The sequence below is a fragment of the Duganella qianjiadongensis genome, from assembly GCF_009857915.1.
GTDB classification, from domain to species: domain Bacteria; phylum Pseudomonadota; class Gammaproteobacteria; order Burkholderiales; family Burkholderiaceae_D; genus Rugamonas; species Rugamonas qianjiadongensis.
Genome location: NZ_WWCM01000006.1, coordinates 115344 through 230686, shown reverse-complemented (window position 1 = coordinate 230686; position 115343 = coordinate 115344). Strand labels below are relative to the sequence as shown.

The 115343-nt window shown below is 60.1% G+C and carries 96 protein-coding genes, 1 tRNA gene and 3 pseudogenes (2 of these 100 cut by a window edge); 50 read left to right on the top strand and 50 right to left on the bottom strand.

Going from position 1 to position 115343, the window contains the following annotated elements:
• On the top strand, nt 1–225 hold the 3' end of the coding sequence (locus GTP27_RS11055) for an SDR family NAD(P)-dependent oxidoreductase (RefSeq protein WP_161039232.1). The gene continues 567 nt to the left of window position 1, outside the view; only the last 225 of its 792 coding nucleotides appear in the window; the start codon falls outside the window, past its left edge; the stop codon is at nt 223–225.
• A gap of 83 nt (nt 226–308) precedes the next feature.
• Here GTP27_RS11055 and lysS read toward each other — a convergent pair whose 3' ends face one another.
• The 3 genes from lysS to prfB all read right to left on the bottom strand — a co-directional run bounded on the left by lysS (nt 309) and on the right by prfB (nt 3653).
• On the bottom strand, nt 309–1835 hold the full coding sequence (gene lysS / locus GTP27_RS11050) for a lysine--tRNA ligase (protein ID WP_161039231.1): 1527 nt from the start codon (nt 1833–1835) through the stop codon (nt 309–311).
• A gap of 27 nt (nt 1836–1862) precedes the next feature.
• Nucleotides 1863–2549 (bottom strand): HAD family hydrolase, encoded by a 687-nt coding sequence (locus GTP27_RS11045; RefSeq protein WP_161039230.1) that lies wholly within the window; start codon nt 2547–2549, stop codon nt 1863–1865.
• A protein-coding gene (gene prfB / locus GTP27_RS11040) for a peptide chain release factor 2 (protein ID WP_161039229.1) occupies nt 2549–3653 on the bottom strand; the annotation gives its coding sequence in 2 pieces (ribosomal slippage) (nt 2549–3571 and nt 3573–3653; 1104 coding nt in all). Before prfB ends, GTP27_RS11045 begins: the two co-directional genes overlap by 1 nt.
• A 275-nt stretch (nt 3654–3928) precedes the next feature.
• On the opposite strand from prfB, the gene GTP27_RS11035 reads away from it, so the two are divergent.
• The 9 genes from GTP27_RS11035 (at nt 3929) to GTP27_RS10995 (ending at nt 15509) form a co-directional block, all read left to right on the top strand.
• Nucleotides 3929–5992, top strand: a complete 2064-nt coding sequence (locus tag GTP27_RS11035; protein WP_161039228.1) for a bifunctional 2',3'-cyclic-nucleotide 2'-phosphodiesterase/3'-nucleotidase — start codon at nt 3929–3931, stop codon at nt 5990–5992.
• Nucleotides 5989–6534 carry a tetratricopeptide repeat protein gene (locus GTP27_RS11030; RefSeq protein ID WP_229633678.1) on the top strand — a complete coding sequence of 182 codons (546 nt, stop codon included), beginning with the start codon at nt 5989–5991 and terminating at the stop codon, nt 6532–6534. The genes GTP27_RS11035 and GTP27_RS11030 overlap by 4 nt, the downstream gene beginning before the upstream one ends.
• Nucleotides 6535–6763: 229 nt before the next feature.
• On the top strand, nt 6764–7924 hold the full coding sequence (locus tag GTP27_RS11025; RefSeq protein ID WP_161039227.1) for an ABC transporter substrate-binding protein: 1161 nt from the start codon (nt 6764–6766) through the stop codon (nt 7922–7924).
• 79 nt (nt 7925–8003) lie between these two features.
• On the top strand, nt 8004–8894 hold the full coding sequence (locus GTP27_RS11020; protein ID WP_161036940.1) for a branched-chain amino acid ABC transporter permease: 891 nt from the start codon (nt 8004–8006) through the stop codon (nt 8892–8894).
• Between the two features lie 7 nt (nt 8895–8901).
• Entirely contained in the window at nt 8902–10854 is a 1953-nt protein-coding gene (locus tag GTP27_RS11015) for a branched-chain amino acid ABC transporter ATP-binding protein/permease (protein ID WP_161039226.1), read from the top strand.
• 21 nt (nt 10855–10875) lie between these two features.
• Nucleotides 10876–11598, top strand: coding sequence for an ABC transporter ATP-binding protein (locus tag GTP27_RS11010; RefSeq protein WP_161039225.1), 723 nt, complete (start codon nt 10876–10878; stop codon nt 11596–11598).
• A gap of 4 nt (nt 11599–11602) precedes the next feature.
• Entirely contained in the window at nt 11603–12058 is a 456-nt protein-coding gene (locus GTP27_RS11005) for a YbaK/EbsC family protein (RefSeq protein ID WP_161039224.1), read from the top strand.
• A complete protein-coding gene (locus GTP27_RS11000) occupies nt 12052–14145 on the top strand; it encodes an alpha/beta hydrolase domain-containing protein (RefSeq protein WP_161039223.1) in 2094 nt (697 codons plus the stop codon). The genes GTP27_RS11005 and GTP27_RS11000 overlap by 7 nt, the downstream gene beginning before the upstream one ends.
• Nucleotides 14142–15509: an 8-oxoguanine deaminase gene (locus GTP27_RS10995; RefSeq protein ID WP_161039222.1), complete on the top strand. Its 1368-nt coding sequence runs from the start codon at nt 14142–14144 to the stop codon at nt 15507–15509. The genes GTP27_RS11000 and GTP27_RS10995 overlap by 4 nt, the downstream gene beginning before the upstream one ends.
• Here GTP27_RS10995 and GTP27_RS10990 read toward each other — a convergent pair.
• The 5 genes from GTP27_RS10990 to GTP27_RS10970 all read right to left on the bottom strand — a co-directional run bounded on the left by GTP27_RS10990 (nt 15506) and on the right by GTP27_RS10970 (nt 19752).
• Entirely contained in the window at nt 15506–15835 is a 330-nt protein-coding gene (locus GTP27_RS10990) for a DUF2288 domain-containing protein (RefSeq protein WP_161039221.1), read from the bottom strand. The genes GTP27_RS10995 and GTP27_RS10990 overlap by 4 nt on opposite strands.
• Before the next feature lie 15 nt (nt 15836–15850).
• Nucleotides 15851–16525, bottom strand: a complete 675-nt coding sequence (locus tag GTP27_RS10985) for an RES family NAD+ phosphorylase (protein ID WP_202416709.1) — start codon at nt 16523–16525, stop codon at nt 15851–15853.
• Nucleotides 16526–16540: 15 nt separating this feature from the next.
• Entirely contained in the window at nt 16541–16978 is a 438-nt protein-coding gene (locus GTP27_RS10980) for an antitoxin Xre-like helix-turn-helix domain-containing protein (RefSeq protein ID WP_161039219.1), read from the bottom strand.
• Between the two features lie 61 nt (nt 16979–17039).
• The gene (recJ, locus tag GTP27_RS10975) at nt 17040–18734 is read right to left on the bottom strand and encodes a single-stranded-DNA-specific exonuclease RecJ (protein WP_161039218.1); all 1695 of its coding nucleotides are present in this window, start codon (nt 18732–18734) and stop codon (nt 17040–17042) included.
• Between the two features lies 1 nt (nt 18735).
• Nucleotides 18736–19752: a hypothetical protein gene (locus GTP27_RS10970; protein ID WP_229633676.1), complete on the bottom strand. Its 1017-nt coding sequence runs from the start codon at nt 19750–19752 to the stop codon at nt 18736–18738.
• 317 nt (nt 19753–20069) lie between these two features.
• Here GTP27_RS10970 and GTP27_RS10965 point away from each other — a divergent pair, with 317 nt between their 5' ends.
• The 9 genes from GTP27_RS10965 (at nt 20070) to GTP27_RS10925 (ending at nt 37329) form a co-directional block, all read left to right on the top strand.
• Nucleotides 20070–29036: an SdrD B-like domain-containing protein gene (locus GTP27_RS10965; RefSeq protein ID WP_161039216.1), complete on the top strand. Its 8967-nt coding sequence runs from the start codon at nt 20070–20072 to the stop codon at nt 29034–29036.
• A gap of 42 nt (nt 29037–29078) precedes the next feature.
• Entirely contained in the window at nt 29079–29774 is a 696-nt protein-coding gene (locus GTP27_RS10960) for a PEP-CTERM sorting domain-containing protein (protein ID WP_161039294.1), read from the top strand.
• A gap of 145 nt (nt 29775–29919) precedes the next feature.
• A complete protein-coding gene (locus GTP27_RS10955) occupies nt 29920–31185 on the top strand; it encodes a lipoprotein-releasing ABC transporter permease subunit (RefSeq protein ID WP_161039215.1) in 1266 nt (421 codons plus the stop codon).
• On the top strand, nt 31178–31873 hold the full coding sequence (gene lolD / locus GTP27_RS10950; protein ID WP_161039214.1) for a lipoprotein-releasing ABC transporter ATP-binding protein LolD: 696 nt from the start codon (nt 31178–31180) through the stop codon (nt 31871–31873). Before GTP27_RS10955 ends, lolD begins: the two co-directional genes overlap by 8 nt.
• A gap of 3 nt (nt 31874–31876) precedes the next feature.
• Nucleotides 31877–32668 carry a TatD family hydrolase gene (locus GTP27_RS10945; RefSeq protein ID WP_161039213.1) on the top strand — a complete coding sequence of 264 codons (792 nt, stop codon included), beginning with the start codon at nt 31877–31879 and terminating at the stop codon, nt 32666–32668.
• Nucleotides 32669–32878: 210 nt separating this feature from the next.
• Complete coding sequence (locus GTP27_RS10940) at nt 32879–35347, top strand: DNA internalization-related competence protein ComEC/Rec2 (protein WP_308495240.1); 2469 nt, start codon at nt 32879–32881, stop codon at nt 35345–35347.
• A 76-nt stretch (nt 35348–35423) separates the two neighbouring features.
• A complete protein-coding gene (locus tag GTP27_RS10935; protein ID WP_161039212.1) occupies nt 35424–36257 on the top strand; it encodes an alpha/beta hydrolase in 834 nt (277 codons plus the stop codon).
• A 55-nt stretch (nt 36258–36312) separates the two neighbouring features.
• On the top strand, nt 36313–36879 hold the full coding sequence (dcd, locus tag GTP27_RS10930) for a dCTP deaminase (RefSeq protein WP_155434009.1): 567 nt from the start codon (nt 36313–36315) through the stop codon (nt 36877–36879).
• Nucleotides 36880–36972: 93 nt separating this feature from the next.
• Entirely contained in the window at nt 36973–37329 is a 357-nt protein-coding gene (locus GTP27_RS10925; RefSeq protein WP_161039211.1) for a FlxA-like family protein, read from the top strand.
• 38 nt (nt 37330–37367) lie between these two features.
• Here the strand turns inward: GTP27_RS10925 and GTP27_RS10920 are convergent, their stop codons facing one another.
• Together GTP27_RS10920 and GTP27_RS10915 are read right to left on the bottom strand one after the other, a co-directional pair.
• Nucleotides 37368–38852: a sensor histidine kinase gene (locus tag GTP27_RS10920; protein WP_161039210.1), complete on the bottom strand. Its 1485-nt coding sequence runs from the start codon at nt 38850–38852 to the stop codon at nt 37368–37370.
• Nucleotides 38853–38856: 4 nt separating this feature from the next.
• Entirely contained in the window at nt 38857–39549 is a 693-nt protein-coding gene (locus GTP27_RS10915) for a response regulator transcription factor (protein ID WP_161039209.1), read from the bottom strand.
• 195 nt (nt 39550–39744) lie between these two features.
• Between GTP27_RS10915 and GTP27_RS10910 the strand changes: the two genes are divergently transcribed.
• The 3 genes from GTP27_RS10910 to GTP27_RS10900 are packed head-to-tail and all read left to right on the top strand — an operon-like array spanning nt 39745 to nt 42067.
• The gene (locus GTP27_RS10910) at nt 39745–40353 is read left to right on the top strand and encodes a Spy/CpxP family protein refolding chaperone (RefSeq protein WP_161039208.1); all 609 of its coding nucleotides are present in this window, start codon (nt 39745–39747) and stop codon (nt 40351–40353) included.
• Nucleotides 40354–40378: 25 nt separating this feature from the next.
• Nucleotides 40379–41143, top strand: coding sequence for a hypothetical protein (locus tag GTP27_RS10905; RefSeq protein WP_161039207.1), 765 nt, complete (start codon nt 40379–40381; stop codon nt 41141–41143).
• A gap of 12 nt (nt 41144–41155) precedes the next feature.
• On the top strand, nt 41156–42067 hold the full coding sequence (locus GTP27_RS10900; RefSeq protein WP_161039206.1) for an intradiol ring-cleavage dioxygenase: 912 nt from the start codon (nt 41156–41158) through the stop codon (nt 42065–42067).
• 69 nt (nt 42068–42136) lie between these two features.
• Here the strand turns inward: GTP27_RS10900 and GTP27_RS10895 are convergent, their stop codons facing one another.
• From GTP27_RS10895 to wrbA, 16 genes are all read right to left on the bottom strand, one after another.
• Nucleotides 42137–42952 carry a hypothetical protein gene (locus GTP27_RS10895; RefSeq protein ID WP_161039205.1) on the bottom strand — a complete coding sequence of 272 codons (816 nt, stop codon included), beginning with the start codon at nt 42950–42952 and terminating at the stop codon, nt 42137–42139.
• Between the two features lie 195 nt (nt 42953–43147).
• Nucleotides 43148–43804 (bottom strand): FxDxF family PEP-CTERM protein, encoded by a 657-nt coding sequence (locus GTP27_RS10890; RefSeq protein ID WP_161039204.1) that lies wholly within the window; start codon nt 43802–43804, stop codon nt 43148–43150.
• A gap of 223 nt (nt 43805–44027) precedes the next feature.
• Nucleotides 44028–46280, bottom strand: a complete 2253-nt coding sequence (locus GTP27_RS10885; RefSeq protein WP_161039203.1) for an arginine/lysine/ornithine decarboxylase — start codon at nt 46278–46280, stop codon at nt 44028–44030.
• A gap of 240 nt (nt 46281–46520) precedes the next feature.
• A complete protein-coding gene (locus GTP27_RS10880; RefSeq protein WP_161039202.1) occupies nt 46521–47141 on the bottom strand; it encodes a DUF4337 domain-containing protein in 621 nt (206 codons plus the stop codon).
• A 24-nt stretch (nt 47142–47165) separates the two neighbouring features.
• Nucleotides 47166–47663 carry a dihydrofolate reductase gene (locus GTP27_RS10875; RefSeq protein WP_161039201.1) on the bottom strand — a complete coding sequence of 166 codons (498 nt, stop codon included), beginning with the start codon at nt 47661–47663 and terminating at the stop codon, nt 47166–47168.
• Between the two features lie 41 nt (nt 47664–47704).
• A complete protein-coding gene (locus tag GTP27_RS10870) occupies nt 47705–48424 on the bottom strand; it encodes an alpha/beta fold hydrolase (protein ID WP_161039200.1) in 720 nt (239 codons plus the stop codon).
• Nucleotides 48421–49392: a thymidylate synthase gene (locus tag GTP27_RS10865; RefSeq protein ID WP_161039199.1), complete on the bottom strand. Its 972-nt coding sequence runs from the start codon at nt 49390–49392 to the stop codon at nt 48421–48423. The genes GTP27_RS10870 and GTP27_RS10865 overlap by 4 nt, the downstream gene beginning before the upstream one ends.
• 76 nt (nt 49393–49468) lie before the next feature.
• A complete protein-coding gene (locus GTP27_RS10860; RefSeq protein ID WP_161039198.1) occupies nt 49469–50923 on the bottom strand; it encodes a DEAD/DEAH box helicase in 1455 nt (484 codons plus the stop codon).
• A gap of 60 nt (nt 50924–50983) precedes the next feature.
• Nucleotides 50984–52081 carry a threonine aldolase family protein gene (locus GTP27_RS10855; protein ID WP_161039197.1) on the bottom strand — a complete coding sequence of 366 codons (1098 nt, stop codon included), beginning with the start codon at nt 52079–52081 and terminating at the stop codon, nt 50984–50986.
• 32 nt (nt 52082–52113) lie between these two features.
• Complete coding sequence (locus GTP27_RS10850) at nt 52114–53952, bottom strand: ABC transporter transmembrane domain-containing protein (protein WP_161039196.1); 1839 nt, start codon at nt 53950–53952, stop codon at nt 52114–52116.
• Nucleotides 53953–54080: 128 nt separating this feature from the next.
• Nucleotides 54081–55199 carry a lipocalin-like domain-containing protein gene (locus tag GTP27_RS10845; protein WP_161039195.1) on the bottom strand — a complete coding sequence of 373 codons (1119 nt, stop codon included), beginning with the start codon at nt 55197–55199 and terminating at the stop codon, nt 54081–54083.
• Nucleotides 55199–57757 (bottom strand): FtsX-like permease family protein, encoded by a 2559-nt coding sequence (locus GTP27_RS10840; RefSeq protein ID WP_161039292.1) that lies wholly within the window; start codon nt 57755–57757, stop codon nt 55199–55201. Before GTP27_RS10840 ends, GTP27_RS10845 begins: the two co-directional genes overlap by 1 nt.
• Nucleotides 57758–57813: 56 nt before the next feature.
• Nucleotides 57814–58266, bottom strand: coding sequence for a DUF4124 domain-containing protein (locus GTP27_RS10835; RefSeq protein WP_161039194.1), 453 nt, complete (start codon nt 58264–58266; stop codon nt 57814–57816).
• Nucleotides 58267–58277: 11 nt separating this feature from the next.
• Nucleotides 58278–59684 carry an FAD-binding oxidoreductase gene (locus GTP27_RS10830; protein ID WP_161039193.1) on the bottom strand — a complete coding sequence of 469 codons (1407 nt, stop codon included), beginning with the start codon at nt 59682–59684 and terminating at the stop codon, nt 58278–58280.
• Nucleotides 59681–60088: a DUF2069 domain-containing protein gene (locus tag GTP27_RS10825; RefSeq protein ID WP_161039192.1), complete on the bottom strand. Its 408-nt coding sequence runs from the start codon at nt 60086–60088 to the stop codon at nt 59681–59683. Before GTP27_RS10825 ends, GTP27_RS10830 begins: the two co-directional genes overlap by 4 nt.
• Before the next feature lie 41 nt (nt 60089–60129).
• A complete protein-coding gene (gene wrbA, locus GTP27_RS10820) occupies nt 60130–60741 on the bottom strand; it encodes an NAD(P)H:quinone oxidoreductase (RefSeq protein ID WP_161039191.1) in 612 nt (203 codons plus the stop codon).
• Nucleotides 60742–60807: 66 nt separating this feature from the next.
• On the opposite strand from wrbA, the gene GTP27_RS10815 reads away from it, so the two are divergent.
• On the top strand, nt 60808–62184 hold the full coding sequence (locus GTP27_RS10815) for a YihY family inner membrane protein (protein WP_161039190.1): 1377 nt from the start codon (nt 60808–60810) through the stop codon (nt 62182–62184).
• A gap of 129 nt (nt 62185–62313) precedes the next feature.
• Here the strand turns inward: GTP27_RS10815 and GTP27_RS10810 are convergent, their stop codons facing one another.
• Together GTP27_RS10810 and GTP27_RS10805 are read right to left on the bottom strand one after the other, a co-directional pair.
• Complete coding sequence (locus GTP27_RS10810) at nt 62314–63111, bottom strand: alpha/beta fold hydrolase (RefSeq protein ID WP_161039189.1); 798 nt, start codon at nt 63109–63111, stop codon at nt 62314–62316.
• A 1-nt stretch (nt 63112) separates the two neighbouring features.
• Nucleotides 63113–64423 carry an O-acetylhomoserine aminocarboxypropyltransferase gene (locus GTP27_RS10805; protein ID WP_161039188.1) on the bottom strand — a complete coding sequence of 437 codons (1311 nt, stop codon included), beginning with the start codon at nt 64421–64423 and terminating at the stop codon, nt 63113–63115.
• 190 nt (nt 64424–64613) lie between these two features.
• On the opposite strand from GTP27_RS10805, the gene GTP27_RS10800 reads away from it, so the two are divergent.
• Complete coding sequence (locus GTP27_RS10800) at nt 64614–65072, top strand: CBS domain-containing protein (protein WP_161039187.1); 459 nt, start codon at nt 64614–64616, stop codon at nt 65070–65072.
• Nucleotides 65073–65173: 101 nt separating this feature from the next.
• Here the strand turns inward: GTP27_RS10800 and GTP27_RS10795 are convergent, their stop codons facing one another.
• Nucleotides 65174–67435: an EAL domain-containing response regulator gene (locus tag GTP27_RS10795; RefSeq protein WP_161039186.1), complete on the bottom strand. Its 2262-nt coding sequence runs from the start codon at nt 67433–67435 to the stop codon at nt 65174–65176.
• Between the two features lie 251 nt (nt 67436–67686).
• On the opposite strand from GTP27_RS10795, the gene aroC reads away from it, so the two are divergent.
• Together aroC and GTP27_RS10785 are read left to right on the top strand one after the other, a co-directional pair.
• On the top strand, nt 67687–68784 hold the full coding sequence (aroC, locus tag GTP27_RS10790) for a chorismate synthase (RefSeq protein ID WP_161039185.1): 1098 nt from the start codon (nt 67687–67689) through the stop codon (nt 68782–68784).
• Nucleotides 68785–68787: 3 nt separating this feature from the next.
• Nucleotides 68788–69939: an MFS transporter gene (locus GTP27_RS10785; protein ID WP_161039184.1), complete on the top strand. Its 1152-nt coding sequence runs from the start codon at nt 68788–68790 to the stop codon at nt 69937–69939.
• A gap of 16 nt (nt 69940–69955) precedes the next feature.
• Here GTP27_RS10785 and GTP27_RS10780 read toward each other — a convergent pair whose 3' ends face one another.
• The 4 genes from GTP27_RS10780 to GTP27_RS10765 form a co-directional block, all read right to left on the bottom strand.
• Nucleotides 69956–71443 (bottom strand): HDOD domain-containing protein, encoded by a 1488-nt coding sequence (locus GTP27_RS10780; RefSeq protein ID WP_161039183.1) that lies wholly within the window; start codon nt 71441–71443, stop codon nt 69956–69958.
• A complete protein-coding gene (locus GTP27_RS10775) occupies nt 71440–73113 on the bottom strand; it encodes a sensor domain-containing protein (RefSeq protein ID WP_161039182.1) in 1674 nt (557 codons plus the stop codon). Before GTP27_RS10775 ends, GTP27_RS10780 begins: the two co-directional genes overlap by 4 nt.
• Before the next feature lie 329 nt (nt 73114–73442).
• A complete protein-coding gene (locus tag GTP27_RS10770) occupies nt 73443–74285 on the bottom strand; it encodes an enoyl-CoA hydratase-related protein (protein ID WP_161039181.1) in 843 nt (280 codons plus the stop codon).
• 11 nt (nt 74286–74296) lie between these two features.
• Complete coding sequence (locus tag GTP27_RS10765) at nt 74297–75499, bottom strand: acetyl-CoA C-acetyltransferase (RefSeq protein ID WP_161039180.1); 1203 nt, start codon at nt 75497–75499, stop codon at nt 74297–74299.
• A 184-nt stretch (nt 75500–75683) separates the two neighbouring features.
• Here GTP27_RS10765 and GTP27_RS10760 point away from each other — a divergent pair, with 184 nt between their 5' ends.
• From GTP27_RS10760 to GTP27_RS10740, 5 genes are all read left to right on the top strand, one after another.
• Nucleotides 75684–77339 (top strand): isovaleryl-CoA dehydrogenase, encoded by a 1656-nt coding sequence (locus GTP27_RS10760; protein ID WP_161039179.1) that lies wholly within the window; start codon nt 75684–75686, stop codon nt 77337–77339.
• 14 nt (nt 77340–77353) lie between these two features.
• The gene (locus tag GTP27_RS10755; RefSeq protein WP_161039178.1) at nt 77354–77935 is read left to right on the top strand and encodes a TetR/AcrR family transcriptional regulator; all 582 of its coding nucleotides are present in this window, start codon (nt 77354–77356) and stop codon (nt 77933–77935) included.
• A 33-nt stretch (nt 77936–77968) separates the two neighbouring features.
• Nucleotides 77969–78619: a uracil phosphoribosyltransferase gene (gene upp, locus GTP27_RS10750; protein WP_155436100.1), complete on the top strand. Its 651-nt coding sequence runs from the start codon at nt 77969–77971 to the stop codon at nt 78617–78619.
• On the top strand, nt 78619–78978 hold the full coding sequence (locus GTP27_RS10745) for an Hpt domain-containing protein (RefSeq protein WP_161039177.1): 360 nt from the start codon (nt 78619–78621) through the stop codon (nt 78976–78978). The genes upp and GTP27_RS10745 overlap by 1 nt, the downstream gene beginning before the upstream one ends.
• A 253-nt stretch (nt 78979–79231) precedes the next feature.
• Nucleotides 79232–79435: a cold-shock protein gene (locus tag GTP27_RS10740; RefSeq protein WP_008448165.1), complete on the top strand. Its 204-nt coding sequence runs from the start codon at nt 79232–79234 to the stop codon at nt 79433–79435.
• Nucleotides 79436–79562: 127 nt separating this feature from the next.
• Here the strand turns inward: GTP27_RS10740 and GTP27_RS10735 are convergent, their stop codons facing one another.
• Complete coding sequence (locus tag GTP27_RS10735; RefSeq protein ID WP_161039176.1) at nt 79563–80474, bottom strand: LysR family transcriptional regulator; 912 nt, start codon at nt 80472–80474, stop codon at nt 79563–79565.
• A 200-nt stretch (nt 80475–80674) separates the two neighbouring features.
• Here GTP27_RS10735 and aceB point away from each other — a divergent pair, with 200 nt between their 5' ends.
• Complete coding sequence (gene aceB / locus GTP27_RS10730; protein WP_161039175.1) at nt 80675–82273, top strand: malate synthase A; 1599 nt, start codon at nt 80675–80677, stop codon at nt 82271–82273.
• Between the two features lie 105 nt (nt 82274–82378).
• On the opposite strand, the gene GTP27_RS10725 is transcribed toward aceB, so the two are convergent.
• The 4 genes from GTP27_RS10725 to gloB all read right to left on the bottom strand — a co-directional run bounded on the left by GTP27_RS10725 (nt 82379) and on the right by gloB (nt 86564).
• The gene (locus GTP27_RS10725) at nt 82379–83482 is read right to left on the bottom strand and encodes a sulfotransferase family protein (protein WP_161039174.1); all 1104 of its coding nucleotides are present in this window, start codon (nt 83480–83482) and stop codon (nt 82379–82381) included.
• Nucleotides 83483–83539: 57 nt separating this feature from the next.
• Entirely contained in the window at nt 83540–84523 is a 984-nt protein-coding gene (locus GTP27_RS23605) for a DHH family phosphoesterase (protein WP_202416686.1), read from the bottom strand.
• Between the two features lie 4 nt (nt 84524–84527).
• The gene (gene cysC / locus GTP27_RS10720) at nt 84528–85115 is read right to left on the bottom strand and encodes an adenylyl-sulfate kinase (protein WP_229633666.1); all 588 of its coding nucleotides are present in this window, start codon (nt 85113–85115) and stop codon (nt 84528–84530) included.
• Nucleotides 85116–85757: 642 nt separating this feature from the next.
• A complete protein-coding gene (gene gloB / locus GTP27_RS10715; protein WP_161039173.1) occupies nt 85758–86564 on the bottom strand; it encodes a hydroxyacylglutathione hydrolase in 807 nt (268 codons plus the stop codon).
• A gap of 19 nt (nt 86565–86583) precedes the next feature.
• Between gloB and GTP27_RS10710 the strand changes: the two genes are divergently transcribed.
• From GTP27_RS10710 to GTP27_RS10685, 7 genes and pseudogenes are all read left to right on the top strand, one after another.
• Nucleotides 86584–87348, top strand: a complete 765-nt coding sequence (locus GTP27_RS10710; RefSeq protein ID WP_161039172.1) for a class I SAM-dependent methyltransferase — start codon at nt 86584–86586, stop codon at nt 87346–87348.
• 15 nt (nt 87349–87363) lie between these two features.
• Entirely contained in the window at nt 87364–87804 is a 441-nt protein-coding gene (gene rnhA, locus GTP27_RS10705; protein WP_161039291.1) for a ribonuclease HI, read from the top strand.
• A 247-nt stretch (nt 87805–88051) separates the two neighbouring features.
• Nucleotides 88052–88135: pseudogene (locus GTP27_RS23600) on the top strand (IS5/IS1182 family transposase); the annotation flags it as partial.
• Between the two features lie 205 nt (nt 88136–88340).
• A pseudogene (locus GTP27_RS24400) lies at nt 88341–89205 on the top strand (IS110 family RNA-guided transposase); the annotation flags it as partial.
• 390 nt (nt 89206–89595) lie between these two features.
• The gene (locus tag GTP27_RS10695) at nt 89596–90621 is read left to right on the top strand and encodes an IS5 family transposase (protein ID WP_161039290.1); all 1026 of its coding nucleotides are present in this window, start codon (nt 89596–89598) and stop codon (nt 90619–90621) included.
• Between the two features lie 1130 nt (nt 90622–91751).
• Complete coding sequence (locus GTP27_RS10690) at nt 91752–92798, top strand: DNA cytosine methyltransferase (protein WP_161039171.1); 1047 nt, start codon at nt 91752–91754, stop codon at nt 92796–92798.
• Nucleotides 92798–94807, top strand: coding sequence for a BbrUII/HgiDII family restriction enzyme (locus GTP27_RS10685; protein ID WP_161039170.1), 2010 nt, complete (start codon nt 92798–92800; stop codon nt 94805–94807). The genes GTP27_RS10690 and GTP27_RS10685 overlap by 1 nt, the downstream gene beginning before the upstream one ends.
• Before the next feature lie 39 nt (nt 94808–94846).
• Here the strand turns inward: GTP27_RS10685 and GTP27_RS24395 are convergent.
• The 6 genes and pseudogenes from GTP27_RS24395 to GTP27_RS10660 form a co-directional block, all read right to left on the bottom strand.
• Nucleotides 94847–95065 (bottom strand): annotated as a pseudogene (locus tag GTP27_RS24395) (IS256 family transposase); the annotation flags it as partial.
• Between the two features lie 224 nt (nt 95066–95289).
• The gene (locus tag GTP27_RS10680) at nt 95290–95469 is read right to left on the bottom strand and encodes a hypothetical protein (RefSeq protein WP_161039169.1); all 180 of its coding nucleotides are present in this window, start codon (nt 95467–95469) and stop codon (nt 95290–95292) included.
• An 81-nt stretch (nt 95470–95550) separates the two neighbouring features.
• Nucleotides 95551–95967: a hypothetical protein gene (locus GTP27_RS10675; protein WP_161039168.1), complete on the bottom strand. Its 417-nt coding sequence runs from the start codon at nt 95965–95967 to the stop codon at nt 95551–95553.
• A 2-nt stretch (nt 95968–95969) separates the two neighbouring features.
• Nucleotides 95970–98048, bottom strand: coding sequence for an integrase (locus GTP27_RS10670; protein WP_161039167.1), 2079 nt, complete (start codon nt 98046–98048; stop codon nt 95970–95972).
• A gap of 7 nt (nt 98049–98055) precedes the next feature.
• The gene (locus GTP27_RS10665; protein WP_161039166.1) at nt 98056–99708 is read right to left on the bottom strand and encodes a site-specific integrase; all 1653 of its coding nucleotides are present in this window, start codon (nt 99706–99708) and stop codon (nt 98056–98058) included.
• 15 nt (nt 99709–99723) lie between these two features.
• Nucleotides 99724–100989: a tyrosine-type recombinase/integrase gene (locus GTP27_RS10660; protein ID WP_161039165.1), complete on the bottom strand. Its 1266-nt coding sequence runs from the start codon at nt 100987–100989 to the stop codon at nt 99724–99726.
• A gap of 168 nt (nt 100990–101157) precedes the next feature.
• Between GTP27_RS10660 and dnaQ the strand changes: the two genes are divergently transcribed.
• The 11 genes from dnaQ to GTP27_RS10605 all read left to right on the top strand — a co-directional run bounded on the left by dnaQ (nt 101158) and on the right by GTP27_RS10605 (nt 110519).
• Nucleotides 101158–101883 carry a DNA polymerase III subunit epsilon gene (gene dnaQ, locus GTP27_RS10655; RefSeq protein ID WP_161039164.1) on the top strand — a complete coding sequence of 242 codons (726 nt, stop codon included), beginning with the start codon at nt 101158–101160 and terminating at the stop codon, nt 101881–101883.
• Nucleotides 101884–101938: 55 nt separating this feature from the next.
• Nucleotides 101939–102013, top strand: a tRNA-Val gene (locus GTP27_RS10650).
• Nucleotides 102014–102431: 418 nt separating this feature from the next.
• Nucleotides 102432–102836, top strand: a complete 405-nt coding sequence (locus tag GTP27_RS10645; RefSeq protein WP_161039163.1) for an SRPBCC domain-containing protein — start codon at nt 102432–102434, stop codon at nt 102834–102836.
• A 140-nt stretch (nt 102837–102976) separates the two neighbouring features.
• Complete coding sequence (locus GTP27_RS10640; protein WP_161039162.1) at nt 102977–103990, top strand: 2Fe-2S iron-sulfur cluster-binding protein; 1014 nt, start codon at nt 102977–102979, stop codon at nt 103988–103990.
• On the top strand, nt 103991–105172 hold the full coding sequence (locus GTP27_RS10635) for an alkane 1-monooxygenase (RefSeq protein WP_161039161.1): 1182 nt from the start codon (nt 103991–103993) through the stop codon (nt 105170–105172).
• A 126-nt stretch (nt 105173–105298) separates the two neighbouring features.
• The gene (folE, locus tag GTP27_RS10630) at nt 105299–106003 is read left to right on the top strand and encodes a GTP cyclohydrolase I (protein WP_161039160.1); all 705 of its coding nucleotides are present in this window, start codon (nt 105299–105301) and stop codon (nt 106001–106003) included.
• A 21-nt stretch (nt 106004–106024) separates the two neighbouring features.
• Complete coding sequence (locus tag GTP27_RS10625; RefSeq protein ID WP_161039159.1) at nt 106025–106450, top strand: BLUF domain-containing protein; 426 nt, start codon at nt 106025–106027, stop codon at nt 106448–106450.
• A gap of 4 nt (nt 106451–106454) precedes the next feature.
• On the top strand, nt 106455–106619 hold the full coding sequence (locus tag GTP27_RS10620; protein ID WP_161039158.1) for a DUF2256 domain-containing protein: 165 nt from the start codon (nt 106455–106457) through the stop codon (nt 106617–106619).
• Between the two features lie 3 nt (nt 106620–106622).
• Entirely contained in the window at nt 106623–107528 is a 906-nt protein-coding gene (locus GTP27_RS10615) for a TIGR01777 family oxidoreductase (protein ID WP_161039157.1), read from the top strand.
• 182 nt (nt 107529–107710) lie between these two features.
• Nucleotides 107711–109123 (top strand): sugar porter family MFS transporter, encoded by a 1413-nt coding sequence (locus tag GTP27_RS10610; RefSeq protein WP_161039156.1) that lies wholly within the window; start codon nt 107711–107713, stop codon nt 109121–109123.
• A gap of 124 nt (nt 109124–109247) precedes the next feature.
• Nucleotides 109248–110519 (top strand): O-acetylhomoserine aminocarboxypropyltransferase/cysteine synthase family protein, encoded by a 1272-nt coding sequence (locus GTP27_RS10605; protein WP_161039155.1) that lies wholly within the window; start codon nt 109248–109250, stop codon nt 110517–110519.
• A 36-nt stretch (nt 110520–110555) separates the two neighbouring features.
• On the opposite strand, the gene GTP27_RS10600 is transcribed toward GTP27_RS10605, so the two are convergent.
• The 6 genes from GTP27_RS10600 to GTP27_RS10575 form a co-directional block, all read right to left on the bottom strand.
• On the bottom strand, nt 110556–110960 hold the full coding sequence (locus GTP27_RS10600; RefSeq protein ID WP_161039154.1) for a response regulator: 405 nt from the start codon (nt 110958–110960) through the stop codon (nt 110556–110558).
• 107 nt (nt 110961–111067) lie between these two features.
• Nucleotides 111068–112600 carry a cryptochrome/photolyase family protein gene (locus tag GTP27_RS10595; RefSeq protein ID WP_161039153.1) on the bottom strand — a complete coding sequence of 511 codons (1533 nt, stop codon included), beginning with the start codon at nt 112598–112600 and terminating at the stop codon, nt 111068–111070.
• A 2-nt stretch (nt 112601–112602) separates the two neighbouring features.
• Nucleotides 112603–113097 carry a TspO/MBR family protein gene (locus tag GTP27_RS10590; RefSeq protein WP_161039152.1) on the bottom strand — a complete coding sequence of 165 codons (495 nt, stop codon included), beginning with the start codon at nt 113095–113097 and terminating at the stop codon, nt 112603–112605.
• Nucleotides 113098–113167: 70 nt separating this feature from the next.
• Entirely contained in the window at nt 113168–113590 is a 423-nt protein-coding gene (locus tag GTP27_RS10585; protein WP_161039151.1) for a nuclear transport factor 2 family protein, read from the bottom strand.
• Nucleotides 113587–114369 (bottom strand): SDR family NAD(P)-dependent oxidoreductase, encoded by a 783-nt coding sequence (locus GTP27_RS10580; protein ID WP_161039150.1) that lies wholly within the window; start codon nt 114367–114369, stop codon nt 113587–113589. The genes GTP27_RS10585 and GTP27_RS10580 overlap by 4 nt, the downstream gene beginning before the upstream one ends.
• Before the next feature lie 14 nt (nt 114370–114383).
• Nucleotides 114384–115343, bottom strand: partial view of an SAM-dependent methyltransferase gene (locus GTP27_RS10575; protein WP_161039149.1) — the 3' portion only. 246 nt of this gene lie beyond the right edge of the window; only the last 960 of its 1206 coding nucleotides appear in the window; its start codon lies beyond the right edge, outside the window; it ends in the stop codon at nt 114384–114386.

Genomic DNA, 115343 nt, shown 5'->3' with positions numbered 1-115343 from the left:
GGCATCCGCGTCAACACGCTAGCGCCGGGCGCGATAGCGACCGATTTCGGCGGCGGCGTGGTGCGCGATAACCCGCAGATCAATGCCCATGTGGCGGCGGCCACGGCGCTGGGCCGGGTGGGTGAGGCGGACGATATCGGCGGTGCGGTGGCCAGTCTGCTGGACCAGCGCAGCGGCTGGATCAACGCGCAGCGCATCGAAGCTTCGGGCGGCATGCTGGTATAAGCTGTTCTGCACCGAGGTATAAAAAAGGCCCGCAGTTTGCGGGCCTTATGCTATCGATAGCTGTCAGCAGCTATCCACAGCGCTTACTCTTCGCGGCGCAGGTGCGGGAACAGCAGCACGTCGCGGATGTTAGGCGAATCGGTGATGATCATCATCAGACGGTCGATACCGATACCGCAGCCACCGGCTGGCGGCATGCCGTATTCCAGTGCGCGGATGTAGTCGGCGTCGTAGAACATGGCTTCTTCGTCACCGGCATCCTTGGCGGCTACCTGTGCCAGGAAGCGGGCCGACTGGTCTTCTGCGTCATTGAGCTCGGAGAAGCCGTTGGCGATTTCGCGGCCTACCATGAACAGTTCGAAGCGCTCGGTAATACCCGCTTGCGTATCCGAGGCACGTGCCAGCGGCGACACTTCGGCCGGATAGTCGATGATGAAGGTCGGTTCCCACAGCTGGGCTTCGGCGGTTTCTTCGAACAGGGCCAGTTGCAGCGCACCCAGACCCGAAGTGGCGAACGGCTTGACGCCGAACTTGGCCAGCTCCTTGGTCAGGAATGCCATGTCGGTCAGCTGTTCCGCGGTGTAGCCCGGCGCGTACTTGTTGATAGCTTCGACGATGGTCAGGCGGTGGAATGGCTTGGCCAGATCCAGCTCGCGGCCGCCGTAGGTCAGGGTGGCGGTGCCGTGCGCATCGATGGCGGCCTGACGGATGATTTCTTCCGTGAAGTCCATGATCCACTTGTAGTCGGTATAGGCCGCGTAGAATTCCATCATGGTGAATTCAGGATTGTGACGGATCGACACGCCTTCGTTACGGAAGTTACGGTTGATCTCGAACACGCGGTCGAAGCCGCCCACGACCAGACGTTTCAGGTACAGTTCGGGCGCGATACGCAGGAACATCTGCATGTCCAGCGCATTGTGGTGGGTGATGAATGGTTTGGCCGCAGCGCCACCGGGTATGGTGTGCAGCATCGGCGTTTCCACTTCCATGAAGGCGTTCTTTTCCATGAAACGGCGCATCGACGAGATGGCAGCAGTACGGGCCTTGAAGGTGCGGCGCGTCTCTTCGTTCATGATCAGGTCAACATAGCGCTGGCGGTATTTGGTTTCCTGATCGGCCAGGCCGTGGAATTTGTCCGGCAGCGGACGCAGCGACTTGGTAATCAGGCGCAGCGTGCTGACCTTGATGGTCAGTTCGTCGGTTTTGGTCTTGAACAGGGTGCCGGTGACGCCCAGGATATCGCCCAGATCGTAGTGGTGCAGGGCAGCCATGGCGGCTTCGCCGGTCAGGTCCAGCGTAACGTAGATCTGGATGCGGCCATCGGCGCGCGCGCCCGAGGAATCCTGCAGGGTGGCGAAAGCGGCTTTTTTACCGGCTTCGCGCTTGAGCATCATACGGCCTGCCAGCACCACGTTGACGGGATTGGCTTCCAGCTCTTCACGGGTCTTGTCGCCATACTGGATGTGCAGATCGGCGGCCTTGTGCTCCGGTTTGAAGTCGTTCGGGAAGGCTACGCCCTGTTCGCGGATGGCGGCCAGCTTGGCGCGGCGCTCGGCGATGATCTTGTTTTCGTCTAGCGCTGGGTGTTCGTGATGATCCGTAGTCATGGTCATTTCTTCTGTTGAGTTGAATAGTTAGTTGGACATGGCGGCAGTGCTGGCAAACAGCGATTCGACATCGAGTTCGCTGAAATCGCGCGCCATGGCAATGATGTTATCGAAACCGGCAAACGCTTCCGCCGGCAGGGTGGTGGTCAGCACCACGGCGCGCATGCCGGCGCGGCGCGCTGCTTCCACGCCCAGCGGCGCATCTTCGAACACGATACAGTGCTCGGGCTGGGCGCTGCTGCGTTCTGCCGCCAGCAGGAATACATCGGGGTGCGGCTTGCCGCGTGCCACATCGGCAGCGCCGGCAATGGCGGTAAATTCGGCGCGCAGATCGAGTCCGTCCAGCGTGAAGTCGATATTATCCTTGGGTGCAGCCGTGGCGACAGCCATGCGTACACCGGCTCGCTTGGCACTCGCCATAAACGCTTCCAGCCCGCCGGCCGGCGCCAGATGGGGGGCATACAGTTCGCGGTACAGCGATTCCTTTTCCTGATCGAAGCGGGCGTAGTCGCTGGGGGTCAGCTGGTCGCCCAGATAGGCGGCCAGAATCTCGTGACTGGTGCGTCCCGCGGTGGCGCGGAAGAAGGCATCCGGTTCGGGACTGAGCCCCTGACGCTCCATGAAGGCCAGCCACGACTGCATGTGGTAGGCCATGTTGTCGACCAGGGTGCCATCCATATCGAAGATGAAGGCGCGTGCCGGAGTGCTGTGCATTAGACGCCCTGTTTCAGCGAAGCGGAAATGAATTCGTCCAGATCGCCGTCCAGTACGCCCTTGGTGTTGCCGGTTTCGTAGTTGGTGCGCAGATCCTTGATGCGCGACTGGTCCAGCACATAGGAACGGATCTGGTGGCCCCAGCCCACGTCGGTCTTGGAGTCTTCCAGCTTCTGCTGCTCGCTCATGCGCTTGCGCAGTTCCAGTTCGTACAGTTTAGCCTTCAGCATTTCCATCGCTTCGGCCTTGTTGCGGTGCTGCGAACGGTCATTCTGGCACTGCACCACGATGCCCGTCGGGCCGTGGGTCAGACGCACGGCGGAGTCGGTTTTGTTAATGTGCTGACCACCGGCGCCGGACGCGCGATAGGTGTCGATGCGCAGATCGGCCGGATTGACTTCGATATCGATCGAGTCATCCACTTCCGGATAGACGAACAGCGAGGTGAACGAAGTGTGGCGGCCGTTGGACGAATCGAATGGCGATTTGCGCACCAGACGGTGCACGCCGGTTTCCGTGCGCAGGAAGCCATAGGCGTAGTCGCCTTCGACCTTGATGGTGGCGGTCTTGATGCCGGCTACCTCGCCATCCGACTGTTCCATGACTTCGACCTTGAAGCCTTTGCGTTCGGCATAGCGCAGGTACTGGCGCAGCAGCATCGAGGCCCAGTCCTGCGCTTCGGTACCGCCTGCACCGGCCTGAATGTCGATGAAGCAGTTGTTCGGGTCCATAGGATTGTTGAACATCCGGCGGAATTCCATGCCTTCGATGACTTTGCGGACTTCTTCCGCGTCGACGATCAGCGCTTCCAGCGTGTCGTCATCGCCTTCTTCCTTGGCCATGGCGAACAGATCGCCCATGTCCTGCAGGTCGGTCTTGGCCTTGGTCAGGGTGAAGACCACTGCTTCCAGCGATTTCTTTTCCTTGCCCAGATCCTGAGCTTTCTTCGGCTCGTTCCAGACCGTAGGGTCTTCCAGTTCTTCGTTTACCTGTTCGAGTTTCTCCGACTTCTTATCGAAGTCAAAGATACCTCCGAAGTTCGGCTTCGCGCGTGGTCAGATCGGCGAGCAGGGCGGAGAGGGAGTTGATGCGTTCGGCTTCCATGTTTTCTTCTTTTCTCAGGCTGAAATCAAACCTTAGATTATACCCTAGGCTGGCCATGCTCTTGTAGCTATCTGGCCATGTTTTGCGGGCTGGCGGCAGTCTTTACGGGGTGGTTAAGTGGGAAATGCTGCCATTTATGCCACAAAACAGGTAATATCTCGCCTTCGGGGCCGCATCCGGGGTAGATCATGCTTGTGGCCTGCAGGCTGACTGCGTATGATTCTGCGCAGTGTGTCGTTGTCAAAAACAATTACATTTCTGGAAACCGCTTATCCATGCGTCTAGCGTTGCCTCGCGCCGCTGCCGCCTGCCCTCAACCATGGCAGGCCTGCCGCTTAGCACTGTTGCCTATTTTGCTGGCTGCCAGCCTGACGGCCTGCGTCAGTCTGCCGCGCGATGGCGCGCCGCCGGCTGGCAGCCGCGCTACGCTGGCGGTGCTGGAAACCACCGACCTGCATGCCAATCTGGTGGGCTACGACTACTACAAGCTCAAAGCCGATCCGTCTATCGGTCTGGATCGCACGGCCACACTGATCGCTCGTGCCCGCAGCGAGTTCCCCAATAACGTCCTGCTCGATAACGGCGATGCCATACAGGGTACGGCGCTGGCCGATTATCAGGCGCTGGTGGCGCCGCTGCCCTGTTCCGCTACGCTGGCCATCTACCAAGCCATGAACCAGCTTGGCTACGATGGCGGCGGCATCGGCAATCACGAATTCAATTATGGTCTGGCCTATCTGAATCAGGTCACTGCCAGCCACTTCGACGTGGACGGTGTGGCTGCCGATGCGCCCCGTTGCGGCGGACCGGCATTCCCGCTGGTGCTGGCCAATATCTACAGCGCCCGCACCCACGCGCCGCTGTTTGCGCCTTACCGGATATTGCAGCGCCAGATCAGTGCCACCGGACCGGATGGCAGCAAGGTGAGTGCTCCCCTGCGCATAGGCATTATCGGCTTTACGCCGCCCGCAGTGCTGCAATGGGATCAGCGCGCGCTGCAAGGCAAGGTATACGCCGAAGGCATACGCGAGACCGCGCTGCGTTATGTTCCGCAGATGCGCGCCGAAGGTGCCGATCTGGTGATCGCGCTGGCCCACGGCGGGCTCGATGGCGCACCGTACACGGCGGGGATGGAAGACGCGGGCTACTATCTGGCCCAGGTGCCGGGTGTGGATGTGCTGCTGATGGGGCATGCGCACCAGAGCTTCCCGCAGGCGAATAGTGCGCTGCCTGCTTTTAATTTGCCCGGCGTGGACAAGCTGCGTGGTCGCGTCCATGACGTGCCGGCGGTGATGGCGGGTTTATGGGGCAAGGAGCTGGGCGTGGTAGCGCTGCGCCTGCGCTACGATGGCCAGCACTGGCAGGTCGAGCGCGATGCCACCACGGTGGAAGTGCGCGCTACCCGCCAGCCCGAGCGCAGCTATGTACCCGCCGATGCTGCGCTGGCGCGACTGGTAGGGCCGGAGCATGAGGCCACCATCCGCTATGTCCAGTCGCCAGTCGGGCAGAGCGACTTCCGCATGAGTAGCTACTTTGCCGATGTAGGCGATAGTTCGGCCATACAGGTCGTGAATCAGGCCCAGACGGCCTACGTGAAACGCTACATCGAAACCAGCCAGCCTGCATGGGCCGGACTGCCGGTGCTGTCGATGGCGTCGCCGTTCAAGACGGGGGCCGCTGGCGCGGCAGACTACACCGACGTGCTGGCCGGCGGGCTGGCTCTCAACAACGTGGCTGACCTGTATCTGTATCCGAATACACTGCAGGTGGTGAAGGTGAATGGCGCCGAGCTGAAAGCATGGCTGGAGAAATCGGCCGAGCGCTTCAATCGCATCGATCCGGCCAGCAGCAGTGCGCAGGAGCTGGTCAATCCGGCTGTGCCGGGCTTTAACTTCGACATGCTGACGGATGCTGATGTCAGCTATCAGATCGATGTGAGCAAGCCAGCTGGCCAGCGCATCGCTGCCTTGACCTATCGCGGCCTGCCTGTCACGGCGGCGCAGCAGTTTCTGCTGGCGACCAATAACTACCGCGCCAGCGGCGGCGGGGCTTTCCCTGCACTCGATGGCAGCCGCACGGTGCTGGCCTCGCCCGATGCCAGCCGCGATGTGCTGATCAGCTATATTCGCGAACGGCGCCAGCTGAACCGGGTGCGCGACGGTGCGCGCCGCAGCTGGCGCTTCGCTCCTTTGAAAACCCGTGGCCCCGTGGTATTCCACTCGGCGCCACAGTTGCAGGAGCTGGCCGAGGAGGCCGGCCTGCGCGGGATTAGCCAGCTCAAGGCCGACGATGGCGGCGGCAAGGGACTGGCACTGTATGCGATAGATCTGTCACTATGAGTAAGCAATGCACTAAACCGCTGCGCGCCCTGCTGGCGGCGCTGTTATCGGGTCTGGTATGGAGTCTGATGATGGACAGCGCCCATGCTGGTCCGGTAGATCAGGCGCGCCTGTATTTGCGCGGCAGTGCCGAGGTGGCGGTGAATCTGCCCAAAGCGTTCAGCCTGTTCAGCGCCGCTGCCAAGGCGGGCGATACGCAGGCGGCCTATTATCTGGGCATGATGTATCGTAACGGCATGGGCGTGGCGGCCGATGCCCGAGCTGCAGCCCGCTGGCTGACTGTTGCGGCCCATCACCAGATGCCGGCGGCGATGTTCGCGCTGGCCAATCTTTACCTGAGCGGCGAGGGCGTCAAGCGCGATGAACTGGTGGCGCGGCGCTGGATAGAAAAGGCCGCGGATCTGGAATACCCGGATGCCGTCATGGCCATGGCGATAGGCCTGCGCGACGGTTCCATGGGTTTCGAGCGCAACGAAGCGCTGTATGAAACCCAGATGCGCTTTGCCCAGCGGGCACTGGAGCGCCGTACTTCGGGCATGTAGTGCCCGCTTGATGGTCCCGTTCGGGTACGCATCTTTCCTTACATCGTACTTACATTGCGGCCTTTGCCAGCAGGCGTTTTTGCTTGCTGCGATGCCGCACATGTATCTGTTGCCCGCGCCAGATAAGCCACCTACAATGCGTCATCGATGGGGCGTGGTCTAGCCGTATTTCCAGCGTAGTTTTAGCGTAATCGACACTATAAAAACGTTGTAAAACAGGAGATGACAGATGACTTTCAAGTTGAAGATGCTCGTTGCAGGAATTGCTCTCGGTTTTTCGGCTGGCGCCATGGCGGCAGACCCCATCAAGATCGGCGTAGCCGGTCCGTTCACGGGCGGTTCCGCGCCCATGGGCGTATCCATGCGTGACGGCGTCAAACTCGCTGTCGCAGAAATCAATGCCAAAGGCGGCGTGCTGGGCCGCCAGATCCAGCTGATCGAACGCGATGACGAAGCCAAGAACGAACGCGGCGTGCAGATCGCGCAGGAGCTGATCAACAAGGAGCGTGTCGTCGCTACCGTCGGCTACATCAACACCGGTGTGGCGCTGGCTTCGCAGCGTTTTTATCAGGATGCCAAAATTCCTGTGATGAACAATGTGGCCACCGGCTCCATCATCACCAAGCAGTTTGCCGACCAGCCGGAGAACTACATCTTCCGTAACTCGGCCAATGACAGCATCCAGTCGCATATGATCGTGCAGGAAGCGGTCGACAACCGTAAATTCAAGAAGGTGGCAATTCTGGCCGACTCTACCAACTACGGCCAGCTAGGCCGGGAAGATCTGGAGAAGGCGCTCGACAAGAAAGGCATGAAAGCCGTCGCCATCGAGAAGTACAATCTGAAAGACGTCGATATGACGGCGCAGCTGCTGAAGGCCAAACAGGCCGGCGCCGAAGTGGTGCTGACCTACGGTATCGGCCCCGAGCTGGCGCAGATCGCCAACGGCATGGAGAAGCTGGGCTGGAAAGTGCCGCTGATCGGCAGCTGGACGCTGTCGATGGCCAACTTTATCGACAACGCGGGCAAGAACGGCAACGGTACCCGCATGCCGCAGACCTTTATTCAGGACCCGAATACGCCCAAGCGCAAGGCCTTCATCGACGCTTACGTAAAAGCCTATCACCCGCCGGGCGACCGTATGCCTTCGCCGGTGTCGGCTGCCCAGGGTTACGATTCGATCTATCTGCTGGCAGCGGCCATCAAGCAGGCTGGTTCCACCGACGGCCCGAAAGTCAAAGCCGCGCTGGAAAGCCTGAACGAGAAGATCGACGGCGTGGTCACCACCTACAGCAAACCGTATAGCAAGGATAACCACGAAGCCATCACGGCCGACATCACCGTGTTCGGGGAAGTCAAGGACGGCAAGGTCGTGGCGGCAGGTAAGTAAGCCCTGCGATTCTGGTGCTGGCCAGTCTTGATGCGTCAAGTCTGGCCTTTTTCTTATCGATCGACTATCGGTGGTGATTATGGAAATACTGCTGCAACTGGCGTTCAGTGGCATTGCGCTCGGCATGATCTATGCCGTCATCGCATTCGGCTACCAGCTAACCTTTGCCACATCGGGCACACTTAATTTCGGTCAGGGCGAATCGCTGATGCTGGGCGCGCTGGTCGGCCTCAGTCTGGTGGGGAATATCCACGGCGGCCCCTACATGAGCTATCTGCTGATGATCCCGCTGGTGATCGTGTTCGGCGGCCTGCAGGGCATGTTCGTGGAATGGATAGGCGTACGGCCCGCCATCAAGATCAAATCGGAATTCGGCTGGATCATGTCCACCATTGCGCTGGCCATCATCTTCAAGAATGTGGCCGAGAATATCTGGGGCAAGGATGACCTGACTTTCCCCATGCCGCTCAGTTCCGCACCGATAGAAATCCTCGGCGCCAACGTGCAGCCCATGCAGATCGCCGTGATCGTGGGCGCGCTGGCCATCATGGCTGCGGTCGAACTGTTCAACCGCAAATCCATCTACGGCAAAGCGGTGGTGGCAACGGCCAACGACCGCGACGCCGCCGGCCTGATGGGCATTAACACGGGCATGGTGATTACCTTCTCGTATGCGCTGTCCTCGGCCACGGCCGCTTTTGCCGGCGTGCTGGTGGCGCCATTGACGCTGACCGGCGCCACCATGGGCGCCTCGCTGGGGCTGAAGGCGTTTGCCGTGGCGATTATCGGCGGCCTGACTTCGGGCGTAGGTGCGATAGTCGGTGGCCTGATACTGGGCATCGCCGAGACCATGACCGGCTACTACATCTCGACCGGCTACAAGGAAGTGCCGGGCTTGCTGCTGCTGTTGCTGGTGCTGGCGGTAAAACCGTCCGGCCTGTTCGGCAAAGCCGCCATCAAAAAAGTCTGAGGTATCCATGAACAAGAAGCTACTTGCAGCAAGTGTCCTCGGGCTGGCGGTACTGGCACTGTATCCGGTGCTGATTCCTAATCCCTACTATATCCATCTATTCGAGACTATTCTGATCTACGCGATACTCTTGTTCGGTCTCGATATCGTGGTCGGCTATACGGGGCAGGTGTCGCTGGGCCATGCTGGCCTGTTCGGCATCGGTTCGTATGCCACCGGTGTGCTGGTGTTCAAGCTGGGCGCGCCGTTCTGGGTGGCGCTGCCGGCCAGTATAGCCAGTGCGGCCGTGTTCGGGGCGATTCTCGCCTTGCCTGCCTTGCGTGTAACGGGGCCGTATCTGGCCATGGTGACGCTGGCCTTCGGTACCATCATCCAGATCCTGATCAACGAGATGACCTTCCTGACCGAAGGACCGATGGGCATCAAGATCGCCAAACCGGTGATACTGGGCCAGAAGCTGAGCGAAGTTGGCTACTACTATATGGTGGCCGTGCTGATGGTGCTGGCGCTGGTAGTGGTGCACCGCGTGCTCAAATCGAATCTGGGCCGTGCGTTCGAGGCGCTGCGCGATAGTCCGATTGCGTCCGACTGTATGGGCGTTTCGGTGTACCGCTACAAGGTGTATGCCTTCATCATCAGCGCCGGCTTTGCCGGTCTGGCAGGCAGCCTGTATGCCTATTCGGAAGAGTACATCTCGCCCAATACCTATAACTTCGAACTGACCATCCTGTTCCTGCTGGCGGTGATCATGGGCGGGCGCAAAACCCGTTCCGGTGCACTGATAGGCGCGCTGATCGTGGTGATGCTGCCTAGCTTGCTGGCCGATATAGAACTGTTCCGCCAGATTGCGGTCGCCGCCGCCGTACTCGGTGTGATCGGCTCGGCTCTGATGCTGGCGAAGAAGCGCAGCACGGTGCGCGGCGTTCTGGTACCGCTGGTCGCCACCATCGGCATGGCAGCGACCTCGTTCAAGCTGGAGAACATAGTCGACTGGCGCCTGACCATCTTCGGTCTGATGACGCTGTTCGTGGTGTACTACCTGCAGGACGGTATCGTGGGCTTCCTGCAGAACCTGATGGGACGCGGCGCCCAGCATGCGCAGAGTGTCGCTGCCAGCGGCGTGGCACCGTTCGACCGCGCTCAGGGCGGCAAGGCTGGCAGTACGCTGCTGCAGGTCGATCAGATCCTGATGCAGTTCGGCGGTCTGAAAGCACTGAATCAGGTCAACCTGAACGTGATCCAGGGTTCGGTGCACGGTCTGATCGGGCCTAACGGTTCCGGCAAGAGCACCATGATGAATGTGCTGACGGGGATCTACAAGCCCACCAACGGTAAGGTCAGCTTTGCCGGTGCCGTGATATCGGGCCGCACGCCATCCGAGATTGCGTTGGGCGGAGTGGCGCGCACTTTCCAGAACGTGCAGCTATTTGGCGAGATGACGGCCACCGAAAACGTGCTGGTGGGCCTGCACAACACCTTCAAGTCGAATGTGCTCGATGTGATGCTGCAGACGCCGCGCTACAAGGCAGAGGAAAAGGCTGCGCGCGAACGGGCTGCCAGCATACTCGAATTTGTCGGCCTGTCGGCCATGGCCAATGAGGAAGCGCGCAATCTGCCGTATGGTAAGCAGCGGCTGCTGGAAATAGGCCGTGCGCTGGGCCTGAGTCCCCGTTTGCTGCTGCTCGATGAACCGGCTGCCGGTCTGACCGCGCCCGACATCAAGGAGCTGATGGCGATCATCCGCAAGATCCGCGACCACGGCATCACCATCATCCTGATCGAGCACCACATGGACGTGGTGATGGCGCTGTCCGATACAGTGACGGTGCTGGACTTCGGCCAGAAGATTGCGGAGGGCGTGCCTAACGCGGTACAGAATGATCCCAAGGTGATCGAGGCCTACCTCGGCGGCAGCGGCGAAGAACATGGCGGTACCGCCAAAGCGCCTGCAGCGCACTGAATAGACAGATAAGGATAGCCCATGCTTTCAATTTCCAATCTACAGGCCGCATACGGCAAGGTCGAAGTCCTGCACGGTATTTCGCTGGAAGTCCCCAAAGGCAAGCTGGTAACGCTGATCGGCTCGAATGGTGCCGGCAAGACCACCACCATGCGCGCCATTTCCGGCATGCTCAAGCCTAAGGGCGGCAAGGTGACGCTGGACGGCAAGGATATTACCGGCGTTGATTCGCACCGGATCGCCCGCGCCGGGCTGGCCCATTCGCCGGAAGGCCGGCGCGTGTTCGCCTCGATGACGGTGCTGGACAATCTGCTGCTGGGTGCCTTCCCCCGCTTTACCCGGGCCCGCCCCAAAGGCGATATTAAGCACGATCTGGACAAGGCGCTGGAACTGTTCCCGCGCCTGAAGGAGCGCCAGACCCAGCTGGCTGGTACGCTGTCCGGTGGCGAACAGCAGATGCTGGCCATGGCGCGTGCCGTGATGCTTAATCCCGAAGTGATTCTGCTCGATGAACCTTCCATGGGACTGGCGCCGATACTGGTGGAAGAAGTGTTCCGCATCATCCAGCGCCTCAAGTCGGAAGGCGTGACCATGCTGCTGGTGGAGCAGTTTGCCGCTGCTGCACTAAACGTTGCCGATTATGGCTATGTACTGGAGAATGGCAGTATTTCCGTCCACGGCCCGGCGGAGAGCCTGAAAACAGATCCCAAGGTGATTGCGGCCTACCTGGGAGGAGGACACTAGCTATATGAGTTTGCAATCGGTACGTGATTTTTTCGTCGCCCGCGACATGCAGATGCCCATCATCGAACTGGACGTGAGTACTGCCACCGTGGCGCTGGCAGCCGAAGCGCATGGCGTGGAGCCGGGCAGGATAGCCAAAACGCTGGCCTTCCGGCTGGGGGAGGGGAAAATCATACTGCTGGTGGCCAGCGGTGTGGCACGTATCGATAACCGCAAATTCAAGGATGCTTTCGGCAAGGGCAAGATGCTGGCGCCGGACGAAGTGGCCGATATCACCGGTCATCCGGTGGGCGGCGTCTGCCCGTTCGGGCTGGCGCAGGACATTCCCGTCTATCTCGACCAGTCGCTCAACAACTACGACGAAGTGCTGCCAGCGGCGGGTTCCATCAATAGTGCCATCCGCATTACGCCTGCCCTGATTGCCAGCGTAACCGCAGGCCAGTGGGTGGACGTATGCTGAAGTTCACCCGGCTGGCTGGCGCCATTGCGGCTACTGCCCGCTCTGCCGCCAGCACGGCAGCGACTCTGGGGCTGCTGGGCGGCGCACTGAGCTGTGCGCAGGCGGCAGTGGAGCGTATCGAAATCCGTGAACGCGTGCCGTTCGCCGCCGGAGCCAGTTTCGCCGAGGCGGGCGCCTATGAAAAAATCCGCGGCGTGGCCTATTTCGCGCTGGATCCGCGTGAGCGCGCCAATGCCAGCATAGTCGATCTGGTACGCGCGCCGCGCGATGAAAATGGCCGCGTGCTGTTTTCCAGCGAATTTGTGCTGCTGCGTCCCGTGCACGGCAAGCCTACAACGCTGATATACGACGTCAATAACCGTGGCGGCATAGCCATGCTGGGCCAAATCAATGGCCGCAGTCCGGCCAATAACGATCCCACCACGCTGGCAGATGCGGGCGATGGTTTCCTGATGCGTCACGGCTTCAGTCTGCTGTTTTCGGCATGGACGTGGGATGTGGCGCCGGGTGCACCTGCTGCGCGTCCGCTAATCTTTACTCCGCCCGTGCTGAAAGGCCTGCGGGGCAGGGTGAATAATGAATTTACCGTCAATGCCGTGAGCGATATCGCCACCTATGCGGGCATGCGCGGCCTGACCTACGAGCCGGCCACCAGCAACGACCCTCATGCCCAGCTCACTAAGCGCCTGCGGCCGGAAGAGCCGCGCCGGCCCATCCCGCGCAGCAGCTGGCAGTTCGTCGAACCCGCGCAGGCGGGCGGGCCCGGTCGCATACGGCTGGAAGGCGGTTTCCAGCCCGGCGTGATCTACGAGCTGACTTATGTAGCGCGTGACCCCTATGTGGCCGGTGCCGGTATGGCGGGCATACGCGACCTGCTGTCGTATCTGCGCGATCATCCGCTGGAGGGTGGGCCGGTTCCCAAGAATATCCTGATGTTCGGCATCAGCCAGTCGGGCCGCCTGATCGGACGGATGCTGCATGACGGCCTGAATGTGGACGAAGCGGGCAAGCTGGTATTCGACGGCGCTTATCTGCATGTACCCGGTGCCGGTGGCTCCGCTGGCTTCAACAGCCGTTTTGTCCAGCCCACGCGCCATCCGTCCATGCTGGAAGAGCACGACTATCCGGCCGATGCCTTCCCGTTCACGGCAGCGCCTACGCGCGACCCTGTGACCGGCAAAACGGCCTCCACTTTGGACAATGCGCGCGACCGGCAGGGACGTCTGCCCAAGCTGTTCATCGCCAATACTTCGACCGAGTTCTGGAACCGTGGCGCTTCGCTGATCGCCACCACGCCCGACGGTGTGCAGGATGTCGCACCACCGGAGAATGTGCGCCTGCATGGCCTGATGGGAGCGCAGCACTATGTGGGCCGCTCGCGCACCCGCGCGCCGTTCACTGCCTGCGTTTCCACCGCCGACCATTACACCACCATGCGTGCACTGGTGCTGGCGCTGGATGAATGGACCAGTCAGGACAAGGCGCCGCCTGCCAGTGCCTATCCCGGCCTGAACGACCATACGCTGACCAGTGTGGCCGATTATCGCGCCGTGTTCCCGAAAGGCGTGGGCATCAGTCCGCCCGGGCAGAACCTGCGCGAGCCCAGGCTGAATTTCGGCTGGCGCTACCAGCGCTTCGGCATTGCCGATACCGTGCCGCCCAAACAGGGCGCCGAATACGAAACGCTGGTGCCGCTGCCTGACGGTGATGGCAACGACATGGGCGGTGTGCGGCTGGTGGAGCTGCAGGCGCCACTGGGCACCCACACGGGCTGGAATCTGCGCGCCGCGGAAACCGGCTTTGGCTGGGCTACATCGCGTTTCGACGGCAGCTTTGTGCCGTTCGCCCGTACCGAGGCGGAGCGGCTGGCAGCCGGTGATCCGCGCCCCAGTCTGGCCGAGCGCTATGCTAGCCGCGAGGATTTTGCCGCCGCCGTGCGTGCCGCCGCCGAAAACCTGATCCGTGCGCGCCTGCTGCTGCCGGAAGATCTGGAACGTACCATGGCCAGCAATCTTGGCCTGTATGACCGCATTCTGCAGCGTGATCCGGCCGATCAGGCTTGTAACTATCTGTTTGCCCAGCCATGACTAGAACACTACTGATCAAAAATGCGCGGGTGCTGGTGACGATGGACGCGCAGCGCCGCGAACTGGCCGATGGCGCCGTGTTTATCCGCGACCACGTGATCGAGCAGGTGGGCTACAGCGCCGAACTGCCGCAGACGGCCGATGAAGTCATCGACGCCAGTCATCACGTCGTGCTGCCTGGCCTGATCAACACGCACCATCATATGTACCAGAGCCTGACGCGGGCCATTCCGGCTGCGCAGAATGGCGAACTGTTTAACTGGCTGACCAATCTCTATCCCGTCTGGGCCGGACTGACGCCGGAAATGGTGCGCGTGTCCACCCAGACGGCCATGGCCGAGCTGATACTGTCGGGCTGCACCACCAGCAGCGACCATCTCTACATTTACCCGAACGGTAGCAGGCTCGATGACAGTATCGAAGCGGCCAGCGAGATCGGCATGCGTTTCCATGCGGCGCGCGGGGCCATGAGCGTGGGGCAGTCGCAGGGTGGTTTGCCGCCCGATCGTGTGGTGGAGAACGAAGCGGCGATACTCAAGGATACCCAGCGCCTGATCGAGCGCTACCACGATGCTGAGCGCTATGCCATGCAGCGGGTGGTGGTGGCACCGTGCTCGCCATTCTCCGTTTCGCGCGATCTGATGAAGGAAGCGGCTACGCTGGCGCGTAGCTACGGTGTGTCGCTGCACACTCATCTGGCCGAGAACGCCAATGATATTGCCTACAGCCGCGAGAAATTCAATATGACCCCGGCCGAATACGCCGAGGATTGCGGCTGGGTAGGGCACGACGTGTGGCACGCCCACTGTGTGCAGCTAGACGACGACGGTATCTATCTGTTTGCCCGTACCGGAACAGGTATCGCTCATTGCCCATGTTCGAATATGCGCCTTGCATCGGGCATTGCGCCTATCCGCAAGATGCTGGACCGTGGCGTGCCAGTGGGGCTAGGGGTGGATGGCAGCGCGTCCAATGATGCGGGCCATATGCTGGGCGAGACGCGTCAGGCCATGCTGCTGCAGCGGGTCGGTTTCGGCCCGGATGCCATGACGGCGCGGCAGGCGCTGGAACTGGCCACACTGGGTGGTGCGCGGGTGCTCAATCGTGACGATATCGGTGCGCTCAAGCCGGGCATGGCGGCTGATCTGGCGCTGTTCCGGCTCGATGGTATCGCCACGGCAGGCGCACTGCATGATCCGGTGGCGGCGCTGGTGTTCTGCACCCCGCCCGCAGTTGACTACAGCATCATCCACGGCCGCGTGGTGGTGCGCGGCGGGCAGCTGGCCACGCTGGATCTGCCGGCACTGATAGAACGGCATAACGGACTGGCCCTGCAACTGGCGCAGGCGGCCCGCAATGCTTAATGTACGCTGGTTGCGACGGCTTTCTGCTGCTGCACGAGAATAAACGGGCTGACTACGCAAGCCCATAGCTCGGCGTTGGTCTCCAGCCAGCGCTGCGCCTGTTCGTCATTGACCTTGGCCAGCAGTCCGGCTTCCATCCAGCGGGTGATATTGGCCTTGTCGTCATGCGAAATGCGCACGGCCACATCGACCAGATCGAGCGTATCGGCTATCCACACCACGTTACCCTGCGCAAAATGCTTGAGCAGCTCGGTCCATGGCAGGCGCGCCGTCTCGCGGTTGACCTTGTTGCGCAGTTCGATATCTTTTTCAGGTTTGGTTTGCATGGCTAGTTGCGTGATTCACAGTTGCTCGACGTTCGGGACAGGACTACCCCGCCATGTTAACCGATAGCTGGCTCCTTTGCGAACATTGCCCACCAGCGCAGGGCGGAAACAGGCCAGATTGGTGCCGCCTGCCTGACGCACGCTAGGATAGATCAGGCCTAGCGCACCGCCGTCGAGCAGCCGCTCGGCCAGCGTCTGCGAAGCGATATAGCTGTCCGCTTGCAAGCAGTCCCGATACTGTTCCTGACCACGCAGATCGTGGAAGCTGGCGGTAAAGTCGGCCAGCATGGCCTGATACTGCACGCTGTCGTCGTAGCGATTGATTTCGGCGTATTCCACGGCCTTATGGAAGCTCACTTCGGCCAGTGCCGTGTTCACATCGAAGGCGCAATACCAGGCGCCCCGTTCACCCGTGTTGAAACGGCTGCCTTCGGGGCGGGCATAGGTATAGGCCGCATTGATGATGCGGAAGTGCGGCACGCCGAACACCAGTTCATCGGTGGTAATGCCGGGTGCGCCGCCATGCTGGGCGCGCAGGCGGGCGTTGGTGGCATTATCGAGTTCGAACAGGTCGTGCAGTTCCTGTTCCGTTTCGGCCAGCGGCGACAGCACCGAATCCTCGGTATCGGCAAAGCGCGAGGGCAACAGACGGCAGGTATCGAACTGGCGTAGCGGCGTGATTGGCGGCATCAGCTTGAGCGGCACTTACAGCCCTCCGCGCCGCGCGTCCAGCAGTTGCCGGACAATCTGCATGGCGGGCAGGCCGCCAGCGAGCAGATAGGCCAGCGGCGTGCGGCCGCCGAACAGCAGATTGGTGTTCGCCAGGCCGATCCACTCGTCGGCCAGCTGGTCGCCATACAGAATGTGCAAAGCCTTGTAGATGCCGAGCAGGTAGGAAATGCGCGTGATGCAATCAACTTCCAGCGTGCGTTCCGGCTTCTTTTTCCACTCGTAGTAGGCGCTGTTGGAAATGCCGCCTAGCAGTTCGCGGGCGTCCTCGTCACGCAGTCGCCAGGCTGCCACCAGCTTGAAAAAGCCTTTCAGGGCCGCTTTGCTCAGGCGCTCCCGTTCGGCCTTGGCATGCAGGTCGACCAGTATGGTGGGTTCGAAGCGGCTGCGTGGGTAGGCGTAAGTCAGGTGCATATATCCTCCGTCTTTGGATTAGTTATACTCCTTTTCCGGAGGATGTTCAAGTGTAGACCTGTCAAGCTGGCTCGGCGTGTTCCACCAGCAATTGCACTTTTGTTACGCCGTTGTACTCGTTGGCATCCAGCCGGAACGCCACTTTGGCCCGTTCGCCCAGCGCATCCGTGTGGCCGAACCAGATGGCATCGTAGCGCGCGCCGTTCTTTTCCAGCAGCAGCTTGAGGTGGCGCTCCTTGAGGATGCGCTGGCTGACCACGCGGAAATCGTCGCAGAAAACAGGCGGCGCAAAGCCCTGTCCCCACACCTGCCCATCCATCAGGCTGATGAAATCGGTGCTGAAGAAGGCATCTTCCAGCGGACCATCCGTCTCGATCACCCGTTCCAGCTGCTGGCTGCTGAGCCAGGCACGGCCCACTTCCTCGAAGGCGGCAGCAAAGGCCTCGAAGGCATCGGCGCGCAGCGTCAGCCCCGCCGCCATGGCGTGGCCGCCGAACTTGTCGATCAGCGTGGGGGCTTTCTTCGATACCAGATCGAGCGCATCGCGCAGATGGAAGCCCGGAATGGAGCGGCCTGAACCTTTGATCCAGCCGTCGCCGCCCGGTGCAAACGTGATGGTGGGGCGGAAGAACTTTTCTTTCAAACGCGAGGCAACAATGCCGATCACGCCCTGATGCCATGCCGGATCGAACACGCAGATGGTGCTGCTATTGGCCGGTTCGAAGCTGTCGAGGTGGAGCAGGGCGGCATCCTGCATCTCGGCTTCGATCTCGCGCCGCTTGAGGTTGATGTCGTTGAGCTGTTGGGCCAGTTCCCACGCCCGTGTTTCGTCATCGGTAATCAGACATGCGATGCCGAGCGACATATCTTCCAGCCGGCCAGCCGCATTCAGGCGCGGACCGAGCGCAAAGCCCAGATCGAAGGGATTGGCATTGCGCGGATTGCGGCCCGCTACGCGGAACAGGGCGGCAACGCCCGCGTGCATGCGGCCTGCGCGCATGCGCTTGAGGCCTTGCGCTACCAGTATGCGGTTGTTGCTGTCGAGCCGCACCACGTCGGCCACCGTGCCCAGTGCCACCAGATCGAGCAGATGGTCGAGCTTGGGCTGGGTCTGGGCGTCGAAAATGCCGCGCCGGCGCAGCTCGGCGCGCAGGGCTAGCAGCACATAAAACACCACACCGACGCCGGCAATGTGCTTGCTGGGGAAGCCGCAGCCGGGCTGGTTGGGATTGACGATCACTTGAGCGGCCGGCAGTTCATCGCCGGGCAGGTGGTGGTCGGTGACGACTACGGCGATGCCGCGCCGGTTGGCTTCGGCCACCCCGCTGATGCTGGCAATGCCGTTATCGACGGTGATGATGATATCGGGCTGCTTTTCCCGCGCCGTCAGTTCGACGATTTCCGGCGTCAGACCGTAGCCGTACTCGAAACGGTTGGGCACGATGAAATCGATGCTGGCGCCCATGCTGCGCAATCCGCGCAGCGCCACGGCACAGGCGGTGGCGCCGTCGCAGTCATAGTCGGCCACGATCACCATGCGTGCTTGGCGTGCGATGGCGTCGGCCAGAAAAACCGCTGCAGCATCGATATGCAGCAGGGCGCCGGGCGGTGTCATGGCGCTTAGTTCGCTGGAAAGTTCCTGCGGATCGCTCAGGCCGCGCGCTGCGTACAAGCGCGCCAGTACCGGATGGATGCCACCCTGACGCAGCATTTCGGCAGCACGTAGCGGACAGGGGCGGGTGAAGATCCGGGTCATTTCAGCCTTGCGTGATTAAGTTGTCGAGATTGCATTTGCGCCAGAAAGCGTGTAGTCCCATGCGCGTGCAATCGACTTGCAGGGTGCGTTCGCGGTCATTGAGCAGCAGAGTAAGCTGGTTGAGCTGGCCGCTACGCAAAGCGAGCAGCAGGGGCGCCAGCCATTCCTGCTCGATTGCGTGCATGCGCTCCAGCCAGAGCGACCATTCGCCCGCCTGCGCGGGGCCGATCAGACCGGGCAGCAGCAGCGGACGGGGGGCGGCCAGCAATTGCTGTACATCGGGCTGACGCCATGCGCTGTCGGCCAGCGCCTGCATCCAGTCAGGGCCGCCCGCTATGGCGAGCGGCGCCCGTGCTGCATGAGCCGCTTCGGCGCCGCCCCAGATCCAGCAGGCATTAATGAGCGCCGCGCCGCGCGCTTCGCGCGCCTGATTGACGGGATGTTCATGCCATGCCATCTGGATTTCATTCTGCAGGCGGCGGCAGCTGCGCGCATGTTCGCCTTCGGGCATCCAGTCCGCCACATTCTGGGTTACCGCCGCATCGGGCGTGGCCGTGTCAAGGCTGGCCCAGCCGTCGGCGCGCCAGAACCATAGCTGGGGCGTGGCATACAGCAGGCTGCCGCCATGCTGTTCGAAGCTGGGGCGGGCGCTGTCATACAGTGCGCGCGATTCTGCTTCGCTCAGGTTCAGGTGGCGCTGGTCTGCCAGCAGCAGGTGGGTACGCGCCAGCTGTAAATGGCAGGGCTGGACCATGAACCAGTAACCCTGCTGTGCTGCAGCGCCCAGCGCGTAGGCCTGCATCGCCCGCGCTGCCAGCGCAATGCCGGCACCAGGCTGACTGGTCTGCTGCGCTAGCCAGATTTCATGCGGCAGCGCCCGGCTCTCGCTATCAACAATACGGGTCTGCAAACGTTTGTGGCGTGACAACAACGTGGCGAATGCTGGGGTTTCAAGCACGCGGATCAGGTCGCCAGCAAGCTCAGTAGGTGGCAAAGCAAAAGGAAGTACAACGGTCATCGGGTTCATGTCGCCATTGTAGGCTATCGCGCAATCAGGTGGAATATTGCTTGACGGAACAATTATTTATAACGGAGAATCTTTCCTTAAGAAAAAATCATTTCACTGCAATAAATTTTGCTATAATCTCGTCAATACAAATGTTTTAAAGGCAAGTCTCTGATCCAGACATCTGCCTGATGTAAGTCAAGCCGGCCACTGCTGACCCAGCCCCGTCATCAGTCTTTTCGGCAAGTTCAATAAATCCAAGAACAACTTTTAAAGACTAAAAAAATGATGAATACCACTTTCAGCGGCTTTGCAGTAGAGGTTCTGGCATGAGTATCCAGCTTGTTAAAACCAGCATTAACGTTTTTGAAGACACTCAAAATACGTTTGAAATACGCGACCTGCTCAAGAAGGCGGGTTTCAATAGCACCTCCGATCTGACCATTACGTCGATTACCGTGACGCTGCCAGATGGCAGCAAGTCGACTGTGAACACCGGCTTGTTCGGCATGGTCGATAAAGATACCGTCTATGTCCGTCCCGGCGAATGGGCCAAGGACTGGTTCGGTAAATTCACCACGCTCGATCTGGTGGTTGAAGACAAGGTCGGCGGCACCGCCGTCAATCTGGGTCTGACCGTGAACGTCGATCCGGTCAATGACGCGCCATTCGGCGCCAATAAAGTGTTCGATCTGCCTAACGGTGCTGCGGTGGTGCTGGCACGTGCGGATTTCGGCTTTGTTGATCCGGTTGAACATGACGGCTTCAATTCGGTCATCATCAGCTCGCTGCCTAGCGCCGGCAAACTGTTGCTGAACGGCGTAGAAGTCACCGCCAACACGGAAATCACCGTGGCCGATATTGATGCTGGCCATCTGAGCTACGTTCCAAGCCAGACGCAGGCAGGCAGTTTCGACGTCGGCTTCCACGTGCGCGACACGGGCGGTATGGTAGGCCCGGGCGCTGCCGATACCAGCGTAGCCGAGAACCACCTGACTTTTAATGTGCCTAAAGCACATCTGGGCGATTTCGTCTGGGAAGATACCAACGGCAATGGCGTACAGGATAGCGGCGAAGCCGGTCTGGCCAATGTCGTGGTGCAGCTCAAGGATGGTAGCGGCAACGTGGTCGCTTCCACCACCACTGACGCCAGCGGCAAATACCACTTTGATGTCAATCCGGGTACGTACTCGGTCACTGTGCAGGCGCCGGACGGCTATGCTGCAAGCACCAAGGGCGCCGGTGCCGATGCCGGTCTCGATAGCGACATCGATGCACAAGGCAATACCGGCAGCATCACGCTGACTCCGGGCCAGACCAACAACCAGGCTGATGCCGGTCTGGTGCGCCCCGTTTCGCTGGGCAGCACGGTCTGGTACGACACCAACCGCGACGGCATCCAGAACAATGGCGAGGCGGGTGTCGCCGGCGTGAAAGTCACGCTGCTGGATGCGAATGGCCAGCCTACCGGCGCCACCGCGACTACCGACGCCAACGGCCATTATCAGTTCAATGGCCTGAAACCGGGCAGCTACAGCGTTCAGTTCGATAAGACCTCGCTGCCCGTTGATTACTACTTCACCACGCAGGGTCAGGGCGGCGATGCCGCCAAGGATTCCGACGCCGACGCCAGCACTGGCCAGACGGCTCAGGTTACGCTGAATTCGGGCGATACCGCCCAGCATCTGGATGCAGGCATCGTGGTGCGTCAGGCTAGCGTGGGTGACCGCGTATGGGTGGACAGCAACGGCAATGGCCAGCAGGATGCGGGCGAACAGGGCATCGATGGCGCGCTGGTCAGCCTGAAAGATGCAGCAGGCAAGGTCATCAGCACCGTGACCACCCATGACGGCGGCCAGTACAGCTTCACCGTGGATCCGGGCACTTATTCGGTTTCCGTTTCGGCACCGGATGGTTACGTGGCGACTAGCGGCAACCCCGGCGCTGCCGGTAGCACCGTCAGCCTGCAAGCTGGCGCAGTCAACAACGACGTCGATTTCGGCTACTACCGTCCTGCTTCGCTGGGCGACAAAGTGTGGATCGATGCTAACCGTGACGGCGTGCAGGATGCTGGCGAAGCGGGCGTAGCGGGCGTCAAAGTGGTGCTGCTCGATGCCAGCGGCAAGCCTACCGGCGCTGTGGCTACGACCGATGCCAACGGCAACTACAGCTTCAATGATCTGAAGCCGGGCACCTACAGCGTACAGTTCGACAAAGCTACGCTGCCGGCCAATTACGTCTTTACCACTGCTGCTCAGGGCGGCAATGGCGCGGCCGATTCCGACGCCGACGTCAACACCGGTGCGACCGCGCAGGTAACGCTGGCCTCGGGCGACCACAATACCGACCTCGATGCAGGTCTGGTTGTGGTGCAAGGCAAGCTGGGCGACCGTGTTTGGGAAGACAGCAACGGCAATGGCGTGCAGGATGCGGGCGAGCAGGGCATTGATGGCGCAGTCGTTACGCTGAAAGCTGCCGACGGCCACGTGGTCAGCTCTGTCACTACCCATGATGGCGGCCAGTACAGCTTCACGGTGGATCCGGGTACCTACTCGGTATCGGTTGCCGCTCCAGCTGGCTATGTATTTACCGGTGCTGCCAAAGGCGGCAATGGCGCGCTTGATAGCGATGTGGGCGCCGACGGCAACAGTGGCAATGTAAGCATCGTTTCCGGCCAAAACAATGTCGACCTCGACGCTGGCGTATACCGTCCTGCCAGCCTGAGCGAAGTGGTGTGGATCGACACCAACCGCGATGGCCGCCTGAATAACGGCGAAGTTGGCGCTGCCGGCGTGAAAGTCACGCTGCTCGACGCCAGCGGCAATCCGGTGCCGGGCGCCGTCGCGACCACCGATGCGAATGGCCACTACCAGTTTGATGGTCTGGCGCCGGGCAGCTACAGCGTGCAGTTCGATAAATCCACTCTGCCAGCCGGCTACAACTTCACCAGCGCAGCGCAGGGCGGCCCGGCGGGCGCAGGCTCCGATGCTGATACCAGCACCGGCAAGACCGCGCAGGTAACCCTGGCTTCGGGCGATAACCTGACCGTGCGTGCCGGTCTGGTAGTCCAGCAGGCAACGCTGGGTGACCGCGTGTGGGAAGATAGCAACGGCAACGGCGTGCAGGATGCCGGTGAACAGGGCCTGAATGGCGTCACCGTCGACCTGAAAGACAGTCTGGGCAATACCGTCGCCAGCACCGTCACCCATGATGGCGGCCAGTACAGCTTCACGGTTGATCCGGGTACCTATAGCATTGCCGTCAAAGCACCAGCCGGTTTTGGCGTCACGGCGCAGGCGCAGGGCAGCAACGCCGCTGCCGACAGCGATATCGATGCCAGTGGCAACAGTGGCAGCATCACGCTGACGGCCGGCCAGAACAACGCCACGGTCGATGCCGGCCTGGTGAAATTCGCCGAACTGGGCGATACGGTCTGGAACGATACCAACCGCAATGGCGTGCAGGATGCCGGCGAAACCGGCCGCGCCGACGTGAAAGTGTCGCTGCTGGACGCCAGCGGTGCAGTGGTCGCCACCACCACCACCGACAATGGCGGCCACTACCTGTTCAACAACCTGAAACCCGGTGTCTACAGCGTACAGTTCGACAAGGCATCGCTGGGCGACGGTTATCAGTTCACCAGCGCCCACACGGGCAGCAATGGCGCGATGGATTCCGATGCTGACAGCAGCACCGGCCTGACCCAGCAGGTCACGCTGAGCTCGGGCTCGGTCAACCATGATCTGGACGCCGGCGTTTCCGTGGTTCAGGCCAGCATGACCAGCCGCGTATGGGAAGACAAGAACGGCAATGGCGTGCAGGATGCGGGCGAAGCCGGCATCGTAGGCGTCAAGGTTGAACTCAAGGATGAGAGCGGCAAAGTTGTCGCCACCACCAGTACCGGCGCGGACGGCAAGTACAGCTTCACGGTTGATCCGGGCAAGTACTCGATCTCGGTGACGGCACCGGCAGGCAGCACGGCCACCACGCTGCATAGTGGCAGCGATGCAAGCGTCGACAGCGACGTTGGCAGCAATGGCCAGAGCGACCAGTTCACGCTGGTATCCGGCAACAACGATGCGCACATCGATGCTGGCTACTACAAGGCCGCCTCGCTGGGCAACCGCGTCTGGCTCGACAGTAACAAGAACGGTCTGCAAGATAGCGGCGAAGTCGGCGTTTCGGGCGTAAAAGTACTGCTGCTCGACGCTAACGGCAGCCCGACTGGCGCAGTCGCCGTCACCGATGGCAACGGTAACTACAGCTTCAGCAATCTGAAGCCGGGCACCTACAGCGTGCAGTTCGATACCAGCACGCTGCCCGCCAACTACGTGCTGACCACGGCACATGCCGGCAGCAATGGCGCGCTCGATTCCGACGCTAGCGCCGGCAGCGGCCTGAGCCAGCAAGTCACCCTGAACTCGGGCGACAACTATCAGGATCTGGATGCCGGCATCGTTGCACTGCCAGCACGCATCGGCGATCGCGTCTGGCTCGATAGCAACGGCAATGGCGTGCAGGATAGCGGCGAGCAGGGCGTTGATGGCGTGGTGGTGACGCTGAAAGATACTGCCGGCAATTCGCTGGGCACGGTCACCACCCATGACGGCGGCCAGTACAGCTTCACCGTCGATCCGGGCACCTACACGGTGTCGGTTGCTCCTCCGGCAGGCTATGCCTTCACGGCAGCAGGCAAAGGCGGCAATCGCGCCCTCGATAGCGATGTCAATAGCAGCGGCAACGCCACTGTCTCGGTGGGCGCTGGCGAAAGCAATTATGACATCGACGCCGGCATCTATCGCCCCGCTTCGCTGAGCGAAGTTGTGTGGATCGATACCAACCGCGACGGCCGCCTGAACAACGGCGAAGTGGGCGCAGCAGGCATCAAGGTTACCCTGCTGGATGCAAGCGGCAATCCTGTGCCGGGCGCATCGGCAGTGACGGATGCCAGCGGCCATTACCAGTTCAATGGTCTGGCACCGGGCGTGTACAGCGTGCAGTTCGACAAGAGCACGCTGCCAGCGGGCTACAACTTCACCTCGGCTACGCAGGGCGCGCCAGGTAGCGGTGGTTCCGACGCCGATACCGGCAGCGGCAAAACCGGCCAGGTAACCCTGAGCTCGGGCGACAACCTGACTGTACGTGCCGGTCTGACGGTGCAGCAGGGCACGCTGGGCGATCGCGTCTGGGAAGACAGCAATGGCAATGGCGTGCAGGATAGCGGCGAAGCCGGTATCGACGGCGTCAAGGTTGACCTCAAGGACAGCCTGGGCAATACCGTGGCATCGACCGTGAGCCATGATGGCGGCCAGTACAGCTTCACCGTTGATCCGGGCACGTATTCGATCGCAGTAACTGCGCCTAGCGGTTACGGCATCACTGCCAAGAATCAGGGCAGCAGCACTGCGGCCGATAGCGACATCGACGCCAGCGGCAAGAGCGGCAGCGTCACGCTGACGGCGGGGCAATCCAACACCACCGTGGATGCAGGCCTGTACAAGTTTGCCGAACTGGGCGACGTGGTGTGGAATGACACCAACCGTAACGGCGTGCAGGACGCCGGCGAAACCGGTCGTGCTGGCGTGAAGGTCACTCTGCTGGACGCTAGCGGTAAAGCCGTAGCCAGCACCACTACCGATGTTGACGGCCACTACCTGTTCAACAACCTGAAACCGGGCACCTATAGCGTTCAGTTCGACAAGACCACGCTGGGCACCGGCTACGCCTTCACCTCGGCACATACCGGCAGCGACGGCAGCGTCGATTCCGATGCCGATGTCAGCACTGGCGCCACCCAGCAGGTAACGCTGGCGTCCGGCAGCTCCAACCACAATCTGGACGCTGGTGTCGTTGCACTGCAGGCCACCATCGGTGACCGCGTGTGGGAAGACAAGAATGGTAACGGTGTGCAGGATGCCGGCGAAGCAGGTCTGGTCGGCGTCAAGGTCGATCTGAAAGATGACAAAGGCAATATCGTCAAGACCACCACCACTGGCACCGACGGCAAATACAGCTTCACCGTGGATGCCGGTAAATACGCCATCTCGGTGACGGCGCCTACCGGCATGACCGCGACCACCCAGCACACGGGCAGCAACGATGCGGCGGACAGCGACATCAACGCCAGTGGCCAGAGCGACGTGGTCACCGTCACGCCGGGCCAGAGCAACCTCAACGTCGATGCCGGCTTCTACAAAGGCGCGACGCTGGGCGACCGCGTCTGGCTCGATACCAACCGCAATGGCCTGCAGGATACGGGCGAAGTGGGTGTGGCCGGGGTGAAAGTGATTCTGCTGGATCAGGCCGGTAATCCTACCGGTGCGACCGCCACCACCGACGCCAACGGCAATTACAGCTTCACCAACCTGAAGCCGGGTACTTACAGCGTGCAGTTCGACAAGACCTCGCTGCCGACCAACTACATCTTCACCAATGCCGATCAGGGCACGAGCGATGCCAAGGATTCGGATGCCAACGTTAGCACCGGTAAAACGGCTCAGGTCACGCTGACTTCGGGTCAGGTGTACAGCGATCTGGACGCCGGTGTGATGGCGATTCAGGCAAAACTGGGCGATACCGTGTGGGAAGACAAGAACGGTAACGGCGTGCAGGACAGCGGCGAAGCAGGGCTGTGTGGCGTGACCGTACAACTGAAGGATGCCACCGGCAAAGTTGTAGCCACCACTACGACCGACTCGGCTGGCCATTACACCTTCACCGCCGATCCGGGCAGCTACACGGTATCGGTAACGGCACCAGGCGGCTACAGCTTCACCACCAAGGATGCCGGCACCGATGACACCAAAGACAGCGATTTCAGCAGCGCCGGTGTCAGCAATGTCGTCAAACTGGCTGCAGCGGAAGTCAATAACACGGTGGATGCCGGTCTGTACAAAGCGGCCGCCATCGGCGACCGCGTCTGGTACGACAGCAACAAGAACGGCGTGCAGGATTGCGACGAATGCGGCGTCGCCGGCGTTAAAGTCATTCTGCTCGATGCCGACGGCAAGCAGGTTGGCAATGCCGTGACCACGGATTGCGATGGCAACTATATGTTCAGCAATCTGAAGCCGGGCGTGTACACCGTGCAGTTCGACAAGACTACGCTGCCGGAAGGCATGACCTTCACCAAGGCCAATCAGGGTACCAGCGACAGCGCTGACTCGGATGTGGATGCCAATGGCCTGTCGCACAGCGTGACCCTGGTTTCCGGCCAGACCGACAAGTCGGTCGATGCAGGTGTCGTGGCAGCTGCCACCATCGGCGACAAGGTGTGGATAGACAAGAACGGCAACGGCCTGCAGGATGACGGCAGCGACAGCGGCAAGGCTGGCGTGACGGTAGAATTGCGCAATGCTGCCGGTAACGTGGTCAAGACCACCACCACCGATGCTAACGGCAACTACAAGTTCTCGGTCGAAGCAGGCACCTACTCGGTCAGCGTGAAAGCGCCTACCGGCTACACCCTGACCACGGCAGGCGCTGGTACCGACCGTACTATCGACAGCGACGCAGATGCCAGCGGCAATCTGGGTACCGTGACGGTAACGGCAGGCCAGAACGTGACCAGCCTCGACGCCGGCCTGTATCAGAAGTCCAGCATCGGCGATAAAGTCTGGTACGACACCAACGGTGACGGCATCAAGCAGTCGACCGAACTGGGCGCGGCCAATGTAACGGTCTCGCTGCTGAACGAAAAAGGCGTGGTGGTTGCCACCGACGTGACCGACTCCAGCGGCGCCTATCTGTTCACCGATCTGGGCCCTGGCAAATACTCGGTCAAGTTCAACGCGCCTAGCGGTTACATGTTCACCAAGCAGGATCAGGGCAGCAACGATGCCGTTGACTCCGACGCTGGCGCCAATGGTGTGACCTCGCAGTTCAGCCTGAACTCGGGTAGCAATGATCTGACCCGCGAAGCCGGTCTGATCAAGTCGGGCAGCATCGGTAATCTGGTATGGGAAGACAGCAACTACAACGGCGTGCAGGATGCCGGTGAAGCCGGTGTTGACGGCGTGACGGTCAAACTGTACGACAGCAATAACGTACTGAAAGCCACCACCGTCACCCACGACGGCGGCCAGTATCAGTTCACCGGTCTGGCAGCAGGCTCGTATCAGGTGGAAGTGACCAACAAGACGGGCTACTACTTCACCAAAACGGGCGCAGGTACCACCAGCACCAATTCGGACATTACCACGGTCAACGGCAGCACTGGCCGCACCGACATGATTACGCTGGCCGCTGGTCAGGATGTCAGCTACAAGGACGCCGGCGTGTACCGTAAAGCCAGCATCGGCGACAAGGTGTGGCGCGATGCCAACCACAACGGCGTGCAGGACTCCGGTGAAGAAGGTATCGGCGGCATCAGTGTTTCGCTGTTCGATTCCACCACCAATAAACAGGTGGGCTCGACCATCAAGACCGATGCTAGTGGTAACTACAAGTTCGCCGACCTGAATCCCGGCACCTACTATCTGGTGTTCGACAAGACCAATGTGACGGTGACCTTTGCTTCCGATCATGGTACCTACAACATGAGTAACTGGAAGTGGGGCGTGAAGAATGTGGGCAGCAACGATGCCATCGATTCCGACGTGGTCGGCGACGGTAAGGACTTCGCTAACGTGACCCATACCGACACCATCACGCTGACCTCGGGCAAGAACGACATGAGCTGGGATGCCACCATCACACCGATCGCGATCGATCTGAACGGCGACGGTATCCACACCATCGCCCGCGAAGCGATGACCGGCAGCTTCGATCTGCTGGGCACGGGTAAAGCCATTCAGACTGGCTGGCTGTCGGGCAGCGATGGTTTCCTCGCGGTCGACCTGAATGGCAACGGCAGCATCGATGACATCAGCGAACTGTTCGGTGGTGCCGCAAAAGGCGCCGGCTTCGCCAAACTGGCTGACTACGACACCAACCACGATGGTGTGGTCGATGCCAAGGACGTCCAGTTCAGCAGCCTGCGCATCTGGCAGGACGCCAACAGCAACGGCAAGACCGATGCAGGTGAACTGATGACGCTGGAACAGGCCGGTGTGGTCAGCCTGAAGGTCAGCTATGTGGAACTGCCGTTCGTCGATGCTAATAACAACGTCCACCTCGAGCGTAGCAGCGTGGTCATGAGCAACGGCAAAACTGCCGACATGACGGACGTCTACTTCAATGTGGCCCGCGAAGATGCGCAAGCGGCAGGCATTACCGCGCCGACGATCGCTGATCTGGTAAGTGGTGAAAATGTGACAACGTTAGTTGGCCAAAGCCAAATTCCTGCACATATTTGAAATTTCTTGATACAATATCCTAAAGACAACTAAGATTACATTATGAAAACTACCTTCAACAAAGCAATGCAAGCCGCTGTCGCCGCAGCCGCCCTGACTTTCGCCACCGCCAGCTATGCCTCGCCTGAGGTCTACAACAGCGACTTCAGTGCCGGTGCCAACCTCAATCAGTCGATCAATGCGACTGGCGCAGCCTTCTTCGGTCAGGACCGCGAGTGGAACGGTGATTTCAGCATCGATGTACAGGTATTCCAGATGGTCAACGCCGGTAAGCCTAGCCAGCAATATGTGGCTTACTGCATCGAGCCTGCTATTAATTTCAATGGTGGCGACTACACCGCGACCTATAATTCGCAGCCAAGCACGGCAGTGCGTAAATTGTTCGAGTCGTCCTATGCCAGCACTCAGGGTAATTCGACCAATCAGTTTGCTTTCCAGCTGGCACTTTGGGAACTGGCAAATGACGACGCCAACCTGGCCACCGGCGCACAGAAATACGTGATCAACGCTGGTAGCCCTGCAGAGTTTCAGGCAGCACAAACTATGCTCAGCAACGCTCTGGCTTACAACCTGACCACCGACCACTACAGCTATGTAACGTTCTCGAACGCTGGCTCGCAGACTCTGCTGGGTGTGAGCGCAGTACCGGAAGCCGATACCTGGGCCATGATGGCAGTAGGTCTGGGCCTGGTAGGTCTGGTAGGCCGCCGCAAGCAAAAGAACGAAAAATTCGCTTAATCTCTTAGGGATTCAAGCATAGCCGCGCCCCCGCAGGTCTCCTGCGCGGCGCGGTTTTTTATGGTTCTTAATTAAGCGGTTACCCGCACATGGGCCAATGTGTGGCACACTTCGGGCTCGTCTATGCAAACCTTCACCGGAGCCCATGAGTCTTATGCAGAATTTGCCCTTCGAATGGCTGGTCGGCCTGCGCTATACGCGCGCTGGCAAGCGCAGCGGGCGCAATAGTTTTATCTCGTTTATTTCCCTGATTTCCATGGCCGGCATCGGTCTGGGCGTGGCCGCCCTGATCGTGGTGCTGTCCGTGATGAACGGTTTCCAGAAGGAAGTTACCGACCGCATGCTGTCGGTGCTGGCCCACGTGGAAGTGTTCGATGCGCGCGGCGCCATGCCGGACTGGCACGCCGCAGCGGCCGAAGCGCGCCGCAATCCCGCCGTGATCGGCGCGGCGCCGTTTGCCGAAACGCAGGGCATGCTGGTACGCGACGATGTGCTGCGTCCGGCCATCATCCGTGGCGTGCTGCCGGAGCAGGAGCCCAACGTTTCCGATGTGGCCAAACAGACCCGCCGCGGCAGTTTCAATGCCTTGCAGCCGGGCAGCTATAACATCGTGCTCGGTATCGAACTGGCGCGTGCTCTGCGCGTGAATCTGGGCGAGAAGATTACGCTGGCACTGGCGCAAGGCCAGCCTACGCCGGCGGGCATATTGCCGCGCGTGCGCACGTTCACCGTGGTGGGCATCTTCGAAGCGGGACATAATGAATTCGATTCCGCGCTGGCCTTCGTCCATCTGACTGATGCCGAAAAGCTGCTGCGTCTCGATGCGCCCGCCGGTTTGCGCTTGCGCCTGGCCGATATGCATAAGGCGCCGCAAATCGCGCAGGAACTCAAGAACAGCATGTCGGGCGACCTGATCATGCGTGACTGGTCCAAGCTCAACGCCAACTGGTTTGCGGCAGTACAGACGGAAAAGCGCATGATGTTCATCATCCTGACGCTGATCATTGCGGTGGCGGCCTTCAATCTGGTATCGACGCTGGTGATGACGGTAACCGACAAGCAGGCCGATATCGCCATCCTGCGCACGCTCGGTGCCACGCCGCGTTCCATCATGAAAATCTTCATGGTGCAGGGTGCACTGGTGGGCATACTGGGTACTTTTATCGGGGTGGCGCTGGGCGTGCTGGTGGCCCTGAATATCGACGTGATCGTGCCATTTATCGAGCATTTACTGGGAGTGCAGTTCTTGTCCAAGGATATTTATTACATCAGTACGGTGCCGTCTGACCTGCGCTGGCCAGACGTATTCAAGATCGGGGGTGTTGCCGTCGTGCTGGCATTTGTGGCCACGCTGTACCCGAGCTGGTGGGCCGCCCGCGTGAAACCTGCGGAGGCACTGCGCTATGAGTAATCAGGAACCGCTAGTGCTTTCCTGCCGCAATCTGGGCAAGACTTTTACTCAGGGCAGCTACTCGGTACAGGTACTGAATGGCATAGATCTCGATGTGCGGCGCGGCGAGCGGGTCGCTATCGTCGGCGCCTCCGGCTCCGGCAAATCGACGCTGCTGCATCTGCTGGGCGGGCTCGATACGCCGACGCGCGGTAGCGTGACGCTGCAGGGCAAGGATTTTGCCAGCCTGAGCGAGAGCGTGCGCGGTGATCTGCGCAATGCTGCGCTGGGCTTTGTCTACCAGTTCCATCATCTGCTGCCTGAATTCAGCGCGCTCGACAATGTAGCCATGCCGCTGATGATACGCCGCATGAAACGGGCCGAGGCTGCCAGTGCCGCGCAGGCTATCCTGGCCCGCGTCAATCTGGCCAAGCGCGTCACCCACGTTCCGGGCGAGCTGTCTGGCGGCGAGCGTCAGCGCGTGGCGCTGGCGCGTGCACTGGTGACCCAGCCGGCCTGCGTGCTGGCCGACGAACCGACCGGCAATCTTGATCAGGCTACGGCACAGCAGATTTTCGATCTGATGCTGGAACTGTCGCGTACGCTGGGCACGGCCTTCGTCATCGTCACCCACGATCTGGAACTGGCGCGTCGCTGTGACCGCGTGCTGCGCCTGACCGATAACGGCCTGCAGCCTTACCAGGACTAGCGTATGTGGATCGATACCCACTGCCATCTGGATGCGCACGAATTTGCCGGAGATGGCGTGGGGCAGGCTGTGCTGGCGCAGCAGCAGGGCGTGGGAATGATCGTCATTCCGGCCGTCGAGGCGGCCAATTTTTCCACCGTGGCGGCACTGGCGGGCAGTGCTGCTAATGCCAGCTACGCGCTGGGCATCCATCCGATCTATGTCCCCCATGCGAGCGAAGACGATCTGCTGACGCTGCGCACACAGGTGGCGGCAGCCATACGCGACCGGCGCTTCGTGGCACTGGGCGAGATCGGGCTGGACTTCTTCATTCCCATGCTGAACCAAGCGCCCATGCGCGAGAAGCAGATTCACTTCCTGCGCGAACAGCTCAAAATTGCCCGCGAATACGAACTGCCGGTATTACTACATGTGCGTCGTTCGCAGGATGTGGTGCTTAAGCATGTGCGCCAGATTCGTCCGGCAGGCGGCATTGCCCATGCCTTCAACGGCAGCATGCAGCAGGCGCTAGCCTATATAGACGCCGGTTTCAAGCTCGGTTTCGGCGGTGCCATGACTTATACGCGCGCCTTGCAGATACGGCGGCTGGCGGTCGAGTTGCCGCTATCGTCCATCGTGCTGGAAACGGATGCGCCCGATATCTCACCAAGCTGGATACATCCGGGCCGTAATAGCCCGGATCAGCTAGCACGCATAGGCGCCGAACTGGCGCAACTGCGCGGTATTCCCGTGCTCGAAGTGGCACAGGCTACCACTGCCAATGCGCGCGCAGTTCTGCCACGGCTGCCTGTTTGATGCAGTTCAAGCTAGCTGCAGCTGCCGCCGCACCTTAGCGTTCCGTTCGCCGCGTACGCGCATAATGAGCAAACCCGATCAGTATTCCCGATATTGAAGTTTTTGCTGGAACGAGGCTTAGCGCAGATCTGCTGCCATGCGATGGGGCTTTAGCGGGACTGGCCAGATGCGTTGGAAGCGGCAGGTACTCGCATAGCGTGGCCGGAGGCGATGATGCGGTTGGCCAGTCTGAGCTTTGTCGGCGGCGCGGTCTGGCTTCAGCAGCAGGCCAGTTTGCCCGCGTGGCGCGAGTTGGCACAGGCCATCGCCGTGCTAGCCGGCATCGCGCTATTGCTGCGCTGCTGTCCCTCGAGGATGGGCCTGCACAGGGTGGTGCGCCATCTGCTGCTGCTGTGCTGCGCTGTAGTGGCTGGCTTCTTCTGGGCGGCGATGCAGGCGCAGATGGCTCTGGCGCTAGCCTTGCAGCGGCAGGACGAAGGGCGCGATCTGCATGTAAGCGGCCTCATCGACAGCCTGCCGTACCGGACGGAGCAGGGCGTGCGGTTCAACTTCCGTATCGAACGCGTGTTATCCGGCACGGTCAATAGTGTGCCCCAGCATATTTCACTGGGCTGGTATCACGGCCTGTACGGCGTAAGTTCGCTGGTGCCCGATCTGAAGGCGGGCCAGCGCTGGGAGTTCACCGTGCGGCTGCAGCGCCCGCACGGCAATGCCAATCCCTATGGCTACGATTACGAGGTCTGGCTGCTGGAGCAGGGCCTGCGTGCCACCGGCTATGTGCGCAAGCCCGAGACGGCGCGCCTGCTCGATGCTTTCGTCCCCTGCGGGGTCTGTCTGGTCGAAGCGCTGCGCGGCGTCTTGCGCAGCCGTATAGAGCAGGCACTGGCAGGCCAGCGCTATGGCGCAGTGATGGTGGCCCTGGTGGTGGGCGATCAGCACGGCATCCGCCAGCCGGACTGGCTGATCTATACACGTAGCGGTATCAGCCACCTGATTTCCATCTCGGGTTTGCACGTGACGATGATCGCGGGGCTGTTTGCCATGCTGGCAGGGCAGTTATGGAGACGCTCCTTCTTCACGGCGGCGCAACTTCCCCTGCTGTTGCCGGCGCAAAAGGTAGCCGCGCTGGCCGGTGCGGTGGCAGCTTGTGCCTACGTGCTGCTGGCGGGATTCGGTGTTCCGGCCCAGCGTACGCTGTACATGCTGCTGGTAGTGGCGCTTGCGCTCTGGAACGGACGAATAGCCGCTCTGAGCCATGTTCTGGCCTGCGCCTTGCTGCTGGTGGTGGCGCTGGACCCGTGGGCCGTACTATGGCCGGGATTCTGGCTGTCCTTCGGTGCAGTGGCTGTGCTGGTCTATGCGGGCGGTGGCCGCGCAGCTACCCGGGACGCACTGCCTGTCTCGACTACCGGCCTTGTCGAGCATGTGCCGGGCGGACGGAAAGTACCGACGTTGACGCAACGCTGGCGTGTAATACTGCATGAAGCGAGCCACGCACAGTATGCGGTAACGCTGGGACTGGTGCCGCTGACCATGCTGCTGTTTGCCCAGTTCTCGCTGCTTAGTCCGCTAGCCAATGCGGTGGCCATCCCGCTGGTGAGTCTGATTATCACGCCGCTGGCTCTGTTAGGCAGCGTCGTGCCGGAGCCCGCCTGTACATGGCTGCTGCAACTGGCACACGGATTATTCGCGCTACTGGCTTGCATACTTGAATGGCTGGTGGGGTTCCCGCTAGCGGTATGGCGTGCGCCTATGCCGCCATTTACCCTGTTCGTCTGGGCGCTGATAGGAACGCTGTGGCTGCTGGCGCCGCGCGGCTGGTCGTTACGCTGGCTGGGTCTGGCAAGCTGGATTCCCTTGCTGATCGTGCAGCCAACAGCGCCGGTGGCGGGTGCCATGCGGGTCATCGCGTTCGATGTGGGGCAGGGCATGGCGGTGCTGGTGGAGACGGCGAATCACCGGTTACTCTACGATGCAGGCCCTGCCTATGGGGCGGATGCCAATGCCGGTAGTCGAACCATCCTGCCGTATCTGCAGGGGCGAGGCATTACGGCGCTGGATCGCCTCATCGTTAGCCATAGCGATACCGATCATGCCGGCGGCGCGCTGGCCTTGCTCACGGCGCTGCCAGAGACGGCGCTCTGGTCGTCTCTAGCTGCTGGACACTCCGTACGGCGCGCGGCACGGCATACGCAAGCCTGTAGCGCGGGCCAGCAGTGGGACTGGGATGGCGTGCACTTTGAGATGCTGCATCCGCTCGTCGCTGCCGGCGTACCGTGGGGAATCAGGGCAAATACGGTGAGCTGCGTGCTCAGAATTAGCAGTCCGGCGGGCAGCTTGTTACTGGCAGGAGATATCGAAGCAGGGCAGGAGCGCGCTCTGGTGCAGCGTTATGGCAAGCAGCTGCGTAGCAGTGTCTTGCTGGTGCCGCATCATGGCAGTAACACTTCATCGACTGCGGAATTTCTGCAGGCCGTGCAGCCGCGCCACGCGCTGTTCCAGCTAGGCTACCGCAATCGCTACCACCATCCCCATCCGGCGGTCTGGTCGCGCTATGCGGCACAGGATATCGCGCGCTGGCGCACGGATGAAACTGGTGCTATCGAACTGAATTTCGACGCAACCTTGCAAATCACTGCATACCGGCAGCACCATGCACGCTACTGGTATGGCCAATAAATTAGAGCATTTTGCCCAAGTTCTGGTGCCGTACTGCCATTACAATCGTCCAATAACAACGATAGGGAGACTGCTTGTGAGCAAGCCCAAGCTGCATTTTGCACACGCCAATAGCTATCCGGCGGGTGTGTATCGACAATTTTTTGCCGAGCTGGAAAAGGATTTCGCTATACAGGCGCTGGACATGCATGGTCACAGCACCCATTACCCCGTCAGCGACGGCTGGCCGAAACTGGTGGATGAGTACATAGCGGAACTCGAGGCGCGCTATGCCGAGCCGGTGATACTGGTGGGCCACTCGCTAGGCGGCATGCTCAGCCTGATGGTGGCGCGGGCGAGGCCCGATCTCGTGCGTTGCGTGGTGATGCTGGACGCGCCGGTCGTGGCCGGCTGGCGTGCGCTGTTCTGGCGCCTGATCAAACTCAGCGGCAATGCGTTCCGCGTGCCGCCTGCCAAGAATTCCATCCGCCGCCGCAACGTCTGGCCAGATGCCGCATCAGCCTATCAGCACTTTGTCAGCAAGGACATCTTTGCCGCCTGGGCGCCCGGCGTGCTGCACGATTACATCAGCAGCGGCCTCAAGCCCCATCCGGAAGGCGTGCAGTTGCGCTTTACCCGCGAGGTGGAAACCAGCATCTATGCCAGTCTGCCGCACCACCTGTCGCGTCTGGTGAAACGTCCGTTTCCCACGCCAATAGGGTTTATTGGCGGCACGGATTCGTGGGAAACCAGCCAGTCCGGCCATGCCCACACACAGGCGCTGGTGGGCCGGCATTTCCGCATCATCTCCGGCGGACACCTGTTTCCCATGGAGTCGCCTGAACTGGCGGCACAGGAAACGCGGGCAATGATAGTCAATTTGCTAGAGGAAACGGGGAAAAATCTGCCTCAGAGCAGGGCTTTCGCGTAGAATCTCGGGCATTCGGCGCTCCGGCGCCGCCCTTGAACTTAAGGATAGCCTTGCGATGACGATTAAAAGCGATAAATGGATACGCCGGATGGCGGAGCAGCACGGGATGATCGAGCCTTTCTTCCCCGATCAGGTACGTCAGGAAGAGGGCCGCAAAGTCATTTCCTACGGTACTTCGTCGTATGGCTACGATATCCGCTGCGCCGATGAATTCAAGGTGTTCACCAACATCAACAGCACCATCGTCGACCCTAAGAATTTCGATTCGAATTCCTTTGTGGACGTGAAAAGCGATGTCTGCATCATTCCGCCGAACTCGTTCGCGCTGGCCCGCACCATGGAGTACTTCCGCATTCCGCGCGGCGTGCTGACTGTGTGTCTGGGTAAATCGACCTACGCCCGCTGCGGCATCATCGTCAACGTAACCCCGTTCGAGCCCGAGTGGGAAGGCTATGTGACGCTGGAGTTCTCCAACACCACGCCGCTGCCAGCCAAGATCTACGCCGGTGAAGGCTGCGCGCAGGTGCTGTTCTTCGAGAGCGACGAAATCTGCGAAGTGTCCTACAAAGACCGCAATGGCAAGTATCAGGGCCAGCATGGCGTGACGCTGCCCAAGGCCTGATTCCGGCTTTACCCATCTTTACATCCCGCAGGCTATGTCCTGCACAAATGTGGCCGTTAACTAGATTAATGGTAACGTTTTAGGGAGGTAAAGATGGTTAGCGCAGTAGGTTCCAGTACGTCGGCGAGTGCCGCCACCAGCAGCTCGGACAGCAGCAGTGCCATTGCAGCGCTGCAGAAGCAGCTGCAAAGCTTGCAGAAGGATCTGGTCGTAGCCAACAAGGACACGTCCGATGCCGGCAAGCAGAAAGCCCAGCTGATTGAAGCGCAGGTACAGGCCATACAGGCCCAGATTGCCGCGTTACAGGCAGCAGCGGCGCAGAAAGCGGCTCTGCAGGCATCCCAGCAGAGCAGTTCGCAACAGTCGGGCAGCAGCACTAGCAATAGCAGCAACACCGGCAGCGACAAGCGCTACGACACCGTCGGCAGCGTGATCGACACCACTGCCTGACAGGGTGGGAAGGCGCAGCCGGTCTGGTTGCGCCGGATCTAGCGTTTGAGGGGCAAGCGCAGTTCGACACACAAGCCACCACCTTCGCGGTTGGTGGCTTTTATTTTGCCGCCGTGTGCTTCGACAACATGGCGCGCGATGGCCAGCCCCAGCCCATGGCCCTCTACGCCGGCATTGCTGGAGCGGAAGAAGGGCTGGAAAATGGTATCGAGATCCTGCTCGGCTACGCCGGGGCCGCGATCGAGCACGCGCAGCGTCAGCCAGCGTCCGCCTGCGGTTTCGGCTATTAACTCCACAGTGCCGTGCTCGGGGCTGTGTTTGATGGCATTGCGCACCACGTTTTCGATGGCGCGCGCCAGCAGTTCCGCCTGTCCTGTGACGATCACATCCGTGTCGCCTTGCAGCAGCACTTCGCGCCGTACGCTGCGTGCTTCGAAGGCTGCATCATCGGCAATCTGTTCCAGCAGTTCGGCCATGGCCACTTCTTCCTGACTGGTGCGGATGGCTCCCGCTTCGAGCCGCGACAGGGTCAGCAGTTCGCCCACCAGCTTGTCCATGCGTACGCTTTCCAGTTCGATGCGCTGCATCGAAGCCGCCATTTTCTCCGGCTGCTGATGCGCCAGGCCAATAGCCGCCTGCAGACGGGCTAGCGGCGAGCGCAGTTCATGCGAAACATCGTGCAGCAAACGTGTCTGTCCATCGATCAGTGCGCGCAGGCGGGCAGTCATGCGGTCGAAGTCGCGGCCCAGATCGTTAAGTTCGGCACTGCCGGTGCCGCTGCCAAAGCGGGGCGCCAGATCGCCTTCGGCCGCGGCATCGAAGGCTTGCCGTAAAGCACGTATCGGACGCGAGAAATACCACGCAAGGATGAACGAGAACAACAGGCTGGCCAGAGTAGCAGCGGCCAGCGGGATCCAGGGCGTCATCGGGCCGCGATGCATGCCGCCGCGGCCATCGTAGCCCGGTGGTGGGCGCGACTGATCCGGCTCCGGAGCACGTTCCATTGCGCTGTCACGCATGGCGGGACCTGCACCGCGCGGTTCGTGACCGGGGCGGGTGCCCGGCAATTCCAGCAGCTTGGGTTCCGTCAGGGTTTTCAGTAGCGGGCGATCAAGATTGAAACCGTGCGCCGGCAGATAGAGCAGGTACAGTTTGCCGTCGGCACTGCGCAACTGGCGCAGGCCACGCTGGCGCTCGTCGCGCCTGAGCAGGGCGCGCGCTTCGCTGACCGTGGCGGCATCGAATTGGCGTCCCAGTAACTCGTGGTTCTGTTCATCCACGGCAAACACATGATAACGGCCACCTGCCTCCAGCATGCGGCGCAGGGCAGCACTGCCGCCGAACTCCAGCGTACTGGCAGCGGCATTGATGGCCATTTCGGCAGGCGGGCTGGTGTCGACATTGTGCGGCTGGTTTTCGCTCTGGGCACGACTGCGCAGCCAGACGGCGCCGCCTATGCCTAGGGTGGCGGTGATCTGGGCCAGCAGTATGCAGACAAAGAACTTCCAGAACAGTCGGCCCACGGGCTTATTCCTTGATCAGCTGATAGCCGAGGCGGTACACCGTCTGCAGGCAGGAGCGGCCGTCGGCGATGGTGCCCAGCTTATGGCGCAGGCTGCTCAGGTGCACGTCGATATTGCGGTCGAAGCGCGCCAGCGGCCGGCCTAGTCCCTGTTCGGACAGGGTATTCTTGCTAACCGGTTTGCCGGCATTGCGCGCCAGTACTTCCAGCAGATTGAATTCGGTGCTGGTCAGCTCCAGCTTGTTGCCCGCCCATGCAGCACGGCGCTGTTCCGGCCACATGGTGAGCTGGCCTACGGTCAGCGTGGCCGGCATGCCGTTGTCCAGCGGTGCGCTCTGGGCACGGCGCAGGATGGCGCGGATGCGGGCCGTGAGTTCACGTGGCGTACAAGGCTTGGTGACGTAGTCGTCGGCGCCCAGCTCCAGACCGACGATGCGGTCGGTATCGTCGCCGCGCGCGGTCAGCATGAGGATGGGTAGCTGGCTGTTGGTGCGGATGCGGCGCAGGGTTTCCAGACCGTTCATGCGCGGCATCATGACATCGAGCACAGCGATGGCATAGCTGCCCGTGTTGGCTTCGGCTGTACCGGCTTCGCCATCGTGCACGGCTTTTACTGCGAAGCCTTCCTGTTCCAGATATTCCTGAAACATGCCTACCAGCTCGACATCATCGTCTATCAGTAGCACCTTGCTCTTCATTGCAACCCAACATGAGATAAGAATAGACCGATGATAGCAGCACGCGCGGGCGTACTGTCAGGCTTTTACCCGCTTTTACAAAGTGTTTCTGTCGATCAATTCTTTGGCTTTACACCGATTTACCTATGACTAACGTTGCTTTACAAACAGCGCGATGACAATGACAACTCTTACTACCAGACAAGGATTGCAACGATGAAAACCAAGTATGCCAGCGCATATCAACTCTTGCTGGCGGGATTGCTGGCCCTGCCGGTATTGTCCGGTGCAGGCCTGGCAGGCGCCACGGAGCTGGAGATCGATGCTGCTAGTGGCCATCCGCCTATGCTGCCGGATGGCGCGGTGGCGCGCCGTCCGGATGGCAGCGCGCCGCGCTCTGCAGGTGCGCCTGATGCACCTCATGGACGCGGCGAAGGCCCCGGAGCGCAAGGCGGCATGGGAGCCGGACATGTCCATCCGCCTATGGATGACATGGGTGCGGGGCCGCGTCCCCCATTCCTGCATGGGCTGGATCTGACGGAAGCGCAGCAGGACAAAGTGTTCGCCATCCTGCATGCGCAGGCGCCTTACCTGCGCGAGCAGGGCAAGGCCGCTGCCAAAGCCCATGAGGCTCTGCGTGCAATGGGCCGTGCCGAGCAGTATGACGATGCCAAAGCCGCAGCGCTGGCGAAAGAAGCCGCCACAGCGATGGCCAATATCGCCCTCCAGCATGTGCGCACCGAACAGAAATTGCTGGCGGTGCTAAGCCCAGAACAACGCAAGAAGCTGGCCGAGCGTTCTGTTGCGCCGCAGCCGCGTCCTTGAATTGCTGTCCAACCTTAAGGAGTAAATGATGTCTATCAATGCCCTGAGCAGTAGCAGCACTAGCCAGTTAAGTTTTCTCAGTCGTGTGGGCAGTAGTGCGAGCGGCGGCACGGAAGCCAGCCGTGGTGCACCACCACCTAAGCCGCCGGAAGGGGGCGGTTTCGCCTCGGCGATTGCCGATGCCCTGAAGTCTATCGGTATCGATGACGCCAGCCTTGCTGGCAGCAGCAGTACCGGCAGTACGAGCAGTTCCAGCAGCGCGAGTTCTACCAGCAGCGATAGCACCAGCAGCGATAGCACCAGCAGCGACAGCGTGTCTGATGCGCTGGGCAGCTTCCTGCAAAGCCTGATGGGCGCCCTGCACGCGCAGAGTGGCGCCAGCGGCAGCAACAGCAGCGGCGAGCCGCCACCTTATGGCGAAGGCCAGGGCGGCGGACCGGGGGCAGGCGGTCCGGGCCGCATGGAGTCTGACTTGCAGAGTTTGCTTTCCAAACTCACCACGAGTTCTAGCGACTCCAGCAGCAGCGACAGCAGCAGTAGTGATGCCGTGAGCGAGCTGCAGAGCAGTTTTGCCAATTTGCTCGATAAGCTGGGCATCAGCAGTACTGCTAGTACCAGTACAACGAGTACTAGCAGCACCAGCAGCACGGATAGCACCGACACCACTAGCAGCACCAGCAGCACCAGCAGCTCGGACACGAGTTCCAAGCTGGCAGCCTTCCTGCAGGCACTTGCCAGCAAAGTGGAGAATCGCGGCAGCAGCGGCAATCTCGTCAATACTACCGTTTGAACAGGACCGCCGATGAAGCAGAACGACAACGCTCATGGCCACAGCTTGGCAGAAGATCTGGGCACCATGCTCAATCTTGCTTGCGACCGGCGCCAGACCTTGCGCTGGTTGCTGGCAGGTAGTTCGGCACTGCCGCTGGCAAGTTGCGGTGGCGCTGGTAGCAGCACCACCGCCAGCAGCACCACGACAGCCGGTGACACCACGACGGGCAGCGGCACGACGGGCACGGGCACGGGCACGACAAGTCCGGGCACAGGCACGACCACCGGTAATGGTTCGTGCAGCGTGATTCCGGAAGAGACCGGCGGCCCCTATCCGGGCGACGGCACCAACAGCAACAGCAGTGGCGTAGTCAATGTGCTGACCCAGCTGGGCGTGGTACGCAGCGATATCCGCAGCAGTTTTAATGGCATGTCCGGTACCGCAGCGGGCGTCCCCCTGACCATCAAGCTGCAGATCGTGAATGCCAACGGCAGCTGTGCGGCACTGGCCGATTGTGCGGTCTACCTGTGGCATTGTGACCGCGACGGCAATTACTCGCTGTATTCGAGCGGCGTCACATCGCAGAACTATCTGCGCGGCGTGCAGGCGGCGGATAGCAATGGCAGCGTGACTTTCCAGACCATATTCCCCGGCTGCTATTCGGGCCGTATGCCGCATGTGCACTTCGAGGTGTATCCATCGCTGGCCAAGAGTACCAGTGCGGCCAATCGCATCAAGACCTCCCAGTTCACCTTCCCGATGGCGACGCTGAACGAGGTGTATGCGGCCACGGGTTACAGCGCCAGCGTGCGCAATCTGGCCCAGATCAGCTATGCGACCGATAACATCTTCAGTGATGGCTATGCGCTGCAGATGGCTAGCATGACTGGCAATGCGACGGACGGTTATGTGGCGACGCTGACTCTGGCCGTGGCGGGCTAGGCGGAAAAAAGAATGAGGCAGACTGCGGCGGTACACCGCGGTCTGCCTCTCTAAAAAAACGCGAAGGCCTTACAGCACGCCGTCTATGGTGGCGTTGATCTGTGCCTTGAGGCCAACCAGATCCACCGTGCTGCCGCTGCCGTGGGCGACTTCGGTGTAGATGCCGTCGCCATTGCCGTCGTGGTAGACCTCGTAGCTGGTGTGGCTGCCATGCGTCTGCACTTCCAGCACATACCCGGCTTCCAGCTGTTTGTAGGTGGTGTTGCTGCCTACCGTCACAGTGCTGGTGCTGCCATCGAATCTGAGCTGCTGCACCTGCGTGACGGCACCGCTGGCATCGATGGTGAATTTGGCGCGGTCGCAGCCTTCCACATCGAGCAGGGTAGTTGCGCTGCCAGCCTGCACAAAGGTGCGCGCATCCGAGGCGATGACGTACTGGCCTGCCGTGCTGCCTGCTACATAGGTGATGGTCTCGATCACGTTGTCGTGCACGCTGGTTTCAACGATTTTGCCATCGCTGCCCAGCACATATTTGCTGGTCGGGTCGATAGGCTCGCTATGCGATTTCGTACCCAGCACATGCTGCACGCCCGTGACTGCACCGTTGCTGATGGTGAAGGTGTAAGCGCTGCCGCTGGTGCTGCTGTTAAAGGTTTGCACGTCGGTGCTCAGGTGATACAGCGTGGCGTCGCTACTATCCTGCACAAATTGCAGGGTCTCCGTGCCTTTGCTGCCGCTGCGGGTTTCCGTGATGGTGCTGCCGGACACACTGAACGTGGCGTCGCTAGGCAGGCGCAGACTAGCCGTATGCGTGCCATCAACGCGTGACATAGCGGTCACAGCGCCATTCGTGATGACGAACTTGAAACCTTCTGTTGTACTCATGGCCAGACTCCTATTGTGGTGGACAAAGCATTAGGCTAGATGAGGCGGGCAGGGCTGTCTATTCGGGGGGATGTAAAGGTTGCGGGTGAAATTATTTCAAACTGTAACCGCTCTACGGATGTTCTTTGCCGCAGATGCAAAAAATGCCGCCCGGCTTGCGCGGGGCGGCACTCCATGTCCGGCGAACTGCGCGGATTAAGCGGCTTTCTGTGCTTTACGGCGACGGGCAACCACGCCTACCAGTGCCAGGCCGGCCATCATCATGGCATAGGTTTCTGGCTCAGGTACGGCAGCAACATTCACGTTGTCGAGGAACAGCGAGGAGTCATAGGCGCCCGAGTTGTTGACGCCTTTGAATTGCAGGGTGTGGCTGGTACCGGTCAGGCCGGTAACGGTGTAGCTGTAGCTGGTCAGGCTAGCACCGGCAGGGGTCAGCAGGCCGCCGCTCAGGATCTGGCCGTCCAGGCTTACCTGCAGGCTTTCATGGTTGCCGGGGCGCTGGGCCAGATCGAACGTCACGGTGTACGCACTGGCGCTCGAGCTGAAGGTCTGGCTCACGGTCGGGGTGTTGGAAGTAAAACCATTGTAGTTCTGGATGAAGGCAACGGTCGAAGTGCTGGCTACGCCGCCCCAGGCGCCGGCATGGTTAACCACGCCGGAAGCATCGCTGAAGGTCCATGGCGAACCTTTGCCGGTCATGGTGCCGTGGAAGTTGTTAGCGTAGTTGTAGGTGCCGAAGCTCGAACCGATGTCGAAACCGCCATCGACGATCAGGTTGGTAGCAGCGTGGGCTTGAGCAGCGAACAGGGCAGTTGCAACAGCAGCGATACGGGCGATTTGTTTGATTTGCATGGCGTATTCCGTTTGAAGTGGCTTAAGGTGATGCTAAGAATACACCATTGATTGCAAAATGCAATTACTTTTTTCATTAAGGCATCATTTATTTCTCTAAATACATTTTTACAACGCGAAAAAAAATCAGGCCCGGCGGGCGACACAGGACTCTTTCCTGAATGTCGTCCGGCCGGGCCTGACTTTGGCCTGTCTAGCCTGTTGCACAGGCTAGTGGCAGTGATTACTGTTTGACGCAGTCGACGAAGTAGCCGCGCTTACCGTCCACTTCGCGCTTGACCAGTCCGTGCACGTCCGTCTCGAAGCCGGGGAAGCGCTCGTTGAAGTCACGTGCAAAGCGCAGATAGTCAACGATGGTCTTGTTGAAGCGTTCGCCCGGAATCAGCAGCGGAATGCCCGGTGGGTAAGGCGTCAGCAGGATGGAGGTGATACGGCCTTCCAGCTCGTCGATGGCGACGCGCTCGATTTCACGGTGCGCCATCTTGGCAAACGCTTCCGATGGTTTCATGGCCGGAATCATGTCGGACAGATACATTTCCGTGGTCAGACGGGCCACATCGTAGGCTTTGTAGAAATCGTGGATCTGCTGGCACAGGTCGCGCAGGCCCATTTTTTCGTAGGTCGGATTGGCGGCCGCGAATTCCGGCAGGATGCGCCACATCGGCTGGTTCTTGTCGTAATCGTCCTTGAACTGCTGCAGCGCGGTCAGCAGGGTGTTCCAGCGGCCTTTGGTAATGCCGATGGTGAACATGATGAAGAACGAGTACAGACCGCACTTCTCGATGATCACGCCGTGCTCGGCCAGATACTTGGTGACGATGGACGCCGGGATACCCGTTTCGTCGAACTGGCCGTCCAGCGACAGGCCGGGATTGACGATGGTGGCCTTGATCGGGTCCAGCATGTTGAAGCCCGCTGCCAGCTTGCCGAAACCGTGCCAGTCGTCCTCGGCGCGGATGATCCAGTCTTCGCGCGAACCGATGCCGTCTTCGGCGAAGTCGTCCGGACCCCACACCTGGAACCACCAGTCCTTGCCCCATTCCTGATCGATCTTCTTCATGGCGCGGCGGAAGTCCAGCGCTTCGACGATGGATTCTTCCACCAGCGAAGTGCCGCCCGGCGCTTCCATCATGGCCGCTGCCACATCGCACGAGGCAATAATCGAGTATTGCGGCGAGGTGGAGGTGTGCATCAGATAGGCTTCGTTGAAAGCGTCACGGTCCAGCTTGACGGATTCCGACTCGCGCACCAGTACCTGCGAGGCCTGCGACAGACCGGCCAGCAGCTTGTGGGTGGACTGGGTGGAGAAGATCATCGATTCCTTGGCGCGCGGACGGTCCTTGCCGATCGCATGCATGTCTTTGTAGAAATCGTGGAAGGTGGCGTGCGGCAGCCACGCTTCATCGAAGTGCAGGGTATCGATCTTGCCATCGAGCAGTTCGCGCAGGGTTTCCACGTTGTACAGCACGCCGTCGTAGGTGGACTGGGTGATGGTCAGAATGCGTGGCTTCTTGTTCACGGCTTCGCGGGCGAAGGGGTTGGCTTCGATCTTGCGCTGGATGCTCTCCATCGAGAACTCTTCCAGCGGAATCGGCCCGATGATGCCCAGATGGTTACGGGTAGGCATCAGGAACACGGGGATGGCGCCGCACATGATGATGGAGTGCAGGATCGATTTGTGGCAGTTACGGTCCACTACCACGATGTCGCCCGGCGCCACCGTCGAGTGCCACACCATCTTGTTGGAGGTGGAGGTACCGTTGGTGACGAAATAGCAATGGTCGGCATTGAAGATGCGCGCCGCATTGCGTTCCGATGCCGCTACCGGACCCGTATGGTCGAGCAGCTGGCCCAGTTCTTCCACCGCGTTGCAGACGTCGGCGCGCAACATGTTCTCGCCGAAGAACTGGTGGAACATCTGGCCGATAGGCGATTTCAGGAAGGCTACGCCACCCGAGTGGCCGGGGCAGTGCCACGAGTAGGAGCCGTCGTTGGCGTAATGTACCAGCGCGCGGAAGAATGGCGGCGACAGACCGTCCAGATAGGACTTGGCTTCGCGGATGATGTGGCGCGCCACGAACTCGGGCGTATCTTCGAACATGTGGATGAAGCCGTGCAGTTCGCGCAGGATATCGTTAGGGATGTGGCGCGAAGTGCGGGTTTCACCGTACAGATAGATAGGAATGTCGGCGTTCTTGTAGCGGATTTCTTCGACGAAGGCGCGCAGCGACTTCAGCGCGTGATCGGTTTCCTCGGCCGAGCCGGAACCGAATTCTTCATCGTCGATGGACAGCACGAAGGCCGACGCGCGCGACTGCTGCTGGGCGAACTGGGACAGATCGCCGTAGCTGGTAACGCCCACCACTTCCATGCCTTCTTTTTCCATCGCATCGGCCAGGGCGCGTATGCCTAGACCGGACGTGTTCTCGGAACGGAAATCCTCGTCAATGATGACGATGGGGAAACGAAATTTCATACATGTCTCCAAAAAAGCAAGCCGCCCCTGACGCAAAAGTTGAGGGGCGGACTAGGGTGCGACAGCAAGCGGCCAGTCGCGCAAAAAAAAGAAGAACGGGATTCTCGCAGAAATGGGGCCACTGCGGGAAAAAACATCACGCAAATCCGCAAAAAATAGCGGCGCTGCTCTAAAACGGGCGGCCATAGGCCACCATACAGCTTGCTGGCCCGGCTAGCGGGCCAGAATTTCCAGCCAGAATCAGTGACCGGCCGCTGCACCACCGAGTTTGGCCAGCAGCTGGCCTATCGGGTCTACGTGCAGCCATGCAAAGGCGCCCAGCGCAATGCCCACGCCGGCGACGCCGTAAGCGAGGCCCATCATCCATTTCTTGCGGGTCAGCAGGGTGATCGCCGCCAGCGAAATGGCGATCTGCTCGGCCGTCGTCGCCAGCGCCCACTGGTGGTGCTCGTGCATGGCTTCATCCGACTTGTGGTTCCACTCTTTCGAGGAGTCTTCCCACTTCTCTGCATCCTTCTTGATGTCTTCTTTTTCGTGCTTGTAGCGCGCTACTTCGGCTTCGTACTTCTTCGGGTCTACGCCGGGCAGAGTCATGGCCAGTTCGGCCAGATTCTGCTTGCTCGATTTGGCCTGATAGTAGTTCCAGCTGTTGGCTGCCTGCGTCTTGTCGATGGCTGCGTTGTTCTTGAACAGGGCTGCCTCGTTCTGGGTTGCGCCGCCGAGGTAGCCGAACAGGGCGCCTACCGTGGCGAGAATTGCCGTCATTACGGCAATGTTGTTGGAAAAATCATCACTGCCATGGGCAGCGTGTTCTACCGCGTGATCGTGCGGTCCGTGAACGTGAAAACCATCACCAGACATGTTGTATTGCCTTTAAGTTAAAAATTATTGAGCCATGGCGGCCATGCGGCGCAGTGTAACAAAAGCGTATGACAGTTTCGTGTTTTCGGAAACGTGATTTTCCCGTTCCGTTTCCTGCCATATGGCGGCATCCGGTTCGGGGAAGAAAGCGTCGCAAGCATAGGTGGCGGCGATTTCGGTAATAATCAAGCGTTGCGCCAGCGGCAGCGTCTGGCGGTAGATTTCGGCACCGCCGATGACAAAGCCTTCGGCGCCGTTCAGCAGGGCGATGGCCTGTTCTACCGAGTTCACCACTTCCACGCCAGCATGCTGCCAGGCGCTGTTGCGGGTGATGACGATGTTGCGGCGGTTGGGCAGCGGGCGGCCGATCGAATCAAAGGTCTTGCGGCCCATGATGATGGGGTGGCCGCTGGTGGTGCGTTTGAAGTGCGCCAGATCCTCCGGAAGTTTCCACGGCAGGGTGTTGTTGATGCCGATGCCGCGCTGGGCGTCGGTGGCGACGATGATGGTTAAGGAGCTCATAGCGTGCGGTAGCAAGGTGAGGCGTTATTATCGTCGAAATCTCAGGCTGCGGACACTGCTGCGGTGTCCAGTGTGGCGTGAAATTGATGCAGATCGTGGCTGACTGCGTCCGGCAATTCCAGAGGTAGCATATGGCCTGATCCTTCATGCAGCGACAGCTGCGCTGCCGGCAGTCGGCTTTGCATCTCGATCAGATCGGCAGGGTTGACCAGTAGATCCTGCCGGGCGCCGATCAGCAGCACAGGGCAGCGGATCTCCGCCAGCCGCTCCATCAGATCCGGGCGTTCCATCGAAGCGATGAATTGCGCCAGCAGCACGTCCTTGCCCAGATCCAGCGCCATCTGCTGGATGATGGCGTAGGTGGCAGCATCGTCCAGATGATCAGGGTGGAGTATCTCGCGCAGGCGGACGCGGCTAATGCCCATGTAGGGGGTGGTTTTTAACATGGGGATGATGCGCTGGCGGGTACGGATTTCGGCAGCGCTCAGGCCCCTGGCGGAATTGGCTAACAGTACCAGCGACTGCACCCGTTCGGGGTGCTGCAGCGCGTACTCGATGGCCAGATAGGCCCCTAGCGAAAAACCTACCAGATGGGCTTGCGGCGCGCTATGGCGCGCGATCACTTCATGCATCTGCTGGCGTGTTACCGCTTCATACAGAGGCACGTGATGGCAGTCGTACTGCGCACCGAGCTGTGGCAGTACGCGGGACCACATTCTGGCATCGCACAGCGTGCCGGGAATGAAGTCCAGCCGCCTCATACCGCCATCGGCGCCGTGATAGGCGCATGGTGCTGATAGCCTTCCAGCGTGAAGTCGGATGGCTCCACCAGTTCCAGCCACTCGGGCTGATATTGGCCGGTGACGGCGAAATCAGGCACGCGATCGCTGATACGCAGCTGCGGCGCCGGGAACGGCGTGCGGGTCAGTTGCTCCGACACCATCGCCATGTGGTTTTCGTAGATGTGGGCGTCGCCGATGAAGTAGCTGAACCAGCGCGGCCGGTAGCCGGTGAGGCGGCCCACCAGATGCATCAGCGCGGCGCCTTCGGCCAGATTGAAAGGTGTGCCCAGTCCCAGATCATTGCTGCGCACGTACAGGCACATATGCAGTTCGCGCGTGGCGGGATTCGGGATGAACTGGTACAGCAGGTGGCAGGCAGGCAGGGCGACAGCGTCGAGCACGGCCGGATTCCAGCCATGGAACAGGATGCGGCGGCTGGACGGGTTGTTGACGATGGTGTCCAGACATTCGCGCAACTGGTCGATGGATTTATGCAGCAGCACTTTGGCCACGCCGCCATCGTCGAACTGGGAAATCAGGCGGAAGCCGTTTTTCTGGGCATCGGCGATCTGGCCCGGCTGGTCCAGAGCGATCAGCTTGAAGCCGGGCCACTGGCGCCACTGCACCCCGTACACGGGGCCCAGATCATCCTCGCCCAGACGGTAAGGGTTGGCCAGCCACTGCTGGTTTTCGTTGGCATTCTGATCCCACACCTTGCAGCCGAGCGCGCGGAAGTCCGCAGCGCTGCGCGAGGCGCGCAGGAAGGCGCACAGCTCGCCCACCACGGACTTGAAGGCCAGCTTCTTGGTGGTCACGGCGGGGAAGCCCTGCTGCAGATCGAAGCGCATCATGGCGCCCGGTACGCTCAGGGTACGGATGCCGGTGCGGTTGTCTTGCCAGCTGCCCGTGGCGATCACGGTCTGGATCAGTTCCTGATATTGCTGCATACAATGCTCCAAAAAACACGCGGCTCGCCGAGCCGGAAAACCTGCTATTTTAGCAGCCGTGGTCGCAGGGCGCTGTTCAGCGTGCGCTGCCTTTGCCTCGGCGCGGATGGCTTTGCGCCTGCGCTTTGCCCGCTGCCCGCGCCAGCGATTTGGCGCCACGGCCGGCACTCACGACGATGGTGCCTGCGCTGGCGGGTTTGCTGCTAGCTGTGCGCGGGCTGGCAGAGCGGCCTGCGCCAGTCTTGGCAGCGGCGGCGGGCTTGCCGCCTTGCTGCGCCTGCGCCGCAGCGCGGCCGCCGGGCGGCCCCGTGAATGCGCGTTTCTTGCGCGGCGCTTCGGCGGCGGCTTTCTTGGCGGCGGCAATGGCGGCGCCTTTGGCCCCCGTTTCCGGCACGCGGTGTTCGGCTTCGAATCCCGCTTCTTCGCTGCGTGGCAGCACTTTGCCGATCAGGCTTTCGATGTCCCTGAGCAGATCCACTTCATCGGCACACACCAGCGAAACGGCTTCCCCTTCCATGCCGGCACGGCCAGTACGGCCGATACGGTGCACATAGTCTTCCGCTACGGTCGGCAGGTCGAAGTTGACCACCTGCGGCAGCGCTTCGATATCCAGCCCGCGTGCTGCGACATCGGTAGCTACCAGCAGCTGCACTTCGCGCCGCTTGAAACGGTCGAGTGCGCGCAGGCGCATGGGCTGGGTTTTGTCGCCGTGGATGGCGTCAGCCGTGTAGCCTTGCTCCTGCAGAACCTTGATCAGGGCCTCGACACCTTTGCGGGTTTTAACGAAGATCAGCACCTGACCCCAGCGGTGTTTTTGCAGCAGATGCAGCAGCAGTTCCGGCTTGCTGCGCTTGTCGGTGGGGATCAGCCACTGGCGCACCGTCTTGGTCGTAGTGTTACTGGCGCTGACCTGTATGGTCACCGGATCGCGCAGCATGCCGCTGGCGAGCTGGCGGATTGCGTCCGAGAAGGTGGCCGAGAACAGCAAAGTCTGACGCTGCTTGGGCATGGCCGCCAGCAGAATATCGAGATCGCGCTCGAAGCCCAGATCGAGCATGCGGTCGGCCTCGTCCAGCACCAGCGTTTGCAGCAGTTCGAAGCTGATGGCTGCCTGATCGTGCAGGTCGAGCAGACGGCCCGGCGTGGCCACCAGTACGTCCAGCCCTTTGCGCAGCTTGCTGATCTGGCCTTCGATCGGTACGCCGCCGTAAGCGACAGCGCACTTCAGCGGCAGGTTACCGCCGTAGCTGCGGAAGCTCTGGTACACCTGCTCGGCCAGCTCGCGGGTAGGCACCAGCACCAGCGTGCGCACGGCCTTGGGGGCGGTGACGCCTTCCAGCAGCAGCCTCTGTAACTGCGGCAGGGCGAAGGCGGCAGTTTTGCCGGTACCGGTCTGGGCGGCGGCCATGAGGTCGCGTCCGGCCAGCACGGCCGGTATGGCCTGCTGCTGTACCGGCGTGGGCTGCTGGTAGCCTAGCGCTGCGAGATTGCGTTGTAGCGGTTCGATCAGGCCTAGAGCTTGGAAGGTCATGGTGGTGTCATTCAATCAGAAAGGCGCGCAGTGTAACAGCACTGCGCTGCGGTGGCCCGATTATCGTGCGCCGGCGGCAGCTATTGCCTCGGACCAGAGTGCGAGAATTTCGCTTACGCGCTGGTCAGGCAAGTTGAGCAGATTATCGCCGATATACAGCTCCACATAGCTGTGACCGGGCAGGGCCGCATGATTGGCAGCGTTGAACAGCCAGATGCCATGTTCGCTGGCGATGCGCTTGCGGATCTCGCTGGCCTGTTCGCGGCTCACCGGCAGATGCACATGCAGCATGCTGGCCTGCGGCCAGGCAGGGTTAGGCGTCAGCAGGGGGAAGGCGCGCAGGGTTTCATACAGCCAGACGGTGCGGGCATAGTAGGCGGGCATCGCTGCCAGCCGCTGTTCCAGCTGCATGGCCGCGGCCACCACATAAGGCGTGCGCTGATAGACATTGCCGCCCTGACGGCGGAACCATTCCTGCGCCCTGGCGATGAAACCGGCTTTGCCCAGCAGGACAGCACCGCCCATGCCGCCTATGCCCTTGTAGAGCGAGACGTAGACGGAATCGAAACCCTGCGCGATGTCGGCGGCGCTGCGGCCATAGGCGCTGGTGCACTCCCACAGGCGTGCACCGTCCAGATGCAGGTGGATGTTCTGGCTGCGGCAGTGCTGTTTGATGGCTTCCAGTTCGTCCCAGCTCTGGCACTGGCCGCCGATTTCGCGCATCGGCAGTTCCAGTGTGGCGGCGCCCAGCTGGTCAGGGATGGCCTCCAGTTCGGCCACGCTCCATGGCCGCTGCGGGTCGCCTACCTGCAAGGCCTGAAAGTGGCCGAACAGGCTATGGTTGCTGCGTTCGTGGCGCAGTATGTGAGAGGTGGGGTGTAGCGCCACCAGACGGCTGCCCCGTTCGTCACAGGCCAGGCGTAGCGCCGTCGCCTGTGTCATGGTGCCGGTAATGCAGAACAGCGCGGCTTCGAAGCCGAGCAGTCTGGCCAGCTTGTCTTCCAGTTCCTGTATCAGAGCGCCACTGCCGTAGACGTCGTGGGCAATTTCGTGCTCGGCACACCATGCAGCCATGGCGGCAAATAGCTGGGCAGGCGTGTGGGCGCGGTGACCGGGCAGGTGAGTGGTGCAACTGGCACGCAGTTCGGCGTCGGTCACGGCTTTCCCCTAATCTGATGGCTTACGGCCGCCTAGTGGCCAGCCTGAACATGATGGAACTGCAGCGCCGCCAGATTGGCGTAGATGCCGCCCAGTTCTACCAGCGATTTATGCGTGCCGGTTTCCACTACGCGACCATCTTCCATGACGATGATGCGGTCGGCGCGCTGCACTGTAGCCAGACGGTGGGCGATGATGACCGTGGTACGACCGACCATGGCCGCTTCCAGCGCTGTTTGCACCAGACGTTCCGATTCGGCGTCGAGCGCGCTGGTGGCTTCGTCCAGCAGCAGCAGCGGAGGATTTTTCAGCAGGGCGCGGGCAATGGCGATACGCTGACGCTGGCCGCCGGACAGGCGCACGCCACGCTCGCCGAGGAAGGACTGGTAGCCTTGCGGCAGGCGCTCGATGAATTCATGTGCAGCAGCGAGCTTGGCGGCGGCGATGACTTCCTCGTCGCTGGCATCGGCGCGGCCGTAGCGGATGTTTTCCATCGCGTCGGCCGAGAAGATCACGGTATCCTGCGGTACGATACCGATGGCGCCGCGCAGGGTGTGCAGGTCGAGGCGGGTAATGTCCACGCCATCGAGCTTGATGCTGCCCGATTGCGGATCGTAGAAACGCAGGAATAGCTGGAACAGCGTCGTTTTACCGGCACCGGAAGGCCCCACCACGGCCACCGTTTCACCCGGTTTGATATCGAGCGTCAGGTGCTGCAGCGCGGCCGTATCAGGGCGCGACGGGTAGCTGAATCCTACGTCCTGCAGGCTCAGGGCGGCACCGGAATCCGCACGCGGCGGCAGAGGCAGCGGCTGGGCTGGCGATTCGATCTTGGATTTGACGGAAATCAGTTCCAGCAGGCGTTCGGTGGCACCGGCAGCGCGCTGCGCTTCCCCCATCACTTCAGACAGGGCGCCGATGGCGCCGGCGACGATGGAGGCATACAGGATGAACTGGCCCAGATCGCCGCCCGTCATGGTGCCTGCCAGTACGGCGTGTGCGCCCAGCCACAGTACGAAGACGATGGTGCCGAACACCAGCACGATGGCCAGCATGGTCAGGAAGGCGCGCGCGCGTATGCGGCGCATGGCGGTGCCGAAGGCGCTTTCCACCGAAGCGCCGAAGCGGCTGGCTTCCAGCTTTTCGTGGGTGAAGGCCTGCACCGTAGGCATGGCGTTCAGAATCTCACCGGCCATGGCGGAGGCGTCGGCAATCCGGTCCTGCGAATCGCGCGACAGCTTGCGTACGCGCCGGCCGAACATCACGATAGGCAGCACCGTCAGCACCAGCAGGCCGATGATGATGGACGAGAGCTTGATGCTGGTAACGAACAGCATGATTAGGCCGCCGATAAACAGCAGCACGTTACGCAGGGCCATGGAGATGCTGGTGCCCACCACTGCCTGTATCAGCGTGGTGTCGGTGGTGATGCGCGACAGGACCTCGCCGGTCTGGGTGGTTTCGAAAAACTCCGGGCTTTGCGTCACCACATGCTGATAGACGGCACGGCGGATATCGGCAGTGACCCGTTCGCCCAGCCACGAAACGGTGTAGAAACGCGCAGCCGTGGCCAGCGCCAGCAGCGTGGCCAGTCCAAACAGGGCGAGGAACACCAGATCGACGTGCTGTATGCTTTTTGCACCGGCGCCGCCAAAGCCCAGATCGATCATCTGCTTGAAGGCGGCCGGAATGGCCAGCGTCGAGCCGGCGGCAACCACCAGCGCAACCCCGGCCATGGCGAACTGGCGTTTATAGGGCGCGAGGAAGGGGGCCAGACCACGCAAAGTGGCGAGGCTGCCCTTTTTGGCTTCGCGGGTGGTCGATGGTGCGGCGGCTGGTGCGGTGCTGGCTGCGGTGGTGCTAGTGGTCATCGTTGGCTAGTTGTTGATAGTGTTACGGTGTAGACGATGCTGCCGTCTGCTTATTGTCTGCTGGTTGTTTATCTATTGTCTGTCACTAAATTGTCGCGTATCTGACACAGCCTGTTTTGCGGACCTTGTCAGAATTTTATCGCTTGCACATAGCCTGTCATCTCCAGATAAGCATGACCAGCCGGCTTGCCATCCCGCTCCAGCGTCACGGCGCCCTCCCAGTACACGGCGCCGGTGGAGCGGCGCGAATCGAGCTCCTGATCGTCCATCAGGGGCCTGATCTGCCACACGCTGCTGCCGGTAGTGAGCCGCGTCGCCACCGGATATTCGGCACCGGTACGGGGCGAACGCCAGCGCCGCTGCGGCATAAAACTGACCTGCTCAGGCAAAAACTGTGTGATCTTACCGGATGGATCGCGCCATGTCGCGTGCGACCATAGTTTAGCACCGGCCTTGTTGCGAATCTGGAAAGCCATTAGCGCGCCGCCATCGGAAAGATTGGCGCCCACCCAGTCCCAGCCGGCAGCGTCGTCGCTCAGTACCTGGCTAGACCACTCGTGATCTAGCCAGCTGCTGCCAGTGACCGCCACCCGCTGTCCGCCACGGGTGAGGTGGCCGGTGGTGCGTAGTTGCGGCTCGCTGTAGTAGTAGCTGGCCGACAGGGGATCGGCGCCCTTGCGCGAATAGCCGCCTTCACCTTGCAGCAGGCGCGGCTGGGTAGGCGCAAGCGTGAGATCGAGCTGGAAGCTGGCCGCGTTGAGCTGTACGCGGTAGCTGCCGTCGGACTGGCGCTGCATGGTCCAGTCATCAAGTTTGATATTGGTATTACCCTGTTTGACGTAAGACAGGCCAAAGCCTTCGCGACCGTTACGCTGGTCATGCAGCAGCTGGCCACGCGCGGGATCGGCAATCGCCGCATGGCCGATGATGATCTGTTTAGGCGCGAACTGGCTAGGGTTGGCGCGGTCGTGGGTGGTGGCACTGCGGAAGAAAGTCACCTGAAAGCCCAGCGGCTTGCCGTCCGGAGTATTGAGCCAGCCGGTGGCATACCACCATTCCGTCTTGTAGTCGGGGTGTGCGCCGCTATCGGCAGGGAAGCTCAGGGCCGTGCCAGCGTTAAGTGGCAGTACGGGCGAGAATACGGGCGCTGCGGCCTGCGCTGTGTAGCACGGAGCGATCAGTGCCAGCAGCGCAATCAGGGTTGTTGCTGCCGGCTTGCGCGCCAGCAGTCTGCGTAGTGCTTGCATCACCAGTCCTCCCTGACGGCGCGTATCGGTCCGCCGGACAATGCCTGTCGTCCGGCGAATAGGGCGGTCAGCGCCGCAGCGCCGAGCAGCAGTGTTGCCACGCCGCCGATGAGCGGCCATGGCATATGCAGCTGCATGGTCCAGTGGAAGGACTGCGGATTCACCACGAAAACCAGTATCAGGCTGATGAACCAGCCCAGTACCAAGCCTGTGACGATGCCCAGGCCCGTGAGCGAACCGCCTTCGATGGCGAGGATGGCCAGAATCTGCCGCCGCGTCAGGCCCACATGGCGCAGCATACCGAACTCGCGCGCGCGTGCCAGCGTTTGCGCCGAGAAGGTGGCGGCCACACCGAACAGGCCAATGACGATGGCGATAGCTTCCAGCAGGTAGGTAATGGCAAAGCTGCGGTCGAAAATGGTCATGCTCATGGCGCGGATATCGGAAGGGAGGCTGACATCGAGTGCGGCGGCAAACGGCAGGCGTTTCAAGGCTGCCTCGGTATCGGCGGCTCTGGCGCCGGCGCGCAGCCACAGCGCTGCATTGCTGGCATCCTGATCGCCGGTCAGCTTGCGGTAGTCTTCCAGCCGTATCTGGATGGTGCCGGTCGGGCGGGCGTAGTCGCGCCAGATGCCGCCTACCGTGAAAGCATGGCGCTGTCCGTTCAGCGGCAGTTCGATGCGTTGGCCCACTTTCATGCCGTACAGGTCTACCATCGCCTCGGAGACCCAGGCTGGCGGCGCTGCATCGGCGGCGGGTACCGCGATGTCGCCTACCATCGCCAGCGAACGTTCGGGCCGGGCCGCATCAACATGGCGCGCCATCAGGGCCACTGCCGGACGGGCCGGATCGAGCGAGACGGCCGTCACGCGCAGGAAATCAGCCATCTCCACGCCCGGCAGGGCGGCCAGAGCCTGCTGTTCTGCCGGATGCAGGCCTGCCGTATTGCCTGCGCTTGTGCTGCTGATATACAGGTCGGCGGGCAGGATGTGGCGTAGCCAGTCGTCGAGCGAAACGCGGAAGCTGGCCACCATGATGGCCATGGCGACCATCAGGCTGAAACTCGATAGCACGCCGCCCAGCGCAATGCCTGCCTGACTGGACGCATTGGCCAGCCTTGCCAGTGTCAGGGTGAGGATGGCAGGTGCGCCGGCTTTTCCGGCCTGAGCGCGTTCCCAGCGCTGGTGGGCGCGGCGGAAGGTGAATGCGGCCAGCCGCGGCATCAGAGCGATGGTGCCTATCAGGAGCAGTGCTATCGACAGGTAGCCGAATAGAGGCAGTTCAAACACCGGCGGCGCCTGCGACAGCACGGCCGCCAGCGCGATACAGAGCAGCGCAGGCCAAGGACGGGCAAGTCCGGCCAGTGCCGCTTCCTCCGTTCCCGCTTTGAGTGCCACGGCAGGTCTGGCGCGCGCTGCGTCGAAAGCTGGTGCCGCGCAGCCAAGGATGGCGACGGCCACACCCAGCGCAAAGTAGATGCCGGCAGCTACGGGCGCAAAATGGATCTGCGGTTGCACACCGGCGAACAGTCCGGCACCCAGATCGCCGCCCATGAAGTGCAGTGCGGTGGCGGCTAATCCGTAACCGCCCGCGATGCCACAGGCTGCGCCGACGACGCCTAAGCTGAGGCCCTCCAGCAGGATTTGCGCGATCAGGTGGCGCCGTTCCATGCCCAGCACGCGCAGCAGTGCAAACTGGCTGCGCCGCCGGATGACGGAAAGCGCCTGTGTCGAGAACACCAGAAACGCGCCGGTGAACAGTGCGACCAGTGCCAGCACGGTGAGGTTGACGCGATAGGCCCGGCTCATGCCCTCGTTGCGGCTGTCCTGATCTGCGTCGTTGGGCTGGCTGACGCGGAAGCGACCGGGCTGCGCCTGATCCAGCTCCTGCTGCAGCAGTGTTTTGAAGGCTGTGCTATCGACACCGGCACGCAATTTCAAATCGATGCGCGACAGCTTGCCCAGCCGGTTGAAACGCCACTGGGCGGCGCCTATGTCCATCACGGCGATGCGCTGGCCGGCTCGTGCTTGCGGCAGGCTGCCTGCCACACGCAGAGCCAGCTGCTGCATGCCTAGCTGTATGGTCAGCGGCTGACCCGCGCCCGTCTGTAGCCATTTTCCGGCAGCAGGCGAAAGAAAGATGGCATCGTCGGCCAGTGCGTCCATCATGCCGCCGCTGGACGATATGCCGATCAGATCAGGCGTCAGGAATCCTGCACGCAAGGCATCGTTGCCGACGATTTTCAGGGCGCTGCGCTGATGTGGGATGGAAGCCTCGATTTCCAGCACCGGCGAAGCGATGGCCACGCCGCTGCGCTGCGCGATCTTCGGGTAGATAGCTTCGTCGAACAATGGTTCGGTTGCCCGCACCTGTATGTCGGCGATGCCCGACAGGCCTTTGATGGCAGAAGAGAATTCGTTGAATGCGGCGGCATTCATCAGGTGGATGGCAAATCCTAGTGCAATGCCCACAGCAATGGCGGCAATGGCCACCAGCGCACGCAGCGGGTGCGCACGCCATTCGCCCAGCAGCAGGGTAAGGGTAAGGCGCCAGCGCATCGCGTCATGGGTGGTGCTGGTGCTGCTAGCGGGTGCTTGCACGGATGCCTGCGTACTCATTTATCGGGACACTCCAGTGCCAGAGACTGCCCGGCGCGGCGAGCCTTGAGCTGGGCAGCTTCGCGCTGCGCGACGGGGGCACGGCCCGCATCCTCCGCCGCCCAGCGCTGGGCCAGTTGCAGGCGCTGGCACTTCTGGCGTTGCAGCCGCGCTGCATGTGTGGCGCGCTGGTCTTCGCGCTCTTCCTGTGCACTACGTTGTTCGCGCTGCTGGCGCATTTTCTCGGCCAGTGCCGCCTGCCGCGCCAGATCGGCCGCACTGGCGGCATCGGGTGCAGGGGCGGGCGCAACTGCCAGCTCGGCGCTCTGCGCGCCCTGCGGGCAGGGCTGGTCGGTGTAGCTGACTTTGCCGTCCTTGGTACAGCGCAGTACGGTTTGCGGCGCCTGCTGGGCATAGGCGCTGCAGGCGATCAGGCTGCACAGCGCTGCAGCGAGATAGGGCAGTTGCATGAGGCTCCCGTTCACAGAATTTTACCGGGATTCATAATGCCTTGCGGGTCAAGGGCGGCTTTGATGGAGCGCATCAGGGCCAGCTCTAGCGGTGACTTGTAGCGCGCCAGTTCGTCCTTTTTGAGCGCGCCTATACCGTGTTCGGCAGAGATGGAGCCGCCGTAGCGGTCCACGCTGTCATGCACTAGCCGGTTCACGGCGGCCTGATTGGCGAGGAAAGCGTCGTGGCCCACGCCTTCTGGCGGCGCCACGTTGAAGTGCAGATTGCCGTCGCCCAGGTGGCCGAAGCAGACTAGCTGACAGTCCGGAAATGCCTGATTGAGCAGCGGCGCGGTGGTGGCAATAAATTCAGGGATGCTGGATACGGGCAGCGAAATATCGTGCTTGATGTTCTTGCCTGCCTTGGCCTGTGCCAGCGGTATATGTTCGCGCAACTGCCACAGCCCCAGCGACTGGGCTACGGAACTGGCCACCACGGCGTCTGCGATGATGGCATCGTCGAGCGCTGCGCCTATTGCCCGTTCCAGCAGGTTCACGGCATGCTGCTCCGACTCATTGCTGGACAGCTCCAGCAGTACGTACTGGGCGTGCCTGGCGGCGAACGGCTGTGGCAAGGCAGGGAACTGCTGCGCTACCAGTTCCAGACAGACGCGCGACATCAGTTCGAAGCCGGTCAGGCTGGCACCGCAATGGTCCTGCATCAGCTTGAGCAGCTTCAGCGCCTGCTCGGGCGTCCCCATGGCGGCTAGCGCCGTGATGCTGGCTTGCGGCTGCGGATACAGCTTGAGCACTGCGCCGGTGATGATGCCCAGCGTACCTTCGGCACCGATGAACAGGTCGCGCAGGTCGTAACCCGTATTATCCTTGCGCAGCCCGCGCAGGCCATCCCAGATATCGCCCTGGGCCGTCACCACTTCCAGTCCGAGACACAGTTCGCGCGTATTGCCGTAGCGGAGAACGGCGGTACCACCGGCGTTGCTGGACAGGTTGCCGCCTATGGTGCAACTGCCTTCCGAGGCCAGCGAAAGGGGGAACAGGCAGCCTTCAGCCGCTGCCGCCTGCTGGATCTGCGCCAGTATGCAGCCTGCATCTACTGTCATGGTGCGGTTGGCTACATCGATGTTGCGTATGCTATTGAGCCGGCCCAGCGAGAGCACCACTGCCAGACCCGAACTATCGGGCACGCTGCCCAGCACCAGACCCGTATTGCCGCCTTGCGGAACTATCGGCACCTGATGGGCGGCACAGGCTTTGACTACCGCCGCAAGCTGTTCGACGCTGGCGGGGCGCAGTACGGCCAGCGCCTTGCCGCAGAAACGTCCGCGCCAGTCATTCAGGTAGGGCGCCATGTCCTGCGGCGCTTCCAGCACATAGGTGGCGCCTAGCAGCGCCCGGCACTGTTCCAGAAACTCGCTCATGGAACGGTATTTTCCTTGACCTTGGCCAGCAGTTCCCTGGCCATCTGCTTGGCCGCCTTTTTATACGGGCGCACATACATGATGGCGCAAACAAAGTAGACCACGACGATCATGGCTTCGCCCCAGCCCAGCCATGCAGACAGCTGGCCGCGGTCGCTCCAGCAGCGTACTACGCCTTCGGTGAAATACAGCAGGATCATCATCGACGTCCACTGCAGCGTGTAGACGTCGCGTTTCCACACCCCCACCAGCGGCAGCAGCAATGGCGCGGCTTTGAGCGCCAGCCAGGAACCGCCGGGCTTGAGCGGCGCCAGCGCCAGCTCCCACGCCAGACACCAGAAAATCAGCGTGACGAGGCTGCCTATGGCACCCAGATGGAAGAATTTCTGCAGTCGGCTTTCCATACACGGCTTCCTTGATGTGGCTTATGGTGGCTTATTGTGGCCTATTGCGGCGCGTTCAGCTTGACGGCGGTTTCGGCCAGACGCCGTCCCAGTGCGATCGCCAGCTTCTTTTCATCGTCGGTGAAGGGTTTTTTACCATCCAGCCCGGCCCAGTGGCTGGCACCATACGGGGTACCGCCGCTAGCGGTGGTCATCAGCTCGGGATGGGTGTAGGGCAGGCCCAGCACCATCAGGCCGTGATGGAATAGCGGGATCATCATCGATAGCAGGGTGGATTCCTGCCCGCCATGCAGGCTGCCGGTGGAGGTGAACACACAGGCGGGTTTGCCGGCCAGCGCACCGGATAGCCACTGGCTGGCAGTGCCATCCCAGAAGTACTTCATGGCGGCGGCCATATTGCCGAAACGGGTAGGCGAGCCGACGGCTATGCCGGCGCACTCCTGCAGATCCTCCGCTTCCACGTAAGGCGCACCTTCTGCCGGCAGGTCGGCCTCGGTGGCTTCGGCTACGCTGGATACGGCAGGAACCGTGCGCAGACGGGCGTCGCAGCCCGGTACACTTTCGATTCCCTGCGCGATCAGCTCGGCCAGTTTGCGGGTGGCACCGTGGCGCGAGTAAAACAATACGAGAATAATCAGATTAGCTTGGTTCATCGGCGGTATTATAGGGCGCTTTGGCGGATAGGAACGCGTGTTCCCCGTGGATTTTGGTTTTTATACATGTCTGAAAAAATAATACGTCCTGTTTTCCAGTATTTGTCGCGTACCTGCCTGTCCGGCATAGACACTGTGCGGTCGCTGTCGTGGTCGGAAGTGCACGATCTGTGGATGTTCGCCCGCCGCCGCCTGCGTGAAGAGAGTGTGCCGCAAGTGGCCGGCAGCCTGACGTTCACCACCGTGTTTGCGCTGGTGCCCGTGCTGACCATTGCGCTGGCGATCTTCACCACCTTCCCTATGTTTAATACCTTCCGCGCCTCGCTGGACGCGTATTTTGTCCAGAGTGTGATGCCGAAGTCGATTTCTAGCACCATACTCAATTATCTGACCATGTTCGCCTCCAAAGCCACGCGCCTGTCGGCGGTCGGTGCGGTGGCGCTGATTTTGACGTCGGTGGCCATGATGGGGCAGATAGAACGGGTATTTAACCGCATCTGGCGCGTGCGTGCCGAACGGCGCTGGGCCAAGCGCATACTGGTCTACTGGGCGCTGATTACGCTGGGCCCTTTGCTGATCGGTGTCTCGCTGACGCTGTCGTCGCATGTGTTCATGGCCACCAGCGATCTGATCGGCGATATCCCCGTGATCGGTGCGCTGATCTATGCCTTGCTGTCGCTGGCGCTGTCGACGATTACCTTTACGCTGCTGTACATTGCCGTGCCTAACCGTGACGTGGACTGGCAGGATGCGGCCTGGGGCGGGCTGGTGGCCGGTGTCGCCTTCGAGGTGGCCAAGCGCGGGTTTGCTGTCTTCATTACCCAGTTCCCGGCCTATTCCAAGATTTATGGCGCACTGGCCGCTTTGCCGCTGTTCCTGCTGTGGGTGTATGTGTCGTGGATGATTACCCTGTTTGGCGCCTTGCTGGTGGCGGCGCTGCCCGTGGTCAAATACGAGCGCTGGTGGCACGAGGCCCAGCCGGGCGGCGAGTTTGTCGATGCCATGGCTATCCTGCGCGTGCTCTACGTTGCCTCGGTCTGCGGCGACACGGCGCTGGTGAGTTCGGGGGCGATCCGCACCCGTACCCGGCTCGGCTTCGACGAAATGGACAGTCTGCTGGAAAAAATGGTGGGCGAAGGCTGGGTAGGCCGCGTCAAGATCGATGCTCCGGCGCGTGTGCAGTGGGGCAAGCGGGTGAGCGATGGCGGCGATCACTGGGTACTGCTGGCGAACGTCAACAAGCTGACGCTGGCCGAGGTGTACCGCCTGTTTGTGTTCGCGGGCATGTCGATCAATGCCGGTGTGCTCAGTGATAGCGACGACGAGCGCGATATCCAGGCAGCACGCGATGCTGCTGCGCTGGCGCGGGTGGTGGAAACGGCAGTCGAAGCAGGTCTGGGCAAGACGCTGGGCGAGCATTTCGGCCCTATAGACGCCCGTTAAGTCGCCGCGACGCCGTGGCGCAAGTATAGGGCGCAAGTACAGGGCGCAACTACAGGGCGCAACTACAGGGGGCAACTACAGGGCGCTAGCAACAGATCGCCGCACCCCGTACTGGTAGCGTACCTTGCTTCAGGTGCGCACGAAGGCCAGCAGGTGATCGAGCACTGCGTCCGGTTGCTCGCTCATCAGCGAATGTCCGCTGTCGACCGTTACTGTTTTTGCATGCGGGATGCAGCTGGCCAGCAGCCGCGCCGACTTCGGCGGTGTCATCATGTCGCGCGCGCCGCACAGCAGCAGGGTAGGGCATTGCACTGCCTGCGCCGCTACCTCGCCGTTGGCATACTCGTTACAGGCCGTGAAGTCGGTGAAGAACAGCCGCTGCGGATTGATGGCCGACATGCGCTGCATCAAGCGCTGCGCCACGCCCGTGGTGTTCATGCCGGGAAGCGCAGAGCGCTCCGTCAGGCTGGCGTGCGACCAGATGTTCACCATATCGATGGCATTTGCTTCATCGTTGCGGGCCGTTTCCAGTAGCGCTGGCGAGACCTTCATGGGGTAGGTGCTGCCCAGCAGCGCCAGACGGGAGACGCGCGCTGCGGCCTGATAGCTGGTTTCCAGTGCGACCAGCGAACCCATACTGTGTCCACAGAGGGTGGCCTGCGGTATGCCTGCTGCGTCCAGAAGGGCCAGCAGCCATTGCGCCATGGCGGGTACGGATGCCAGTGCGGCTCCGCCACTACGGCCATGGCCGGGCAGATCGACTGCCAGCACGGCATAGCCATGGTGGGCAAAATGGCGGCTTTGCAGCGCCCATACGCTGTGATCGTTCTGGGCGCCGTGGATGAAGACGATGGCAGGCTGGCTGGTGTCGAGTTGTTTGCCGCCCGTGTAGCAGTAGGCCGGTTGTCCCTGTACGGTGAGCAGCATGTCAGCCTCCTTTCTGCGACAGTTTCAGGGCGCGGGCCAGATCTTCGATCAGGTCATCGGCGTCCTCCAGTCCCACCGAGAGGCGCATGGTGCCTGCGCCGATGCCGGCCTGCGCGAGCTGTTCGGCCGGAACGCGGAAGTGGGTAGTCGAGGCGGGATGGATCGCCAGTGATTTGGCATCGCCCACGTTGGCCAGATGGGAGAACAGCTGCAGGCTGTCGATAAAGCGCTGGCCGGCCGCAAGGCCGCCCTTGAGGTCGAAGGTCAGCACGGCGCCGCAGCCCTTAGGCAGCAGGCGCTGCGCCAGCGCGTAGTCCGGATGCCCTGGCAATTCCGGGTAGGCGACTTTTTCCACCGCGTCGTGCGCCAGCAGGAACTCGACCACTTTGCGGGTGTTGGCGACATGCCGGTCCATGCGCAGGCCCAGCGTTTCTATGCCCTGCAGGATGGCGAAAGCATTGTGCGGGCTCATCACCGCGCCGAAGTCGCGCAGGCCCTCCCGACGGGCGCGCAGGGCAAATGGGGCGACGGTCGATTCCTCGGCAAATACCATGTCGTGGAAGCCCTCGTAGGGCTCGCACAGCTCGGGGAAGCGGCCGGAGGCCTGATGCGCGGCATGCCAGTCGAAAGTACCGCCATCGACCAGCAGGCCGCCTATGGCCGTGCCGTGACCGCAAAGGAATTTGGTGGCCGAATGGAAGATCAGATCGGCACCATGGTCGAGCGGTTTGAGCAGATAGGGCGTGGTGAAGGTGGCATCGACCATCAGCGGCAGATGGTGGCTATGTGCCAGTTCGGCGATGGCGGGAAGGTTGAGCACATCCAGTCCCGGATTGCCCAGCGTCTCGCCGAACAGCACGCGGGTGTTAGGCCGGATGGCGGCACGCCATGCGTCGAGGTCGCGCGGATCAACGAATGTGGTGTCGATGCCGAAGCGTTTGAGCGTGTAGGCCAGCAGGTTGTGCGAGCCGCCATACAGGGCGCGCGAGGCGACGATGTGCGCACCGGCGCCGGCGATGGTGGCCAGCCCCAGATGCATGGCCGCCTGCCCGCTGGCCGTGGCGATACCGGCCACGCCGCCTTCCAGTGCGGCGATGCGCTCCTCCAGCACGGCATTGGTGGGGTTGGAAATGCGGCTATACACATGGCCGGCGCGTTCCATATTGAACAGCGCAGCGGCGTGCTCGGCATCCTTGAATGCAAACGACGAAGTGAAATACAGCGGGGTTGCGCGTGCGCCGGTGGCGGGGTCGGGCGCAGCGCCGGCATGCAGGGCCAGCGTGTCAAAGCCGGGGTAGTGAGGGCCGCTCATGTTGTCTCGTAGGAGTTGTTAGTATGGTCGGCATCGTACTCCGAATTACGCAGGGACGACAGCACTGCAACAATGTTGGGAATTGATTATCTGGAGCGCTGGATTTTTTGCTGGGCATAGGCTACATTCCCTATACGGCGGATATAACCATAACGCTTAACTCATCCCCATAGTTGATAGGACGGCCCCCATGAAAGTCTCGGAAATTCTTCAGGTTAAAGGCAGCATTCTCTACACCATCAACCCTGACCAGCAACTGTCCGAAGCAGCCAGCATCATGGCGGAAAAAGACATCGGTTCGCTGGTGGTGATGGAGTTTGGCGATCTGGCTGGCATGCTGACCTTCCGCGAGGTGCTGCGTGCGCTGCATGAGAACGGCGGCGCGGTGGGTAGCGGCACCGTGCGCAAGCATATGGACGATCACCCGATCACCGTGACGCCCGATACGGAAGTGAACGAAGTGCGCCGCATCATGCTGGAAAAACACGCGCGCTATCTGCCCGTCATGAACGCTAAAACCATCCTAGGCGTGATCTCGTTCTACGATGTGGCGCGTGCCGTGCTGGAAGCGCAGAGCTTCGAGAACCGCATGCTGAAAGCCTATATCCGCGACTGGCCGGGCGAAACGGCCGAACACGCTGCTGACTAAGCCCAGCCGTCACTGCGCAGACTGCGCGAGAACAAGAAGCCATGCATAGCATGGCTTTTTTACTGGCGGACGGTTCCCGCCGAACGGGCAACAGCATCGCCTCAGGCTGCGCCCTGCAAGGCCTCGTTGCTGAGCCAGCCGTTCAGGGCGTCGGCCGTCATGGGGCGGGCAAACAGGAAGCCCTGCGCTAGCGGGCAGCCCAGCGCATGCAGTATCTGCGCCTGACGCTCGTCTTCAACGCCCTCGGCAATCACGGCCAGACCCAGATTGCGGCCCAGTTGCACCACCATCTCGGCAATGCTGCTGCCGCGCGCCGAACCGGTAATTTCCGTCACGAAGGCACGGTCTATCTTGAGCCGGTCGATCTGCAGGCGTTGCAGATAGGATAGCGAGGAGAAGCCGGTGCCGAAGTCGTCGATGGCTATGCTGACGCCGGTCTGTTTGATCTGGGCCAGCATCTTGATCAGCAGATCGGGCTCTTCCATGGCCATCGATTCCGTGATTTCCAGTTCGACGAATTGTGGCGGCGCGCCCGTTTCTTCCAGCGCCTTGCGCAGCATTTCGAGGAAATAGGGATGGCGGAACTGCACTTGCGAAACATTGATCGACATCATGAAGTCGCTGTGGCCGGCCTTGTGCAGCGTGACCAGTTCGCGGCAGGCTGTGCGCAGCACCCATTCGCCCAGATCGATAATCAGGCCCGAATATTCGGCGATGGGAATGAAGCGGTCGGGCGAGACGAACTTGCCGTCCGGCGTCTGCCAGCGCAGCAGTGCCTCGGCCCCCTTGGGGCGGCGGGTCTCCAGATCGATCTGCGGCTGATACACCACAAACAGCTCGTTCTGGCCGAACGCCTTGCGTAGCGCGTGCATCATGCGCACCCGTTCGCGGATCTCCACGCCCATCGAGCGGGAGAAATAGTAATGGCCGGAACGCTGCTGGGTTTTGGCGCGTTTCAGCGCAATGTCGGCGTCTTTCAGCACATCGACGCCGCTGCCTTCGTGCTCGCCCAGCCGCACCAGACCCAGTGTGGCCGACAGCTGTACATCCTGCCCGTCGATGCTGAACGGACGCTGGAACAGCATCAGGATATTGGCCGGATTGACTTGCGAGGAGTCGCCCAGCACGCAGAAGATGTCGCCCCCCAGACGGGCCACGGTGAGCGCATCGCCCAGTTCCGTCTGCAGGCGTCCGGCTACGGCCAGCAGCAGCGCGTCACCGAAGCGGTGACCGAGCGCATCATTGGTCTCGGCAAAGTGATCGAGATCAACTAGTGACAGCGTGGTTGCGTCGCGCATGCCGCTGGCCAGCGTGGCGTCGAGTATCTCGATCAGGCGCGTGCGGTTGGGCAGTTTGGACAGCTGGTCATAGAACGCGGCCGTATGCAGGTGGCTGACCAGTTCCACGTTATCGATACCAACGGCAACGTTGGCGCAGAATACTTCCAGCAGGCGCTCATCGATTTCCGTGGGGGCCTTGGTGACATCGAGGAAGGCAACGAAATCGCGGCTGGCTTTGCCGGCGAAGTACAGCGTGACATAGTCGGGACCATAGACATTGCGGCCCTGTGCCAGCGCCAGTTCCATGGCATCGTGGATGCGCTGGTCGGCACCTGCCGTCAGAGTGGTGTGGTCGAACTTGTGGTAGGGGCCGATGGTGGCCATGACCATCAGCTCGCGGCAGCCGTCTTCAGGACATTCGAGCACGCACAGCATGCCGCTGCCTTCCTGTCCCAGCAGTCCGGCGATCTGGCTCAGCACGCCTGCAGCGAAGTTATGCACGCCGTGCAGCGACATCAGCTGGGTGCTGGCATGGACTATCTGGCTCAGACCACGCCGGCTGTCGTTGATCTTGCGGATCTGTTCGTAGGAGCGGATGGCCGAGGTTACCGTAGTGAACAGCTTGATGCGCGTCAATTCCGACTTGGTCTTGTAGTCGTTGATGTCGAAATCGCGGATGGCGTCGATTTCCGGCGCGTAACCGGGCTGACCCGTGCGCAGTATGATGCGCACATCGGCAAGGCCCAGCGTTTCGCGGATATAACGCACCAGATGCAGGCCCGCATCATCCTGCTCCATCACCACGTCCAGCAGGATGACGGCGATTTCTTGTTCGGTTTTGAGTAGCTCACGTGCCTGCGCAGCGGAATAGGCATGAACGAATTCCAGTTGCCGGTGCTGCATGTCGAGGTTGCCCAACGCAAAAGTCGTAGTCGAATGGACGTCTTCGTCATCATCGATAATCATGACCCGCCATACATTGCGCGCACCCGCGGCAACGGGCGTTGCAGGATGCTCTTCTAAGAATACCAGATCGTCTTGATCGTCCTTGACTGGATCAAGTGGTGAGACCGGTGGGGGCATGTGTCGCTTCTCCAGGAATGCTTGGTGTTCTTCGGTTCAGTATATAGTGAATTGTCAAAAAGAATGCACTTTTCCTACGCTTTTACACCTTGCCTGTGGGGCGCCGTGCAACGGTGTTGAATTTTCTCGCATCACAATGAATTTTACCAAGGAAAAATTTCCATGTGGAAATTAATTGTCAGGCAGGGCGGAGAGGGGCTCGGGCTGGTAGAATACGGAATTGTCCACCTTTTTCCAAAGATTCTCTTCCTATGTCCGGCAATACTTTTGGTAAATTGTTTTCCGTTACAACCTTTGGTGAGTCGCACGGTCCGGCCATCGGCTGCGTGATCGACGGCTGTCCACCGGGACTCGCACTGACGGAAGCCGATATCCAGCCGGAACTGGATCGCCGCAAGCCGGGGACTTCGCGTCACGTCACCCAGCGGCAGGAATCGGACACGGTAGAAATTCTGTCGGGTGTGTATCAGGGCGTGACCACGGGTACGCCGATTGCGCTGCTGATCCGCAACGAAGACCAGCGCAGCAAAGACTACGGCAACATTGCCGAAAGTTTCCGCCCCGGCCATGCCGATTACACCTACTGGCACAAATATGGCGTGCGCGACCCGCGCGGCGGCGGCCGCTCGTCGGCCCGTCTGACGGCGCCCGTGGTCGGTGCGGCAGCGATCGCCAAAAAATGGCTGCAGCAGCAGTACGGTACCGTATTCAAAGGCTGCATGAGCCAGCTGGGCGACATTGCTGTGCCGTTCCAGGACTGGTCGCATGTGCCGAATAATCCTTTCTTTGCCGCCAGCGGCGATGCCGATCTGATAGCGCGCATGGAAGCGGCGATGGATGCGCTGCGCAAGGATGGCGACTCGATAGGCGCCCGCATCGAAGTCGTCGCACAGAATATTCCGGTAGGTCTGGGCCAGCCGATTTACGACAAGCTCGATGCCGACATCGCCTACGCCATGATGGGCATCAATGCGGTGAAAGGCGTGGAAATCGGCGCCGGTTTCAAGTCGGTCGAACAGAAGGGCAGCGAGCATGGCGACCAGCTGACGCCGCAGGGCTTTATCGGCAATAACGCCGGTGGCGTGCTGGGTGGCATTTCGACCGGGCAGGATATTACCGTTTCGATCGCCATCAAGCCCACTTCGTCTATCCGCACGCCACGTCAGTCTATCGACAAGGACGGCAATCCCGTGATGGTGGAAACCTTCGGCCGCCACGATCCTTGCGTGGGCATACGCGCTACGCCGATTGCCGAAGCCATGCTGGCACTGGTACTGATGGACCATGCGCTGATGCACCGCGCCCAGTGCGGCGACGTCAAGGTGCATACGCCTGACATCGCGCTGTAAGCGGTGCCGGCCCAGGCCTTCAGCTTCGCCTTATTTCTCTTCTGCTACTACGCGCACGCAGGAACCTGGTCGACCTACGCCACGCTGTTCTTTGCCGACCACGGCATGACGGTGGCGCAGATCGGCGTGCTGATGTCGATGATACAGGTGCTGCGCATCATCGGTCCCAATGTCTGGGGCTACGTCGCGGATCACTACGATCGCCGCGTCACCGTGCTGCGCATAGCCGGTTTTGCCGCACTGATCGGTTTTTCCGGCTTTTTCATCGGTTCCACGTTCGGCCACTTCATGATGGCCATGGTGGTGCTGAACCTGTTTACCAGCGGGCAGGCGCCCATCTGCGAGGCGCTGATGCTGTCGGAAATGCGGGGCGATCTGACCCATTACGGCCGCATCCGCATGTGGGGTTCGATCGGCTTTATTGTCGCTGTTAGCGCAGCGGCCTACGCGCTCGACCACTATGGCATCGTGGCGTTGCCCGCCATCGCGGCGGGCCTGCTGGTGCTGACCATCGTGGCGGCGTTCCGCCTGCACGATGTGCCGCGCCACCGCCACAAGGAAGCCCCGCCGCCATTGCTGACGCTGCTGCGCCGGCGCGAAGTCATCGCCTTCTTCTGCTCGACGGCGCTGATGGTGGCGGCCCACACCTCGCTCTACACCTTCTATTCGCTGTATCTGGAACGTAATGGCTATAGCAAAACGGTGATCGGCGCCATGTGGTCGCTGGGCGTGCTGGCGGAAGTGGCGCTGTTCTATTTCCAGGCGCCGCTGTTCCGGCGCTGGCGGCCCATGCATCTGATGTATGTGACGCTGCTGCTGGCGATGGCGCGCTTTGTCATGATAGGCATGGCGGCACATCTGCTGTGGTTGCTGCTGGTGGCACAGCTGATGCATGCTGCGACTTTTGCGCTCCATCATTCCTCGTCCGTGATGACGCTGCAGCGCTGGTTCTCCGGCCCCTTGCAGGCGCGCGGGCAGGCGCTCTACATGAGCTTGTCGTACGGCATAGGCGGATCGCTCGGCGGCCTGTTCCTCGCCCAGTGGTGGCAGGAAGCCGGACCGTCGTCGGTGTACTACGTGGCGGCGCTGTTATGCCTGCTGGCACTGGGGGCGGCCATGCTGTCGGCCCGCTGGCAGCAGCACGACGGCCACTAGTGCTGCGCCAGCAGTCTTACTTGCCGACGGATTCCTGCTGATGCCGTTTGAGCACGGCGCGCACCACCAGCGCACGCATATCGTTGAGCAGGCCGAACTCGGTCTGGCTCAATTCGATAGGGGGGAAGCTATCGTCCCAGTCGCCATACAGGAAGCCGGCTGACTGGCCGTTGGCAGACAGCGGCAGGATCACGAAGCTGTGCGCGGCGGACAAGGTGTCGCGCCACCAGTCGGGCAGCTTGGCGGCGAACTTGGCATCGCGTGCGTTCTCGATAAAGATCACGCGGTCGCTATTGAGTGCAGCGTGGAACACATTCGGCTGGTAGGCGTCTTCAAATACCAGCCGGGGCAGTATCTCGCGGATATCGTTGCCGAAGCCTATTTTGGCGGCATACTGGTTGTCCTTGCGGTTGCGCACGAAGGCCAGCGCACGCGAAAACTCCAGCCCCTTGAACACGGTCTCCAGCGCAATTTGCACCATCTGGCCCGGATTGGCGGTATGGATCATGTCGCGCATATCGGCCAGACCGCTGAGCAGTATCTTGTTGCCGGCATCGCGCTGGCGCGTACGGGCCAGCGCTTTGGCGCGGCGTTCCGCCGGTCTGGACAGCGGTGCGATGGTCAGATCGTTGGCGGCCACGACCTTGGCCTGCTCGATGGCGCCCATCAGTTTTTCCGGCAGCACGCCCAGCATGGCCGAGTAGGCGTCGGCCAGTTGTGCTACGGCGGCGGCACCGGCTGCGTCGTCATTCCACAGTGATTCGGCACAGGCGGCCGACATGGTGGACAGGCCGGCTATCCAGTCGGACGCGCTGATTTCGCCGCCCGGCTCCGGCGGCGCCAGTTTGCGCATGCCATTGATCAGGCCGGCAGGCAGGCCCCAGTGCAGGGCGGCAGCGTGGCCGATTTCGTCCAGACCCAGTCCCAGCAGCTTGGGCGCGATGGCTTCGACGTCGCAGTTTTCCTGCGCTGCAGAGCGCTGGATTTCATGCCAGCGCTCCGGCATGTAGTATGTCAGCATCATGCGGCCCAGCGTGTGCAGCATGGAACACACGACAGCTTCTTCACCGTGGCGGCTTTCCGCCGTATTGGCGATCTGCTGGGCGACTATGCCAGCGAGCACGGCCTTTTCCATTTCCACGTGCGAGGCTGTCGCATCGGAGGATGCGCCGGACAGTTCTTCGATCAGCTTCAGTCCCAGCGCCAGATGACCGATCGCGTCCGTGCCCAGCACCTGCACGGCTTTGGAGACGGTGCTGATATGCTGGCCAAACGCTGCGTACATGCCGCTGTTGGCCAGACGCAGTACTTTCTGGGTCAGCACGGGGTCGGACAGCACCGTGCGCGTCATGTTGAATTCCTGCTCGTCCTCGCCACGCATGGCGCCCAGGATGGAGCTGATGGCCTTGGCAAAGCCGGGCATGTCGCCGCGCCGGCGGGTACTTTCCCACAGCGTGGCCAGGGTGGCGTCGCCGAGCGCGTTGCCTGTGCTACGGATAGTCATTTGGCCACCTGCCGCAAATCAGGCTGCACGATCTTCAGGTGCATGCTTTCGCGCAGGGCTGCCATGGCGATATTGGCCGCCATCGGCTTGCCGGTCAGATAGCCCTGTATGTACTGGCAGCCGCGCTCCTGCAGATAGGTGAGCTGGTCTTCCGTTTCCACCCCTTCCGCTACCACCGAAAGGTCCAGGTGTTTGGCCAGATCGAGTACGGCATTGCAGATGGCGGCGTCCTTTTCCGAATTGGGCAGGTCGCGGATGAAAGTGCGGTCTATTTTCAGTACCGAAATCGGGAAACGTTTGAGATAGGCCAGCGAAGAATAGCCGGTGCCGAAATCATCAATCGCGATGCGCGCCTTGCGTTCGGCCATTTTGGACAGGATGGACTCGGCATGGACCGGATCGACCATCAGTGTGCCCTCTGTAATTTCTAGAACCAATTGCTCACCTTGTAAGCCGGAGAAGGCGATCGCATCGTCCAGCACGTCCAGAAATTTGTCATTGCGGAATTGCCGCGGGCTGATATTGACAGAAATATAGAGGGGCCGCTTGGCCACTTCCTCGAACTGCTTCAGCTGTACGCAGGCGGCTTTGAGTGCCCACGCACCCAGCAGGTTGATCAGGCCGTTGGTCTCGGCAATAGGAATGAAACGCACGGGCGGCACCATGCCCAGCGTCGGATGTTTCCAGCGCATCAGCGTTTCGAAGCCCTGAATCTCGCGCGTGCGCGCGTCGACGATAGGCTGGTAGAACAGCAGGAACTCGCCTTCGCGCACGGCCTGGAACATGGCCGCTTCCAGCGAAATATCGTGTTCCGGCGGACCCGATTCGCTCGGGCTGTACACCACGCAGCGGGCTTTACCGGTTTCCTTCGCGCGCGACATGGCCACATCGGCCAGCGCCAGCAGGCGGCCTTCTTCTTCCGCGTGCTGCGGATACACGGCGACGCCTACCGAAGCGCCCACGTAGATGGTGTGGCTGTCGATTTCGAACGGTGATTGCAGGGTGGCGATCAGCCGTCCTGTAACCAGTTTGATCTGCGCTTCGGTGGCGGTGCCGGGCAGAATGGCAACAAACTCGTCACCACCCACGCGGGCCAGCGTGTCGCTATCGCGCAGGGTTTTGCGCAGCCGGCTGGCGGCGGTACGCAGCACGGCATCGCCGACCGGATGGCCGAGGCCATCGTTGACCTTCTTGAAGCCGTCCAGACCTATGCAGGCGACGGAAAAGCTCTGCCCGGAACGGCGCGCATTGGCGATCACCATGCGGATGCGGTCGGACAGCAGCAGACGGTTAGGCAGCTCGGTCAGCGCGTCGTGGGTGGCCATGTGGCGCAGCCGCTCTTCGGTAGCGCGCTGCTGTTCCATATTGCGGCCCACCACCAGCAGTTCTTTCAAGCCTTGCTGGTTGGCATAGCACGACAGGCGCAATTCGAACGGGGTTTCGCCAGTGGCGCATTTGATGCGGCTTTCGAATAGACGGCTCTGCTCGCTGGTCAGCACGTCGGCCAGCGCCGTCTGCAGGGCAGGGCGATCATCTTCCGTCAGCAATTGCGCCAGTACGGTGCCCGTCAGTGGCGCTTGTGCGGCGATCAGCTGGACGGCACGGTGACTGGCAAACAGTATCTGTCCTTCAGTGCTGACGCGGAATACAACATCGCCAGCCTCCTCCATGAGGTTATCCAATTCATGTCGCGGAGACGGGACGGGAATACTGGAGTACATCGCGTGATTTTAATCTTTCAGTTTTTATGCCGGTACGGCGCCAGCCCGAGCAGGGCTACACCAGAGCGCAATGTATCACTGATAGCGGCGAAATCACATGAAAAATGACAATATCTTTCAGACTTTTTTTGTTTTCCTACAATCAAGCTAAAAAAAACGTCGCTCAGAGTGAAAAATCACCTTTTTCGCGCACCTCGGCAACGATTTTTAGTGCCGGAATTGACGGTTTTTCTATTGAGTGAAAGTTACGAACAGTTGTTCTGGACAAACTCGCCAATTCAAGGGGCAAGCGCAATGGCGGACTGGCAGAAATAGCGGCTTTCCAGTAGTGCAGCCGTGTCGAAATCGACCAGACAACCTTCTGCCAGTGCACACAGGATGGCGCTGGCGGAAGCCGTAGCACCTTCTGGCCGGGCCCGCAGCCGGGCAGGGGCCAATTGAAGGAAGGCCAGATTGGCAGGGCTATCTGCGGCGCCGCCGGGCAGCGTGGGATGTTTCTCGTCCCAGGGCTGGCGCGGCGGACGCGGCATGGATGCGCTCTGCTGCAGGAGCTGATCGAGTTGCGCGGCATCGGCGGCTATTGCCTGTATCAGGCCTAGTTCCAGTGCTTTGTTGCTGTCCAGTTCAAACCCGTCAAGCAGCACAGCCAGTGTGTTCTGCAGGCCAAGCAGGCGAGCCGTGCGGACTAGCAAACCGCCGCAAGGCGCCACGTTGCGCAAGGCTGGCCGCAGGCGGATAGACGCTGTGGCGAGACTGTAGCGGTGGTGACAGGCCAGCGCGACAGCCCAGCCATGTTCGCCGATATTGCCCTGTATCGCAGCGACCGCAGGCACTGGCAGGCGTTCCAGCCGGCGTAGCAAAGCATGATAGCTGGCCAGTTGCTGCATACAGGCGGGCGCCTGATCGCGGCTGAGCGCGTGCGCCTGCGGGTAGCGGCGCTCCGGCGCGTCGGGCAGGAAGCTGAGCTGCACGATACCCGATTGCGTGGCATTTTCCGTCTGCTTTTCCAGTTGTTCCAGCAGTGCTCGCAGCGCCTGCTGCCAGGCGCTGTTCAGAGGATGGATGCTGGCTGTATCCAGCGTGACGATTATGCGCTGTGTCTGTTGGACGATGCTGATCATGAATACTCCGTTCAAACGCGTTCGATGATGGTGGCGATGCCCATGCCGCCACCCACGCACAGCGTGACCATGCCGCGTTTCAGCTGGCGTGCTTCCAGTTCGTCCAGCAAGGTGGCCAGCAGCATGCAGCCGGTGGCGCCCAGCGGGTGGCCCAGCGCGATGGCGCCGCCATTGACGTTGACCTTGTGTTCAGGCACGCCCATCTCCGCCATAAAGCGCAGCACGACGGAGGCAAACGCTTCGTTTACTTCGAACAGATCAATGTCGGCAATTTCCAGTCCGGCTTTCTGCAAGGCCTTGCGTGCTGCGGGCGCCGGCCCTGTCAGCATGATGGCTGGATCGCTGCCAGTGACGGCAACCGACACGATGCGTGCGCGTGGCGGCAGGCCCAGCCGCTGGCCTGCCGCCAGACTGCCGATGAGCGCAAGTGCTGCACCATCGACGATGCCCGAGGAATTGCCTGCCGTATGTACATGCAGCACCTGCTGCAGCTGCGGATAGCGCTGCAAGGCCATCGCATCAAACCCTAGTGCACCCAGTTGCGCGAACGAGGGTTTCAGGCCCGCCAGCGTCTCCATGGTGGTGTGCGGTTTGATGAATTCGTCGTGATCGAGCACCAGCACGCCGTTCTGATCGTGCACCGGCACGATGGAGCGCAGGTGTCCCGCTGCCTGCGCCGCAGCGGCTTTCTGTTGCGAGCGCAGGGCAAACGCATCGACCTGTTCGCGCTGGTAGCCATCGATGCTGGCAATCAGATCCGCGCCTATGCCTTGCGGCATGAAGTCTGTGCGCAGGCTGGTGGCGGGATCGTTGGCCCAGGCGCCACCGTCGCTGCCCATGGGCACACGCGACATCGATTCGACGCCGCCCGCGACGACCAGATCTTCCCAGCCGGAGCGTACCTTCTGCGCAGCAAGATTGACCGCTTCCAGCCCCGAAGCACAGAACCGGTTGAGCTGTACGCCGGCAACCTGCCAGTCCCAGCCGGCCACCAGTGCCGCTGTTTTGGCGATATCCGCTCCCTGTTCGCCCACCGGCGTGACGCAGCCCAGCACGACATCATCGATCTGTGCTGTATCGAGCTGGTGGCGCTGTTGCAGGGCCTGCATCAGTCCTGCCACCAGATCGATCGCTTTGATGCTATGCATGCTGCCGTCTTTTTTACCTTTGCCGCGCGGCGTGCGGATGGCGTCAAACAGGTATGCGTGTTCCATGGAGTCTCCTGTGCTGGTTTGTCATCATAGTGGCGACTGATTCACAAAGCAAGCGCTTGCTTTGATTGGCGTCATAGGCTAGTCTGGGGTGCAACAGGCCAGTTCAGCTGACCTATCCCGCGCGCGGGTGCAGCAATCTGGCGTAAGGTGGCAACACTATCCTAAGCATCAACGGGGAGGCAGTATGCAGGCGTTTGATACGCATGAGGTTCATAACACGGTGGCGGCGCTGGCCGATGTCAATCTGTATCTGCTAGACACGGCATTACGCGAGGCGGTGACGCGCGAAGGTGCGCAGCATGATGACGCGTCGCTGGCGATGCTGGGGGCGCAACTGGGACGGGCCGACGTGCTGGAACTGGGGCGGCTGGCGAATCAGTATCCGCCACAGCTGCTGCAATATGATGCTGGCGGGCGCCGCATCGACGAGCTGGAGTTTCATCCCGCATGGCATAGCCTGATGCGTCTGCTGATCGAACAAGGTGCGCACGCTACGCCCTGGCTGGACGGCAATGGTGCCCAGGTCGCCCGTGCCGCGCGCTATCTGATGTTCGGTCAGGTGGAGAACGGTACGCAATGCCCGGTGACCATGACCTACGCCAGCGTGCCGGCGCTAAGGCAAGCGCCGGGCCTGGCCGCCAAGTGGCTGCCCAAGATACTGTCGTGCAACTATGATCCGCGCTCTTTGCCGGTCGAGCAAAAGCAGGGCGCACTGATCGGCATGGGCATGACGGAAAAGCAGGGCGGCTCCGATGTGCGCAGCAATACCACGGTGGCGCAAGCGCTAGGACCGGACCAAGCGCAGGCATTGTTTGGTGACGAGGGTGCGGGCGTGTACCGCGTGGTAGGCCATAAATGGTTTTTCTCGGCGCCGCAAAGCGATGCTCACCTGATCCTCGCGCAGACCGGGCAGGGCTTGTCCTGCCTGCTGTTGCCACGCTACCTGCCGAACGGCGAGCGCAATGGTATCCGCGTGCAGCGCCTCAAAAACAAGGTGGGCAACCGCTCCAATGCCTCGTCCGAGGTGGAATTCACCGGCGCCTATGGCTGGCTGATCGGCCCCGAAGGGCGGGGGGTACCCACCATACTGGAGATGGGCAGCCACACACGGCTCGATTGCGTGCTGGGCAGTGCCGGTGCCATGCGCGCTGCGCTGGTGCACGCGCTACACCATGCGCGCCAGCGCAAAGCTTTCGGCAAGCGCCTGAGCGAGCAGCCTCTGATGCAGAATGTGCTGGCCGATCTGGCGCTAGAATCGGAAGCGGCTACCGCGTTTGCCATGCGGCTGGCGCGCTGCTTCGACGAATCCAGCGACCCTGCTCAGGCATTGCTGGCACGCCTGCTGACGCCGGCCGGCAAATACTGGATCTGCAAGCGCGGGCCGGGCTTCGGGGCGGAAGCCATGGAAGTGATAGGCGGCAGCGGCTATGTGGAAGATAGTCCGCTGGCACGGCTGTACCGCGAACTGCCGGTCAATTCCATCTGGGAGGGATCGGGCAATGTAATGTGCCTTGACTTGCTGCGTGCGCTGGGCAAAACTCCTGCCGCGCGCGATGCGCTGGCCGCGGAACTGGCGCTGGCCGGCGATGACGATGCTGATTTCTGCCGCTATCGCACTGCGCTGCTGAACAATATGCAGTGCAGTGAAGCCGGTGCACGTCTGCTGGCGGAGCGCATCGTGCTGGCGGTGCAGGCAGGATTGCTGTTGCGCCACGCCCCAGCTTATGTATCATCGGCATTTATTGCATCGCGCATACGTTGTGCGCCCGGTGGCGCTTATGGCCGTTTGCCGGAAAATGTAGCTTATGGCCAGATACTGGCGCGTGCCATGCCTGAGTAAATGAAAGAGTAGTGATGAATCAGACGGTAGCAGTAGACAATCGGCGCGCAGAACTGGTGCGTGTGGCAGCGCGGCTGTTCCGCGAACGGGGTTTTGACGGCACCACCACACGTGATATCGCCGAAGCGGTTGGCATGCGTTCCGGCAGCCCCTTCTACCACTTCAAAAGTAAGCAGGAAATACTGGCGGCCGTGATGGAAGAGGGGCTGGTTGCCGGCCTGCCGGCGGCCGAGGCGATCGCCGAGAGTGCACTGACGCCACGCCAGAAGTTCGCTGCGCTGGTGCGTGCGCATCTGGAGATCGTACTAGGCGAGGGACATGACTTCATTCCCGTGCTGCTATACGACTGGCGCCGTCTGACGCCGGAGCTGCGCTCGCGCGTACAGGTGTTACGCGACCGTTATGACCAGTTGTGGCAGGATGTGGTGAGCGAGTTGCTGGCGGCTGGTTTGCTGCGTAGCGATAGTGCGGTGGCGCGCTTATTGCTTATGGGCGCTATCAATTACAGCGTGCTGTGGTACAAACCCGGACTGGGCCTCAATCTCGATCAGATTGCCGAGGAAGCGGTGAGCATGTTTTTAGGGCCGCAGCCCTAGTATAATGACCGGTACTTCAAGAAAGAATCCATAATGAAACAAGATCCGCGCTTTCCCAACCTATTTATCACCGACCACCCGCTGATTCAGCACAAGCTCAGCCACATGCGGGAAAAAGATACCTCGACCCGTACTTTCCGCGAACTGCTGAAAGAGATCACTTTGCTGATGGGCTACGAGATCACCCGCGATCTGCCGCTCACCACGCGTACCATCGAAACACCGCTGATGACCATCGATGCACCGGTCATCGCCGGTAAAAAACTCGCCATCGTGCCGATACTGCGCGCCGGCATCGGCATGAGCGACGGGCTGCTGAATCTGGTGCCATCGGCCCGCGTGGGCCATATCGGTGTGTTCCGCGATCCGGAAACCCACCAGCCGGTGGAATATCTGGTCCGTCTGCCGGATCTGGCCGAGCGTACTTTCATTCTGTGCGATCCGATGGTTGCGACTGGCAATTCGGCGGTGCACGCCGTCGATGTGCTGAAGTCGCGCGGCGTAACGGACGACCAGATCATCTTCCTCGCGCTGGTTGCCGCACCGGAAGGCATTACCGTGTTCCAGAAGTCGCATCCGGGCGTGAAGATCTACTGCGCTTCGCTGGATTCCCACCTGAATGACCACGCTTACATCGTGCCGGGGCTGGGCGATGCGGGCGACCGTATCTTCGGCACCAAATAATGGCGGATCCGGTGTCGGCAGAAGCGGAATTCCGGGCAAGGCTAGAGGCGCTGAATGCGCGGTTCACCGCGCAACTGCCGCTGATGCTGGAGAAAACAGCGCAGGCACTGGCCGCGTGCGTTGCCGGCGGGGCAGAACCAACGCTGGAACAGCTGACGGCGCTGCATGAGTCGTTGCACAGCGTAGCCGGTTCTGCCGCCACTTTTGGCTACGCCATGCTGGGCCAGCAGGCGCGCCGTATCGAGCAGGAATTACGGCGGGCGATGCAGGAAAAATCCGGCTGGAATGCCATTGCGCCGCAGGTGGAGCAGTATCTGCGCTGGGCAGCGCGCGACCCTAAAGCCACGCATTACGAGTAATACTGACGATTGATCTAGCTCAAATCGCCCAGTAAAAACTTGTCTATAGTTGTACATGCACCCTGAGTTCTGCGGGTTTTCTACCAAAAAACACGCCTCTTGGCATTTATTTTGGCGAAAACGTGCTTTTCTCAAGTAAATGGGTATAATGCGGCATCGTTTAGATTCAAGAGTAGTGCAGTTTCGCTGTTTTTCTTCTTGCCTCAAACGATATCACGGGCGCAAGCCCAACTTAACTGAAATAGGAATTGTAATGGCAACTGGTATCGTAAAATGGTTCAATGACTCGAAGGGCTTCGGCTTTATCACCCCTGATGAAGGCGGCGAAGATCTGTTCGCTCACTTCTCGGCGATTCAGTCGGCAGGCTTCAAGTCGCTGCAAGAGAACCAACGTGTTTCTTTCGAAGTAACTGCCGGCCCTAAAGGCAAGCAAGCTTCGAACATTCAGCCACTGTAATACGCTGAATCAAACGAAATAAGAAATCCTCGGTTCCCGAGGATTTTTTTTTGCCTGGAGCAAACGCGTCGGCGCACGCAGATCAAGCGTTGATGCCAGCATCGCTGCCCATGCGGCTGCATGCCGCTTATTTACCGGTTTTGCGCCAGTACTCAGGCTGGGCGTAGGTGTGGCGCAGAAAGTCCACAAAGGCCCGTATGCGCAGGGGCAGGTGGCGGCGCTGGGCAAACACGGCATAAATATCATTGCCGGGCGCGGAGTGCTGGTCCAGCACGGTCTGCAGCTTGCCTTCCGCAATTTCATTGCCTACTTCCCACATCGAGCGCCATGCCAGCCCTTTGCCTGCCAGCGCCCAGTCGTGCAATACCTGTCCGTCATTGCTGCCCATATTGCCGGCCACTTTCAGCACCACGTTCTTGCCATTCTCGCGGAAAGTCCAGCCGCGCTGACTACCTTCGCTGCTGATCGCCAGACAGTTATGCTTGGCCAGATCGGCCAGTGTTTGCGGCACGCCATGGCGTTTCAGATACGAAGGGGCGCCGACCACCACGCGCTCGTTATCGGCCAGTTTGACGCTGACCAGGCTGGAATCGGACAGGCTGGCGATGCGGATGGCGACATCGATGCCTTCGCCAACGATATCGACCACGCGGTCGCTCATGTTAAGCGTGATGCTGACGTCGCGATGCTCGGCCAGAAAAGAGGGGATCAGCGGCGCTACGTGCTGGCGACCGAAGCCGGCCGGCGCCGAAATCATCAGATGCCCCGTGGCGTGCGCGCTACGTTCGGCCACGGCGGACTCGGCTTCTTCCAGTTCCGTCAGTATGCGCTGGCAGTCCTCCAGAAAGGCAGCACCTTCGTTGGTCAGGGCCAGCTTGCGCGTAGTACGTTGCAATAATTTCACACCGAGGCGGCTTTCCAGCGCATCAAGGCGGCGGCCTATCATGGCTGGCGCTATGCCCTCGGCGCGGGCAGCGGCCGACAAACTGCCCTTGGAGACCACCTCGACAAAGGTGGAAATCTGTCTGAATTGACCCATAGATACATCAACCTGTCATTTGTGAGAAAAACGCATAGATGAAGTGATTTTTAGTCTTGTTTGTATAACTTATTAGTGAATATACTGTAAAACATATCGGGGCGTAACTGAGTCTGCACACTAAAAACATAGCCGTGCAACACTGGGGCGCATGCTTATAATTAGTCTGGTTGTTAATATTTTCTTTCGGAGAGAAGCACATGACGCAGTCCACCCTCACTCTGCCAGCAGGCATGGAAATTACCGGCAAAATCAAGCCCGGCTACGAGAACATCCTGACCAGCGAAGCGCTGGCACTGGTGGCCAAGCTGTCGCGCGAATTCGAATCCCGTCGCCAGCAGCTGCTGGCCGTGCGCGTAGAGCGCGCCAAGCGGCTGGATGCCGGCGAGCGCCCGGACTTCCTGGCAGAAACCGCACACATCCGCTCTGGCGACTGGAAAGTGGCGCCGATTCCTCAAGCACTGGAATGCCGCCGTGTCGAAATTACCGGTCCGGTCGACCGCAAAATGGTGATCAACGCTCTGAACTCGGGCGCTGACAGCTACATGACCGACTTCGAGGATTCCAACACGCCGAACTGGGAGAACCAGATCGACGGCCAGATCAATATGTTCGACGCCGTGCGCCGCACCATCGCGCTGGAACAGAACGGTAAATCGTACAAACTGAACGACAAGGTTGCAACGCTGGTCGTGCGCCCACGTGGCTGGCATCTGGACGAGAAGCATGTGCTGGTAGACGGCAAGCGCATTTCGGGCGGCATCTTCGACTTCGCGCTGTTCATGTTCCACAACGCCAAAGAGCAGCTGGCACGTGGCGCCGGTCCTTACTTCTACCTGCCGAAGATGGAATCGCATCTGGAAGCCCGTCTGTGGAACGACATCTTCGTCATGACCCAGAACGAACTGGGCCTGCCACAGGGCACCATCAAGGCTACCGTGCTGATCGAAACCATCCTGGCTGCCTTCGAGATGGACGAAATCCTGTACGAACTGCGCGAACACAGCTCGGGCCTGAATGCCGGCCGCTGGGATTACATTTTCTCCTGCATCAAGAAGTTCAAGCTGGACAAGGAGTTCTGCCTGGCCGACCGCGCCAAAGTGACCATGACCGCACCGTTCATGCGCGCTTACGCTCTGCTGCTGCTGCAAACCTGCCACAAGCGCAATGCGCCGGCCATCGGCGGTATGGCTGCCCTGATCCCGATCAAGAACGATCCGGAGAAAAACGAAGTGGCCATGGGCGGCGTACGCAACGACAAGGCACGCGATGCGACCGACGGCTACGACGGCGGCTGGGTTGCTCACCCGGGTCTGGTAGAACTGGCGATGACCGAGTTCAAGAAAGTACTGGGCGACAAACCTAACCAGATCGAAAAGCAGCGTCCTGACGTGGAAGTGACGGCAGCCCAGCTGCTGGACTTCAAGCCGGAAGCGCCGATCACGGAAGCTGGCCTGCGCTACAACATCAACGTCGGTATCCACTACCTCGGTAGCTGGCTGGCTGGCAATGGTTGCGTGCCTATCCATAATCTGATGGAAGATGCGGCGACCGCTGAAATCAGCCGTTCGCAAGTATGGCAGTGGATCCGTTCCAGCAAAGGTACGCTGGAAGATGGCCGTAAAGTGACGGCCGATATGGTGCGTGCCATGATTCCGGAAGAGCTGGCCAAGGTGCAGCGTGACGCGCCGGGCGGTGAAGGCCCGACCTATGTACGTGCGGCCCAGATCTTCGAAGAAATGTCGACTTCCGACCAGTTCGCCGAGTTCCTGACTCTGCCGCTGTACGAAGAGATTTAAACCGCGCAACAATCAGGCAGGGCGGGCCAGCTCGCTATGCCTGTTGTACCGGACAAGCCCGCCTGCTCACGCAGCGGGCTTTTTTCTTATGCTTACAAGTATTAATTAGTCCGTGACTTCGAAGGTGCCGGGATCGAGTTCGTTCAGTGTGACCGGCGGCGCACCACGATCCGGCTGCAAGGCTTGCTGATTCAGTCGCGTGCTCAGTTGCGCCAGATAATCGGCACGGCATCGGCGCAGCACGTAGTCGCGGAAGTTGTCGTGCTCCAGATCATGCCAGGCCCGTGTGCGGCAAGCGTCGGAACGCTGCTTTGCCTGTGCCTGTGTGGCCGGTGTCAGGTCAGCATTTCCCGCGGTCAGACGAGGGTAACCGTAGCGGTCCATATACGCGCCGGTCAGGCTTTCGATGACATTGATCTCGTCCATGCTGAGTTGCTGCTTGAATTTGTCGATATTGGCGACGATGGGCGGGTAGCAGTTGGACGACCACAGCGACGATAGTTGCGCAATCTGCCTGGCTTCCTGCGACGCGCCCACGTCCAGCATCTGCGGCAGGAAATCGATGCCGAGGAAGCCGCATAGCGCTTCCAGCGTGGTTTGCTGACTGGCGAGAAAATCCTCGTAGCGTATGGTCAGCACCCGATCGGGATATTGCGCTGCCACGTGGTCGGCGGCGCGGTGTGCGGCCAGCCAGGTTTGGGCGTTGAGCTGGCTGTCGAAGTCGTGGATGATGGCGCGGTTCATCGATGCCACCTGGGCGCGCGGATCGCGTACCACGTTCACGAACAGCATGTCCGGGAACAGCGCCATCAGCTCGTCGGCGTAGTGCACATTGTCCAGCGACTTATCCATCACGACGCTGGCGCCATGCTGGCTGGCGGCACGCATCAGCAACTCCCAGTGGACCCGGTGCACGCTGCGTGGCTGATGACGGATGGCTTCAAAGATTTCTACCGGATCAAAGGCGATATGCGGCCACTTGACCATACTGACGGCTTGCAGGCCGCACAGATCGCTCACCAGGCGGAAATAGTGGCGGTCATCATGCAGGTCGCCATACAGCGGTAGCAGCGGCATGAAATCGACGATGTGCAGCGGATACGGCGAGTAGAACTGCGGCGCCATGTTCAGGCGCAGTCGCAGCGCATGGCTGCCGCAGCGGCGCAGCGGAATCATCATCACGGGACGCGGGCGGGGGCTTGGGGTCATTGTGGTCTCCTAGGGAAAATACATCCGGCTCAGGCAGATTTTGCCCAGCGTGGCCGGTCAGCTTGCATGGCTGGATACTGTGTCGGCGCGGAAGTAGGCGCTAAAACGATCAATAAAGCGCTCGAGGTCGGCATAGGGCAGACGATTGATGCCGGCGGCTGCTTTGCGGCCGCCGCCGCTAGGGAATTCTGCGCACAACTGGCTGGCGCTATGACTGTCTGGCTGGGGCGATCGTACGCTGACCAGATAGTCGCCATCGCTACGTTCCAGTATTACGGCATACGCATTGCCGCTCCGGCTGTTCGCCAGCTGATTGGCCAGAACACCGCTAATGCGGCGCGCCCATGGCGTGGCCGGCAGCAGATAGACGGCATTGCCTTGGCACCGCCAGTGCGCTTGCAGGTTATGCAGGCGGGCGCAGTCGCTGGTGTAGCCGTCCAGCAGGTCGTGATAGAGGGCGCTCTGCAAGAAACTTGCCGGCTGCTGGTGCAGACTGATCGCCTTGTACAAGTCGGACGGCGCTATCTGCAGATCGCTGATGCACTCTCCGTAGGCGTTGTAGTTAAGCACCTGACCTAATTGCTGCAGGGCGCTAGTGACATCGGCCGGCAGCGCCAGACTGCGCGCCAGCATATGGGCCACAACTTCGAGGTTGTCGCCAAAAGCGCCCACCACGGCCCATGGCCGGTAGCGGCCTTGTAGATGACGGTCGACCAGGATGCTGGTGCAGACGTCATGGCTAGTGTCGCAATGCAGTTGCAGGCGCGAGTGCTTGCGGAGGGCGGTACATCCGGCAGCGTGGTGGTCAAACCATGTGATGCGGGCGCCGCCATCGAGCAGCCGTTGTAGTTCGCCGGCGTTAGTGTCGAGCGAGATATCCAGTACCAGTAGCGCGCTGCTGGCCGATGCCGGAACTTTGCGCAATAGCTCGATGTCGCGCTTGACGCCGGTGATCAGCTGGTGACTGGCCGGCGCGTGCAGGCGCAACATATGCAGTGCGCAGATGCCATCTGCATCGCCATTGAAGATATCGTAGTTCATGGCATCAGAGGAAGCGCGGGGCCAGATGCTGCAGTAGATGGGCGCAGGCCTGTTCGACAGTCAGCTGTTCGGTGTCGAGTACCAGTGCCGGTTCAAGTGGTATTTCGTAGGGCGCGGAAATGCCGGTGAATTCCGCGATCATGCCGGCGCGGGCTTGCCGGTACAAGCCCTTGGGATCGCGTTCTTCGCACACCACGCAGGGGGTGCTGACATAGGTCTCGATAAAGTTAGCAGCACCAATGATTTCGCGCGCCATGTCGCGGTCGCTGCGCAGGGGCGAAATGAAGGCGCAGATTACGATCAGACCGGCATCGTTCATCAGTCGTGCCACCTCGGCCGAGCGACGGATGTTTTCGCGGCGGTCGTGTGCAGTAAAGCCGAGGTCGCTGTTCAGGTGATGGCGCAGATTGTCGCCATCGAGTACAAAAGCAGTGCGCCCTGCGCTGAAGAGTCGTTGCTCCAGCGCGCATGCCAGCGTGGACTTTCCGGCGCCGCTCAGACCCGTCAGCCAGATGGTGGCAGCTTGCTGGCCCAGCCTTTGGCAGCGCTGCTCGGGTGCGATGGTGCCGGCGTGCCAGTATACCTGCGGCATTGCGTTGTCCAACCGTTCAACACTACCCATGTCGCTCTCCTGAAGTGATTGAGTTGTTATGCTTCGGCTGTGTGGGCAGCCGTGCTAGGCGTTCGACCTGCTGGTGCGGGTGTTAGTCGCGTGGTTTTCCGGTGTGCGGCGTAGGTCGGGCGTTATCGTTTCGCTGCGCCATGGTTCCTCCTTGCGGCCTCGCTAGAAGCCGCATAAATTAATGCGGCGAGGGAATATTAGTTGAACCTGAAGACGGGAATAGTCACCATTAATCACATATGGCGCCGGCGCAACAGGCCATTCCAATGTTCAGTTCGCTAGGCTGTTTGATGGCTGAGGCGCGTTGCCACGAGGCTGTCCTGAACATTGCATAAAGGACCCGAACACGGGTGGCTACCCTGTCCGGTGCGGAGGGTAGATATCGAGGAGCTTAGGGTATTTTTCTTAGGTAGAACGCGGTTATTTCTGCCGGGCGAAGCTGCTGTACGGTGGACCCATGGCGCGCATTGTCCGGGACAGGCGGCGAGGGCGCGCTAACGGAAGGTGCTGCTAGCGCGCCCGTAAAGCGGGGAAAGAAAAATATTTTTTTTGCCGTGCGAAAATTTATGACAGGTGCTCGCTGTCTCGCCCGGCAGTTTGTCGTAAGCGCGACTAGAATTCGTTTTTCCAGAGTCGCAGCGCAGTGAACGTCGCCAGTGGTGTATCGCTGCCATCGAGTTTGCCGGCGCGCTGCAATTGTTCGGCGATTGATTTCTCCCGATAGCGCAGGAAGGGGTTGGTCGCTTTTTCCAGCGCGATGGTGCTCGGCACGGTAGGCAGGTCGTGCTCGCGTTTATCTGTCTCATCCTTAACACGCTGCTGCAGCGCCAGATTGTCCGGTTCTACCACGCGGGCAAAACGCAGATTGGATAGGGTGTACTCGTGCGCGCAATACACTAGCGTATCGTCGGGCAGCGCTGCCAGTTTTCCGAGCGAGCTGATCATCTGCGCCGGCGTGCCTTCGAACAACCGGCCGCAGCCGCCGGCAAACAGCGTGTCGCCGCAGAATAGCCAGCCCGGAGCGCCTGCTTCGCCTTGCCGCAGGTAGGCGATGTGGCCCATGGTGTGGCCGGGCACATCCAGCACAGTTAGCTGCAAATCCAGTCCGGGCACGTCGATCTGCTTGCCCTCGCTCACCGGCAACGTCACACAGTCTATGCTTTCATTGGTAGGGCCGTACACGGGCACGGGATAATGCTGTAATAATTCACCGACGCCGCCAATATGGTCAGCATGATGATGGGTGAGTAGAATGGCGGTCAGTTTAAGACCGTAGGTCTGCAGGGCTGACAGGATAGGTCTGGCGTCGCCGGGGTCGACAGCGGCAGCGTGTACGCCATCGTGGATCAGCCACAGGTAGTTGTCGCGAAAGGCAGGGATCGTCAGAACATCAAGTACGGGCTTGGTAGAATGGGTCATTGGATCGTAGAGGCTAGGCATGGACAAGGCAGGATCGGAGAAATCCATTATAGCGCTGGAAGGCTGGCTGCAGACGCCCGCTGGTGTCTACCTGCGCGCATGGGAACAACACACGCTTGATCACCTGACGGCCGATATTTTCGGTTTCAATGCCGTACAGATCGGCATGCCGCAACTCGATGCGCTGGCCGCCAACCGCATGCCCTACAAATTTCTGGCCGACCGAAAAATACGGTCGCTGGCCGAAGCGCCGCGCCGTGCGGTGACACTGACTTGCGACCCGGTCGAACTGCCGTTTGCTTCCCAGTCTATGGATCTGGTGGTGCTGCCTCATGTGCTGGAGTTTTCTCCCGATCCCCATCAGGTGTTGCGCGAAGTCGAGCGGGTGCTGATACCGGAAGGACAGGTGATTATCTGCGGCTTCAATCCGGCCAGCCTGTGGGGCGCGCGGCATGTGCTGCGGCGGGTGGGGGGAACCAGTTTCCTGCCTCGCACGGAGGAGCTGATTTCTATGCCGCGCCTGAAGGACTGGTTAAAATTACTGAATATGACGGCCAGCCACAGCCACTTCGGTTGCTACGCGCCGGCGTGTCGCACGCAGAAATGGCTGGAACGCTACGCTTTCATGGATAATGCGGGGCCGCGCTGGTGGCCCTATCTGGGCGGCGTATATATTGTGCAGGCGATCAAGCGCGTCAAAGGCATGCATCTGATCGGTCCTGCATGGAGCAAAAAGACAGCGGCTGCACCGTCGGTGGTGCCCGCGACGAACAAAAGGCAATAGAGCAGTATGGAAAATATGGACAAGGTCGAGATCTTTACGGATGGCGCCTGCAAGGGCAACCCCGGCATCGGTGGCTGGGGCGCCTTGCTGGTGGCCGGCGAGGCCGAGAAAGAAATCTGCGGCGGTGCGCATGACACCACCAATAACCGCATGGAACTACAGGCTGTGATCGAGGCGCTGCAGGCGCTGAAACGCCCCTGTTTGGTAACGCTGCACACGGATAGCCAGTATGTGCAGAAGGGGATTAGCGAATGGATACATGGCTGGAAGGCCCGTGGCTGGAAGACTGCGGCCAAAGAGCCGGTCAAGAATGCTGACCTTTGGAAGGCACTCGATGCGGCGCAGGCCCTGCATACGGTGGAGTGGCGCTGGGTGCGTGGGCACAACGGCCACCCCGGCAATGAGCGGGCCGACATGCTGGCCAATCGCGGGGTCGAGCTGGCGCGTGCCCGCTAGGCCGCCTGTTATACTACGTCAGGTTCAAGAAGTGCTTATTACGGATTACTATGCGTCAAATCATCGGTTTCTATATAGTTAGCAGGTTTGTAAACGACGAACGAGTGAGTAACGGAGGGTAGAAGCAACGTTCTACCTATCAAATGTGGGGAATTCCAGCTAGAAGTGTAAACCGTAAGGGCATTTCTGCAACTCCCGTTTACATTTTCGACTTAATTTCACAGGCTATGATCAGGCCCCGTTATTGCAGGAAACTGGCCTGAATTCTACGGATCACGAAAAATTCGGCAGCAAACGCGATATTGTCATAGACGCAAAGGGCATCCCCTTAGCGGCGTGAACGTCGGCGTTGGCCGAACTCGACAGGTCATGCGGCAAACCATAGGTTGACAGTATATTAATCAGTTGGCAAGCTGGCGCCTTGGCCGACTGTCTCAGTTCGGCCATCAGCAATGGGATGGACTCCTCCTCCCCTATCAACGCTTCGGCGTCTAAACTGGAGTTTCGACACAACAAGTTGAGAGAAGGAGTCCGCCATTAAGATTATCCGCGTCGGCGTCGATCTCGCCAAGACTGTTTTTCCAATTGTACGGGGTTGATCGTTGCGAAAAGGTCGTATGGCGTAAGAAGCTGAGCCGGGCAGAATGGCTGGCGGCATTGCTGGAGAAAATCGAGCCGGGGTGCGAGATTGGAATGGAAGCCTGCTGTGGTGCGCATGATTGGGCCCGGCAATTGCAGAAACGCGGCTTCAATGTGAAACTCATCGCGCGGCAGTTCGTCAAGCCACACGTGAAGAGCAACAAGAACGACGTGAACGATGCGGAAGCGATTCGTGCGGCGATGAGCCGGCCGAGTATGCGTTTCGTCGCGGTCAAAACGGTCGAGCAGCAGGCCCCAGGCGATACACCGGATCAGAGCAGAGCTATGCAGTCAACGCACTGCTAAAGGCAACCAGATTCGTGGCCTGTGTAGCGAGTATGGCCTAATGGCGCCAAGGGAAATGATACAGCTGAGGGCCGCCATTTCTTGCTCGCTGGACGATCTGGAGAATGGATTGTCGTTGTGGTTTCGTCGCATGTGGCGCGGCCTGTGGCTTGATCTGCTGAACCTGGAACTGAGGGGGAAGGAGCTGGATCAGGAAATAGAAATTGCGGCCTCGACCGATCCGGTCGCCACCAGGTTGCAGCAGTTGCGCGGGGTGGGGCCGATCATCGCAACGGCGATTGTGGCCAACGTCGGCGACGCAAAGCAGTTCAGTAGTGGCAGGCAGATGACGGCGTCGCTGGGGGGGCACCCCGACAGAACAGCTCCGGTGGCAAGGAGCGATTGCTTGGGATTATGAAGCGCGCCGAAGCGCGACTGCGAACGCTGTTGATTCACGGGGACCGTTCGGTTTTACGAACGCCAGTTATACGTGGCGCGTTACTCGATAAGAATGAAAATTCCTTTTATTTCAATTACTTGGTTATCATCTAGTTTGTAATGACTTGACGGTAAACGACATTGGCGATCTTCCATAGAGTGAGCTGGTAGCCGGCGCGAACTCCAGTTGTTACTTCACGTTCTCACTCAGCGGCCACCGGCCGCCACCACAGGCTAGGCAGGCGTTGGCCGTTGGCGCATTTCTAGTCATGCGGAAGCTGCTCGGGCATCCTTGCAAGCCGCAGCCGATTCGCATGGGTCGCCTGAGCTAAATCACACAAAGTTCCGTCACTCGCTCACTTTTGGGCACCTCGAAAAACGCATGCAGCTCTGTCATGATGTTGAAGACCCGATTCTGACTTGATTACGATGATCAAACACAGCCTGTTTGCCGACCAGGAGCGCGAAGCGAAGCTCAACGAGCTTGGCGATACGCTGCGGGTGCTGGAACAGCATGTCGACTTCGCGGCGCTGGCTGCAGCGGTTGATGCTGCTGCTCCCCGCCCCGGCCGTGGGCGCGGCGGTCGGCCGCCATTCCCCACGGAGCTCATGGTACGCGTACTGCTGATTCAGCAGCTCTTCAATTTAAGCGATGAGCAGATGGAATTCCAGCTGCTTGACCGCCTCAGCTTCCAGCGTTTCATCGGACTGCGTCACAGCAGCCAGATTCCCGACCGGACCACGATCTGGACTTTCAAAGAACGCCGGATCCAGGCAGGCGCCAGCGAAAGCATTTTTGACGCGGTCAACCGCCAGCTGTCGATGCACGGCTATATGGCACGCGGCGGACAGATGATCGACGCGAGCATCGTACAAACGCCCAAGCAGTCGATCAACAAGGAGGAAAAGGCCATCGTGACCGAAGGCGCGATGCCAGCTGACTGGAAGCCCGCGAAGCGGCGACAAAAAGACATCGATGCACGCTGGACCAAGAAGCACGGCAAGTCCTACTTCGGCTACAAGCTATCGGCCAACGCCGACAAGCGCTACAAGCTTATTCGCAGGATCAAGGTCTGCACCGCCAGCGAGCACGACACCCTGCACTTTGAAGCGCTGATTGATCCGGGCAACACCAGCCGCGATATCTATGCCGACAAGGGCTATGTCGACGGTGAGCGTGAAGCACGGCTCAAGGGGCAAGGATGGCGCATGCATATCCAGCGCAAGGGCAGCAAAGACAAACCACTGTCCGAGGCGCAGAAACGGCGTAACAAGCGCATCGCCAAGCCGCGTGCCCGTGTCGAGCACGTCTTCGCCGGCCTGGCACAACTGGGTGGCAAGGCGCTGCGTTCGATTGGGCTGGCGCGCGCCACACTGCACTTGAACTGGAAGGCCGCCACCTACAACTTGCAGCGCTTTTCTTATTTGAAGCAGGCCGGGATCGTGGCGTTCTGACGCCCGAGGTCCGTCCGGACCGCCGAAAATGGCCAGCGCGGGCCATTGAAGGGCCTTGAAGCTGTCGCATCCAACAGCTGAAACAACGCTTACGCCAAGACTTTTTCAGCACGTGCTCTCGAATCTCCGGTTATTCGAGGTACCCTAAAGTCAGTCTATCTCCGGGCTAGCCCTGTCATTAAGTATCAAATGTCGCACAGAACCAAACCCGTCTTTCTTGAGTAAAACGTTGCCGTATCGCAATCAAACCTCTTCATCGGCCTACCGAGTGTGCGTTGGCGGGCGATGAAGTATCGTGCGCCTTAGAGTTGATTGGTACCTTCAAGGCCGCCGTTGGCTCACTCTACAATCAGAAGAAGGGAACATCTGCTGGGTCTTCACGGTCGACGATGACACCGCCAAAGGCGGCAAAGAACGCACAGTGCCGGTCATGCCGGAGCTGCTTGGTGCGCTGAGTACCTATCGGTGCGCATTCGCTTTGGATCCGCTGCCTGGCGCCGTGTGCTAGCGGCACGAAACATGGCGCTAGGGTCAAGATGGCGGCGTATCGCTGCCTGATCGGCGAGTGGCCCGACGTCGGCTGTATCGGGTTGGATGTGATAATTTAAGTTCGCGCGCACTACACAATGTGCTCCCCGAACAGGCCGGGGACCTGACCGCAGCCGGACACCTTAGCTACCCTCTCGGCGCACTGGCTGTCCCATACCTTCGACATTACTTGGCTCATCACTGGTCGAGATATCCATACCGTGGCCATCTCGCTCGTACACGTTAACGTAGACCCGACCATATATGTTGAGGCCAGCAATCGCAACATTACCGCGCGCAAGATCTGAAGCCTGACTGCTGTGCTATATGGCTGCTCGCTAGATGACGTCTCGTTTTACAACCTGGATTCATACCTCGAACTGATTGACGAGAAAGGCGTTGGTGAGGTTCTGGATTTTAGGCTACCGGGCCATCCTCGCTCCCTCGCCTTAGGCATCGGTCCTCGGACTCGAATCGCCCCCACCGGCTGTTCAGGCGTCTATGGATGGGCAAACGCAGTGAATGTAACGTTGACGTTAATGTTTTGGATATGTGCTTAACGTTGTTGTTCGGTTAAAATCATCGCAACATTGGAGAAGTATATGCGTATAGAAGCAGTCGACCTATTTTGCGGAGTTGGAGGCCTCAGTTATGGCCTCAAGGAAGCAGGGATCAAGGTAAAGGCCGGATATGATATCGACACGGACTGTGAGTTCCCCTATGAAGCTAATATTCAGGCCAAGTTCCACAAGAAAAACGTGGAATTGATTGATGGCTCAATAATATCGAAGCATTATTCAAAAGCTAAGGGTGTGGTTCGCCTGCTTGCCGGTTGTGCACCTTGCCAACCGTTCTCCACCCTTACACGCGGCCGTGACAACTCCGAAGACGCGAAATGGTCGCTGCTCGACCATTTTTCCCGTCTAATCGAAGAGACTCAGCCCGAGCTTGTGTCCATGGAAAATGTGCCGCGCGTGACGAATCATGCGCCGTTCGATAAATTTATAGCTACATTGTGTCGCAACAACTATTACTTTGACTGGAAACGCGTGCGTTGCGCCGACTATGGCATTCCGCAGGAGCGACGGCGCTTTGTTCTAGTGGCGTCCAAGTTGGGCGAAATTAAGATCCCAGGTCCCACCACCAAAAAGCCGATTACTGTCAAAGATGCGATTGGCCATCTGCCGAAACTAAAGGCGGGAGAGACGTCCGCCACTGATCCGCTGCATAAGGCGCGATCGTTGACGCCGATTAACCTGAAACGTATCCAAGCATCCAAACCGGGTGGAACTTGGCTAGACTGGCCGGAGGATCTGCGTGCGCCTTGCCACAAAGCGGACTCTGGGAAATCGTTCAAAAGCGTCTACGCACGCATGAAATGGAATGTACCTTCACCTACCATCACAACGCAGTGCTACAACTTCGGCACCGGTAGGTTTGGACACCCTGAGCAGCATCGCGCCATCACTTTGCGCGAAGCGGCGATACTGCAGTCCTTCCCTGATGACTACCAGTTCGTGAGTCCCGACGTGCCGGTAACCTTCTCCGCCGTTGGTCGCATGATTGGCAATGCAGTGCCGCCTGCGCTAGGAAAGCTTGTCGGTGAAATTTTCAAGGCCCACCTTATACAACTGGAGAAGAAATCCTGATGGCCAATCTCAAGTTTCGCATTGAATTGAATGTCCTGAATCACTTAGGTATTGGCCTGTACAGTTCCACCCCTGCGGTGGTCAGCGAGGTCATCTCTAACGCCTGGGACGCGGATGCGTCCGAGGTTAAGATTCAACTCAAACCGGACGACGATGAAATCGTCGTTGATGACGATGGTCATGGCATGACGGAAGACGCCGTGCTCAACAAGTTCTTGAAAGTAGGGTACACGCGACGTCTGCGGGAAGCAAATAAGTCGTTGAGCCAGAGTGGCAAACGCCGCGTTATGGGCAGGAAAGGCATCGGCAAGCTGGCTATGTTTTCACTGGCTAACTCGATCGAAGTCGTTACAAAGGCAGAAGGCGAGGACACGGTCGCCTTTAAGATTGACGTCAAGAAGTTGAAGGCGATGACGAGCGGCACGGAAGATGCCGTTGACTATCCTGTCGAACGGATTGACGTGCCCGCCGACTTCACCAAGCCGAAGGGTACACGTATCAGCCTGACCGATCTGAACTCGAAGATTAACAAGACGGAGGAATATCTCCGCCCACGCTTGGCGCGCCGATTCGGCGTATTTACTGACACCTTTAAGGTAGAACTGAACGGTAAGTCCCTCACCCGTGGCGAAGCCTCCCTCTACAAGGACTTGCAGTTCTTATGGTTCTTCGATACGGCGGCGCGGGACGAAATCCTCAAGATCGCGCCCGCCATTGCGACGAAGACCGACGAGGCCGGCAAAGTAGAACACTTCGTCGCAAGCCTGCCCGCCATCCTGCAGGTTGGCGGCGTCGATGTCGAAGTGAAGGGCTTCATCGGCACAGTCGACACTCCATCCAAGTTGGGACGCGGCGACGAAAGTCTTAATAAAGTTTCCATCTTCGCTAACGGCCGTCTGTTCCAGGAAGACATCCTTTCTGAACTTGGAGATGCGCGCTACTTCAACAACTACATTTTCGGCGAGGTTCAGGCTGACTTTTTGGATTCCGACGACACGGATCGCGCCACTGCCAGCCGAGAGGCCATTAAGCACGACGATGCTCACTTCCAGGCATTGCGCACGCACATGGTCACCGTGATGCGTCAGATCCGAGACGAATGGGACGATTGGCGTCGGGAACTGGGCTACACGAAAACCTCCACGCCCAACCCGAATATCGTCGAATGGCTGGACAGCTTCACTGACCAGCGCGATCGCAAGGCGGCGGATCGAATCATGACGTCAATCGGAAACGTTTCGATCTCCAACGATCCGAGCAAGAACGAAGAAGCCCAGCGCTTGCTGTATCGCAGTGCGATCGTCGGTTTCGAAAAGCTGCGGGCGCGAAGCCGGCTTGATGAGCTGGACAAGATCACCGACGTTCTTAGCCCCGAGTTTCAGGCGATCTTTGCGACGCTCGACGACATCGAGGAGAGCTACTATCTCGATATCACGAAGCAGCGCCTGGAAATCATCCGCAAATTCGATGAAGAGATTGTGGATGCCAAGAAGCTGGAGAAAGTTGCGCAGAAATACCTGTTCAATCACCTATGGCTGCTTGATCCGTCCTGGGATCGCGTCAAGGGTACCGAGGCGATGGAAGTGACGTTGACGGCTGAGTTGAAGAGAGCCTGCCCGGAAGCGGAGGAAGGAGCTCGTCTAGATATCGCTTACCGCACGACGGCTGGTGCGCACATCATCATTGAACTGAAACGGCCTGGCCTAACCGTGCGCCTCAGCGACCTGGAAGCGCAGGGGCGAAAATATGTGGAGGCCATGGAACAGTTCTACCGCGAACATCCCGATTTCCTGACCAAGTTCGGTGGGCGGCCTCCCGGAATTCAGGTATTCCTGCTCATCTCCACGGCACCTGTGATTTCGGAGCGGCAGCAGGAAGTCTTCAATGCCTACAACATCAAGATCCTGACCTATAAGGGCCTGATTGAATCTGCGAAGGCCGCTTACCAGAATTACTTCGACGTCAAGACCACGGTTGGCAAGCTGGAAGAAATACTGAGTAAGCTTTAACACCTGATAGCCTACGCGCCATGTGCCGGTCGTAGGTACAAAGGATGATTCCGTTCTAACGCTGCTGCCATCGCTACGTGTGTTGCCGGTGACGTTAATTACTTCGCCGCTCTTGTCGTGCCCCAGGTGGCAGGTCATCTCAGTCTCCAGGGCACGCTCGACCAGTATCATGGTGAGGTGCTTAAGCTGTCCGTTTTCGCCAATCAGGTCTTCGGGCTTCTGGTAGTTCGCCAGCGGACTGTCTGCCAGTTTGAGCAGTTCCGGGTCGGGCTTGGCCTGCTTATTAGAGGGCCGGCCGGGATTCGTGTTTATGTGAAGCTTTGCATAAACACGAATCCCGGCCGACCCTCTATTACGTTTTACAACGGTCATCATTTCTGGTTGAGCTGGCAGTTTCCTGCCTAATGACCGTTTGCACTATATTATTTTCACCCTTGGCCCTTGTGCACTGTGAACGAATACGCGTGCATCAGGACGTTCGCCTAACGGCTGTTGAGGGTGTGTCGCACCCAGTCGAACTCGCAGGCGCAGCACGCCGCCTCTACTTCCTCCGGCACAGATGTCTCGACGATCATTCCGAGCGAGCCGTTCCGCAGGCCCAGGTTGTATTCGTTCTCGGTGTACATCACGAGATCGCCAATCCTTGGCTTGTTCTCGGTCACGAATCCAGACCTAGAATCGCGCCAAGTTGTCTGCGGCCAGCTGCTGGTCGTTCTTTCCACTACCCATATTACCTCCGGTATTTAGGAGTGAGGGTTCTTTTTGTTCGGCAGCGGCGCCATCAGCTTAGCGCGTGTGAGGCCATGTAGCGATCCGTTGTAAATGAATCGGTTGGCAATCTCTGCCATTCGTGCAACTTCAGCCCTCAACTGATCGTTCTCTTCCTGAAGGGTGGCGATTTTTTCCATGGCCTCCAGTGTGGTACGCGGACGCGTCACTTTGCTGAGCTTGTCCGCCTCAGACCGCAGATTCTCTTTTTTGACTTCGTAGGCGTACGCCAGCGCTGGTTTCTTGTCCAGTGCTTGTCTGGTAGGCTTATAGCCTAGGATGCCCCGCGCGCCTTCGCAAATGGACTCCCACTTGAATGGCTCGTTTTTCGGCCAAGCCCTTACCATCTCGACCATTTGCCGAACATCTTTGTCCGTAATTGCTCTCGACATCTCTAGCTCCTCAACTCGTCCAGGCAGGCCAGCAGATCCTCGCCGTACTCAATGGCCAGCGTGGTTCTGTCCAAAAGCTTGACGCCTGCTTCTTCTGCTTTTCCGTTGACTAGCGTTTGCTCGTGGCTGAAATCAGTGCCGGTTAACGTGATAGGGCTCCCATCCGGGACCAGTGGATCATTCAGTATAGAAAGCAGTGCATCCAGCTTTTTGATCTGCGGCCCGCTTACCTTCATCCAGCGTGTGGCTGGGCGTTCGCCGCGACCGACCGCGTCTTCCGCCGCTTGATACGTCTTAGCCAGCTCCTCGCGCTCGGAAGCAATCACGTCCGCCGCGAACCGGTCCCCTTTGCATATTAGGACCTCAGAACAATTCAGGCAATCGGCGAACTTATTACATGGGCCGATCCGCCAGCTGCGGCGGCACAGGCCGTAGCGGTTGCGGTGTATCGGACCTTGGCTGTAGATCTCGGCCTCTTCGCTGGTGACGGGCGCCTTGGTGCTCTGTTCGACTTCATGCCCCATCAAGGAGGCAACGGCAACGGCTGCTTCGCCCTGATCGTTGTCGAGATAGGTCAAAGTTTGCCGGTTTGTCGAACGGCTGCTCCAAGCCGTAATGATATCGATCGAGCCCCCGCTTTGCTTCGCCAGCCGGTTGAGCATGTGGCGCACCGAGTGCGACTTGAACTTGAATGGCTCAAAGCCGTGGCGGGTGTAGAAGCAACAATTGGCAGCCTTCCCATAGTTTTTTTGTTGCTTTCGATTTTCCACATCGGCGTCTAGCCGTTTTGCATAGTAGCCCCGGTTGAAGGGGGCGAGCAGGACGGGACTGGTCGCTAATGTTGTCGCAAACTGGCTGCGCAGGCAGCATAGCAGCGACTCGGACATTTTCAGTGGAGTAACTTCACCTTTAACAGTTGGCTCTTGGTACGGGAAATAGGGATTCAATTCTTGATGGACTTTTATGACGATTTGCCACAGAGAGTCCAAGGTAAGGCCGGACAACTTATACGATCCGGTCCATGTCTTAACGAATGCCTGTGCGGACGATATTTTCGCAAAGCCGAGGGCGTGCATAACCTGCTCGGGAGTGAGCACTTGGTTGGCGGCCACGTTCGGGCACTTTGCGTGTCGATAGAATTTAGTCGGGTGAGTCTCCATGTGCCGGGCGAGACGCCGTCCCGCTTCCGTCACCTCGGTCAGGCGCCGTATGGCTTCAATTGCAGTTTCCGCCATTGTTTCCGGAATCGGCTTACGCGCAAAGGAGTTAATTTTGGGGACCCAGTATTTCAGGTAATACTGGGTCTTGCCGTTCTTGTCCTGGTCGCTTGCCAAACAGTCAATTCTGAACCGCACCGTTTCCATGATGCGCGTCGGCGCACAGAGCAGCAACGCGGTAATACTTGTGACCAGCACGTCAACGTCTTCGAGCGGCTGGTGATACCCATGATTGAACACTTCCGCAATTGCCAACAACGCATCCTGATCCGGAACCTTTTTGTCTTTTATATGCTGCTGGGCCAAGAAGCCGTTTGTTTTAGCGTAGCTGCGGTCGCGGCGGTAGTGGTGATTCCAGTAATGTGCGCTAGAGGTGACAATGGCATAATCGGCTAGCCGTTTTAGGATTCCGAGCAGTTCTCCGGCAATGAACGCCACAGCCTTTTGGTGACCTATTAGGGCAAGAGTTTGCTGGAAGTGGCGTTCCGATACTTTGGTAATGTCAGCCACCCCCATGTCCTGACGCAGGACGTATTCCAAGGCGCGCAGCGCTGACATCTCACGGCCCAAATTCTTGTGGGGCTTGGTATGATGTCGATGTCGGAGGTAAGCCTTGGCCGCTTCCATGAATGCCGGTTGCAGCAGTTGCTCGGGGCTTGGAGCTGCTTTCCTTCTGACCTTCGTATTTTCTTGATTAGTAAACCAAATGTTTCCATTTAAGGTCGGCCAGCTTACAGCGTCCCATGTAAAGCCATTTAGGTGCCCCCAGGTAGGGATGTGGTCGCGGGCCATGGCAATAAATTCTTCGAGATTCCGCTGCGCCGAGAGATCCTTGCGCGCGGTGAACTGGATAATGTTATTCATGTCCATTTCAGCCACGGTTTGCCTCGAGTTCGGCCTTGCGCACGTTACATTTGGCAATGCATGATTGAACGGCCCGAATATCCGGCCCGAGATCAATAGGCGTCAGCAGCTTGCGGGTACCGCCGATCTTGATCATTGCATCCTCCGCAGCTTGTCTTTTCTGTAACGCATTGAGCACCTCATCATGTGGCGCATAGACCAATGGCTCGAACAGTTTGCATCGGTAGCAGGGGATAGGGACAGACGTGGTTGCGCAAAAGCTGTGTTTCCCACATTTGCCGACATCCTTCAAATTGCCCCCCGTAGCAAATTCCAGCGTGCTCTCGGGGTCGTTGGCGCGGCTTGCCTGCGACGCGTCGTCAAGCAGTTTTCCGGTAAATGCCATAGCCAGTGGCACGAGTGCTCCTTTCATCGTCTCGTCAAGGTATCGCGCTTCCTCGGCGGGATCGTTGTAGTACGAATCAATCGTCTTTTCATATGTGTGGCCCAGCCAGAAGGATAGGACATCCTTGGGCGTGCCCAATCGCGCCAGTTGCCGTGCGCGGGTATGGCGGATACGGGTGGAACTGACCTTGATTGGGCGGCCGGTGCGATGGCTAAGGGGAGGGCTTTGTTTTTTGGACTTATCGCTGTTATCTCCCAGCGTGTTGGACCTCCAAGCGAGAATACTACTTACGTTCTTGTTGCCGATGTGGAACAGCCAGTTGTCGAGGTGGGTGCGCCAGTCGAAACCGTAATGACTGGTAAGTGCCTCAACGGCATTCTCCAGTTGCGCTGCATGGATGAACACCGGAAGCTGTGCCAGCTCTTGCTCGGTGAGGGCGATGTCTAGCTTTTCTTTGAACAATGCCTTAACTGCGTGTTTTTGGATTTGAAATAGGTCCCACAGATGAACAGCCACCGGGTGCACTTCTTCTTTGCTATCCCGGAAGTTTTGCAGTGCACCCTTGTCCTTCGCTCCAGGGAACGATATGCGGCGTCCGCCAGTTCCCCCGCCCTCTGCTGGGCCATCGCGAAAGTCGCCGATCTTGAGGGATGTCAGTTGCACGGGGCGGCGCGCATACTGAAGTGACAGCAGGCGCATCAGCGTGACTTGCGTTGTGGTAATGCCGTGGTCATAATTGTCCCAGATGCACTGCAACAGCGCGTCATATTCGAGGTCTGTCAGCCAGCTCTTTTCTGGGTCATCGGACAGAACGTTGCGAGGCCTTTTTGTTCTGGGCAGCGACCGTACGAGGAGCTGGAGTGCATCGCTCGAAATAGCGAGTGGATACCGGTCTTTCCAATAGATAAAGAATGACTTGAGCGTACCTTTGGTTGTTTTCACGCCTGACAGGGTGATGGCTTTCACGAGCCACGCCAGATCGAACTCTCTAGTTGGATACTGCGTGAGAGAATTGTTGAGGGAACGCACGGCGCCAATATATGAGGTAGTCGCGTATTTTTTGCTCTCTGCGAATAGAAGGAGGTGTTCTCGAAGCGAGTGGCGGGTTTCCGGTTCCAATACCTTAAATCCGGAGCAGTCGATATTCATGATGCCTACCACCTTCAACAAATCTCCCTCCCAGAACGGAGTACCGGGCCTGGACCCGGGACGGGCCGTGCGGTCCAGGTTGAGATCGAGGACCTCTGCTGGTTCTGTTAATAATGTGTCGGTCATTGTCTGATCCTCCTTTTATTTGGCGTCGGCGACTACCAGAGCAAGTTTTCTGGCTTCGGCCAGAATCTCTGTCGAAGGCGGAGCACGCCGTTCCGTGTCACAGGCCACTTTCCGACCAAGTCGCGACGCATCTTCCTGAAGGTGGCGGTGGTTGTAGTGTCCTGGCATATCTGATTCGATTGACCAGCCCATTAGAATCCTTCGTAGTTCTGCTTCTTTTTCAGGAGGCACCTTTGCCTTAGCTGCCGCTTCGGAGAACCGATAGTTCCAATCATGTCGCAGCAAATGTGCGTGGATAGTGTCCAACGCGGGAAACAAATCTCTCAGTCCTGCCACGGCTTGACCGAAATTCGAGATTGAAATGGGCTTGCCTTGCCGGCGCTTTGATCGATGTGTCACAAAGATAAAGTCTTCATCGTCAAAGCCGACGCCTGATACATCGGCTCGATGTTCGGCAATGTACTCCGTGAGTTGTTTTTCTAGTGTAGGAGATATTGGCACGATTCGCCCCTCAGTTTTAGCAACCGGCTGGTTAATACGAGTGTCAAAAGAATCGCCATGGTTCCGCTCTATGACCAACTGTGGGCCCTCGCCCCCAGTCGATTCCAGGAGATGTTTCAGTTTCAGGGAGAGCAGCTCACCTCGCCGCATTCCTGTCTCGTAGAGAATCCGGAGCATAACGACCGTGCGCAGGCGGGAGCCCCGATCGGTAGGGCGGACGACGTTGACAAAAGGATTACTCCATAACGCTTCCAATTGTTCTCGAGCCTTCTCCGAGAGGTGCTTTTTAATCAATTTCTGAACTTTTGCAGATTTCGAGCCATCTTTGGTCAGCTTATCGATCAGCCATCTATGCTGCGTGTTGATCAAATCCTGGACTTCAGGACGGTTGGAGTCCGTGATCACTTCGTTAGCAAGCCAATTCAAATACTTGGCTACATAGCCGACATAAGTGTTTCCTTTGCCTTCGTTGATGGTGTTTCCCTGCTTTCCACGGCGCGCGGCGTTGATGTGTCGAGCGAGACTATCAATTTCGTGCGGACGCAAAAAAACATGACGTTGGAAGTGCACCTCCAAGTCGATCTTATTGTTGGCTGCCCACTCAAGCAATCGTTTGATAGCGTCGAGGTAAACCTTTTGCGTGCTTGGGGTGCAAGACTGACGGACGCTACGGACAAGAAAGGCAGTCGGATAAAATAGCGGCCAGGGATCGTCACTGGAATAAAGCTGGCTGAACCGCTCGCCATTCTTCGCTATGAAAGATTTGATTTCAAAGCTCATCGGATCGCGCCTTCCTTGTTGTTTACATTTTTCCTAACTTGTAAAGAAGTTTGAGTGCCGTTTACATTTCACGCAAGGTATTTCTGAGGATGATTTGGTCCTTGGAGTCTTTTTCTCCGGTAAAATACGGAACACCGAGTCTGGATAACATGAAGGAATTTACGAAATATGACTAACAGACAGGTAGTACTCGATACTGAAACTACCGGTATCAACCCCAAGCTGGGCAACCGCATCATCGAGATTGGTTGCGTCGAGCTGGTCAACCGTATGCTGACGGGGAATAATTTCCACGTCTATATCAATCCCGAACGCGATTCGGAAGAGGGTGCGCTGAACGTCCACGGTTTGACCACGGAGTTTCTGAGCGATAAGCCCAAGTTTGCCCAGATAGTTGATGATCTGCGCGAGTACATACAGGGCGCCGAAGTCATTATCCATAATGCGCCGTTCGATCTGGGCTTCCTGAATCATGAATTCAAGTTGTTGGGCTTGCCTGATTTCAGCACCCACATCCACGGTGTAATCGACACGCTGGTGCATGCCAAGGAACTGCACCCCGGCAAGCGTAATTCGCTTGATGCGCTGTGCGACCGCTACGGTATTTCGAATGCCCACCGCAAACTGCACGGCGCGTTGCTGGATTCGGAGTTGCTGGCCGATGTGTATCTGGCGATGACGCGTGGCCAGAACAGTCTGGGTATGGATGTCGAAGAAGAAGTGGCCGTGGCTGGGGAAGAACTGGCGGTGGTGCCGCTGGCGCAGGTGATTTTCCGGCCTGCTACAGAGGATGAACTGGCTGCACATCAGGAAACGCTGGCGGGATTGGATAAAGCAGTGAAAGGCCAATGTATCTGGACGGCGTTGACGTCTCCGCCGGCACCTGCCGCCTGAAAATCAAATCTGTCTTCCATGGCAGCTGATTGTGTGGCATAATATGTCCCGCTTCGGGAGGTTAGCTCAGGGGTAGAGCACTGCATTCACACTGCAGGGGTCGCAAGTTCGAAACTTGCACTTCCCACCAAGAATACCTAGTCGAATCTGCGACTGACACGAAAAGCCGACACGTAAAAATGTCGGCTTTTTTGTTGGGTGTAATTTCTGGGTGTCATTCACTTTGCCAGCAGCTTCGACAACTTGTCGAGCGCAACGCGCTGCGCATCCACCAGCATGCGAGCATAACGCTCAATGGTCTGAATATTTACGTGTCGAGGAATCTTGCCAATCCCGTAGCCCTGCAAGTTGCCTATGCAGTCTGATCGCAACATTGGTGAGCAACTGCCTAAATGCCAGACGTCACTCCATGGCTGGCAATGCAAGGGGTGAGTTATATCCTCAATAGGGAAAATGGCGTCAGCGTTGTCGTTCTATCGCGTATAAAATGCGTGTTCGCGTTGCCCATTCAAACCCGATAACCTCTATTCCTATTGCGGAGTGTCCCTATGAAGATTAGCGTAGAAACGACTATTGCTGCCCCTATCGAAACTATTTGGCGTGGCTGGACGACGCCACAGGATATTGTTCAGTGGAACACGGCATCGCCGGACTGGCATACCACCCGCGCTGAAGTCGATCTGCGGGTGGGCGGCATTTTCTCGTCGCGGATGGAAGCCAAGGATGGCAGCCACGGCTTCGACTTTGCCGGCACTTATACCCGCATCGAACCGTACAAACTGATCGAGGCACAGTTCGGCGAGCGTACTCTGCTGGTGGAGTTCCTCACTGGCGCGGAAGGCGTCACGGTACGTGAGACTTTCGATGCCGAAACCGTTTATCCGGAAGAGCAGCAGCGTGCCGGCTGGCAGGCCATACTGGATAATTTTGCCCGCCACATCCTCGCTAAATAGCGCCACCAGCAGCGCTGTTGGCGCTGCAATTGTACTTTTAATACGTTTGGCAATAAAAGACCCATGATTGTCTAGCGCCAACCTCGTTGTATCGGACTGGCTGGCCTACGATCAAGTCTCCTCAAGACTTGGTCGACATCATGTTTTCACTGTTCAAAAAAGCTGCGCTGCCCCTTGCCACTATCAATGGGCTGACTTTTCCCATGCAGGCACGGGAAACGGTACTGCAAGCAGCGCTGCGCAACGGCCTGGCATTTCCGCACAGCTGCCGGGTCGGCGGCTGTGCAAGCTGCAAGTGCCGGCTAGTCTCCGGCAAAGTCAAAGAACTCACCAGCTCCGCCTATGTGCTGACAGAACAGGAACTCGCGGCTGGCTACATACTGGCCTGCCAGTCCGTTCCCACCCAGAATGTGGCGATCGAAGTACCGTTCGATAGCACACCATACCAGCAACAGATAGCCGGGCGCGTCGTCGGGCAGGACCAGCTCACCCATGACATCTGCCGCCTGACCATACAACTCGACAGCCAGCTCGACTACAGGGCCGGCCAGTACGCTCAGCTGGCACTGGAAAGCATGCCTGACTGCGCGCGCAGCTATTCGTTCGCCACGCCTTCCAGTCCCGATGGTCGCGTGCAGTTCTTCATCAAACACATGGCAGGCGGTCAGTTTTCCAGCCGCGTCCATCAGCACAGCGTGCTCAATGAAGCTGTCACGGTGTCCGGTCCCTGTGGTGATTTCTGGCTGCGTGAGGCTAGCGCGCCGCTCCTCTTGATAGCGGGCGGCAGCGGACTGGCTCCCGTGCTCGCGCTGCTGCAGGACGCGGCGCAGCAGGGTGTGCAGCGCGATGCCACGCTGATGTTCGGTGTGCGTCGCCGTGCCGATCTGTATGCCGTCGACGAGATCGGCACGCTGGCGCGCAGTTGGCGCGGACGCTTTGCATTCATCCCCGTCCTCTCCGAAGAGACCGACTGGCCGGGCGCAAGCGGCCTGATTCCGCAACACATTGCTTCCTACCTGCCAGCAGGTGCCCATGCTTATCTATGCGGGCCGCCCGCCATGGTAGACGCCTGCACCGCCAGCTTGCTCGAACAGGGCGTGGCTGCCGCCCATCTTCATGCAGACCGGTTCACCACTATAAAAAAGGAGACGTAAATGAAGCTGCTGCATTATCTGAAGTATTTTCTATTTCATCTGATCGGGCTGACGGCGCTGGCGGCCTTGCTGGCTGGCGGGAGCTGGATCAGCGCCGGCTTAGCCTTCATCCTGGCGCTGTATATCGTGGGCGACGCCATCAGCGGTGACGATACATCCACGCCTACGCTAGTCTGGGGCGGCTTGCTCACGTTCCAGCTCTGGCTCGCTCTGCCTTTGCTGGCGGCCATAGTGCTGGCATCCGTGTGGAGCGTATGCGATGCCGATGTGCTGCACTTAGGCGCACGGCTGGGCGCACTAACGGGTTACGATCTGCTGGCAGCGCGCGCTACTACCACGCCGCTGCATCACCTCAGCGGCGTGCTGCTGACGGGACTGATGATAGGCATGGTAGGAACCATCACCGGCCATGAACTGACCCACCGTACCTGGGATCCCGTCTCGATGCTGGTGGGGCGCTGCCTGCTGGCCTTCAGCTTCGATACCGTGTTCTCGATCGAGCACGTGTATGGACACCATCGTTATGTCTCCACCGAGCAGGACCCCGCAACGGCGCCACGTGGCCGCAATGTCTACTGGCATGTGCTGGTATCGACGGTGCGCGGCAATCTCAGTGCGTGGGAGATCGAGGTGCGCCGCCTGCAACGGCAGGGGCATAGTGTCTGGTCGCCGTATAACGCGGTAATCCGCGGTCATCTGCTCAGTGCGGTTCTTGTGGCGCTGGCCTGGCTGGCGGGCGGCCCGCTAGTTGCCGGTTACTTCGTGCTGTGCGCACTATTTGGTAAGGCATTGCTGGAGGTGGTCAACTACATGGAGCACTACGGCATGGTGCGCGATCCGGCCACGCCGGTGCAGCCGCGTCATTCGTGGAATACCAACCGCCGTCTCAGCTCCTGGACCATGTTCAACCTGACGCGCCATTCGCATCACCATGCGCAGGGCGAGGTGCCGTATCAGGATCTCAAGCCTTATCCTGATGCCCCGATGATGATAGGCGGCTACCTGACGACGATTGTAGTGGCCCTGATTCCGCCACTCTGGCACCGCCTGATGACGCCTAAGGTACTGGCGTGGGACCGGCAATACGCCAGTAGCGCCGAGCGTGTGCTGGCAGAACGTGCCAACCGTGCTAGCGGCATGGCCGCGTTCCGGCAGTGCCAAGCGCGCACTACTGTGCGATAGTCGATGGGGCGGCAAGCAGCGGGCTTGGTTACTGATTAGTAGCGGAAGTTACCAAGTAGTAGTATCATGTGTCTGACAGGCTGTGCGGTGCTTCACCTTGCAGCGTTTTTTTCTGAAAGCGGCCCCATGAACTATCTGCCTATTCCTGCCGAAGAGCAGTCCCTGAGCGTCTCCCAGCGCATCCGTGCGCGCCTGACTGCCAGCGGCACACGCTTCCACGCCAATGACAATATCGCTGCGTTTATCGAGCCGGGCGAAATGGAACAGTTGCTGGACGAGGTCAGTGCCCGCATGCAAGGCGTGCTGGAAAGTCTGGTAATCGATACCGTCAGCGATCACAACACACAAGGCACTGCAAGGCGCGTCGCCAAGATGTATTTGCAGGAGATTTTCGGCGGGCGTTACACCGCGCCGCCGCCTGTGACGGAATTCCCTAATGCTGCGCTGCTGAACGAGTTGATGATTATCGGCCCGATTACGGTGCGCAGCGCCTGCTCGCATCACCTCTGCCCCATCATGGGCAAAGTATGGATAGGGGTGATGCCCAACCAGCATTCCAACCTGATAGGCCTGTCCAAATATGCGCGTCTGGCTGCGTGGGTGATGAACCGCCCGCAGATACAGGAGGAGGCGGTGGTACAGCTGGCCGAGCTGCTGCAGGAGAAAATGCAGCCGGACGGTCTGGCCGTCATCATGGAAGCCGAGCACTTCTGTATGCACTGGCGCGGCGTCAAGGATACCGAGGCGCTGATGGTGAATAGTGTGATGCACGGCTCTTTCCTGAAAGATCCCGCCTTGCGCCGCGAGTTCCTCTCTCTGATTAAACGCTAACGTTCACGATACGGAGTCGCCATGCTAGTTCAACTTCTGTACGCCAGCCGCGCTGTCAACACCACCACGGCCGCCACCGTGAGCGTGATACTCCAGCAGGCCCGTCTGCATAATCCGCACGAGGGCATCACCGGCGTGCTGTGTCACGGCGACCGCTATTTCCTGCAGTTGCTCGAAGGTGGCCGCGAGCAGGTCAACCGGCTGTTCTCGCGCATCCAGCGCGACGAGCGGCACAGCGACGTCGTGCTGCTGCACTACGCCGAAATCACCGAGCGGCGCTATGCCGGCTGGACCATGGGGCAGACCAATCTGGACCGCCTCAATCCTGCAACCTTGCTGCGCTATTCGGCGCTGCCCGTGTTCGATCCCTTCCAGCTTCCGGGCAGCAGTTCGATGGCGCTGGTGGACGAGCTGATAGCCTCCGCCTCGGTGCTGGGGCGCGCCTGACACTATGGCGCACAAAAAGCACCATCTGCCACAGAAAGCCTGCCGGCATTGCGGCTTGATGTTTAGCTGGCGCAAGAAATGGGAGCGCGACTGGGAGCAGGTGCTGTATTGCTCGGAGCGTTGCCGGCGCAGCCATCGCCCCGGCGCGGTGCTGGCAGGAGGCAGCTGAGCGATGAAGATACTGATTACCGGCGGAACCGGCTTGATAGGGAGTGCGCTATGTGCGCGCTGGCGCGCGGCGGGGCATGAACTGACTGTATTAAGCCGCACGCCAGCGCGGGTGGGCGCGTTGTGCGCGGGCGCGCAGGGCATTGCCAGCCTGGCCGAGCTGGCCCCCGACTACCTGCCCGATGCGGTGCTGAATCTGGCCGGCGCGCCGATTGCAGACCGGCCATGGCGCGATGCGCGCAAACGATTGCTGTGGGAAAGCCGGGTCTATGCCACTGACCAACTGGTGCGCTGGATGGCACTGCGGCCTGCTCCCGTGCCGCTGCTGCTATCAGCCTCAGCCGTGGGCTGGTATGGCGATGCTGGCGAGGCCAGACTTGATGAAGCCAGCACCACGCCCGGCGATGATTTTGGGGCGCAATTATGTGTGGCATGGGAACAGGCTGCGCAGCAGGCCATGCAGGCCGGTACGCGTGTCGCCATCGTCCGTATTGCTCCCGTACTCGCCCAGCGGGGTGGTATGCTGGCGCGCCTGTTGCCGCCGTTCAGACTGGGACTGGGCGGGCGCTTAGGCACTGGTCAGCAATGGATGCCGTGGATACACATCGATGATCTGTTAGGGCTGTTCGATCACCTGCTGATGCAGAGCTCCTGCCACGGCGTGTATAACGGCTGCGCACCGGAGCCGGTGCGCAATGTCGACTTTACCGGCACGCTGGCGGCATGCCTGCGCCGGCCTGCAATGTTGCCGCTGCCGGGCTGGCTGTTGCGGCTGATGCTAGGCGAGATGGCGGTGCTGCTGCTGGGCGGACAACGTGCCATTCCCACCCGCACGCTGGCTACCGGTTTTGTCTACCGCTACAACAGCGTAGGCCTGGCGTTGCAGCAATTGCTAGCACGCCAGCCTTAGCGGCTTGCCCGCCGCTACTCGCCGCCAGCAGTGTGGTTTTTCTGCGGCAACTTTTCATTGCGTGTAGTAAAACTACAAAAATATCGCTATACTGCCCCCAGAATTTACCGATCTCCTACTGCGGGCGCCCTTAAACATGCCGCTTTGCAATGCTAGTCCATCCAACTTTACGGATCACTTGTATGCAACTACATCATGGCAATGAGGCTGGCAGCGCCAGCATAGGCGGCTCAGCGCCGCAGCAACTCACCGGCAAGCTGTTTTTCTGGGCTATTACGTCTGCACTTGCTGGTTTTCTGTTCGGCTTCGATACCGTGGTCATTTCCGGTGCCGAGCAGACCATACAGAAGCTATGGGGCCTGAGCGCCGGCATGCACGGGCTGGCACTAGGCGCTGCCCTGTACGGCACGGTGCTGGGCTCGCTGCTGGGCGGCTGGCCAACTGACCGGCTGGGGCGGCGTGCTACGCTGCAGTGGATAGGCGTGCTGTACATCCTGTCGGCACTGGGCTGTGCGCTGGCGAATGACGTGACCACCTTCATTGTTGCCCGTTTCATTGGCGGCGTAGGGATAGGCATCTCCACCATAGTTGCGCCCCTGTACATTTCCGAAATTGCCCCGCCCGCGCTGCGTGGCAGGCTGGCTGGCATGTTCCAGTTCAACATCGTGTTCGGCATAGTGGTGGCCTTCGCTTCCAATGCCGCACTGGCCGGTACAGGCGAACAGGCATGGCGCTGGATGCTGGGCGTGGCAGCGCTGCCTTCGGTGCTGTACACCTTGTTCTGCCTCGTCCTGCCGGAAAGTCCGCGCTGGTTGCTGGCCCGTAAGGGGGACCGTGCAGGCGCTCTGGCCGTGCTGCGCCTGATCCAGCCGCAATGCAGCGAAGCGGAACTGCAGGCCCAGGCCGACGCCATAGCAAGCGCTTCGGCAATTTCGGTGCAGAGCAGCAGCGGTTTCTGGAGCTGGCGTTTGCGCAAGCCGATCGCGCTGGCGTTTCTGGTGGCGTTTTTTAATCAGCTATCCGGTATCAATGCGATACTGTATTTTGCGCCGCGTATCTTCGAGCTGACCGGGCTAGGTGCCAAGGCCGCCATGCTGCAATCGGTAGGCATAGGCATTACCAATCTGGTGTTCACCTTTGCGGGGCTGTGGCTGATCGATCGTCTGGGCCGGCGCAGCCTGCTCTACATCGGCTCGGTGGGTTACATAGTTTCGCTGGGCCTGTGCGCCTGGGCGTTCCAGACTGGCCATTTCAGCATCGTACCCGCCTGCATTTTTGCCTTTATCGCTGCCCATGCCGTGGGGCAGGGCGCGGTAATCTGGGTGCTGATATCTGAAATCTTCCCTAGCCGCTACCGTGCGCAGGGTCAGACGCTGGGCAGCGCCACGCACTGGGTGTTTGCCGCCTTGCTGACCACGGTGTTCCCGCAGATGGTGGAATGGTCGGGCGCCAACCAGCAGCCTACGCAGGCATCGTGGATCTTCCTGTTCTTCTGCCTGATGATGGTGCTGCAGCTGCTGTGGGTGCGTCTGTCCGTACCGGAAACCAAGGGTGTCGCGCTGGAACAGATCCAGCGCCAGCTCGGCATCGATTAATCACGCTCGCCAAGACGCTTAAGATGTTTTTTTTATATCGATGTGTGATTTAAATCGTTGAGTGTATGTAGGGTCGGTTTTAAGCTGGTGGAATACTCTCATCTCACCACTTAATGGAGACCGAATGAAGCTGGAAACTATCGCCGTGCACGGCGGCTACCAACCTGACCCTACTACCCGCGCTGTGGCGGTGCCGATCTATCAGACGGTGGCCTATGCCTTCGACGACACCCAGCATGGCGCCGATCTGTTTGATCTCAAGGTGCAGGGAAATATCTACACCCGTATCATGAACCCGACGCAGGATGTGCTGGAACAGCGCGTTGCAGCACTCGAAGGGGGCATTGCGGCACTGGCGCTGGCGTCGGGGCAGGCCGCGATTACCTATGCCATTCAGACCATCGCCGAAGCGGGCGACAATATCGTCTCCGCCTCGGCCCTGTATGGCGGCACCTATAATCTGTTTGCCCACACATTGCCGCAGTTCGGCATCAGCACGCGTTTTGCCGACGCGCGCGATCCGGCATCGTTCGAGGCGCTGATCGATGAGCGCACCAAAGCGGTATTCATCGAATCGATCGGCAATCCGCTGGGGAATATCACCGACATCGCTGCAATCGCGGAAATCGCCCACCGGCACGGTGTACCGCTGATCGTCGACAACACGGTGGCATCGCCGTATCTGCTGCGTCCTATCGAGCATGGCGCCGACATCGTCGTACATTCGCTGACCAAGTATCTGGGCGGCCATGGCAATTCGATTGGCGGTGCCATCGTCGATTCCGGCAAATTCCCCTGGGCCGATCATCCGCAACGCTTCAAGCGCCTGAACGAACCGGACGTGTCCTATCATGGCGTGGTCTACACGCAGGCGCTGGGACCTGCCGCCTACATAGGCCGCGCCCGCGTCGTGCCACTGCGCAATACCGGTGCTGCCATTTCGCCATTCAATGCCTTCCTTATTCTGCAGGGCATAGAAACGCTGGCACTGCGGATGGAGCGGATCACGGAAAATGCGCTGAAGGTGGCGCAGTTCCTGGGCCGGCACGCCAAAGTACAGTGGGTGAATTACGCCGGGCTGGAAGGCCACCGCGATCACGGCTTGGCGCAGAAATATCTGGGCGGACGGTCATCCGGTCTGCTGACTTTCGGCGTGCAGGGCGGACTGGAAGGCGGCGCGCGCTTTCAGGATGCACTCAAGCTGTTCACCCGTCTGGTGAATATCGGGGACGCCAAATCGCTGGCTTGCCATCCTGCTTCGACTACGCACCGCCAGCTCAATGAGCAGGAACTGGCCAAAGCGGGTGTGACGGTCGATACCGTACGCCTGTCCGTAGGTATAGAGCATATCGATGACTTGCTGGCCGATCTGGAGCAAGCGCTAGCCGCTGTCTGAAACGGCAGCATGCGGCAAAGGTCCGTGCAGAGCGCTTCAGGCAGCGACGCTGCGCTTCTGCACGATCTTCTCGATCTTTTCTTTGAGGGTGGCGCTGGTGAACGGCTTGACGATGTAGCCGTCGGCGCCCGCTTGGGCAACCGAGAGGATGTTGTCGCGCTTGCCTTCCGCAGTGACGATCAGCACCGGCATCTTGCGGAACTCGCGGGTCGAGCGCACGGTTTTCAGCAGCTCCAGCCCATCCATCTGCGGCATGTTCAGATCGGTGATGATGAAGTTGATCGGCGGGACGGAATCGTTGTGGTTGAGACGGGCCAGCGCTTCGCGTCCGTCGGCAGCTTCCGTCACTTTGCCGTAGCCGAGATCTTTCAGCAGGTTGCCGATCACGGCCCGCATACCTGAAAAATCATCGACGACGAGAAAGTGTAAATCCGCAAGCATGTGCAACCTTAGATTCTTAAAACGCGTATGCCCCAATATGGGCAATTTTGGCGAGCCAGCATCTTATCATTAACCCGAGCTTCTGTCCCGTAGAGGGGGCATCCGGGTTAGAGATTTTCCAGCGTGGCGCGGGTCTGCGCTGCCTGTTCCTGCAGTTGCGCCAGTGCCGTGCCATCCATTTTTCTGAGCTGCTGGTACACCATGCCCAGACGGTGATTCTTGCTCAGAGTGGCGGCGTTACGCAGGAAGAAATCCCAGTACAGCGCGTTGTACGGACAAGCCCGTTCGCCGCTGCGCTGCTTCTTCTGGTAGTGGCAACCTTTGCAATAGTCACTCATGCGGTCGATATACGCGGCGCTCGCCACATAGGGCTTGGTGGCGAGCAGCCCGCCATCGGCAAACTGGCTCATGCCCAGCGTGTTGGGCAGCTCCACCCATTCGAAGGCATCGATATACACGCCCAGATACCATTCGTGCAGCGCTTGCGGCGACAGCCCCGCCAGCAGGCTGAAATTCCCGATCACCATCAGCCGGTTGATGTGGTGGCTGTGCGCATGTTCGAGCGACTGGCCAATCGCCGCGGCCAGACAGCGCATGCGCGTGTCGCCGCTCCAGAACCAGTGCGGCAGCGGCGCTTGATGGCCGAAGGCGTTGAGCTGGTCATAGCCCGGCATGCGGTGCCAGTACACGCCGCGCACATATTCGCGCCAGCCCAGAATCTGGCGGATGTAGCCTTCAGCCGAGGCCAGTGGCACGTGGCCCTCATGGTAGGCCGCCTCGACCCGGGCCACCACGGTTTGCGGATCGAGCATCTTGCTATTCATCGCGAACGAGAGCAGCGAATGAAATAGCCGCCATGCCTTGCTGCTCATGGCGTCCTGAAAGCGGCCGAAGTGAGGCAGTGCCACGCTGATGAAATCGTCCAGCTGTTGCAGCGCCTCGGCGCGATTGAGCGGCCAGCGGAAGTCATCGGCATGCGGCTGGCCGAAACTGGCCACGCCCGCGTCCTGTATGGTCTGCCACAGCGCACTATGGTCGTGATGGGGGCGCTGGTCCGACGGTTCCCACGGCAGGCCGGGCCAGGATGCGCGGTTGTCGTGATCGAAGTTCCACTGCTCGCCCAGCGGCTGTCCGCCGGCCGTCATCAGCACGCCGTGGCGGCTACGCATCTGGCGGTAGAAGGATTCCATCAGCCAGCGCGCGCGCCCATCAAAATGGCGCGCAGCTTCATCGCGGCTGGCGAAGAAGTGTTCGCTATCGTCCATCTGCGCCGGTATCGCCAGCTGCGCCGCATAGGCTTTGAGCTGCTGGTCCAGCCGGTATTCGTCCGGTGCCTGCCAGTGCAGCGCGCTGGCACTATAGTGCGCGATCAGGTGGTCGAGATTGGCGGTGAGCGACTGGCGGTTCGCGGCATCGTCGATGCGCAGGTAATGCACGCGATGCCCGGCCGCTTGCAGTTGTGTGGCCAGTGCGCGCATCGCGGCGAAGATGGCGATAATTTTCTGCGCATGATGCAGTACGTAGTCGGTTTCCTGTCGCACTTCCATCAGCACGAACACCACTTCCGGCGCAGTGTGACGGAACCAGCTGTGCTGGCAGTTAAGCTGGTCACCCAGTATCAGCTTGAGGGTAGTCGCCATGTTCAGCCCAGCTGTACCGGATTAAGCTGCCAGATGGTGTAGCACAGCACACCTGCAAAGCTCACCCAGGCGATGTAGGGAAACAGCAGCCAGGCGCTCAGCCGTTCGAGCCGGTAAAAGCGGATCAGCGTGGCCAGTATCAGTGCCCACATCGCAAGCAAGCACAGGAACGCCGCCGCACCCAGATGCCAGCCGAAAAATAGCCAGCTCCAAAGCGCATTCAGTGCCAGTTGCGCCGCATACAAGAGCAGCGCCGTGCGGGCCGCGCCAGACGGCTGGCGGCTGATACGCCAGGCCGCGATGGCCATCAGCAGATACAGCACACTCCATACGGGGCCGAACAGCCACGCCGGTGGCGCCCATGCAGGCTGCGTCAAGGCGGCATAGAAGGCTGCTGCAGAAACCGAAGCGCGTGCGCCTAGGGCGGCGCAGGCGAATGTGAGCGGAAACCAGATCAGCTGATAGGCGAGGGCGGTGCGGGCGGAATTGGAAGTCATGGTATGAGACATAAAGCAGTACAGCAAATGGAGGAAAACAATAGTGCAGCAGCCCGGCGGGCGGCGCGCCTTAGCCGGTATGCACGCGGAATTTGCCGCGCAGCCAGCGTATCGGCCCACCCACGACTGGCAGCTTTTGCAGCAGCTCTTCCGCCGCGTCCCAGTAGTCACGGTGCATGGTCACCCGCCCCTGCGCGTCGAAGCACAGATGGCTGCCGCCCTCTATCTGGTAAGTCTGGCCGCGCAGGCCGAAGCTGAACATCCACGTCGCAAAGGCCTGCCGGTCCTGCACGATGCAGCCGGTAATGACGAAGCGCGGCTGCTCGGTGCTAGCAAACATGTGTTCGAAGATAGCCATGATGGCAGGCAGGCCCTGTACGTCGTTGAAAGGATCGCGAAAGCGTGCATCCGGCGCGTAATAGCGGGCAGCGAGCCCCAGCGTCTGCGGCGTGAGCGTGGCGTACCAGTCCAGCAGAGGTGTTGCGATGTTCATGTGGGCACCAGAAAATGCGTCATCAGGGCAAAGCGCAGGCGATAGGGCAGCCAGCGCAGCAGCTTGAGCACCAGCGTGAAGCGGCGCGGGAAATGGATTTCGAAGGCGCCGGCGCTCAGACCCTTGCGTATCGCCGTGGCAGCCGCCTGCGGCGTCTGCAGGGCGGGCATGGTGAAATCGTTCTTGGCGGTGAGCGGCGTCTGTACGAAACCGGGATTGATCAGGTACACGCCCAAGCCCCGTGGGCGCAGGTCGGCGTACAGGAGTTCGGCCAGATTGATCAGCGCGGCCTTGCTCGGGCCATACACTGTGGCATTGGGCAGGCCTATATAGCCGGCCACGCTGGCGACGATGGCGATACCGCCGCTGCCGCGCGCCAGCATGTCCGGCAACACGGTGGCGAGGCCGGTGTACACGCTGCCCAGATTTACCGCCAGCGTGCGGGCGGCGCCATCCGGCGTGACCTGCCAGCTGCGCTCCGGGTGGTAGTCGGCAGCGCAGAACACAATCAGGTCGACGCCGCCGAAGCGGCTGCACACCTGCTGATAGCGCTGCTGCCAGTCAGTCTGGCTGAGGATGTCGAACGGCGCAATCAGCGCGTCCGGTGCGGCGGCGGCAACTGCCTGCAGGCGCTCGACCCGGCGCGCCGATAGGGCCACGCGCGCACCGGCGCCCAGCATCTCCTGGGCGAGTGCGGCGCCGATGCCGCTGGAGGCGCCGATCAGCCACACACGCTGGTTGCGCCAGTCGGTGATACGGTCGTTGGGATGGAAGGCCATGATGCGCTTTCCGCTCAGTCTTTGCGCAGATGGAACTGCACGACGTCGGTGCGGCCTTCATCGAACGCTGCTTCGCAGTAGGCAAAATACAGATGCCAGATGCGCAGGAAGCGTTCATCGTATCCCTGTTCCACAATCTGCGGGCGGGTGGCGCGGCACTGCTGGTCCCAGCGGCGCAGGGTTTCGGCATAGTCGCGGCCGAAAGCATGGCGCCCCTGCGGCTGCAGGCCGGCGCGGCGGGCGCCTTGCTCGAAGCGCTCGATACTGGGCAGCATACCGCCGGGGAAAATATACTCCTGGATGAAATCGGTGCTGCTGCGGTAGCGGTCGAAGTGCTGCTCGCCGATGGTGATCGACTGCACCAGTGCCTGGCCGCCCGGCTTCAGGCGCGCCTGCAGGGTGCGGAAGTATTCGGGCCAGTACTGTTCGCCTACCGCTTCGAACATCTCGATCGATACAATGGCGTCGTAGCTGCCCTGCAGATCGCGGTAGTCGCACAGTTCCACCTGTGCGCGCTGCTCCAGGCCCAGTGCCTGCAGGCGCTGGCGGGCGATCGCCAGCTGCGATGGCGAGATCGTGACGCCATGCACATGTATGCCTTGCAGTGCTGCCTGTTCGGCAAAACCGCCCCAGCCGCAACCCACTTCCAGCACGCGGTCGCCCGGGCGCAATTGCAGGGTATCGATGATGCGCTGGTATTTGCGGCGCTGGGCTTCGCGCAGGGTCAGGCTGTAGTCGCCGTCGAACAGCGCGCTCGAGTAGGTCCAGCTCTGGTCCAGCCACAGGCGGTAAAAGTCATTGCCGATATCGTAGTGGGCGTGGATGTTGCGCTGGCTGCCTTTGCGGGTGTTCGGGCGCAGCCAGTGGCGCAGGCGGTACCAGCAGCGCGCCAGTAGGCCGCCAAACAGTACCTGATCGAGCGCGTCCTCGTTGCGTAGCGCCAGCCGTAGCAGGGGTGTCAGTTCCGTCGTGCT

What these genes read in the sequence shown, in the direction of transcription:
- GTP27_RS10835 (WP_161039194.1), bottom strand. Translation starts at nt 58,266, where the DNA reads ATGCAACTGCCCTATCTCGCTGCAGCGCTGTGCAGCCTGATCGCCTGC.
- GTP27_RS11030 (WP_229633678.1), top strand. Translation starts at nt 5,989, where the DNA reads ATGAGTAAGCAATGCACTAAACCGCTGCGCGCCCTGCTGGCGGCGCTG.
- GTP27_RS10685 (WP_161039170.1), top strand. Translation starts at nt 92,798, where the DNA reads ATGGCCAATCTCAAGTTTCGCATTGAATTGAATGTCCTGAATCACTTA.
- GTP27_RS10995 (WP_161039222.1), top strand. Translation starts at nt 14,142, where the DNA reads ATGACTAGAACACTACTGATCAAAAATGCGCGGGTGCTGGTGACGATG.
- GTP27_RS10990 (WP_161039221.1), bottom strand. Translation starts at nt 15,835, where the DNA reads ATGCAAACCAAACCTGAAAAAGATATCGAACTGCGCAACAAGGTCAAC.
- GTP27_RS10810 (WP_161039189.1), bottom strand. Translation starts at nt 63,111, where the DNA reads ATGCTGCTCACCGTACAGGGACAACCGGCCTACTGCTACACGGGCGGC.
- GTP27_RS10940 (WP_308495240.1), top strand. Translation starts at nt 32,879, where the DNA reads ATGATGCGGTTGGCCAGTCTGAGCTTTGTCGGCGGCGCGGTCTGGCTT.
- GTP27_RS10640 (WP_161039162.1), top strand. Translation starts at nt 102,977, where the DNA reads ATGTTTTCACTGTTCAAAAAAGCTGCGCTGCCCCTTGCCACTATCAAT.
- GTP27_RS10670 (WP_161039167.1), bottom strand. Translation starts at nt 98,048, where the DNA reads ATGAATAACATTATCCAGTTCACCGCGCGCAAGGATCTCTCGGCGCAG.
- GTP27_RS11035 (WP_161039228.1), top strand. Translation starts at nt 3,929, where the DNA reads ATGCGTCTAGCGTTGCCTCGCGCCGCTGCCGCCTGCCCTCAACCATGG.
- GTP27_RS10740 (WP_008448165.1), top strand. Translation starts at nt 79,232, where the DNA reads ATGGCAACTGGTATCGTAAAATGGTTCAATGACTCGAAGGGCTTCGGC.
- GTP27_RS11020 (WP_161036940.1), top strand. Translation starts at nt 8,004, where the DNA reads ATGGAAATACTGCTGCAACTGGCGTTCAGTGGCATTGCGCTCGGCATG.
- GTP27_RS10980 (WP_161039219.1), bottom strand. Translation starts at nt 16,978, where the DNA reads ATGCACCTGACTTACGCCTACCCACGCAGCCGCTTCGAACCCACCATA.
- GTP27_RS10960 (WP_161039294.1), top strand. Translation starts at nt 29,079, where the DNA reads ATGAAAACTACCTTCAACAAAGCAATGCAAGCCGCTGTCGCCGCAGCC.
- GTP27_RS10955 (WP_161039215.1), top strand. Translation starts at nt 29,920, where the DNA reads ATGAGTCTTATGCAGAATTTGCCCTTCGAATGGCTGGTCGGCCTGCGC.
- GTP27_RS10860 (WP_161039198.1), bottom strand. Translation starts at nt 50,923, where the DNA reads ATGACCTTCCAAGCTCTAGGCCTGATCGAACCGCTACAACGCAATCTC.
- GTP27_RS10830 (WP_161039193.1), bottom strand. Translation starts at nt 59,684, where the DNA reads ATGAGCGAGTTTCTGGAACAGTGCCGGGCGCTGCTAGGCGCCACCTAT.
- GTP27_RS10795 (WP_161039186.1), bottom strand. Translation starts at nt 67,435, where the DNA reads ATGCCCCCACCGGTCTCACCACTTGATCCAGTCAAGGACGATCAAGAC.
- GTP27_RS10925 (WP_161039211.1), top strand. Translation starts at nt 36,973, where the DNA reads ATGGTTAGCGCAGTAGGTTCCAGTACGTCGGCGAGTGCCGCCACCAGC.
- GTP27_RS10900 (WP_161039206.1), top strand. Translation starts at nt 41,156, where the DNA reads ATGAAGCAGAACGACAACGCTCATGGCCACAGCTTGGCAGAAGATCTG.
- GTP27_RS10945 (WP_161039213.1), top strand. Translation starts at nt 31,877, where the DNA reads ATGTGGATCGATACCCACTGCCATCTGGATGCGCACGAATTTGCCGGA.
- GTP27_RS10665 (WP_161039166.1), bottom strand. Translation starts at nt 99,708, where the DNA reads ATGACCGACACATTATTAACAGAACCAGCAGAGGTCCTCGATCTCAAC.
- GTP27_RS10610 (WP_161039156.1), top strand. Translation starts at nt 107,711, where the DNA reads ATGCAACTACATCATGGCAATGAGGCTGGCAGCGCCAGCATAGGCGGC.
- lysS (WP_161039231.1), bottom strand. Translation starts at nt 1,835, where the DNA reads ATGACTACGGATCATCACGAACACCCAGCGCTAGACGAAAACAAGATC.
- GTP27_RS11010 (WP_161039225.1), top strand. Translation starts at nt 10,876, where the DNA reads ATGCTTTCAATTTCCAATCTACAGGCCGCATACGGCAAGGTCGAAGTC.
- GTP27_RS10780 (WP_161039183.1), bottom strand. Translation starts at nt 71,443, where the DNA reads ATGACTATCCGTAGCACAGGCAACGCGCTCGGCGACGCCACCCTGGCC.
- aceB (WP_161039175.1), top strand. Translation starts at nt 80,675, where the DNA reads ATGACGCAGTCCACCCTCACTCTGCCAGCAGGCATGGAAATTACCGGC.
- GTP27_RS10615 (WP_161039157.1), top strand. Translation starts at nt 106,623, where the DNA reads ATGAAGATACTGATTACCGGCGGAACCGGCTTGATAGGGAGTGCGCTA.
- folE (WP_161039160.1), top strand. Translation starts at nt 105,299, where the DNA reads ATGAACTATCTGCCTATTCCTGCCGAAGAGCAGTCCCTGAGCGTCTCC.
- lolD (WP_161039214.1), top strand. Translation starts at nt 31,178, where the DNA reads ATGAGTAATCAGGAACCGCTAGTGCTTTCCTGCCGCAATCTGGGCAAG.
- GTP27_RS11015 (WP_161039226.1), top strand. Translation starts at nt 8,902, where the DNA reads ATGAACAAGAAGCTACTTGCAGCAAGTGTCCTCGGGCTGGCGGTACTG.
- GTP27_RS10905 (WP_161039207.1), top strand. Translation starts at nt 40,379, where the DNA reads ATGATGTCTATCAATGCCCTGAGCAGTAGCAGCACTAGCCAGTTAAGT.
- GTP27_RS10690 (WP_161039171.1), top strand. Translation starts at nt 91,752, where the DNA reads ATGCGTATAGAAGCAGTCGACCTATTTTGCGGAGTTGGAGGCCTCAGT.
- GTP27_RS10885 (WP_161039203.1), bottom strand. Translation starts at nt 46,280, where the DNA reads ATGAAATTTCGTTTCCCCATCGTCATCATTGACGAGGATTTCCGTTCC.
- aroC (WP_161039185.1), top strand. Translation starts at nt 67,687, where the DNA reads ATGTCCGGCAATACTTTTGGTAAATTGTTTTCCGTTACAACCTTTGGT.
- GTP27_RS10760 (WP_161039179.1), top strand. Translation starts at nt 75,684, where the DNA reads ATGCAGGCGTTTGATACGCATGAGGTTCATAACACGGTGGCGGCGCTG.
- GTP27_RS10695 (WP_161039290.1), top strand. Translation starts at nt 89,596, where the DNA reads ATGATCAAACACAGCCTGTTTGCCGACCAGGAGCGCGAAGCGAAGCTC.
- GTP27_RS10725 (WP_161039174.1), bottom strand. Translation starts at nt 83,482, where the DNA reads ATGACCCCAAGCCCCCGCCCGCGTCCCGTGATGATGATTCCGCTGCGC.
- GTP27_RS10890 (WP_161039204.1), bottom strand. Translation starts at nt 43,804, where the DNA reads ATGCAAATCAAACAAATCGCCCGTATCGCTGCTGTTGCAACTGCCCTG.
- GTP27_RS10875 (WP_161039201.1), bottom strand. Translation starts at nt 47,663, where the DNA reads ATGAGCTCCTTAACCATCATCGTCGCCACCGACGCCCAGCGCGGCATC.
- GTP27_RS23605 (WP_202416686.1), bottom strand. Translation starts at nt 84,523, where the DNA reads ATGAACTACGATATCTTCAATGGCGATGCAGATGGCATCTGCGCACTG.
- GTP27_RS10800 (WP_161039187.1), top strand. Translation starts at nt 64,614, where the DNA reads ATGAAAGTCTCGGAAATTCTTCAGGTTAAAGGCAGCATTCTCTACACC.
- GTP27_RS10765 (WP_161039180.1), bottom strand. Translation starts at nt 75,499, where the DNA reads ATGGAACACGCATACCTGTTTGACGCCATCCGCACGCCGCGCGGCAAA.
- GTP27_RS10605 (WP_161039155.1), top strand. Translation starts at nt 109,248, where the DNA reads ATGAAGCTGGAAACTATCGCCGTGCACGGCGGCTACCAACCTGACCCT.
- GTP27_RS10815 (WP_161039190.1), top strand. Translation starts at nt 60,808, where the DNA reads ATGTCTGAAAAAATAATACGTCCTGTTTTCCAGTATTTGTCGCGTACC.
- GTP27_RS10745 (WP_161039177.1), top strand. Translation starts at nt 78,619, where the DNA reads ATGGCGGATCCGGTGTCGGCAGAAGCGGAATTCCGGGCAAGGCTAGAG.
- GTP27_RS10580 (WP_161039150.1), bottom strand. Translation starts at nt 114,369, where the DNA reads ATGGCCTTCCATCCCAACGACCGTATCACCGACTGGCGCAACCAGCGT.
- GTP27_RS10620 (WP_161039158.1), top strand. Translation starts at nt 106,455, where the DNA reads ATGGCGCACAAAAAGCACCATCTGCCACAGAAAGCCTGCCGGCATTGC.
- GTP27_RS11005 (WP_161039224.1), top strand. Translation starts at nt 11,603, where the DNA reads ATGAGTTTGCAATCGGTACGTGATTTTTTCGTCGCCCGCGACATGCAG.
- GTP27_RS10590 (WP_161039152.1), bottom strand. Translation starts at nt 113,097, where the DNA reads ATGACTTCCAATTCCGCCCGCACCGCCCTCGCCTATCAGCTGATCTGG.
- GTP27_RS10770 (WP_161039181.1), bottom strand. Translation starts at nt 74,285, where the DNA reads ATGATCAGCATCGTCCAACAGACACAGCGCATAATCGTCACGCTGGAT.
- GTP27_RS11045 (WP_161039230.1), bottom strand. Translation starts at nt 2,549, where the DNA reads ATGCACAGCACTCCGGCACGCGCCTTCATCTTCGATATGGATGGCACC.
- wrbA (WP_161039191.1), bottom strand. Translation starts at nt 60,741, where the DNA reads ATGAACCAAGCTAATCTGATTATTCTCGTATTGTTTTACTCGCGCCAC.
- GTP27_RS10710 (WP_161039172.1), top strand. Translation starts at nt 86,584, where the DNA reads ATGGACAAGGCAGGATCGGAGAAATCCATTATAGCGCTGGAAGGCTGG.
- recJ (WP_161039218.1), bottom strand. Translation starts at nt 18,734, where the DNA reads ATGACCCGGATCTTCACCCGCCCCTGTCCGCTACGTGCTGCCGAAATG.
- GTP27_RS10735 (WP_161039176.1), bottom strand. Translation starts at nt 80,474, where the DNA reads ATGGGTCAATTCAGACAGATTTCCACCTTTGTCGAGGTGGTCTCCAAG.
- GTP27_RS10915 (WP_161039209.1), bottom strand. Translation starts at nt 39,549, where the DNA reads ATGAAGAGCAAGGTGCTACTGATAGACGATGATGTCGAGCTGGTAGGC.
- dcd (WP_155434009.1), top strand. Translation starts at nt 36,313, where the DNA reads ATGACGATTAAAAGCGATAAATGGATACGCCGGATGGCGGAGCAGCAC.
- GTP27_RS10775 (WP_161039182.1), bottom strand. Translation starts at nt 73,113, where the DNA reads ATGGAGGAGGCTGGCGATGTTGTATTCCGCGTCAGCACTGAAGGACAG.
- GTP27_RS11000 (WP_161039223.1), top strand. Translation starts at nt 12,052, where the DNA reads ATGCTGAAGTTCACCCGGCTGGCTGGCGCCATTGCGGCTACTGCCCGC.
- gloB (WP_161039173.1), bottom strand. Translation starts at nt 86,564, where the DNA reads ATGACCCATTCTACCAAGCCCGTACTTGATGTTCTGACGATCCCTGCC.
- upp (WP_155436100.1), top strand. Translation starts at nt 77,969, where the DNA reads ATGAAACAAGATCCGCGCTTTCCCAACCTATTTATCACCGACCACCCG.
- GTP27_RS10625 (WP_161039159.1), top strand. Translation starts at nt 106,025, where the DNA reads ATGCTAGTTCAACTTCTGTACGCCAGCCGCGCTGTCAACACCACCACG.
- GTP27_RS10970 (WP_229633676.1), bottom strand. Translation starts at nt 19,752, where the DNA reads ATGACCGTTGTACTTCCTTTTGCTTTGCCACCTACTGAGCTTGCTGGC.
- GTP27_RS10870 (WP_161039200.1), bottom strand. Translation starts at nt 48,424, where the DNA reads ATGAGGCGGCTGGACTTCATTCCCGGCACGCTGTGCGATGCCAGAATG.
- GTP27_RS11025 (WP_161039227.1), top strand. Translation starts at nt 6,764, where the DNA reads ATGACTTTCAAGTTGAAGATGCTCGTTGCAGGAATTGCTCTCGGTTTT.
- cysC (WP_229633666.1), bottom strand. Translation starts at nt 85,115, where the DNA reads ATGCCGCAGGTATACTGGCACGCCGGCACCATCGCACCCGAGCAGCGC.
- GTP27_RS10910 (WP_161039208.1), top strand. Translation starts at nt 39,745, where the DNA reads ATGAAAACCAAGTATGCCAGCGCATATCAACTCTTGCTGGCGGGATTG.
- GTP27_RS10845 (WP_161039195.1), bottom strand. Translation starts at nt 55,199, where the DNA reads ATGCAAGCACTACGCAGACTGCTGGCGCGCAAGCCGGCAGCAACAACC.
- GTP27_RS10895 (WP_161039205.1), bottom strand. Translation starts at nt 42,952, where the DNA reads ATGAGTACAACAGAAGGTTTCAAGTTCGTCATCACGAATGGCGCTGTG.
- GTP27_RS10825 (WP_161039192.1), bottom strand. Translation starts at nt 60,088, where the DNA reads ATGGAAAGCCGACTGCAGAAATTCTTCCATCTGGGTGCCATAGGCAGC.
- GTP27_RS10645 (WP_161039163.1), top strand. Translation starts at nt 102,432, where the DNA reads ATGAAGATTAGCGTAGAAACGACTATTGCTGCCCCTATCGAAACTATT.
- GTP27_RS10600 (WP_161039154.1), bottom strand. Translation starts at nt 110,960, where the DNA reads ATGCTTGCGGATTTACACTTTCTCGTCGTCGATGATTTTTCAGGTATG.
- GTP27_RS10985 (WP_202416709.1), bottom strand. Translation starts at nt 16,525, where the DNA reads ATGCCGCCAATCACGCCGCTACGCCAGTTCGATACCTGCCGTCTGTTG.
- GTP27_RS10840 (WP_161039292.1), bottom strand. Translation starts at nt 57,757, where the DNA reads ATGCGCTGGCGCCTTACCCTTACCCTGCTGCTGGGCGAATGGCGTGCG.
- GTP27_RS10965 (WP_161039216.1), top strand. Translation starts at nt 20,070, where the DNA reads ATGAGTATCCAGCTTGTTAAAACCAGCATTAACGTTTTTGAAGACACT.
- GTP27_RS10675 (WP_161039168.1), bottom strand. Translation starts at nt 95,967, where the DNA reads ATGTCGAGAGCAATTACGGACAAAGATGTTCGGCAAATGGTCGAGATG.
- GTP27_RS10660 (WP_161039165.1), bottom strand. Translation starts at nt 100,989, where the DNA reads ATGAGCTTTGAAATCAAATCTTTCATAGCGAAGAATGGCGAGCGGTTC.
- rnhA (WP_161039291.1), top strand. Translation starts at nt 87,364, where the DNA reads ATGGACAAGGTCGAGATCTTTACGGATGGCGCCTGCAAGGGCAACCCC.
- GTP27_RS10635 (WP_161039161.1), top strand. Translation starts at nt 103,991, where the DNA reads ATGAAGCTGCTGCATTATCTGAAGTATTTTCTATTTCATCTGATCGGG.
- GTP27_RS10595 (WP_161039153.1), bottom strand. Translation starts at nt 112,600, where the DNA reads ATGGCGACTACCCTCAAGCTGATACTGGGTGACCAGCTTAACTGCCAG.
- GTP27_RS10755 (WP_161039178.1), top strand. Translation starts at nt 77,354, where the DNA reads ATGAATCAGACGGTAGCAGTAGACAATCGGCGCGCAGAACTGGTGCGT.
- GTP27_RS10850 (WP_161039196.1), bottom strand. Translation starts at nt 53,952, where the DNA reads ATGACCACTAGCACCACCGCAGCCAGCACCGCACCAGCCGCCGCACCA.
- GTP27_RS10865 (WP_161039199.1), bottom strand. Translation starts at nt 49,392, where the DNA reads ATGCAGCAATATCAGGAACTGATCCAGACCGTGATCGCCACGGGCAGC.
- dnaQ (WP_161039164.1), top strand. Translation starts at nt 101,158, where the DNA reads ATGACTAACAGACAGGTAGTACTCGATACTGAAACTACCGGTATCAAC.
- GTP27_RS10805 (WP_161039188.1), bottom strand. Translation starts at nt 64,423, where the DNA reads ATGAGCGGCCCTCACTACCCCGGCTTTGACACGCTGGCCCTGCATGCC.
- GTP27_RS10585 (WP_161039151.1), bottom strand. Translation starts at nt 113,590, where the DNA reads ATGAACATCGCAACACCTCTGCTGGACTGGTACGCCACGCTCACGCCG.
- GTP27_RS10880 (WP_161039202.1), bottom strand. Translation starts at nt 47,141, where the DNA reads ATGTCTGGTGATGGTTTTCACGTTCACGGACCGCACGATCACGCGGTA.